We start from the raw sequence: 113,511 nt of genomic DNA on the forward strand, positions 1-113,511 counted from the left end.
CGTCATGGGCTTCTTCGTCAACGGCATGATGGGCGGCTATGGGGCCCTGCTGTCCGAGTGCTATCCCACCGCCGCCCGTGCTACGGCGCAGAACGTGCTTTTCAACTTGGGGCGCGGGGTGGGCGGCTTCGGGCCGCTCGTCATCGGCATCCTCGCCAGCCAGTATTCCTTTGCGCTCACCATCGCCCTGCTGTCGGGCATCTATGTGCTCGACATGGTGGTGACCGTCTTCCTCGTGCCGGAGCGCCGGGGCGAGGCGCTGACCTGACGGGCGAACTGGCGTCGCAAGCCGGACGCCCCGCGAGGCGCCCGGCTTGCTATCGGGATCAGGCCGACTCGATCTGCGACCACGGCACCTGTTCGCCATGGAACAGGGGGATGAGTTCGCCCTCGCCGGGGATGTTCACCGCCTCGCAGGTGGGGGAGAGCGTGTCGGTGATGGTGATGCGCGCTTCATTGGGCTTGAGGCCGTAGAAGGCCGGGCCATTGAGCGAGGCGAAGGCCTCGAACTTGTCCAGTGCGCATTCCTCGGCGAACACCTTCAGATAGGCTTGAAGCGCGACAGGCGCGCTGAAAACGCCGGCGCAGCCGCAGGCATTTTCCTTCAGGTGGCGCATGTGCGGGGCGGTGTCGGTGCCGAGGAAGAAATTCGCTTCCCCGCTGGTCGCCGCTTGACGGAGCGCGAGCCGGTGCTGCTCGCGCTTGAGGATCGGCAGGCAGTACATGTGCGGCCGCACGCCACCCTGGAACAGCGCGTTGCGATTATAGAGCAGGTGCTGGGGCGTGATGGTGCCGCCCACATGGCTCCGGTGCCGGCGCACGAGGGCAACGCCCTCCGCCGTGGTGATGTGCTCCATCACCACCTTGAGGCGCGGGAACCTGGCGAGCATGGGCTCCAGCACCGCATCGATGAACGCGCGCTCGCGGTCGAAGATGTCGATATGCTCGCGTGGCAGCTCGCCATGGACGAGCAGCGGCATGCCCGCCTCTTCCATCGCGGCCAGTACCGGCTCGATGCGGGCGATCTCCGAGACGCCGTGGGCCGAGTTGGTGGTGGCGTGCGCCGGATAGAGCTTGGCGGCGGTGAGCACGCCGTCGCTGTGGCCGGCGATGAGATCCTTCGGATCGGTGCCGTCGGTGAGATAGACGGTCATCAGCGGCGTGAAATCGACGCCGGCGGGAATGGCGGCGCGGATGCGCTCGCGATAGGCGGCGGCCATGGCGGTCGTCACCACCGGCGGCGTGAGGTTCGGCATCACGATGGCGCGGCCGAACTGCCGGGCGGTGAAGGGCACGACCTCCTTCAGCACCGCACCGTCGCGGAAATGCACATGCCAGTCGTCTGGCCGCCGGATCGTCAAGCTCGCCACGTCACCCATCCTCCGAAACAGCCCCATGCTTCGGGCTGAAGTCCAGTCTCGCGCGCCCTGGCCGTCACGTTCCGCAGGTCCGGCCGCCGATGTCGTAACGACGGCGGCGGGCGTGCTGCGGCATGTCGATCGGCGGCTGTGCCGCCAAGGCAGCGTCGCCCCGCAGCTGCCCAACAAGGGGCTGCGCGGGCGCGCGCCTGTGTTAGCTGGTCCGTCCTCGCTTCGTCCATGGCGGCGGCGCGGAAATGCGCGCGGATACCCGCTGCCCCCGCTCGGCGCGCGCCGGCGGCGGCCCGGCCGTCCCGTGGCCACAGCTTATCGCGCGGTCCGGAGTTTACGCTGGCGCGGCGGCGTCTTATATGGCGGTCAGCGGTCGCCATAACGCGACCGGCCCCATGGCCGTCAGGTGCACGGGGCCGCGGGCGGTTAGCTCAGTTGGTAGAGCATCTCGTTTACACCGAGAGGGTCGGCGGTTCGAGCCCGTCACCGCCCACCAGTACCGCCAATCACCTCCAAGCTGTTGTTCTTGTTCGTTCGGCCGACGCTTGCGCGAAACTTGCGCAAGCGTTGCAGCACGGGCCGTTTGATTAACAAAACGTCAGAATGCGCCTTGATCGGGTCTGCGCACGCGCCCTACTATAGTTAACAGCGATGGCGTCGAATCCCGGCCCTTCGCGCGTAACATGGGATGCATCGGCGCAGATGACCGGTTGGCCGGCTCCGCAGCAGGGGATCCCGTTGAGTTGGGATGTACTCTGATGAAGCCGCAACTCGTTCAGATCAGCCCCCGGCCCGTGCCGCAGCGCGTATCTGCCAACCGTCGCGCCAGTCGGCGTTTTCCCACGGCGCAACGCGCCTTCATCGTAAATGGCGATGAGCGCCTTTGCGTCTGCGAACTGGTCGACATGTCCGCCGGCGGCGCGCAGGTGCGCATCACCAGTGCCAACGAGCTTCCGGAAATGTTCGACCTGCTGATCGCGGGCGACACCTATCTCAAGACCGTGCCCGTGGAAGTGCGCTGGCGCGGCGGCGACCGGATGGGCGTGCAATATCTGTCGGATGGCGTCTGCGCCTGATCGTTCACGCCGATTCCCACCTTCCCTGACGCCGCATCACAAGCCTTGGATGCGGCGTTTTGATTTTGCGCGCCTGCGTCGTTCCCTGTTGCACGCGTCTGCTTATTCTTTCACCAGGTGGAGGTTCAATAGTAACGTTATTTCAAATATCGAAATTGTTTGTTGCGGTTGCCTTTGGGCCTCTGTAGAGGCCGGTATCTGCCGACGGGCATCGCTCCCGAGGCTGCCATGACTCTGGAACCCGCATGAGACGGCAGATCGTTCATCTGACTGCGCATTCGGCCGCCCGGCAGCGGCAGGACAACCGGCGTTCCGTCCGGCGTTTTCCCACATCGCAGCGGGCCTGGATCATCAACGACAGCGAACAGCTCTGCTTCTGCGAGATCGTGGACATGTCCTCGCGCGGCGCGCAGATCCGCGTCTCCCTGAGCGCCCAGATCCCCGGCACCTTCCAGTTGCTCATCGTGGGCGAGACCTACATGAAGCGCGTGCCGGTCTCACTCCAGTGGCGCGGCGGCGATCGGCTCGGCGTGATGTATCTCTCCGAGGGCGTCATCGTCTGACGCAGCCTCTCGCTCGCAGCATGAGTTGAGGGAAGGGCAGCCGCTTCCAAGGGGCGGGGCGTCGCGAACGACTGTGACCATGCCGCCGCGTTCCGGTGGATTCTTGGGAGATCGGGCGAAAAAGACAGAGTCAGACCGCGTGCGCATCCGAGTAAAGCGAAGGCGCCGCCTGAGCAACTCGATCTGATTGTGTTTTGAAGCTTCAGGCTCAATGAGCCATATGATGGCGGGAGTGACGGGGCTCGAACCCGCGACCTCCGGCGTGACAGGCCGGCGCTCTAACCAACTGAGCTACACCCCCGAATTTGCCGCCGCAGAAGCAATCAGCGCGTCGAGTGAGGGGTTGATACGGTCCGCCCCTTTCCAAGTCAAGCGAGGCCCAAATCTTTTCGTGACACCTGTGTAAAACCTGCGTCGCAAATTCGCCCAAACCCTTGAAACGTAAGGGCTGAAGATGAGGGCGACGGCGTCGCCCCGGCGTCGTCCGCCCTTTTCCGGGGCTGTTGGCGGCCGGGCCGGCGATTCCGTAAGCGGCCGGACAAGGTTCCGCATGAGCGGCGGAAGGAGGGGAGGGCGGCTGAACGCGCGAGAGTGCCGGCGCGTGCCGCCCCAGGGGTCAGCGCTTGGCCTGAAGGCCCGCCGTCTCGCGTTCCACGTAGCGCATGGTGAAGGGCTTTAACTGGCCTTCGAGCCAGCGGGCCATGTCCTCCTCCTGTTCGAGGCTCTGCTGGAGGAGGGGCATGGCTTCCGTGAAGGCGCCCTGCTCGGCGATGGCGAGCAGCGAGCGATAAGCGGCGATCTCGTAATTCTCGAAAGCGTAATCCGCGAAGGTGTTCTTCAGGATCTCGTCGCCCGCCACCGTATGGCCGAGGGTCGCCATGTTGCCCATCACGGACGCGGCCGTGTCCTTCAGCGTCGAGGCATCTTCCGAGAGGCCTTCCAGAATGGTGTCCAGCCGATCGATCTGGCCTTCGGTCTCGTCCACGTGCAGCCGCAGGCGCTGCGCCAGTTCCGGATAGCTCTCCAGCCGATCGAGCTGGCGGTTCATGATGGAGAGGGCTTCGTTCTCGAGCGCGTGGGCGTTGCGCAGTCCGACGACGAAGATGTCGCGGATGGTCTGTTCGGTCATTGTCATCTCCAGGGGGCAGGGGTGTCCCCTTGGACAAAAGGTTCAGCGCGCGGCTTCGTTCCTCATGCGCGGCCCGGCGTCTCGGTGCGGGACCGGCCGGTCGTCTCAGAGCGGATAGCGGGGCAGGGGAAGCTAGGAAGGGACGGAGGCGATATCGGCAGACGGGGCCGCAATCGCCGCGGTGGGCGCAGGCGTGCCGACATGGCGGGCGACAAAGCGTTCCAGATGCTCGTCCCACTGGTCGAGTTCGCGGGCCAGCGTGATCGCGAGATCATAGATGGGCTCGGCGTTGCCTTCGGCTCGCGCGCGCTCGATCAGAGCGCGGGCGCGGGCTTCTCTGGAATCGTAGATCATTGCGGGCTCCACGCACGAATACGCCATTCTGGCGCATGGGGCGCTGCCCGCCAGCCCGTGAGATTACGGAGTGGCCGTGAAGGCGCCCGGCCGCGGGCCTCAGGCGGCGGGAGGCGCCGGTGGATCGAACAGGATGCTGCGGTTCACCGTATCCAGCGTCGGCCGTCCGGTGAGCGCCATGGCCACCTCCAGCTCCGCCCGCAGCACATGCATGGCATGGGCGACACCCGCCGCCCCGGCCACCGCCAAGGCGTGGATATAGGGCCGCCCGATCATCACCGCATTGGCGCCCAGCGCCATGGCCTTGAGGATGTCGGTGCCCCGGCGGATGCCGCCGTCCACCAGAACGGGAATGCGCCCTTCCAGCGTCTCCACGATGCGCGGCAGGGCCTCGATGGAGGCCGGGAGGCTGTCGAGGACCCGTCCGCCGTGGTTGGAGACGATGATGCCGTCCACGCCCTCCGCAAGGGCGCGGGACGCATCCTCCGGCGCGAGCACGCCCTTCAGCAGGATGGGCAGGCGGGTCAGGCTGCGCAGCCGCGCCACGTCGCCCCAGAGCGGCGTATGGGGCAGCGCGGTTCCGAACAGCGGGCTCGATCCGATGCCGCCGCTATGCAGGGGGCGTGGCTTCAGGCCGGCGAGATTCACCGCCTCGACACCCGGCGGCAGGGAAAAGCCGGCCCGCCGCTCCTGCGTGCGCAGGCTCACCGGCGCGTCCACCGTCAGCACCACGGCGCTGTAGCCGGCGGCCTCCGCCCGCCGCAGCAGGTTCACGGTGAAACCCCAGTCCGGCTGGATGTAGAGCTGGAACCAGAGCTGCCCCCGGCTCGCCGCCCGCACCTCCTCGAGGCTGGTGCTGGCCTGCGTGCTCACCACCAGCGGCGCCTGCGCGATGGCGGCACCCTGGGCGGTCGCCAGCTCTCCATCGGGATGGAACAGGCGATGGTAGGCGACCGGCGCCAGCAGGATGGGGTGCTCCAGCGCAAACCCCATCAGGTTGATGCGCGTCGTGGCCTTGGACAGGTCGCTGAGCACGCGCGGCAGCAGGCGCAGCCGGTCATAGGCGGCGCGGTTGGCGGCGTTGGTCAGGCCGTCCCCCGCCGCGGCGGCGAGGTAGGCCCAGCTCGCCGCCGGCACGCGCTCGCGCGCCAGAGTCTCGTAGTCGCTCAGGTCATAGGCTTCCGGCAGATGCAGCTGCATGGGATTTTCGCCAGGCGCGGGAGCAGGAAAGGACAAACCGCCGTCTCAGGCCGGAGACACCGGACGCGGGCGCCCCTCGACGTCGAGGGCCACCATGACGAAGACGGCCTCCGTCACCTTCTCGCGGACGGCCGTATGCTGGCGGCGCGCCCAGGCCTGCACGTCCAGCGTCATGGAGGTGCGGCCCACCTTCAGCAGGTTGGTGTAGATGCACATTGTGTCGCCCACCTTCACCGGCAGACGGAAGTTGATTTCCTTCACGCCCGCCGTCACGACGCGGCCGGCGGCCACCTCGGCGGCGCGGATGCCCGCCGCAAGGTCCATCTGCGCCATCACCCAGCCGCCGAAGATGTCGCCGGACGGATTGGCGTCCGCCGGCATGGCGAGCGTGCGCAGGGTGAGTTCGCCGGTGGGTTCGGCCGTATCGGGCATTTCGGGCTCCAGCTCCGCAGGACAACCCCTGCTTGGTAGGCCCGTAATGGCGCGGGAGGCAAGAGCCGCCTGCGGCGCGGCTGCCACCCCCTTGGTGGCGTCCCCTCAGGCCATGTCCGCGAACTGGGTATCGTGGAGGCGCCGGTAGAGGCCGTCGCGGGCCACAAGTTCCCCATGCCGTCCCTGCTCGGCGATACCGTCCGGACTCACCACGATGATGTGGTCGGCGTTCCGGATGGTGGAGAGGCGGTGGGCAATGGTGAGCGTCGTGCGCCCTTCCGAGAGCGCGGCGAGCGACTGGCGGATTTCCAGCTCCGTCTCCGTGTCGAGGGCGGAGGTGGCCTCGTCGAGGATGAGGATGGGCGGGTCCTTCAGGAAGATTCGCGCAATGGCGACGCGCTGCTTCTGCCCGCCCGAGAGCTTCACCCCGCGCTCGCCGACGATGGTGTCGAGCCCGGCCGGCAGCGCCGCGATGAGGCCGTCGAGCCGCGCCCGCCGGGCGGCGTTCAGGATGTCGTCTTCCGTTGCGCCAAGGCGGCCATAGGCGATGTTCTCGCGCAGCGTTCCGGCGAACAGGAAGACGTCCTGCTGCACGATGCCGATATGGCTGCGCAGGGAGGCGAGGGTGAAGTCGCGGATGTCCGTGCCGTCGATGGTGATGCGGCCCGCCGTCGGCTCGTAGAAGCGCGGCAGCAGCGAGCAGATTGTGGTCTTGCCTGCTCCCGAGGGGCCGACGAAGGCCACCGTCTCGCCCGCCCGGATGGTGAGGGAGAGATCGGTAAGCACGCTCTTGCCCTCGCCATAGCCGAAGGAGACGCGCTCATAGCGGATCGCCTCCTTGAGCCCGATGAGCGGGCGCGCGCCGGGGCGGTCGGCGATGTCCGGGGCGGTGTCCAGAAGGTCCAGATAGCGGCGGAAGCCGGCGAGGCCCTTGGGATAGATCTCCAGCACCGCATTGATCTTCTCGATGGGCCGGAAGAACACGCCCACCAGCAGCAGGAAGGAGATGAAGCCGCCGTTGGAAAGTTCGCCGCGAATGACGAACCACGTGCCGGCGATCATCACCATCACCTGCGTCAAGCGCATGCCGAGATAGTTCAGCGTCATGTTCGCCGCCATGATGCGGTAGGCGGCGAGCTTGGTGGTGCGATAGCGCTCATTGTCCTTGGCAAACAGCGCCCGCTCGTGCGCCTCATTGGCGAAGGCCTGCACCACGCGGATGCCGCCCACATTCTCCTCGATGCGGGCGTTGAAATCGCCCACCCGGCCGAACAAAGCGCGGAAATTCTCCGTCATCCGGCTGCCGTAATGGGCACCGAGCCAGGCCACGACCGGCACGATGGCCCCGGTAATGAGGGCGAGATGCACGTTGACCATCATCATCAGCGCAAACGCGCCGATGAAGGTCATGATGGCGATGAACACGTCCTCCGGGCCGTGGTGGGCCACCTCGCCCACCTCTTCCAGATCCTTGGTGATGCGGGCGACGAGATGGCCGGTCTTCTGATTGTCGAAGAAATGGAACGAGAGCTTCTGGAGATGGTCGAACGCGCGGCGGCGCATGTCGGTCTCCATGTTGATCCCGAGCATGTGCCCCCAGTATGTGACGATGGCCATCAGCGCCGCGTTGAGCAGATAGATGCCCACGAGGGCGGCGGCTGCGGCGGCGATGAGGCCCCATTCCTGGCCGGGAAGAAGCTGGTCCACGAACAGCTTCACCGCCATGGGGAAGCCGAGTTCCAGCAGGCCGGACACCACCGCGCAGGTGAAATCCAGCAGGAACAGGCCCTTGTAGGGCCGGTAATAGGCGAAGAAGGCGCGTAGCAAGGACATGATGTTTCCGTGGGGCGGGGCGGCGGGCCGCGTCACTCGCCGAGGTCCACTCCCTGATAGCCCCGGCGCCAGTAAGCGGCAACGGAGCGGCGGTTTTTGGGAAGGCCGAGCGCGGCCGCATGGGCGCGCAGGGCACGGGCGGCGGCCTGCTCGCAGCCCGCCCAGAGATAGGGATCGGCGGCGTCCATGGGGAGGGGAATGGCCTTCAACGCCTCTTCCAGCAGGCTTGTCGTGCCCGCCTCCGCGCCGTTGCGGTGGAGCCAGGCGAGATCGACGCTGGCGCGGGAGGGCATCTCCTGCTCCTCCGCCGCATCGGCGATCTCGATGCGTACCACCGCGCGGACATGGGCGGGCAGCTCCGAGACCATGCGGGCGATGGCTGGCAGGGCCGTCTCGTCCCCTGCGAACAGAACCCAGTCCGCCTCCGGCAGCAGTCCGCCGCCGGGCCCCATGACCGCGGCGGGCTGGCCGGGTGCTGCTTCCCGCGCCCAGTCCGAACCCGGCGCGCCGGGATGGAGGACGATGTCGAGCGTCGCCTCGCCTGCCGCCACATCCACATGGCGCAGCGTATAGACGCGCGGGCTCAGCGCATCCGCGCCCTGCGGCCACAGCACCCGCCCATCCGCCTGCGCGGTGGGCCACACGGGCGCGCGGCCTTTCGGTGGAATGAGCAGGCGCACATGGAGGCCGTTGGCCAGCAATCCAGAGACATCGCCCGCCAGCACCACCCGCCGCATCCGGGGCGTGATTTGCCGGGCGGCCTTTACGGTAAGCTCGTGCAGATAGGGCAGGCGGGCCTCGGTGGCGAGATCGCCGGTCCAAGTGAAGTCCGGGCGCGCATCGCCCGCGAACGTGCAGATGTGCTCCGCCAGCACCATCCTGGAGACCGAAAGTCCCGCCGCCGAAGCGCTCTCCACATGGCAGACGAGATGGGTGCCGTCCGCCACCAGATCCGCCGTGCCGAACGTGCCGATAAAGGTGGCGCGGCCATCGGCGCGGGTGACGGTGCCGTGGGTCTCGAAATGCTCGGCCAGCTTCTCCAGCATGGTGGCGGGGTCGGGCAGGGGAATGCGGGTTTGGGCGTGCAGAAGCGCGAGAGCGGCCATGGATCAGGCTCCTGTGCCGGGGCCGCGTCGCAGCAGCCAGATGAGATAGGGCCCGCCCACCAGTGCGGCGAAGAGGCCCACGGGGATCTGGTACGGGAAGGCGAGCGTGCGCCCCAGCCAGTCCGCCAGCACCATCAGTCCCGCGCCGATGAGCGCGGCGGCGAGCATCTGGTGGGCGCCGCGCGCGAAGCCCGAGAGGCGCGCCAGATGCGGGCCGATGAGGCCGACGAGGCTCAGCGGGCCGACGATGAAGGCGGCGCAGGCGGTCATCAGCGCGGCGGCGAGCGCAAGGAGGAGGCGGCTTGCGAGCAACGGCACGCCCAGCGCGCGGGCCATGGTGCTGCCGAGCGGCAGAATGTCGAGCCAGCGGGAGGCCAGCAGCAGGGGCGGGACAAGCAGGAGCACGATGCCCGCCGCCGCGCCCGCCTCCACGCTGCCCACGCGATCCGTGGTGCCGGCCATCCAGCCGAGCAGCAGGAAGGCGCGGGCATCTCCCGAGGCCAGAACGGCGGAGATGAAGGCAAGGCTCGCGGCGCCGAGCGCGATGCCGCCGAGCAGCAGCCGCTCAGGCCCGAAGCCGGTGGCGAGCGCAAAGGCGAGAATACCGAGCAGGGCGACCAGCGCCCCCGCCGCGCTGCCGCCCATCATGACGGCGACCGTGGGCGCGGGCAGGAGCAGCAGAACCACCGAGAGGCCGACGCCCGCCCCGGCACTCACGCCCAGCACTTCCGGCCCGGCCAGCGGGTTGCCGGTGAGCCGCTGCATCAGCGTGCCCGCCGCCCCCAGGAGCGCGCCCGCCGCTGCGGCGGCCGCCACGCGCGGCACGCGGAAAGGGGCGAGGGCCTCGAACAGCGCGCCCGTGGCGAACTGCCAGCCCCCGTAGGAGCGGCCGACCAGCAGGGCGGCGAGGATGAGTAAAGCGAGCCCCGCTGCCAACAGCAGGAGCCCCCGCAGGGGATAGGCGAGGCGCCGGCCCACGGGTGTTGCGGCTTGCGGGCGCTGGACGTGCTTGAGGCGCGGCAGCAGCCACAGCAGCAGCGGCCCGCCGATAAGGCCCGTGGCGGCGCCCGTGGGCAGGGCGTCCGCGCCCGCCACCTGCACGAGCCCGTCCGTGAGCCACAGCAGCAGAGCGCCGAGGAGGGGTGCCAGCAGCAGCTGCGCGCGGGGCGTGCGCGCGCCCGATATCCGGGCAAAGGCCGGCGCGGCAAGGCCGACGAAGCCGATGACGCCCACCAGCGCCACGACGCTCGCCGCGAGCCAGACCGCGAGGGCGATGATGGCAAGGCGGGCGCCGTTCACGGCCATGCCAAGGCTGCGGGCGCTGGAGTCGTCCAGCGTTAGAACCGAGAGCGGGCGCAATAGGAGCACGGCCGCCACAAGGCCGATGGCGAACCGCCACGCCAGCCCCAGCGCCGGCGCCCAGCTCTGCTGGTGCAGCGAGCCAGCCCCCCACACGAAGAGCGAGAGCACATATTCGCCGCGCGCCAGCACGAGGGCCGAACTCAAAGCGGCGCAGATGAGCGAGAGGGTCATGCCCGAGAGCACGACCGTGATCGGCTCCAGCCCGCGCTTCCAGCCCAGCATCAGCACGAGGCCGACGGCGGTAACGCCGCCCATGAGCGCCACGACCTCGCGGGGCCATTCGGCGAGGGCTGGAATGAGCAAGGCGGAGGCGGTGAGGGCCAATTGCGCGCCGGAGGCGATGCCCAGCGTCGAGGGATCGGCGATGGGGTTGCGCAGCACCCGTTGCAACAGCGCGCCCGACAGGCCCAGCGCCGCACCCGCCAGCAGCGGCACCACGGCGCGTGGCAGCAGGCTGTGCCAGAGCACGACCTGTTTCAGCGCTTGCGCCGTGGCTGGGTCGCCGGGCAATGTGGGCTGCCGCAGCAGGCCCATGACGCACAGGACCAGCGCCAGAAGGGCGAGCCCGGCCACCGCCAGTGGCGCGCGAGGCAAGGGGCGGGGGAGGCGGGCGACATCAGCCACGGGCGGCCGCCTTCGCAAAGGGAAGCGCATCGGTGAGGAGGCGTGCGAAACGCAGGGCCGCGGGCAGGGCGCCGAAAGGATTGACGGGCGCCAGTTCGACGATCCGTCCGGCGCGGACGCTCGGCAGGCCCTTCCAGAAGGCGCTCTGCGCCATCATGCGGCGTGCTTCGGGCGGCACGGGCGGCAGCAGTGCGATCCAGGCGTCGCCCACCTGCGCCAGCGTCTCGAGTCCCATGGGGGCGGTGGCGGAATAGCGCGTGCTGCCGCGCCACGCATTGGCAAGACCAAGGCGGGTGAGCGCCTCGCCGAACATGCTGTCGGCGCCGAAGACACGGAAATGCCGGTCGTCACCCAGATTGATGACCAGTACGGGGCGCCCGTCGCCGCCGCTCAGCCGGGCTTTCAGCGCGGCGAGAGCAGCATCGCTCCACGCGATCAGCGCCTCGCCCGCTGGCGCGATGCCGAGGCGGGCGGCGATGGCGCGGGTGGCAGCTTCGGCGGCGGCATAGGGATGCCCGCCGGGTGCATAGATGGAGAAGCTCTCCACCGGCGCAATGCGGCTGAGCGTCGGTTCAGCCCAGGCGGTATAATTGGAGCCGAGGATCAGGTCCGGCGCCAGCAGCTTCAGGGCCTCGAAGCTGGGCGAGCCGCGCAGGCCGAGGTCTGCCACGCTTTCAGGCACGGCCGGCTCGATGACCTGCCGCCGATAGAGCACCAGTTCCGCCGCCGCGACCGGCACAACGCCGAGGGCCAGCAGGGTCTCCAGCAGCGCCCAGTCCAGCGTCGCGACCCGCAGGGGCGAGGCAGCCCTTGCCCGCGAGACGCCGGCAAGGCCAAGGGCCGCCAGAAGCGCGCGGCGGGAGAGGCCGGTCACAGCACATAGCCCATGGGTTCGCCCCGCACGGGATGGGGGATGACCCCCATGGGCAGGCCATAGAGCGCGCCCAGCAGGTCCGGCCTCACCAGATCTGCGGCGGCCCCCTGCGCAAGGATGCGCCCGCCGCGCAGGGCGATGAGTTCATCGCAGGTGCGCACGGCGAGATTGATGTCATGCAGCACCACCACGACGGTCATGGCTTCCCCCTCCGGCGAGCGGCAGAGCCGGCGCACGAGGGCGAGGACTTCGCTCTGGTGGGCGATGTCGAGGGCGGACGTGGGCTCGTCCAGCAGCAGGCAGCGCGGCTCCTGCGCCAGCATGAGCGCGACCCACGCGCGCTGCCGCTCGCCGCCGGAGAGGCTGTCCACGCTGCGGTCGGCCAGCGCGGCAAGGTCCGTTCGCGCGATGGCGCTTTCCACCTTGGCCCGGTCCGCAGCCGTGAAGCGGCCGAGGGTTCCGTGCCAGGGAAAGCGGCCGAGCGCCACCAGCTCGCGCACGCTCATGCCGTCGGTGGGCGGCGTGAACTGCGGCATGTAGGCGACGGCGCGGGCAAAGTCGCGCGCCCGCCAGTCCGCGAGGGGGCGGTTCTCGAACAGGAGGGCGCCGCCGCTCGGCACGTGCTGGCGCGCCAGCAGCTTCAGGAGCGTGCTCTTGCCCGAGCCGTTCGGGCCGATGAGCCCATAGACCCGACCCGGGGCGAGCGACAGGGAGAGCGGCGCCAGGATCTCCCGTCCCGGCACCGCGAAGGAAACCTCAGAGAGCTGCCAGAGCGGCCCACTCACCATTTGTAGGTGACCTTTCCGGTGACGGTGCGCCCGTCGCCATAGAAGCAGCCGAAGAAGCCGCAGCTCGCCACATAGGTGACATCGGCGATGTTGGAGACATTGAGCTGGGCCTTGAACGGACCCTTCTCATAATGGATCGCCGCATCGACCAGCGTGTTGGCGGGCAGGAGGTTGGCGTTGCTGTCGAGATCGTAGCGCTCGCCCACATAGCGCACGCCGCCGCCGAGGCCGAAGCCCTTCAGCGGACCGGTCTGCCACGTATAATCCAGCCACGCATTGGCGGAATTCTTCGGCACATTGCCGGGCTGGTTGCCGGCATACTGGCCCTGCGTGATCTCCGCATCCATGTAGGTGTAGTTGGCGATCAGCTTCAGCCCCTGCGTGAGGCTGGCGGTGGCGGAGAGCTCGACGCCTTTCACATGCACCTCGCCATTCTGCACCGCATAGCTCACGCCATTGATGAGATCGGTGGACTGCACGTTGCTCTGGGTGAGGTCATAGACGGCGGCGGTGAAGAAGGCATTCCAGCCCACCGGCTGATACTTGATGCCGGCCTCATACTGCTTGCCTTCCGAGGGCTGGAAGGCCGCGCCGCCGAGCGCCGCCGGCATGTTGCCGATCACCGGCTCGAAGGAGGTGGAATAGCTCACATAAGGCGCGATGCCGTTGTCAAACAGATAGGTCAGGCCCGCGCGCCAGGTGGCGGCGCTGTCGTCCTGATCCTGCGTGGTCAGGCCGTAATTGGTGAGGGTGGACGAATTGGTGCTGGCCCAGTCCTGCCGCACGCCCAGCGTCAGCAGCCAGCGGTCGAGCTTGATCTGGTCCTGCGCATAGAGGCCCAACTGGTCCACCGTGCCGTTGACCTTGGACGCATACCAGATGGAATTGCCGATATACTGGTTATAGAGCGGCGCGAAGACATTGATGGTCGGCGCGGTGCCGAAGGTGGTGAAGGTATCGGTGTTGAAGTTCCGATAGTCCGCACCGATCAGGATGTCGTGGCTCAGCGGACCCGTGGTGAGCTTCGCCTCGAGCTGGTTGTCGATGGTGAAGGTGCCGAGGTTCTCGTCATTGGTGGAAGAGCCGCGATTGGCGATGGCCGGGTTGGTGGTGCTGAGGCCGTTGTAATAGAGCGCCGCATAATCCCAGTCGAGCTTCAGGTAGCGGGCGTTCTGGCGGAAGGTGACGTTGTTGTCGAAGGTGTGGCTGAATTCATAGCCGACGGACGACAGCGTGCGGCTGGAGGAGTTGAAGTCCGGATCGCCCAGATAGGTGTTGCGCGCGAGCTTCAGGCCGTTGAGCGATTGCAAAGTATATTGCGCCGGCAGGCCGACGGTGGAGTTTGGCGTGTCGTACTGCACCATGGCGAGCAGGGTGAAGGAGGTGGATGCGTCCGGCTGGAAGGTGAAGGAGGGCGCCAGCAGGTAGCGGTCCATGTCCACGAAGTCGGTCTGGGTGCCCGTGGTGCGGGCAAGGCCGGTGAGGCGATAGGCGACCTTGGAATCGGGGGAGGTTGGCCCGCCGAAATCAAAGCTCGCGGAATAATTGTCGAAGCTGCCGGCCTCGAGGTTGAACTCGCCGAAGTTGGTCCAGGTGGGTCGCTTGCTGACCATGTCGATCAGGCCGCCGGGATTGCCCTGCCCGTAGAGCACGGAGGCGGGCCCGCGCAGCACGTCCACCCGCTCCAGCGCATAGGGATCGATGGAGGTGGCGCCCGCGTCGCGCATCAGCTTCAGGCCGTTGAGATACTGGCTGGTGGCGGACGAGAAGCCGCGGATGATGGGCGAGTCGAAGCGCGGATCGGTGCCATAGGGCTGCGAAACCACGCCCACCGAGTAATCCAGCGCCTGGCCGAGGTTCTGCACCTGCCGGTCGTCCATCTGGTCGCGCGTGATAACGGAGATGGACTGCGGCACCTCAAGGAGCGGCGTGGCGGTCTTCGTGCCGGTCAGGGTCTGGCGGGCCACATAGCCTTGCACCGGGCCGGTCGGGCTCTCCTTCTGGCCCTGCGTCTCCACGGAGATGGTATCGAGCAGGATGGACGAGCTTTCGCCCGCCTGCTGGGCGCGGGCGGGGCCGGCCAGGAGCGCGGGCAGGGCCACGCCAAGCATGAGGACGGAGCGAAGGGACATCGGATGGCGCATCTCAGCCTGCCATGTGCGAGAATCCCGAGCGCAGTTCAGAAGTATTCAAATCTAAAACACGCCTGCGGGATCAATAGGTTCGATGTCGTGCTCATATCAATGGTGTTTGCTGCTTGATTGTCGCATCCTGTTGCGCATAGAACTTTTTTGGTCTCCTGTCGCGGCACAAGACCCGTTGCGGCAGATCACGATCGAAAGATTGTAATTTCTATAAAATGCAGCGTTGCTTTGCCGGTATGCTCGGGAGATGGCCGGGATGTTCAAACCCCGCATGACATCGTCGCGTGAGGGCATCACGGTTCTGGAGGATCTGCGCTGGCGGCGGTGGAATGGTGCGGTGGCCGACGTGTGGCACGCCGCCTGCGAGGCCGGCGCTCACGGCTATTACGTGGCCAAGGATCCGCGCCTCTTCGTCGTGCTTGAGCGGTCCGGCGGCTCCTCGGACCTGAAGCTCAGCCCCGGCGCCAACGAGGTGGTGGCGAGCCGCGCCGAGCATCACCTGACCTTCGTCCCCGCCGGCATGCCGCTCTGGTCGCGCATCGACGCGCCCATGACCATCCGACATCTGGATATCCACTTCGACGTCGACACGCTGTCCTCGCGCATCGGCGAGGAACTGGATGCGGACCGCCTCTCGACGCCCCGTCTCAGGTTCACGGACGCGCGGATGATGAGCCTTGCCCGTCTCATCGCGGCCGAATGCATGGATGGGGACGGACATCACGATCTCTATGGCGACGGGCTCATCGTGGCCCTGTTCGTCGATCTGATGCAGCTTGCCCGTGCGCCGGAGCGCAAGCGCGGCGCGCTGGCGCCCTGGCAATTGCGCCGCGTCACCGATTTCATCGAGGCCAACTGCCTGCGCAACATCCGCCTTCAGGAACTGGCGGAGCTCGCCGAACTCTCGCAATCCTATTTCAGCCACGCCTTCAAGGCGGCGACCGGCCTTGCGCCCTATCAGTGGCACACGCAGGCGCGGCTGAAGCGCGTGCAGCAGATGCTGGCGGGCGACATGCCGCTGACCGACATTGCGGCAGCGGCCGGCTTTGCCGATCAGGCGCACCTCACCCGTGTGTTCCGCCGCGCCTTCGGGCAGACGCCCGGCGCGTGGCGCCGGGGTCTCAGAGCGAACTGACGGCGTTTACGCGGCCTTCAGCGGCACGCCGAGCCGGCCGGCCAGATCCTGCACGAACTGCCATGCCGTGCGGCCGGAGCGGGCGCCGCGGGTGGTGGCCCATTCCAGCGCCTGCGGACGCCAGTCGGCTTCCGTGACCGGGAGGCCGTGATGGGCCACATAGCCTTCGACCATCGCCAGATATTCGTCCTGGCTGCACTTGTGGAAGCCGAGCCAGAGCCCGAAGCGGTCCGAGAGCGAGACCTTCTCTTCCACTGCCTCGCCGGGATTGATGGCAGTGGAGCGCTCGTTCTCCATCATGTCGCGCGGCAGCAGGTGCCGGCGGTTGGAGGTGGCGTAGAAGATCACATTGTCCGGCCGGCCCTCGATGCCGCCCTCCAGCACCGCCTTCAGCGACTTGTAGGAGGTGTCGTCCGCATCGAAGGAGAGATCGTCGCAGAAGACGATGAAGCGGTGACGGGCGGCGCGCGCGTGGGCCATCAGCGCCGGCAGGGTCTCGATGTCCTCGCGGTGGATTTCCACGAGCTTGAGGCGCGGGGCAGCCGGGTCGGTAATGGACCGGTTCACATGCGCATGGGCCGCCTTCACCAGCGAGCTTTTGCCCATGCCGCGCGCACCCCACAGCAGGGCGTTGTTGGCGGCAAGCCCGCGCGCGAAGCGCTCGGTGTTCTCCACCAGTTGGTCGCGCACCCGGTCGATGCCCTGGAGCAGATCCATCTCCACCCGGTTGACACGCGGCACCGGCTCGAAGCGGGACGGCTGCGTCGCCCAGACGAATGCGTCCGCCGCCTCGAAATCCGGGGCGACAGTGGTGGGCGGGGCCGCGCGCTCCAGCGCGTCGGCGATCCGGCTCAGAAGGCTGGTGAGGGTGGCGATATCGTTTGTCATCTCGTGCCGCTTCGTTTTCTCCCGCTGCCGGATTAGGGCCGGGGCGAGGTGGCGGCAAGGGCGCGGGGCGGGGCTGTTGCGCCAAAGCCATGCATGGCGTGCAGAATGACGGACGGCATTCGGGTGTTGTTGCGGTGCGGCAAGAATGTCTTAACCTGCATCCGGGACAAAGGGGTGGGCTGGGTCGAATGGATCGGACCTGATGGGTTCGTCCGCTGATGCGCAACATCAACGGAGCACCAGATGCGACCGCAGGAATTCATGGCGACGCGTGCAATTGGCATGGCGGCGCTGGTGTTGGTCATGGCGGGGGCAACGGCCCGCGCGGATGACGGCAAGACCTCCATCAACCGTGAGGTGAAATCGGACGGCTCCTCGTCCGTGAATGTGTCCTCGACGCCGGGCTGGCTCGACGGCGCCTCCTATGGCGTGGACATGTCGCTGGCCGCGCAGCCCTCCACAACTGTCCAGCCGGCCAAGCCCCTGCCGTGGACGCAGCCTGATTCGTCCAGCGCCGCCGCCTGGGCCAAGGTGAATGTGCCCACCAATACGGATGTGGTGCCGTGGAGCCAGACGACGGTGGAGATGCGCGTCGATCCCACCCAGAACCAGGGCAAGGTGGGCACCACCTTCTCGCGGGACATGAAGGTGACGGACCACATGACCGCCAGCGTCAACGACAGCTATTCCATGGTCCGCAATTCGGACAATGCGAGCGTGGTGGAGACCGGCAAGTCGCTGAGCCTGAAGTTGGATGACTTCGGCACCACCTTCTCGGTCGGAGCGACCAATACGGTGGGCGACAAGGCCTGGCTGCCCAGCGCCAGCGCCGAGCAGAAACTGATCGGCCCGCTCAGCGTCACCACCTCGGTGGCCGACACGGGTTCGGAGATCAACAAGAGCATCACCGCCGGATTCAAGAGCAAGTGGTGAGTCTCATTCGCTGAGGATGGCCACGAGGAAGCGGGCGGCCACCGCAAGGAGGAAGGCGCCGAAGCCCACCTCCAGTCCCCGCCGGGGCAGCCGGTGGGCAAGCCGGGCTCCGATGGGAGCGGTGAGCGTACTCACCGGCGCCATGAGCGCAAAGCCGATCACAGAGACATAGCCCAGCGACAGCGGCGGCAGGTCGGAGAGGTGCGGCCAGCCGCTGATGGCATAGCCCAGAACGCCGGGAAGGGGGATGAAGATGCCCACCCCGGCGGACGTGGCCACCGCCGCGTGGATGGGCACGCCGTAAAGCGTGAGTAGGATGGTGGAAAGCCCTCCGCCGGCAATGCCTACCATCGAGGAGGCCATGCCGATGAAGAAGCCCCAGATCCTGAGCGTGACCTTTCCGGGCAGTTGATCGCCGAGCCGCCAGTCGGTGCGGCCGGAGATGCTGCGGGCGGCGAGCACCACCGAGAGGGCGATGAAGACGCCCTGAAGTATCTTGCCGTTGACCATGCCGGCGATGGCGCTGCCCAGCGCCACCCCGATGACGGCCGGCGGGCCGAGCACCTTCAGCAGGCCTGGCACCACCAGTCCGCGGGCCTTGTGGGCCTGGAAGGAGCGGATGGACGTGGGGACGATGATGGCGAGGGATGTGCCGATGCACAGCTGCATCCGCACATCGTCCGAGACGCCGATGATGCGGAACACCTCATAGAGCACGGGCACGATGATGCCCCCGCCGCCGACCCCGAGCAGGCCGGCCAGAATGCCGGAGGCAACCCCGCCGGCCAGCAGGGCGCCGCACAGAATGAGGATTTCGGACCAGGGAATGGTGGCGAGCATGGCAGCCGGGAGCAAAGCGGACGGAAGGGCATCTGGCGCTTGGCGCCGACGTTTGTCCAGAGCTTGCTATGAGAATGAGCCCATCTTGCGCATTGCAGCATATCCGGCCGGCGTGCGGCGCGCGGATGTTTCAGTGAGCTTCTATTTTTCTTGGAATTGACAGATTTCGCGTCCTGATCATAGGCTGATCTGACAGTAAAAATGAATAAAATAGCAGGGAGGCATTGATGGATACGGGACGCAGGTCGTTCATGGTTTCTGTTGCGGCTGCCGCAGCGGCAGCGGCGCCTTTGATGGTCGGCCCAACACATGAGGCTGTGGCGCAGACCAATGATCCGGGCGGCGCGCTGAAACTGTTGAGCTTCCGCTTGCGGGACGGGGCGCCGCCGCGCGTCGGCGTCGCGCTTGCGGATGGCACGGTCGTGGATCTCACGGCGGAGGCCGCGCGCAGCGGCAAGGCGCTGTCCTTTAAGCCGGACGATATGGTCTCGCTCATCGCGGCGGGCGACAAGGGGCTGGCGGAGGTACGCGAACTGGTGGCGCAGGTGGCGCCGGGGCGCGTGAAGCTCACCGAGATCATCTATCTGCCACCGATCCCCAATCCCCAGCGCAATATCTATGCGGTGGGCTGGAACTATCTGGAGCACTTTGCCGAGGGGCAGGCGGTGCGGATGACGGACACCAAATATCCCGAACATCCTGTCTTCTTCACCAAGGGCACACATTCCATCAACGGGCCGTTCGATCCCATTCCCTTCGACCCCAAGGTTTCCACCCAGATCGACTGGGAAGGGGAACTCGCCATCGTCATCGGCCGTCGCGGGCGCAATATTCCCGAGGCCGAGGCGTTGGATTACGTGTTTGGCTATTCCGTCATTAACGACACCACCGCCCGCGATGTGCAGAACGCGCGCCATGGCGGCCAGTGGTTCAAGGGCAAGAGCCTCGACGGGCACGGGCCGATGGGGCCGTGGATCGTGACCAAGGGCGCGTTCGATCAGGACAAGCTGCACCTCGTCACCCGCGTCAATGGCGTGGTGAAGCAGGATGCGAGCACGGGGCAGATGTATTTCAAGGTGCCGCGCATCATCGCCGAGCTGTCGCTCGGCCTGACGCTGGAACCCGGCGACATCATCGCCAGCGGCACCCCACCGGGCGTGGGATTTGCGCGCAAGCCGCAGGAATTCCTGAAGCCGGGCGACGTGATGGAGACGGAGATCGTCGGCATCGGCACGCTGCGCAACGAGATCAAGGCGGTGGGCTGAACGCCGGCAGCACGGGACCCGGACGCAGCTGAAACGGCGGCGCGGGAGCATCCGCGCCGCCGCTGCGTCGCGCCCTGTCAGATGTGGGCGCGCAGGCTCAGGAGGTAGGTGCGGCCCTGGCCCGTGTCTCCCGAGAAGCCGGTGGGCTGGATGGAGAGGGCAGGGGTGTAGTTTTCATTGAGCAGGTTCGTAGCGTCGAACCGGAACGTCAGCTTGTCGCTGACGGCGTAGCTGCTGAACAGATCGACGATGTTGTAGGCGGGGGAGGGCGTGGAACTGACCGTGCCGAGGAAGCTGGCGTTATAGGCCAGCGTCTGCCCTTCCGATACATAGGTATAGCGGCCGCCGATGGACAGCTTCTCCTCCAGGAAGCGCAGGCCCGCCGAGACGGTCACGATGTCCTCCGGCAGATACTGATTGGCGCCGAAGCCCTGTGTCTGCGCCGGGAGGTCGTTGGTATTGTGCGTGTAGGTCAGGTCCGCGAAGACCTTCCGGGCATCGTAATGGGCCTCGAATTCCACACCGCTCACGGTGGAGGTGCCTGCCACGTTGCAGAAATAATACTGCGTCTTTCGACAGGTGACGATGTAATTGTCGATGTCGTTCGTGAAGTAGTCCGCCTTCAGGCGCAGCTGATCGTTGGCCGTGAAGATGCCGTTCCGGCGGAGGTTGACGCCGAATTCCCAGCCCTTCGAGACCTCCGGCTGGAGATAGGGATTGGCGGAATAGCTGACGCTCGTGCCGGGATGCTCGCCGCCGATCATGGTTTCCGAGGCGGTCGGCGCGCGCATGGTTTCCGCATAGGTCACATACGGCTGCAGCCAGTCGAACGGGCTGATGGCGAAGGTGACCTTCGGGTCGAAGCGGCCCTTGTCCTGATCCACCGTCCATGGACCCACGGGCACCGCGCCGCCCGTGGAGTTCTCATATCCGGAGCCGTTCAGGTTGAAGAAGTCGTAGCGCAGGCCCACGATGAGTTCGAAGATGGAATAGTTGAACTTGGTCTCGTCGAACACACCGCCGATGGCGCTGGTGCCGGCCGGGTTCACGCCGCCATAGAGCGTGGGCGTCACCGTGTTGGCGCTGCTGACATCGTCATAGAAATATTCGACCCCATAGGTGGTGGCGACGGCCACCTGACCCAGCAGGAAGCGCGAGGTGTTGGAGGTGTCGAAGCCCCAGCCCCGGTCGTCGATCACCCGGCCGCGATACGAACTCGTGGTCGCCGGCACATTGCCTTAGACCATCTTGAGGTCGTTCAGATAGGCGTTGAGGCGGAAGTCGATCCAGTCGTTGCCCGGCGTATAGCTGTAATTGCCGGTGAAGGTGTTGTTGCGCACGTGCTGATCGGCGGAATCCGCATAGAAGAAATTGTTGTAGAAGACGGCGCCGAGTTTCAGGCGGGAATCGTCCGTGAGCTTCATATCCGCCTTGAGCAGGCCGGACGTGAGGTCCTGCCCGGTATAGGGCACGGTCTGTCCGTCACCGTTCTTGTAATTGCCGGTGTCGCGGGTCGCTACCGCGCCGCCCACCGCGAAGCGGTCGTTCATGCGCACGGCGCCGGCCACCATTTCCTGCCAGCCCTGCCCGTTACTGCCCCACTGCACATTGGCGATGGCGCCCCATGTGCTGCCGGGCTTGATGATATCGTCGATGCCGAGCGTGCGCATGTTGACCGCTCCGGCTAGCGCGCCGGCCCCGCCTGCGGTGCTGACCGCCCCGCGGGCGATATCCATGCCCGCCAGCAGCTGGTCGTCCACATAGGTGAAGCCGCCCGCCTCGTGCCCGACGAAGCGGAAGTTCTGGCGCACCCCGTCGATCATCATGTTAACGCGGCCCATGCCCTGGAAACCGCGAATGTTGACGGCAACGCCGGGGTTCGAGGTGCTCTGGGTGGTGAAGGTTCCGGGCACGGAACGCAGCACATCGTCGAGCCGCTCATAGTCGCCGGGACTGTTCAGCAGGTCCACGCTGCTGACGGCCGCCGGTGTCGCATAGGGATCGCCGAACAGGCTGTTGCCCGCGTCATTGACGCTGATCGTGGGCAACGCCTGCTGGCTGTCACCGCCTGCGACGCCATTTGCATTCCCTGCGGGCGCCGTAGCCGTGGCGGGTGTGCTACGCGCGCCGCTGGCGGCCTGCTGCGCAAGCGCGGGGGCGGCGGCAAGAAGGGGTGCCAGGGAGATGCTGATCATAAGTGATTTGTTGACCAATAAAAGCGCGTGCCGTGTGCGGGCCGTGTCGTGCATGCGGGTCATGGGTTCTTTCCAAAAGCTGCGCGGCCACCGCAGGCTCCCCGTCCCATGGCGCCGAATGACGACGATTCCACCACCAATCGTCACGGCACCTGTAAAATGTGAGCGAATTGACGAGTCAATGAGATGTACTTGGGTTTTTATTTATAACTGTTTCAGTGTCACGTTGAATTTGTATAAATTACATTTCCCGTAATTGTTGGTGGGCAATGTTTTATAAGAAAATGACCTTAGGTAATTCTTATCGAATTTCGGCTTTGTGCATTTAGACGCATTCAAGCCGGTGTCGATGTCACCGTGCACCTGTTGCGCGCGTGCCACATCATCCGCATAGGCGTCTGGCAAGCCGTGCTGGGGCCAAGGCTGCTTCTTCTGCGGAAGGACAGGAGGGGCTCAGCCCTCCGTTCCCGTCCGTGTGCCATCGTCCTTCGCGAGGGGGCGGCGGATGGCGGCAACCGCCTTGCGCAGCACCTCAAGGCCCGCGCCGGGCACGAGCGCTTCCGTCGCCAACGTGCGGCGATAGGTGCGCGCGCCCGGGCGACCTCCGAACAGGCCGAGCATGTGGCGGGTGATGTCGTGCAGCCGCCCGCCAGCGGCCAGATGCGCGGCGATATAGGGCTCGAAGGCGGCGATGGCCTCGAAGGCGTCCGCATGGGGCGGGGTCTCGCCATGCACCTGCGCATCCACCTCCAGCAGCAGGTCCGGATCCTGATAGGCGGCGCGGCCCAGCATCACGCCGTCGAGGCCGGCGCCGGCCGCGCGGGCGTCTTCAAGGGTGACGAGCCCGCCGTTCAGTTCGATGGGCACGTGGGGCAGGCGGGCCTTGAGACGATGCACGCGATCATAGTCGAGCGGCGGGATCTCGCGGTTTTCCTTCGGCGAGAGGCCCTTCAGCCAGGCCTTGCGGGCATGCACGATAAGGCGCGCGCAGCCGGCCGCGAGCACGGCATCCGCGAGCGCGTCCAGGGCTTCCTCGACGTCCTGATCGTCCACACCGATGCGGCATTTGACGGTGACGGGAATGGAAACGGCGGCCTGCATGGCGGCGACACATTCGGCCACCAGCGCCGGATCGCGCATGAGGCAGGCGCCGAAATTGCCGCCCTTCACCCGATCGGAGGGGCAGCCCACATTGAGGTTGATCTCGTCATAGCCGAAATCCGCGCAGATGCGCGCGGCCTCCGCCAGAAGCGCGGGATTGCTGCCGCCAAGCTGCACCACCACCGGGTGCTCGGCCTGCGAATAGCCAAGCAGCCGCGCCCGGTCGCCATGGATGATGGCCGGGGCCGTTACCATCTCCGTGTAGAGCCACGCCCGCCGCGACAGGGTGCGATGGAAGGCGCGGCAGTGGCGGTCCGTCCACTCCATCATGGGGGCTATGGAAAGGCGAAAATCTTGGTTCTTCGGCATTATTTTTTATAACTTCAAGGAATTGGGTCTTGTCGTGTGCACTCGATTTTTCGCCACGATACGCCCCAATTTCCGATTTTTCGACGTGTGTGTGCACATGGAGCGCACACGGATTGGCTACCCTCACTAAACTAAATTCCGGCTTCTGGAGAGCCCAGATCCGTCGGAAGGGGCAGTACGTCAACGAGACGTTCCTGCGTCGCAAGGATGCCGAGGAGTGGGCGCTCGACATGGAACGCCGCATCGATCGCCAGGAACCCACCGTCACGCGCAGGTCGCACGACGCGAAACGCTTCCGTGGCATCGTCGCGTGAGTGTGATGGTCTCCGTCTCCGCCACCTGTCTTGTCCTGACCCATCTCGCCAAACCCGGAAGCCAGGTGATCCTTGATGGATTTCGGCGTGCGTCGGGGATGGGCGCGGCGGACCTGTGGGGCCTCTTCCCAAGGCTGGCCGCCGGCGGCGGCGTATCTGCGCGCATTCGACATGCAATCTTCACGACGGCCAGCCATGCTTGAGGTACCATGTCAGGGTGGTCGTGGGGTTCGGCGTTCCCTTCGGGTGGGAGCGGCGGTCCTGCCCGGGTGGAGAGATGCCGATGGCGAATGTGAACCTCGTGCCCGCCAACACGCCCTTCGGCTACAATGTCGGCATCAATTACGAGAGCTGGGAAGTCGGGCGGACCGGCTATTCCATCACGGCTGATCTGAACCAGATCACCCAAAACTTCAGCCTCATCCGCACCTATCACGACAGTCTCGGTCCCACGCCGGTGATGGACGGGACGCAGCAGCAGGTCATCACCTATGTGGTGGGAACCTCTAATGTCGAACTGGTGATGGGCACCAACGAGAGCGCGGTCGTTCAGGGCGGGTATGGCGCGCCGTGGGCGGCCGGGCTGATGAACAGCTCCACCTATACCGACCAGTGGGTCCAGATGCTCATCTCCTCCTTCGGGAGCGTGGCAAATGTTAAGGCGCATCTGAGGGGCATCCTGCTGGGCAACGAGCTGGACATGAATGGTCCGCCGCCGAGCGATCCGAGCTTTTCCAGCTATCAGGGCTGGATCAATGCGTCCTTCACCAATCTCAAGGCCTCCATGGCGGCTGCGGGCCTTGGCGATATTCCGATCTCCGCATCCATCGCGAATTACGGAAATACGGTCGCGAACGCCACGACCAGCTACATCCAGAGCAACTGGAGCAGCAGCTGGAACAACAATTCGCCCTATGTGATGTACGATCAGTACACGCAGTCGACATCGCTCGGGCCGATGTCCTCCACGAATTTCGCGCCTGTTTCGACCTATTTCCAGAGCCTCGCCAACACGCTCGGCGGAAACGTGGACGTCTATGTGGGCGAAACCGGATATTCGACGGTCTACAACACGCCGACGGTCAACAATCAGTCGACCGTCTACACGCAGATCTTCTCCTGGCTGAACGGCATGGAGAGCGCGAACAACGGCAAGACGGTGCCGCTGTTCCTGTTCGACGCCTTCGATCAGCCCGCTGCTGCCGCGCCCAATTCCGGTTTCGGCATTTATGCCGAGAGTTCGACATTCCAGCCTGCGGGCCTGAAGGCAGGCATCACGCTGCCGAGCTGGATCAATACGCCCATCTCGGCGCTCACGACCGCAGCCGCCACCAAGGCGGTGGGGCTCGCGCAGTCCGGGAATCTCGGCGTCATCGAGACGCTCGTCAGTGCCGGGCTCAAGGAACTCAACGCCGATTCCGGCACGGTGATGAACCTTGTGCTCACGGCCCTGAACACGGCACCGGATTACAACGGTTCGCGGATCGCGGATCACACCAGCGCGCGTGTCACGGCGGCGCTGGCCGATCAGGGCCTTGCGACGCCGGGCAATATTCTGGACCTGATCGTGCAGGCGGCCGTGGTCTCGCCGGGCGCCTTCGCAAGCGTCGGGGCGGGGCTCGATCTCAGCGGCAGCTCCACCGGCGGGCCCGGCTATCACGCGGTGTCGAACCTCGGGCAGGCCAATGACCTGCTGCTGGCGCGGGCGGTCAGCGCGCTCCTGCAAGGGCAGACCTATTTCCACACGCCGGACATGCTGAACGTCGCCGCGGGCGATGTCGCGCCCGTGACGCAAAGCCTGCTGTTCCAGCCCATACTGGCCTCGGACACGGCGGTGCAGGTGACCGTGGGCGGCGTCGGCTACAGCCTTACGGGGAAGGCGGGCGATGCCCATGCCTGGTCCGCCCAGTTCGCCCAGCAGGCCCTCCAGAAGGACTTCTCGGCGGACCTGGTCAAGATGTTCGATCAGCAGGCGCAGTCGACGGTCACGCAGATGGGGGTTGCCGCCGGCAGCGTGGTGTCCGTCGGCATCGGCGGCGCTTCCACCACGACGCCCCAGGGCGGCGCCACTACGTCCGCCGGTTTCGTGGATTTCGTTTCAGCCTTGGGCACAAGTGCCGTTCATGTGGCGCAGGCTGTGGCCGTCGCGGAGACCGTCGGTGCCGCCAACGACCAGACCGCCATCGTGCGGATGCGCCAGGGGGGCGCGCAGGACGAGCACGTCACTTTCTACAAGGTGGACGATTATTCCGGCGGCATCGGCGGCCTCAAGCCCGGCGACGCGGGCTATGACGCCGCCAGCGATGCCCGCGCCTATGTGACGGGCAACGGCAGCACGATGCTCACCAGCGCCAGCTTCGGCGGCTATAGCGAGGGTACCCTTCTGCACGTGAATGCGGGCGATCTCGTTGCCATGAAGCTCTCGTCCGGCGGGCACACCTTCTATGCCTTCGCCAATGCCAACGAAGTGGTCGACGGCGCGCACGTGGGGCATCTGTGGAACTACGGCATGAACACGTGGGGCTGGGAAGACCTCTATGGCGGCGGCGACCACGACTATAACGACCTCGTGGTGCAGCTCGATTTCACCAGCGCCAGCGGCAGCCATCTCCTCGTGTGACGGAGGATCGGAACGGGCCCCGGCGGCCGATGGTCAATCGGTTCCGATATGCGCCGTTGCCGATAACCAATGGCGCGCAATCTCGTCCCGCCGCGCCACCCAGACCCGATCGCCCAGGGATCTCAAGGCGGCGAGGATGCCCTCCACGGCAGCAAAGCGCGCCGGCCGGCCGCAGATGCGCAGATGCAGTCCGATGTTGAGCAGGCTGCTGCGCCCGCGGCCGGCCTCTTCGACCAGGGTGCCCAGCGCCGCCTCGACATAGCGCACAAACTGCCCCGGCTCGACGAAGCCGTTGGGGTGGAAGAATTTCATGTCGTTCGTATCGAAGGCATAGGGCACGACGAGGATGCGGCCATCACCGGCGGCAGACCAATAGGGCAGGTCGTCGTCGAAGCCGTTGGAATCGTAGAGGAAGCCCAGCTCGCCCAGCAGCGCCCGCGTATGGGGGCTCTGGCTGCCCCGGCAGCAGAAGCCGAGCGGGCGCTGGCCGGTGGTGTCGCGGATGACATCGATGCAGCGCACCAGCGACGCCCGCTCCTCGGCCGCATCGGTGAAATCGGCATGGGGGCGCCACAGCCAGCCATGGCAAGCCGGTTCGTGTCCCCGGGCGACGATCTCCGCCGCCAGCGCCGGCAGGCGCTCCACGGCGCGCCCGCACATGTAGAAGGTCGCCTGCCGCTCGTGCCGGTCGAACGCATCGAGAAAGCGCCACAGGCCCACCCGCGTGCCATAGGCGAAGATCTCCTCCTGGCCGAAATCCCGCCGGCCCGGCGCGACGACGCTCAGCACCTCGCCGATCCGCTCGCTGGCGTCATCGCCGTCGCCCACCGCGAGTTCGGCCCCTTCCTCGAAATTGACCACCAGCGAGACAGCTACGCGGGCGCCATTGGGCCAGACGATGGCCGGCGGCCGGCCGCCATAGCCCATCAGGTCGCGCTCTCGCATCCGCTTCTCCGTTGCTGCGAGGGATCGTGTGCGGCGGGGTAGGGTCCCCTGCCGGTTGAAGACCTAGCGTGTTGCGGCACATATTGTCGACAAAGATCGTTATTGATTGCCGCATGTAATGTGGGCAGCCGGTTGCCATGCGGACCACGCGATGCCAGACCGGATTTGGAACTGGAGACGGACCCCTATGCGCAAACCGAAGGCGATGGCGGCGGCCACCGAGCGCGCGACGATGGATCACGATCCGGTCGTGCAGGGGATCTTGAAGGCGATCAGCCTGAAGCGCCTGCGGCCGGGCATGAAACTCGGCGAGGTGGAACTGGCCTCGGCCTTCGGGACCCACCGGACCCATATCCGCCAGGTTTTGTCGCATCTGGGCTCTCGGGACCTCGTGACTCTCATTCCCAACCGGGGCGCCTTCGTCTCCCAGCCCTCGCCACAGGAGGCGCGGGCCGTATTCGCGACCCGGCGCATTCTCGAGCGGGCGGCGATCTCGGCAGCGGTGGACAATCTCACGCCCGACGCGGCCCGCGATCTGAAAGGCATGCTGGCGCTGGAGCGCGCGCATGCCGACCATGACCGGTGGGACGGGCTGGCGCTGAGTGCCGACTTCCACCTCGGCATCGCCCGTCTCAGTGGCAATCCGGTGCTGATCAAGTTCATGGAGGAACTGGCGCTGCGCACCTCCCTCATCATCGCGCAGTACGAGCCCGCCGGGGCGGAGGACCATTGTCCCGACGCCCACCCGGACATTGCCGAGCGGGTGCTCGCGCGCGACAAGGCGGGGGCCATTTCGGCCATGGACCGGCATCTGACCGAGATGGAAGCGCGACTCAAGATCGGCAGCGAGGGCGGGGAGGCGGTGGACCTTGCCGCCATCTTCGAAGATCTGGGGGTCATCCCTCAGAAGCGCAGCCGCCGCCGCGTTGAAGGGTGAACGGCCGCTCCTGCCCAAATTGCAATCAGATAACGAGCGCAATTTGATCTTTATTTTGTAGACAATTTTTACGACTGTTTGTCTCGGAACTGGCGAGGTTCGGGTGGCGGACGGTCGTCGCCTGCGATCTCGCAGGTGGTCCTCATCGGCGGGCGCAGGTCTGCCTTGATCGACGGCCTTTTGGGAGAGACAGCATGTCCGCCATCCTGACACGACGTCATTTCCTTGCGTCGGGTGCCGCTGCCGCGCTGGCGCCGGCGGCCTTGCCGGCATTCTCCCGGGCCGCGCACGCGGCAGCGGGTCCGCTGGTCGCGACGACCTATCCGGGAACGTGGGAGCAGGCCCAGCGGGCCATTCTTCTCCCCGCCTTCACGAAGGCCACGGGTGCGAACGTGCTGCTGGAGCCTGTGCTGGCGCTCGAGGCGGTTTCAAAGGTCTCGGCTTCGAAATCCAACCCGCCGTTCGACGTGGTGCTGATGGACGAGGGGCCCTATCTGGAAGCCCTCAGCCGCGGCATCTTCGCGCCGCTGCCGGTCGACAAGGTGACGAACCTGTCGGCCCTGCCGGAGCGCTTCATCGATCCGAACGGCATGGGCGCCTTCATCACGGCGCAGGTCATGGGCATTGCGTACAATCCCAGCACCATCAAGACGCCGCCGACCTCGTGGCTCGACCTGTGGAAGCCCGAATTCAAGGGACGCGTGGGCATCACCGGTCTCGGCAGCAGTCTCGGCGCCGCCTGGATGGTGGAGATCGCCAAGCTCAACGGCGGCAGCGAGAGCAATATGGAGCCCGCGTTCGAGGCGGTGAAGCGGCTGTTGCCCAATCTGGGCGCCGTGGCCGCCAATCCCGGTGCGCTCGCGACCCTGTTCCAGCAGGGCCAGATCGACATCAGCGTGAACTATCTCAATGCCGTGCTGCCGCTGGCGCAGAATGGCGTGGAGATCGCCATCGCCCGCCCGGATTCGGGCTGGGTTCTGGTGCGGAACTCCCTGCACGCCATCGCCAATGCGAAGAACCTCGATCTCGCCTACGCCTATATCAATGCCGCCCTGTCCGGCGAAGTGCAGGCACGGATGGCGGCGGCGCCGAACTTCCTGCTGCCCACGAACCGGACTGTCGCCTTCAGTTCCGAACTGCAGAAGGTGGCAAAGTCCGAGGCGGAACTCTCCAAACTGACCCTCATCGACTGGAAGACGCTCAATCCCCAGCGCGCCGCACTCATCGAGCGCTTCAACAGGGAAGTGCGAATCTAGGCCAAGACGCGCGGCTGCGGTCGAGCGTTGATTGTCCATCCTCTGTTGGGAGAGGCGGGCCGGTGCGATGCGGGCCGAGGGTCAGGGGGAGGCGGCTTTGGGGAGCGTCGGCGGGCATATGCTGCCGAACATAGTGGGCCGTCCGCCCGCGAGGCGCGCTCAGCCTTTGACCTCCAGCCCGTGTTAGTCGTCCCGCGGTCACCGTGAGCGCCTCTGCCGGGCGTCCCCGGCCCGGCGGGCGGGTGGAACGGCAACGTGCTATATCCCCCGGCGACAATCGGAGCCGAGAATGATGGGGGATGGTGAGGTCTCGTCCTGGGCTGTGCGCGAGCAGCTGGAGCGCATCGAGCGCAGCGGGCAGTTCGCGGGATCGGACAAGCTTGCCGTGCTGCTCCGCCATCTGGTGGAAGAGGTCTTGGCCGGCCGGGCCGCGGGCCTCAAGGAAGGCCCCATCGGCAATGCCATCTATGCCCGAGAGCCCGCTTACGATCCCCGTTTCGATTCCACCGTGCGCGTAGAGGCGCGCCGGCTCCGGCGCAAGCTTGCCGCCTATTATGCCGAACCGTCGCCGCAGGACCGGGTGCGCATCGATCTGCCGACGGGAACCTACGTTCCGCTTTTCACCTGGCTTGCCCCCACGGAGAGGCCGGCGCTGCCGGAGGCTGACGGTGGCCTGTTCCGGCCCGGCACCGGGGCTGCGGTTCTGATCCTGCCCCTGACACCCCTTTCGGGAGGAGCGCAGGACGTCATTTTTGCGGATGAGCTCACGGATGAACTCATCTTCGCTCTGGAGAAGGCCGAAGGCTACCGCGTCGCCTCGCGTCAGATCGCGTTTCGATACCGCAACACGGGCGCGCCCATCGCGGCCGTGGCGCAGGAGCTTTCGGCCGACGGTGTCATCCACGGCACCGTCCGGCGTGCAGGCGCCGTCCTGCGGGTGACGGTGGAACTCGCCGACCCCTCGGGCTTCGCCGTGTGGTCCGACCGGTTCGACGGGCACGTGGAAACGCCGGAGGACGGGCTCATCCTTCAGGAGCGCATCGCGGCCACCATCCTGAGCCGCCTGCGCTTCGACAGTTCGGCCATGCGCAGCGGCGCGGCAGGACCGAGGCCGCAGGCGATCAAGGCCTCCGCCCAAGTCTATCGCGCCCGCCAGTTGCTCGACCAGCAGACACCGCAGGCTCTGCGGCAGGCGCTCGGCCTGTTCCGCCAGGTCTCTGACACCACGTCCGATTATGCCCGCGGCTATTCCGGCATCGCCGATTGCCATCTCGATCTCTTCCGGCTTGGGCTGATCGACCACGCGACCGCATCGCGCGAGGCCGCGGCGGCGGTCCGCAAGGCGCTCAGCATCGATGGGAAATCGGTGGAGGCCCACACCGCCCGCGCCACCGTCGCGGCCTGGCTGGACTGGGACAGGGCCGTTGCGGAAGAGGCCTTCAAGACGGCGATGGCGCTCGGAGAGAACGCGCGGTGCGTGCGCCTTTATGGCGCCTTCCGCGCCTTCTGCGGCCACCACGGGGACGCGATCCGGCTCTTCGCGCGGGCGCGCGCGATGGAGCCCATCTCCACGCAGCTGGAATGCGCCGAGGCGCTTTGCCGGTTCGCGACCCGGCACTTCCACGATGCGAGCGCCATGGCGCCCGTCGGGGGCACCCAGCCCGCGGAAGCGCTCTATTATCGGGCGCTCTCTCTGACCTTTGCCGGCCAGCGCGAGGCCGCACTCACTCTTGCCGAACGTCTCGACGGGCTGGATCGGGACATCCCCATGCTGGCACTCGCAGCCGCGGAAGTGCGGGCATGGGCGGGCGCTCCTTCCGACGCGCAGCAGCGCCTCGGGCTCTCCGTCTATGGCGGCACTGCGTTTGCCCGCGCCACCCTGGCCCTGTCCCTTGGGCGGCATGACGTTGCGCTCGACCTTCTGTCCGAGGCCATGGAGGCGCGGGAGCCCGGTGTGGTTTGGATCCGAACCGATCCGCGCTTTGATGCCGTCCGCGACGATCCGCGCTTCACTGCGCTGAAGGAACTGCTGCGACCGGAGAGCCTCGCCCCGACTGCGCTTCGGTAACGGCGCCTCACGTCCTCACTGTGAGCGCCCCGGGCGCTCCCCTGCGATGCCTGATGTCCCCGTGCCACACGGGCGCCTCCGATGCCGCCCGCGGCAGCGGTGTCGTATGGCGATCTGGCGCAGGCAATGACACGCGAAACTCCACCCACGACGGAGCCCGAACTCCCGGCGCCGTCTTCCTCTTCCGGCGCCCGCGCCGCAGCCGTTGTTGTCGCTCTCAGCATCTGCCTCGTCGTGGGCCTGTCGCTATGGTTCCTGGTGCAGCCGGACCCCCTGCTGGTGCAGGGGGAGGCGGATGCCCGGCGCCTCGACATCGCGGCCCGCGTGGACGGCCGGATCTCGACCCGTCCTGCCGACCGGGGCGCCGACATGGCGCAGGGCGCCGCCCTCGTCACCATCGACAATCCGCAACTGCTCGCGCGTCTCGCGGAGGCGCGGGCCGCCAAGGTGGTGGCGGAGGCCGATCTCGAGCGCATCCGCGTCGGCACCCGCGCCGAAGTCATCGCCGCCCGCAAGGCGGCGGTGGCCGCGGCCGATGCCTCGGCCAAGCTCGCCCAGCAGACTTACGACCGCACCCGGCAGCTCACCGAGCGCGATTTCGCCTCGGTGCAGAAGCTCGACGAGGCGACCGCCTCCCTTGATGTGGCCAGGCGCGCCCTCGATCAGGCGCGCCTCGCGCAGGACGAGGCCATCGCCGGCTACACCGCCGAGGAGCGTGGCGTGGCGGAGGCCGCGGTCGCCAAGGCCGACGCCGCCATCCGGACCCTGCAGGCGCAGGTCGACGAACTCGTGGTGAAGGCGCCCGCCGCCACGCAGGTCTATCAGGTCAATGCCGAGCCCGGCGAATATGTCTCGCCCGGCGTGCCGCTGCTCTCGCTGGTGGACCTCTCGGACGTCTGGGTGCGGTTCGACCTGCGTGAGGACCTGATCGGTGGCCTCAAGCCTGGCGACCGCTTCACCGTGCGCATCCCGGCCCTCGGCGACAGGCCGGTGACGGTGGAGGTGCGCACCATCGCGACGCGCGGCGAATATGCCGGCTGGCGGGCGACCCGCGCCACCGGCGATTTCGATCTGAGGACCTTCGAGGTCCGCGCCTATCCGGTCGCGCCGCTGGCCGGACTGCGTCCCGGCATGAGCGCCTATGCCGAATGGAAGAGGCCGGCGCAATGACCGCTGTGGACGGTGCCGAAGCCACCCGCCCGGCCCCTGCGGAGGCGCCGGGGCTGGTCGCGGTGATGGCCCGCGAGGTGCGCTGGATCGCCGCCGACCGGCTGGCGCTGCTTTTGGTTCTCGCAATCCCGCTCATCGCCTTCGCGCTGCTCGCCGCGACCTTCGGCCATGCGGTGGTCCGCGGTCTGAAAGTGGATGTGGTGGATGCGGACCGCACCCCCACCTCCATGACCTTCGTGCACGCGATCCAGGCGGCTCCGGGCACCGAGGTCGCCCAGCGTTCCGGCGACCTGAGCGCGGCAATGCATGCGGTGCGGTCCGGCGCGGTCATCGCCGCTGTCTATATCCCGGAGGATTTCGAGCGGGATCTTCTCGCCGGCCGGCGGCCGCAGGTGGTGATCTTCTCGAACAAGCAATATTTCAGCCCCGGCAACATCGCGCAGGGCGCGCTCACTGCCGCCGCGAACGCTGCGGCCGCAACCCTCGTCCCTGCCGCCGCCAAGACGGCCGGACGGCCGGGGCCGCTGGTGGTGGAGCAATATGTGCTGACCAACCCGGCGCTGAACTATGTGCAGTTCCTGCTGCGCGCCGTCCTGCCCACGGTGCTGCACGTGCTTATCGCCATCAGCGGCGGTTATGCGGTGGGGTCGGAATTTGCGGCGAGAGGGTTGAAATCCTGGCTTCAGGCCGCAGGTGGAAGCGCGCTCACCGCACTGGTGGGCAAGCTGGCCCCGTATTTCGGCATCTACCTCGTGATGTTGGCGGTGGGCGTCGGAATCATCCACGGGCTCTATGGGGTTCCGTTCCGCGGCAGTCCTCTGGTCATCGCGGTGGCGGCCTGCCTCTTCGTCATGGCCTATCTGTGCCTTGCCGCGCTGCTTCAGCTTCTGACGAAGAGCCTTCCGGTGGGGCTCTCGCTCACCGGAATCTTCTGCTCGCCGGCGTTCGGCTTTGCCGGCGTGGGCTTTCCGATCATCGGCATGAACGCCTTCGCGCAGGGCTGGGGACTGCTGCTGCCGCTGCGCTGGTACATCCAGATCCTGTTCGACGAAGGAGCGCGCGGCGTTCCGGTTGCGGATACGGCGGTCCCGATGCTGGCGCTGGGCGTGCTGGCGCTCGCCTTCTTCGGCTTTGCCCTGATGCGCCTGCATTCCTTGGTTTCTTTGCCGATGGGTGCGCCGCGCCCCGAGGTCCGATCGGAAGCGGCGGCTCCGCGAAGCGTCGTCGGCGCCTTCCGCAACGAATATGCCCGCGTCCTCGGCGACACCGGCCTGTTCAGCCTGATCGTGGCGGCACCCATCCTCTACGGCGTGTTCTACCCGCAGCCTTATCTCGGCCAACTGGTCCGGGACATTCCAATCGCGGTGGTGGATGACGACCACACCGATGTCTCCCGAACGCTCATCGAGACCCTTAATGCCGATGAAGCCATCACGGTGGCCGTCCAGGCGCCGACGCTGGCGGATGCGCGGGCGGCGCTGCAGCGGCGGGAGGTGTTCGGCATCGTCGGCATTCCGGAAGGCACCGCCCGCGAGGTGCTGAAGGGCAATGAGGCGCGGGTGCCTGCCTTCGTCGATTCCGCCTATTTCCTTCTGTACAACCGGACGCTTCAGGGCATTTCCGAGGCTGCGGCCCAGGTGACGGCGGACACGGCGTCCGGCGGCGCGCGGCCGGATGGCAGCCAGACCCGCTCCGCGCGTGCGGCGGGCTCGCCGGTGGAGGTGCTGGTCGAGCCGCTGTTCAATCCAACGGGCGGCTATGGCAGCTACGTCGTTCCGGCCGCCTTCGTCCTGATCCTGCAGCAGACCTTGCTGATGGGCGCGGCAACGGCCGGCGGCGTTGCCTTCGAACGGGGCGGGGTGGCCGCGCGCCGGCATCGCACGGGCGCCCGCGCCGTGCTGGGGCAGGCCCTGGCGCACCTCTGCCTGGCGCTGCCTGCCGTCGGGCTTTACCTCGTGGTGCTGCCGCGCGTCTTCGGGTTTTCCGCGAGCCCGCATCTCCTGGATCTGCTCGCCTTCGCCCTGCCGTTCCTGCTGGCGGTGAGCTTCATGGGCCAGTTTCTCGGCGCCTTTTTCCGGCGCCGAGAGACGGCGATGCTGCTCATCATCGCGCTCAGTCTGCCCATGTTCTTCCTGGTGGGCGTCGCATGGCCGATCGAGGCCATCCCGGAGGCCCTGCGGCGCGCCAGCGCGCTCTTCCCCTCGAGCTTCGGGATCGACGGCCTCGTCCGCCTCAACCAGATGGGCGCCACGCTCGGGGACGTGCGGGCGGACTGGGTGGGGCTGTGGGGGCTCGCCCTGGCCTATGCCGCGCTGGCTGTCGGCGCGGGACGTCTCTTTCGTGGGGAGCGCGCGCAATGACCAGAGTTTCCCGGCGCCGCATCCTGGCCGCTGTCCTCGTGATCGGTACCGGCGGCGCGGTCGGCGCCTATGTCCTTCATCGCCCGCCTGCCGACGCGCGGGTGGCGGGAATGGTGCGCCAGACGGAGGTGCGGATCGCTCCCGAGGTCACCGGGCGGCTGATCGCCGTGCCGGTGCGGTCGGGGGACAGGGTCCGCAAGGGCGACCTGCTCGCCGTGATCGACAATCCCGACCTCTCGGCGGCTTTGGGCGAAGCCCGTGCCGCGGCGGCGAGCGCAAGGGCGGATCGCGCCCGCGTCTATTCGGGCGTTCGCGCGGAGGAGATTGCCATCCGCGCCGAGGCGGTGCGCACGGCCAAGGCCAACCTCGATCTTGCGCGGCTTCAGGACCAGCGCACGTCGGCGCTGGCCTCTCGCGGATATGCCAGCCAGCAGCAGCTCGACCAGGATACGGCGTCCCTCGCCAAGGCGGAGGCCGACCTCGCGCTCAAGCAGGCCCAGCATGCGGAAGCCATCGCCGGCCCGACGCCGCAGGAGCGGACCCTCGCGGATGCCCGCCTCGCTCTTGCCGAGGCCAGCGTGGTGGTGCTGGAGACGCAACTCGCAAAGACCCGCCTCACGGCGCCCGCGGACGGCACGGTGCGGGTGGAGGTGGCCGCGCCCGGCGAGATCATCGCACCGGGGCGGCCGGTCATGACCTTCGCGCCCGACGGCGGCACCTGGTTCAGCTTCACCGCGCGGGAGGACCGTCTCACCGGCATCGCGGTGGGCGGGCCGCTCGTGCTGGAAGGGGCCGGTGGGAAAACCATTCCGGCGCGGGTGACGGCGCTGCTCCCGCTCGGCGAGTTCGCTACCTGGCGGGCCGCGCGGGCGGCCGGAGACCATGATCTCAACAGCTTCCGGCTACGGGTGGAGCCCGACGGCAACGGCGGTGCTTACAGCCTCGAGTCGGGAATGACCGTCTTCCTGCCGCCGACGCCGCCCGCGCGGCCATGATCTCGGGCGGAACCGGACTCGCGGACGAGCTGCGCCTGCTCATCGCAGACCCGTTGGTGCCGACTGCCGTCGCGGCGCTGGCGGTCGCCCTCGGCCTTCGGCTCGCTCTGCGCGACCGTCCGTGGCCCCATCTCATCGGTCAGGTCGCCCTCCTGACCCTTCTGACGGCGCTTCTGACCTCGGAAGGCATCGTGCCCTACGAAGCCGGGGCGCAAGCGCCGCCGAGCCTGCACGGCGGCTTCATGAGCCTCGCCAAGGTGGTCTGGTGGAGCAGCGCGGCCCTTTGCCTGGCCGGCTTCGTGCGCATGTTCCTCATCTTCGAGCGGCGGCCGCGCGAAGGCCGGCTGCTTCAGGACCTGCTGGTGGGGGTCATCTACGTGGGGGCGGCCTTGTCGGTCGTCGCCGACGTCTTCTCCGTTCCGGTGGGCACGCTCATCGCCACATCCGGCGTCGTGGCCATCGTCCTTGGTCTCGCGCTGCAAAGTACACTGGCGGACCTGTTCTCGGGCATCGCGCTGAATATCAGCCGGCCCTATGGCGTGGGCGACTGGGTGATCCTCCCCAATGGCGTCGAAGGCCGGGTGATCGAGACCAACTGGCGGGCGACCCATCTGCTCAGCTCCGGCAATGATCTCGTCATCCTGCCCAACAGCAACCTCGCCAAGGAGATGCTGACCAATGCCAGCGGGCCGGAGCGCCGCCATGGCGTGAAGCTGCGGGTGCGCCTCGTGCCGACCCTTGCGCCGCTGGCGCTCGCCCGTGTCCTGCGCGACGCGCTGTCGAGTTCCACGCTCATCCTCAGCCATCCGGCCCCCGCCGTGCATATCAAGACCCTCGACGCCCAGGCGGTGGATCTGGAGCTCTCCTTCCATGTCGCGGAACTCGGCGCCTCTTCGGCGGCGAAGGACGAGATGTTCGATCTCGTCTACCGCCATGCCAAGGCGGCCGGCCTGCATCTGGCCGCGCCGGCCGGGGCGGGCGGCGACAGCGTGCCCCGGTCGGAGGTGTCCCAGCGCCCCCTCAGCCTGCGCCTCCTGGATTCCGTCGCGCTGTTCTCCAGCCTCGGCGAAGAGGAGAAAACCGCGCTGGCGGATGCCATGGAGCAGCGCACCTACCGTAAGGACGAGGTGGTGGCGCGAGAGGGCGAGGTGCTGTCGGTGCTGATGATCGTGCGCAGCGGCATCCTGGGTCTCACCCGCAGCGCGGATGCCCCCGGCGCGGAGATCCATCGTCTGGCTCCTGGCGATCTGATCGGCGAGGAGGGGGTGCTGCTGGGCGAAGGCGAGGCGGGCACTGTCCGGGCTTTGACCTATGTGGTGGCCTTCGCCATCGCCAAGGAGGCCCTCGCGCCGCTGCTGAAGGATCGTCCGGGACTTGCGGACGAACTGGGCGCGCTTCTCGCCCAGCGCCGGGATACCGCGCATCTGGAGGCCGCCGCGCCCCGCGACCGGGAGCGAGGCCGCTCCAGGCTCGCCGAAAGCATCCGTGCCTTCATGCAGGTCCATCGCGGGCGAGGGTAGGCGACCGGCTGCGTCGCACCGGCGCCATCCGTCCGGCACGCGCCCTCGCAATTCTCGGGCGTCGGGCAGCCCCCCTTTCGGATCGGTGCGCCGGAACGTCGCCCTTTCGCCGCCGCGCGGGCCGGTCATAGTGCTCCTCTCGCCGCCGGACATCGCCGCAGGGCCGTGTCGCCTGGGTGCTGAACGCACCGGCTTCCGGCGCCGGTCATGAGGGGAGGGCGCATGGATCACGCGCAGGAAAGCCGGCTGAGGACCCTGCTGCTGCTCCTCGCGCTTGGGGCGCTCGCAGGTGGGCTCGCTGTGCGCCTCGGCGGATGGGAGCGGGCCGCCGCCATCGTGTGGAGCGTGGGGACGATCCCGGTGCTGCTCGCGCTGCTGCTGGAGATCCTGCGCAGCCTGCGGCGGGGGGAAATCGGGCTCGATATCGTCGCGGCGCTCTCCATGTCCTCCGCGCTGCTGGTCGGCGAAGCGCTGGCCGCCTGTGTGGTCGCGGTGATGTATTCCGGCGGCACCTTCCTGGAGAGTTTCGCGGAAGGCCGCGCGCGGCGGGACATGCGTGACCTCCTCGCCCGCGTGCCCCGCAGCGCCACCCGCCACCGTGCAGGGGCGCTGGAGGACATCCCGCTCGATGCCATCACGCCGGGGGACCGCCTGCTGATCCGGCAGGGGGACGTGGTGCCGGTGGACGGCACCATCGCCTCCGACACCGCCTTTCTCGATGCCTCCGCCTTGACCGGCGAGGCCCTGCCGGTCCGCCTCGCGCGGGATGAGGCCGCCATGAGCGGCTCGACCAATGCGGGCGAGGCGTTCGACCTCATCGCCACGCGGCCGGCACGCGACAGCACCTATGCGGGCATCGTGCGGCTGGTGGAGGAGGCGCAGCGCTCCAAGGCGCCCATGGCGCGGCTCGCGGACCAGTGGTCGCTGGGCTTCCTCGCCGTGACGGTGGCTCTGGCGGTGGCGGCATGGTGGTTCACCGGCGATCCGGTCCGGGCCGTGGCCGTGCTGGTCGTGGCGACGCCGTGTCCGCTGATCCTCGCCGTGCCGGTTGCCCTTGTGGCAGGCCTCTCCCGCGCTGCCCATTTCGGCGTTCTCATCAAGGGCGCGGGGCCGCTGGAGGCCATGGCGCGCACCCGCACCCTCATCCTCGACAAGACCGGCACGCTCACCGAGGGGCGGCCGCAGATCGTCTCCGTCCTCAGTCATGACGGCACCACGGCGGACGACATTCTGCGTCTTGCCGCCGCGCTCGATCAGGCGACCAAACACCCCGTGGCGCAGGCCATCGTGGCGGCGGCGCGCGAGCGCGGGCTCACGCTCAGCGTGCCCTCCAGCGTCGTGGAGACGCCGGGCGAGGGGCTGTCGGGGCAGGTGGAGGGGCGAACCGTGCTCGTCGGCGGGCATGGCTTCGTCGCCGCGCGCGTGGGCCAGGGGGCGGCCCGGACCGAACTCCCTGCCGGATCTGTTCTGGTGGCGGTGGGGCTCGATGGGCGGCTAGCCGGACATCTCGTCATGGCCGATCCGCTACGGGCTGGTACGCGCGACATGCTGGACGGGCTGCGCCGGGAAGGGGTGGAGCGCATCCTGCTTGCCACCGGCGATCGTCGGGAGGTGGCGGAGAGCGTGACGCAGGGGCTTGGCCTCGACGGCATCCGCGCGGGGCTGACGCCGGACCAGAAGGTGCTGCTGGTGCTCTCCGAGCGCAAGCGCGGTCCGGTGATGATGGTCGGCGACGGGGTGAACGACGCGCCCGCGCTTGCCGCGGCCGACGTGGGCGTCGCGATGGGCGCACGGGGCGCCGCCGCGTCCGCCGAGGCGGCCGATGTGGTGCTGTTGGTGGACCGGGTGGATCGGCTGGTGCCCGGCATCGGAATTGCCCGTGGCGCGCGGCGGATCGCGATGGAAAGCGTCGTTGCGGGTATCGGCCTGTCGGTGATCGGCATGGTGGCGGCGGCGCTCGGTCATCTGTCACCGGTGCAGGGGGCGCTGATCCAGGAGGTCATCGATGTCGCAGTCATCCTGAACGCGCTGCGGGCCCTTCGACTCTCCCTGAAGGGAAAGGGGGCGCAGGCCTGACGCAGCGTTGCAGCAGATCGGCACCCGGGTGTGGCCCCGCGGAATGGGGCGACCTCCAAATTTCGGGGCTTCCCCCGTGATGCGGGGGGCTGTGCGTGCGTGGTCATATTTAATATCGTTTGATTTCAAATGGTTATGGTTTGGCACGGGGCTTGCCAAACGTACGGGGCACTTATCGAGGCCCCGCAATGAAGCTCCATTTCGTCCTGGATTTCGACGGAACCATCTGCCCCACCGACACCACCGACTTCATTCTGGAAACCTTCGCCGATCCGGCGTGGCGGGAAGTCGAGGCGGATTGGGAAACGGGCCTCATCGATACCCGCACCTGCCTCTCGCGGCAGGTCGATCTGCTGGATGTCCAGCCTGAGGTTCTGGACGCCAAGCTGCGCACTCTGCCGCTCGATCCTGCCTTCCCGGCCTTCGTGACCGAGGCGCGCCGGCGCGGCGCCGAGCTCCAGATCGTCTCCGACGGCTTCAAGCGCTTCATCGACGTCATGCTCGAAGCCAAGGGCATCTCCCTGCCCACGCGCTCCAATCATCTTCAGCCGCTCGGGAGCGGGCGCTGGGCCGCGCAATTCCCGCCGCCCGCGCCGCGCTGCCAGAACGGCACCTGCAAGTGCGCGGCGGCGCCGCGGGGCCGGGAACGCGTGGTGCTGATCGGCGACGGCAAGTCCGACTTCTGCCTTGCGGAGCGGGCGGACTTCGTCCTCGCCAAGGGACGCCTCGCCGAATTCTGCCGCATCCACGACATCCCCCATCAGCGCATCAGCAGCTTTGCCGATGCGTTGGACTACCTCCTCCAGAACGCCTCCACCCCCCGCACGGCCGCCTTCGGCGGTCTTGAGCTTGAGGACATCCATGCTTGATCGCAGCCTGCTGACCGGCACCGCCACCACCGCCGAGGCGGAGCGCGAGCGCCTTCTCACCCTTGAGAATGCCTATTGCTCCCATGGCGATACGGTTCACTACACGGAATTTCCGAAGATCTTCGAGCGCTGCGAAGGCTCGTTCATGTATGACGACGAGGACCGGCCGTTCCTCGATCTCCAGATGTGGTACTCGGCGGTCAATTTCGGCTATGGCAATCAGCGGCTCAACGACGCCATGCGCCGCCAGCTAGAGCGCCTGCCGCAGGTGGCCAGCCAGTATCTACACCGCGAGAAGATCGAGCTGGCCGCCGAGATCGCCATCGGCGCGCAGGAGCGCTTCGGCCGTAAGGGGCGCGTGCACTTCAACGTCGGTGGTGCGCAGGCCATTGAGGACTCGCTCAAGATCGTGCGCAACGCCTGCGGCGGCAAGAGCCTGATGTTCGCCTTCGAAGGCGGCTATCACGGACGCACGCTGGGCGCCTCCGCCATCACCTCGTCCTACCGCTACCGCCGCCGCTACGGCCATTTCGGTGAGCGGGCGCAGTTCGTGGAGTTTCCCTATCATTTCCGCGGCCCGCGCGGCATGTCGAAGGAGGAATACGGCCTCCACTGCGTCCGCAAGTTCGAACGGCTGTTCGAGAGCGAATACAACGGTGTCTGGGACCCCAAGGTGGGCCAGAGCGAATACGCCGCCTTCTATGTGGAGCCCATCCAGGGCACCGGCGGCTATGTGATCCCGCCCGCCAATTTCTTTCCCGAGCTGAAGCGCGTGCTGGACAAGCATGGCATCCTGCTGGTGGTGGACGAGATCCAGATGGGCTTCTTCCGCACGGGCAAGCTCTGGTCCATCGAGCATTTTGGCGTTCAGCCGGACGTGCTGGTGTTCGGCAAGGCGTTGACCAACGGCCTCAACCCGCTCTCCGGCGTGTGGGCGCGCGAGGAACTGATCAATCCGCAGATCTTCCCCGCCGGCTCCACCCACTCCACCTTCAACGCCAATCCGCTCGGTACGGCCGTCGCGCTCGAAGCCATGCGGATGATGCAGGAGGAGGATTTCGGCGCCAGCGTGATGGAGAAGGGCGCCCACTTCCTCGAAGGCATCAAGGAGCTGAAGAAGAAGCACGCCATCGTCGGCGATGTGGACGGCCTCGGCCTTGCGCTCCGCATCGAGATCTGCGAGCCGCACGATAGCTACACGCCGTCCAAGAAGCTGGTGGACCTGATGGCCGACGAGGCGATGAAGGGCGACCTTGTCTATGGCGGCGAGCGCTACGGCCTCGTGCTCGACATCGGCGGCTACCACAAGAACGTCATCACGCTTGCGCCCGCCCTCACCATCTCCCATGCGGAGATCGACATGGCGCTGGCGCTGCTCGACCAGCTCTTCACCCGCGTCACGCCCCGGTGACGGCCATGCGCGCGCGCATCCTCGATCTCGACGGCGCCATCATGCTCCAGCCGGAAATGATGGACGCGTGCGCGCGCAGCGGCGGCATCCGGACCGCCGCCAGCGACCTCGCCCCCCGCCTGCGCCTGCAGGCGGACCGGGGCGCGCTCGCCGATCTCGATACGCGCCTCGGCCCCCACCGGGCCGGGGACATCCATTTCATCGGCTCGGGTGATTTCCATCATCTGGCGCTGCTGCTGGTGGAGCGCGCCGGGCGCCCGCTCAGCATCGTCCATTTCGACAATCACCCGGACTGGACCGCCTGGCCGTCGAGCCTCAATTGCGGCTCCTGGGTCGCCCGCGCGCTGGAGCAGCCGAACGTGCTGCGCGTGGTCACGCTCGGCCCGGACAGCTCCGACCTCGCGGCGCCGCAGACCAAGGGCGCCGCCCTGCGATATCTGCGCGAGGGCCGGCTGGAGCTGCATCCCTTCGCCTCGAGCCGGACCTTCTATGCGGGGCGCGGCTTTGCCGTGCCCGGCGCCACCGCCGCGCCCGGCGTCAATGGCGACGGCCTTGCGTGGCACGGGCTCGAGGACGGCGACTGGCACATGCGCATCAGCGAGATCGCCGCGCGCCTGCCCGATGCGCCGGTCTGGATCAGCCTCGACAAGGATGTGCTGACCGAGACGGAGGCGCTCACCAACTGGGACCAGGGCCGCCTGTCGCTCGCCGAGACGCTGGAAGCCATCAGCATCTTCGCCCGCCACCGGCCGGTGATCGGCATGGATGTGTGCGGAGACTTCTCCCCTGCGCACAACCTCGGCCCGTGGCGGCGCTTACTCGCTCATCTCGACCGCGCCCAGCGGCCGGACCAGACCGCCGCCGACACGCGGATCAACGGCGAGACCAACCTGCGCATCCTCCGGCACATGGAGGCCATCCTGCAATGAGCGAACTGGTCATCCTGCTGGCCCTGTCGGTGGTCTGCGACGTCTGCGGGCAATTGGCCTTCAAGCGGGGGGCGGATGCCCTCCCGCCGGCCAGCGATCTCGCGCGCTTCCTGCCGGCGCTCTTCACCCAGCCCTGGCTGCTGGCAGGCATCGCCGTCTATGGCGTCGAGTTCATCGTCTGGATCCGCGTCCTGATGCTGGCGCCCCTTGGCATCGCCTTCCCGCTCGCCAGCCTCAACATCCTCGGCATCATGGTGGCCAGCCACGTGATCCTGAAGGAACCCGCCACCCGCCGCCAATACGCCGGCGCCGTGCTGGTCACGGCGGGCATCGCGCTCGTCGCCAGCAGCCTGTGAGGACATGATGGCCATCATCGACCGCAGTTTCACGATCGAGGGCGGGCCCGTGGGCGTCCTGCTCATTCACGGTCTCGGCGGCACGCCGGTTGAGATGCGGGAGGTCGCCCGGGCCCTCGCTGCCGGCGGCCACACGGTGCTGTGCTGCCAACTGGCCGGCCATGGCGGCTCCATGGACGATCTCACCGCCACCGGCTTCGAAGACTGGTACGACAGCGCGCTCGCGGGCCTCGCCACGCTTGAGCAGCGCTGCGAGCGCGTGGTGGTCGGAGGCCTCTCCATGGGGGCGGTGCTCGCGGCGCTCCTGGCGGCGCGCCAGCCGGAGCGGGTCGCCGGCCTCGTCATGCTGGCGCCGACGCTGCGCTATGACGGATGGTCGATCCCCTGGTACAGCTTCCTGCTGCCCCTGCTCATCAACACGCCTATCGGCCGGCGCTACCAGTTCGAGGAGCGCGAGCCTTACGGAGTGAAGGACGAGCGCGTGCGGGCGGTGATCGTGCGAGCCCTGCGACAGGGCAGCGGCGATGCCGGCCTCACCGCCACGCCCTCTGCCGCCCTTCGGGAGCTGTGGCGCCTCGTCGCCGCGCTGCGTCCGCTGCTGGGGGCCATCCGCCAGCGCACGCTGCTCGTGCACGCCCGGCACGACGACGTCGCCAGCCTGCGCAACGCCCTCTATCTCCAGCGCCATCTCGGCGGGCCGGTGGACAGCCTCATCCTTGAGGACAGCTATCATCTCGTCACCCTCGACCGGCAGCGGCATCTGGTGACCGAGCGCGTCCTGAGCTTCGTCGATGCGCTCACCGCGCCGAAGTCGAACCCGAAGTCGAACCCTAAGGCGCGCCGCCCGGCCGCCCGCGCCGCCCTCGTGCCGCAGGAGATGGGCCATGTCGCATGAGGCGATGCTCTCGGGCGGCTGGGCCGGAGCCACGGCGTCCGAGCGCCCGACCGTCGCGCAGATCCTGCCCGCCATGCTGGACATCCCGCGCCGGGAATGGGGACTGGCGCGTTTCGGCGACGCGGAAGGCTGGGACTATCTGCGCGCCTGCGAAATGGCGCCACCGCGCGCGTTCCGCCTCGGCGCCGCGCAGGTGACGGACGAACTCGGCTTTGCCGCTGGCGCGCCGCTGTTCCAGCTGAGCTACCGGCTCGACACGCCGCTTCAGGGCGGCACGCTGGGGCGCTGGTGCGACCGGCTGGCCCGTCTCGCGCCCCGGCTGCTGGAATGGCGGCTCCTTGCGGTGGGCTCGCCCTTCACTGAGGTGTGCCCGCTGGGCGTGCATCCGCGTCTTCCCGCCGACGCGGCCGACGCCGCGGTGGGCCGTCTTGTCGCGGGCGTGGAGGCCGAGGCGCGTTTGCGGGGCGCCTCCATGATCGCGTTCAAGGACCTGTCCGCCCGCGACATGGAGCGCTTCGGTCCGGTGCTGCGGGCCGCCGGCTACACGGCCATCGAGAGCCTGCCTCTCGCCGTGCTCGACCTCGATGGCACGTGCAATGAGGATGAGTATCTGGGGCGACTCTCGGCGGCCACCCGGAAGGACATCCGCCGCAAGCTGAAGAAGGCCGGGCGGGTGGAGGTGGAATGGCGCAGCTCCATCGAGGGGCTGGAAGGTGAGGTGGCTGCGCTCTACGAGGCGACGCGCGCCCAGAGCAACGTGCACTACGGCGACTTCGAGGAACTGCCCGAAGGCTATTTCGAGCGCATCTCCCGCAACATGGGCGGCCGTGTCGCCTTCGCCTGCTATCGGATCGACGGCACGCTCGCGGCCTTCAACATGCTCTTCATCGAGAGCGACCGGGTCATCGACAAGTTCCTGGGCATGCGTTACCCGCTGGCCCGCGAGCATGATCTTTACGCCGTGAGCTGGATGGAGAACGTCCGCTTCTGCCATCGCATTGGCCGACGCTATCTCCAGACCGGCCAGACGGCCTATGCTTCCAAGCTGCGCTACGGCAGCGACCTCAGCCCGCTCACCCTGATGGTGAAGCACCGCAATCCGGTGCTGAATGCCTTGGTGCGCCTCGGCGCCCGCTGGCTGTCCTTCCCGCGCTGGGACCCGGACCTCAAGGCGCATGCGGAACGGCAGGCTGTGTCATGATGCGCCTTCCCCTGCGCATGGGGCCGCTGGCGCTGGTCGGCGTGTTCCTTGGCGCCGACACCGCCACGCAACTCGCCTTCAAGGCGGCGGCGCTCGAACTGGGCGACCGGCCGCTGGGGCTCGCCTTTCTCGCCGACGCGGTTCAGGCGCCATACGTCTGGGCGGCGATCGCCTGTTATCTCGCGACCTATGTGCTCTGGATCGCCATTCTCCAGGGCAGCGACCTTGCCCGTGCCTTCCCGCTCACGGCGCTCAGCTACGTCACCGTGCCGCTCGGCGGCTGGTTCCTCTTCGGCGAGGGGCTTGGCCTGAAGCCCGCGCTCGGCATCGCGCTCATCTGCGCGGGCGTGACCCTGATCGGCCATGAGGAAGGGGAAAGCCTCGAGGCGCAACACCATGGAGAAACGCCCGCATGCGTGGACTGAGCCCGCTTCTCGCCGCCCTTGCCACCCTGCCGTTTCTTGCCACCGCCTCCCTTGCGGCGTCTCCGGACGCCGCCGGCGTGTGGTTGACCGATGACGGCGAGGCGGCCGTCGAATTCAAGGCCTGCCCCGAGGGCCTGTGCGGCACCATCGTCTGGCTGAAGACGCCACTGGACGAGGGGCAGCCGGCGCAGGATGATAACAACCCAGACGCGAGCCTGCGTTCGCGCCCGCTCTGCGGCCTGCCCATCGTCGGCGGCCTGCGCCGGAACGGCGACCGGCTGGACGGAGGCTGGATTTATGATCCGGAAAGCGGCCGCCGCTATCAGCTGGTGATCCGCCAGCACGAGAGGGAGGCTCTGGACGTGACCGCTTACATGGGCGTCGAGGCTCTCGGGCAGACCGTCGCCTGGCACCGGGCGCCGGCCGGACAGGAGCGTTGCGCGCCGCCTGCCAAGGCTGGTCGCTGAGGCGCCGTGGCCGGCATGTTCTCCCCCACCCGCTGGTGGTCGCGGCTCGCCCTGCGGCCCAAGCTGACGTTGTCTTTCCTGATGGTCAGCGTGCCGCCGGTTCTGGTGGCGAGCTTCATCGCCGCCCAGACCATGTCGGCGGTTTTCGAGACCAACGTGCAGCAGTGGATCGGGGAGATCGCGCGCTTCATGGCCAATGAGGCGCAGGAGGCGCAAGAGGAGGCGATGCACGCGACCTCCATCGTGGCAAAGGCGCTGTCTCAGGCCTCCGCGCAACCGGCCGGCAGCGACACCTCGCTGGAGGCCTTCGCCGACCTGCTCACCTCGGTGGGATATGATTTCGTGCGCCTCTACGACGGCTCCGGCCGGGTGCTCTACGCCATGGGCGACCTTCAACTCGCCCGGCCGCTGCCGCAGGAGCCCGTGGCCTCCATCTTCTTCGCCCACAGCCAGGGCAAGCCGGTGATGCTGGTCGGCGCCGTCCAGAAGCTTCGGCTGGGCGATGCGGATCATTTCCTCTTCATCGGAAATCTGCTGGACGAGCAGTTCTTCAACGCGCCACAGACGATCCGCTCCCTGGACCTGCATCTGGTGGAAGTGCGCCATGAGGGGCGTAAGCTCCAGGACATTACCAGCGGGCAAGGCCGGCCCGCCGATGTTCCTCCCGATGTGCTCTCCCGCTTGCAGGAAGGGGCGGACAGCGTGAGCCGGGGCGGCGTGATGGGCGTCGGCCCCGCGGTGGCGTATGCCGCCTTGCGTGACGGCAACCATCATCTCGTCGGCATCGTCATCTGCCGCCTCAATGGTGCGACGGCACTGTTCGAGCGCCTCGGCACGTGGTGGCTGTTCCTGGCGCTGGCGGCTGTCGCGGGCCTCCTGTCGCTTCTTGCGGGCATCGGCATGTCGCGCCGGCTCAGCGCGCCCCTGCGTCAGATCACGCAGGGCCTCACCTCTGTGGCTGACGGCGACTACCGCATCCGGCTGCGGGAGGAAGGCGGGCGGGAGATCGCCGATCTTGCGGCCGGCTTCAACACCATGACGGCGCAGCTCGAGACCCTGCACGCGCTCGAGGCCAAGATGCGCCACAGCGCGCAACTCGCGACGCTGGGGGAGGCGGCGGCGGTGATCGCCCACGAGATCCGCAACCCGCTGGGCATCATCAAGACCTCCACCGAACTGGTGCGGCGCAAGACCCAGCTTGCCCCCTCCGAAGACCGGCTGATGGGCTTCGTGCTGGAGGAGGTGAACCGCATCGAGCGCCTGGTGGCGGACCTGCTCGATTACGTGCGGCCCGACCATTTCGAGCGCCACCGCATCGACCTGCTCGCCGAAGTGGTGCAGCCCGTTGTGGATTTCGCCGGCGCCGAGCTCTCCCGCCGCGGCATCAGCCACGTGCTGATCGCGCCGGAAGGGCCGCTGCCGGTCAACGGGGATGTGGACCGGCTCTATCAGGCCCTGCTCAACCTGCTCCTCAACGCGGCCGACGCCGCCCCGGAGGGCGGGCATGTCATTGTCCGGCTGAAGGCCTGTTCGAATGAAGTCACCCTGGAGGTGGAGGACAATGGCCCTGGTGTTCCGTCCGATGTGGAGGGCCGCATGTTCGAACCCTTCGTGACCTCCAAGGCGAACGGCACCGGCCTTGGCCTTGCCAAAGTCCAATCCACACTGCAGGCCCACGAGGGCGCGGTGTCCTATCGCAAGGCCCCCGGCGGCGGAGCGATCTTCAGCCTGCGTCTGGCGCTGGCGGAGGATCGTACGCTCGTTACGGCCCCCCAATGAGCCGGCCGGGTGCGGCAGGCGGAGAATGAAGATGGCTCCCGCGATCCTGGTGGTCGATGACGAGAAGCGCCTCGGCGAAGTGCTCGCGGCGGCGCTGACGGAACGCGGATTCGAGACGACGGCCGTGAGCAGCGCGGCGGCGGCACTCGCCCATTGCGAGGCCAATGCCGTTGATCTCGTGCTCACGGACCTGCGGATGCCGGACCGCAGCGGGCGGGACCTGCTGCTCGCGCTGAAGGAAGGGCGGCCCGATCTGCCGGTCATCATCATGACCGCCTATGCCACGGTGCGCGGGGCCGTTGACCTCATCAAGGACGGCGCCTTCGATTATGTGGCGAAGCCCTTCGAGCTCGATGACGTGGTCGCCACCATCGAGCGGGCGCTGAAGATCCGGGCGGTCGTCAACGAGAATGCCCGCCTCCGGATGGAGCTGGAGGGCCGCTACTGCTTCGACAACCTCATTGGCGAGAGCGCGCCCTTCCGCAACGTGCTCCAGCAGGTGGGAGAGGTGGCCCAGAGCCGGGCCAGCGTGCTGCTGCACGGAGAGAGCGGAACGGGCAAGGAACTGATCGCCCGCGCCATCCACTACAACAGCCCGCGCCGGGAGATGCCGTTCATCGCCGTGAACTGCGCCGCCATTCCCGAGACGCTGATCGAAAGCGAGCTCTTCGGCCATGTGAAGGGGGCCTTCACGGGTGCCACCAGCAATCGCGAGGGCCGCTTCAGCGCGGCCGACGGCGGCACGCTGTTCCTCGACGAGATCGCCGATATGCCGCTCTCGGTGCAGGCCAAGGTGCTGCGGGCGGTTCAGGAGCAGAGCTTCGAGCCGGTGGGCAGCAGCAAGCCCCTGAAGGTGGACGTGCGCATCATCGCCGCCTCCCACAAGGACCTCCAGAAGGCGATCGCCGACGGCGCCTTCCGCATGGACCTGTATTACCGCCTCGCGGTCTTCCCCATCACCCTGCCGCCGCTGCGTGAACGCCACGACGACATTCCGCTGCTGGCGGCGCACTTTCTGCGCCGTGCGGCACAGGAGATGGGCAAGAAGATCGACGGCATCAGCCTGCCCGCGCAGGAGGCGCTGGCGCATTATGGCTGGCCCGGCAACATCCGCGAACTCCAGAACTGCATGGAGCGAGCCGCCATCGTCGCCCGCGCGCCGGTGATCGAGCCCAAGGATCTCATGCTGTTCGGCCCCGAAGCGCCGGGCGCATCGGCGCAGCGCGCGCTGCCCTCGGACCTTGATGGGGAATTGGAACGCATCGAGCGCGAGTTTCTGCTAGAAGCCCTCAAGGAAAGCGGCGGCGTGCAAGCGCGCGCGGCTGAGCGGCTCGGCATTACGGAGCGTAGCCTCTGGCATCGGGTCAAGAAGCTGGCGATCAAGGTGTCTCGGGTGGCAGAGCCCCATGAATAAGATCAACGTCCTTTCGCGCGCGCTTCTGGGGGGTCTGCTGCTTGCGGCGGCCGGCGCGCCGGCGCTGGCGGAGGACCCGGCTTCCGGCGGCTGGATCGTCACACTCGGCATGCAGACCTCCTACGGGCCGAGTTATCCCGGTGCGCGTAACACCGACATCGGCTTCATGCCGAGCTTCGACATCCGCGACGCGGGTGAACCGGCGACCTTCGGCGCGCCCGACGATGATCTCTCGATCACCCTGTTCAAGCTGGGCGGCATTTCCATGGGGCCGACCTTCTCGTTGCGCGGCTCGCGGCCGAACAACGCGCTGTTCGGACTGCCGGGCTACAGCACGGCGCCGCAATTCGGCGTCTTTGCGGAATTCTGGCCGCTCGATAAGGCCATCCGCCTGCGCGGCGAAATCCGCCAGGGCGTGAAGGAGGACGACGGGATCACCGGCACGCTCGGCCTCGACTGGGTGACCTACGCGGGGCCGCTGACCTTCGGCATCGGCCCGCGCCTCCAGTTCGCCGACAGCTCGGCCATGCAGACCGCCTTCGGCGTCACGCCTCTCACCACCTTCATCAATCCCACCCTGACACCCTACACGCCGGGCGCCGGCGTGACATCCACCGGGCTTGCCGGTTCCGTGGCCTTTTCGCCCGCGCAGTCCTGGACCACGACCCTGTTCGGCGGCTACGACCGCCTCGTCGGCGCCGCCGCCGCGAGCCCCGTCACCAAGCGCCTCGATGGCGTGAACCAGATGACCTTCGGCGTCAGCCTTGAGCGGGAGTTCAGTTTCCCTTAGGTGAGACTGGGCCGAACGCCATGCCAATGGGAGGTCCCGTCCCTCACGCCTCCATCTGGAGCGTGCGGGGGAGTTGGTCGAGCCGGGTGACGCCGAGCAGGGCCATGGTGGTGTCGAGTTCGGCCCGCAGCAGTTCGATGACCCGCGACGCACCCGGTGTACCGGCAGCGGCAAGGCCGTAGAGCGGGGCGCGGCCCACGAGAACGCCATCGGCCCCCAGCGCCAGATATTTGGCGATGTCGCTGCCGCGCCGCACGCCGCTGTCTGCGAGTACAGTCAGCCGTCCGCCCGCCGCTGCGACGATGGCCGGCAGGATATGCGCCGGATGCGGCGCGCAATCGAGATTGCGGGCGCCGTGGTTGGAGACCACGATGCCGTCCACGCCGTGCGCAATGGCGCGGGTGGCGTCGGACGCGCGCAGGATGCCCTTCAGGATCAGCCGCCCCTTCCAGTGCGCGCGCAGGGCCGCCACGTCCTTCCATGAGACGTCGGTGGCGAGGCTGATCTCGTCGCCCACCACCGTACGGCCGAGCGCGGTCCGGAATTCATCCGGATAGTGCGCGTAGGTGGGTATGCCGGTCGTGCGCAGCGTGCGCAGGAAGACGTCCGCGAACCAGCGCGGATGACACAGCACGTCGATGCCCGCCCGCACCGAGGGCTTGAGCGGAATGCCGAAGCCGTTGCGCTGGTTGTATTCGCGCTTGGGCGAGACGGCGGTGTCCACGGTGAGCACCAGCGTATCCGCGCCGGCCCCCGCCGCCCGGTCGAGCAAGGCGAAGGTGCGCGCCCGGTTCTTCCACACATAGAGCTGGAACCAGAGGCGGGCACCGCTGTCCCGCGCGATGGTCTCGATCGACGTCATGGACTGGGTGGAGACGCAGAAGGGAATGCCATGCGCCTTGGCGGCGCGGGCCATGGCCACCTCGCCGTCATAGCTCATCAGGCCGGCGACGGCGGTCGGCGCGATCACCAGCGGGCAGGGTTGCGGCGTGCCGAAGAGCTCGGTGTCCTGCGCGCGCTGCGACACGTCCTCCAGCGCGAAGGGCGCGAGGCGGATGGCATCGAGCCCGGCCCGGTTGCCGGCGATGGAGACTTCATCCTCCGTGCCGCGATCGAGATATTCGAACAGGCCGCGGGGCAGGCGGCGGCGGGCGAGGCGACGTGCGTCCTCGACATTCAGCAGGGTCACCATGTCAGGAGGCGGCAGTCGTGGTCGCGGGGGCCCGTTCGGCCTGCTTGGCCTGCTGCCAGAGCGCTTCCATCTCTTCCAGCGTCGCCTCCTGCGGCTTGACGCCCCGCGTAGCCAGCGCGCCTTCGAGGAAACCGAAGCGGCGAATGAACTTCTCGTTCGTGCCGCGCAACGCTGCCTCCGGATCGACCCCCGCATGGCGGGCGAGGTTCACCACCGCGAACAGGAGGTCTCCGACCTCGTCCTTGATGGCCTCCGTGCCGCCGGCCTCCAGCGCTTCCGACACCTCTTCCGCTTCCTCGCGGATCTTGGCCAGCACCGCACGGGCGTCGTTCCAGTCGAAGCCGACGCGGCCGGCCTTCTCCTGAAGCTTCAGGGCGCGGGTCATGGCCGGCAGGACAGCGGGCACGCCGTCGAGGGCGCCGCCCTTGGTGTCCGGCGGCAGGCCCAGCGCGGCGCGGCTGGCGGCCCGCTCGGCCTTCTCGGCTTCCTTGATCTTGCCCCACAGCGCCTTGACCTCCTGCGGGCTGAGGTCGCGAGCCGTGCCGAAGACATGCGGATGGCGGCGGATGAGCTTGGTGGTGATCGCCTCCACAACGTCGCCCATTTCGAACAGGCCCTGCTCCTGCGCCAGACGGGCATGGAAGACCACCTGGAGGAGCAGGTCACCCAGTTCATCCTTCAGGTCCGCAAGGTCGCCGCGCTCGATGGCATCCACCACCTCATAGGCTTCCTCGATGGTGTAGGGCGCGACGGTGGAGAAGTTCTGTTCGAGGTCCCATGGGCAGCCGGTCTCGGGCGTGCGCAGCGCAGCCATGATTTCCACCAGGCGGGCGATGTCGCGGGACGGCTGCATGAGCGGGGCTCCTTTGGGGAAGGCGGGCGGCGGGACTCACCCCGAGGCGGCGCGCCGGATATGATGGGCGGGAGGAGAGCCCCATGTCCGCGTCCCTGTCCAGCCTTCCGTTGTCGCCCGGCCGTCCGGAGGACATCCGCCCCGGTGAGCAGGCGGTGGCCCTGCCGCCCGGTTTCGATGCCGGCCTCTATTTCATTGGCCGCATCCGCACCCCATTTGCCGATCGCGCGGCCTGTCCCAAGCGCGCGTCGCCCGACGGGCCGGTCTGCACGCTGGAGCTCGATGCCCGCTGGGCCGATGCGCTGACCGGCGTCGCGGCGGGCAGCCGGGCGCAGGTGCTCTACTGGATGGATCGGGCGCGGCGCGATCTGGTGCTCCAGAGCCCCCGGCGCGACGGCACCACCACAGGCACCTTCTCCGTGCGCTCGCCGGTGCGGCCCAATCCGATCGCTTCCTCCATCGTAGAGGTCGTGGCGGTGGACGGACTGCGGGTTTCCGTGCGCAGCCTCGATTGCGTAGACGGCACGCCGCTCCTTGATCTCAAGCCTGATTATTGCGGCTTCGCCCACGCGCCGGGAGCCGAATGATGTCGCTCTCCGATGCCGATGCGCTGGTCCATGGCGGCGACGATGGCGCTGGCCGTCACAGCTATGCCTTCCGCCCGCGGATGATCGGCGCCGCCACGCGCGTGGTGCTCGATACGCGCGGTGCGGAGGGCACGCTGGAATGGACGGTCGGGGCAACCTCCGGCCGCACGCCGCTGCGCGACATCACGCGCCTCAGGCTCCGTCACGAGCTCGGCCAGCTCGGCTCCTCGAATTTCGCCTTGCTCATTGAGGGGCGTGGCCTGCCGCGCCTGCGCATCGGCTCCGTGTCGCGAACCGGGCTCACCGCCGTGAAGGATCACGGCCCGGCCTTCATCGCCTTCCTGAACGCCCTCCATGCCGCCTTGCTGCGCGACAGTGGGCGCGTGCGCTACGAGGCCGGCCTGCCGCGCTGGCGCTGGGGCGGGATGCTGGCGCTGTCCGCCTGTTGCGCGGCGGCCATCTGCTGGCTGGCGGCGCTGGCCTTTTCAGACGGGCAGGGCACGTCGGCGTTGTTGATCGTCGGCCTGTCGCTGGTGCTCGCCTTTCCGCTGGCGGAAACGCTCTGGCGCAACAGGCCGGGTCCTTACGAGCCCGAGGCCCTGCCGCAACGCCTGCTGCCCCATGTGAAACCGGGGAAGGACTGACCCGCCCGAACGGCCGGTGACCCGATCAGGTCTCTGTGCGCCCTTTGGGTCCTGAGACCTTGGCGTCTTCCTCCGCCCTCCGGATGAGGCCCGCGGCAACGTCCGAGAGGCGCGGCGCGGGCAAGGCGGCGAAGGGCAGGGGGCGCGTCACCGCAATGGCGGCCAGGCCGAGGCGGGCGGTGAGCAGGCCGTTCACCACGCCTTCGCCGAGCCGGGCGGAGAGGCGGGCGGCGATGCCATGGCCGAGGATCTGTTGCACCAGACTGTCCCCCGCCGCCATGCCGCCGGTGACGGCGAGATGGCTGAGAACGTGACGCGCGAGGCGGATCATGCCCAGCAGGCCGGGCCGCCCCCCATAGAGGTCCGCCAGCCGGCGGGTGAGGGTGAAGGCGGTATAGAGGACAAAGAACAGGTCCACGGCCGCGCGCGGCGAGACGGCGGTGACCACCGAGACGCGCTTGGCGGCATCGGAGACGAGGGCGCGAGCCTGCGCATCGAGGGGCGCCATCAGTGTCCGCTCGGTCAGACGCACCAGATCGGCCCCGTCGATGATCGCGCCGAGATGGGTAGAGAGATCGCCACGTGCCCGCGCCAGCGCGGGATTATCCTGCGCCAGCTTCAGGAGGTCCTTCGCGACGCCCTCGGCAGTGGGCCGGTCGTCGGTGGCGAGCGCATCCGCCGCCCGGTCCCGCAGAGCATCCAGCGACGAGAGGCGGGCGAGGCCCAGGGCCTCGCGGCCGACGATCCCGATGACGGCGACGCCGAACACGGCCGCAAAGGCGAGGCCGACGCTGCCGAGCCAGTCGGCGCGGGCGAACAGATCCTCGATGAGTTTCGAGACCGCGAGCCCCGTGCCGAGGCTGACGAGGCCCCCGAGCCCGGTCCAGAACATGGTGCCGAGGGAAAAGCCGAAGCGCCGGCGCGGGCGAGGGGGCGGCAGCGCCTCCGGCAGATCGGGTTCCGGCGGCAGCTCCGGCGGTGCCACGGTCAAGCCGGCCTCTTCCAGCCGGAAGATTTCGGGCCGGCGCCCTCTCGTCTCGCTCATGCGCGCTCCATCACCCGATCAGGCAAGGCGGTCGCCGAGGAGGAACTGCAACGCCCGGTCCAGCCGGATATGGGGAAGCGGAGCGCCCGCGCCAATGCCCGCGGGCGGGCGGAAGCGCAGGAAGCGGAAATCCGTGTCCGCGCCGTCGGTGCTGGAGAGGCCCCGGAAGCCCGCGCCTCCGGGCGCAAAGAGCGCATCGGGCACCGCCGGCAGGTCGCCGGGGAAGACGCCCACCTCTTCGTCGCCATCGAAGGTGTGGCCTGCCACCTCCTGCCCGGCCTCCGGCGTGCCGACGATGGCGGGGAGCACTTCGCCGTTGCGGGTCATGGTGGCTTCCCGCGTCGCCCGCACCGCAGAAAGCGCCGCCACATCGAACAGCGCGCCTTCGGCCTTGGCCCGCGCCAGCGCGCGTTCGACGAGCTTCTGGAGGATGGCCTCCAGCCGGTCGTGGCTCGTGTGGTGGAGATGGTCCGCCTTGGTGGCGGCGAACAGCACGCGCTCGATGCGCGGTCGGAAGAGGGTGCTGACGATGCTGTTCCGGCCGAGCCGGAAGGCGGTGAGGATGCTGTCCAGCGCCCGCTCCAGATCGGCGAGCGCGGCAGGTCCGGCATTGAGGGCGGAGAGCGCGTCCACCAGCACGATCTGGCGGTCGAGCCGGGCGAAATGCTCGCGGAAGAAGGGTCGCACCACGGCACTCTTATAGGCCTCGAAGCGGCGCTCCATCATGGCGGCGAGCGAGCCGGGGCGGGTCTTGCCGTCCGAGGGCAGGTCGAGCGGGGCGAAGGTGAGGGCCGGGGAGCCTTCGAGATCACCGGGCATGAGAAAGCGGCCGGGCGGCAGCAGGCTCATGGCCACGCGCTCGCTGCGGCAGGCGGCGAGATATTGCGTGAAGGCGGCGGCGAGCGCCCGTGCCCGCGTCTCGTCCTCCGGGCCGGAAGGGCTCGCGGCGGCGAGAGCGCCGAGGAAGGGCGCGGCGAGCGGCGCACGCACGCCTTCGCGGGCGAGCGTCAGGCTGGTGCGGCAGAAGTCCACGTAGCTCATGTCGAGCAACGGCAGGTCGAGCAGCCACTCGCCGGGATAGTCCACGAGATCGAGGGTCAGCGTGCGCTCCCCGCCGCGCGGCGGCGCGTAGCGGATCTCGAGCCGCAGTTCGCTGATGCGCGTGGTGGAGGAGGGCCACAGCCGCGCCTCCACGATCTGCGCCAGATGGTCCTCATAGGGAAAGCGCGGCACCGCATCGTCCGGCTGCGGCTTCAGCACGGCGCCGGCGATGCGCCCGGAATTGGCGGCCTCGAACACGGGCAGCCGTCCACCGCGGATGAGCGCGTGGATCAGGGCGGTGGTGAACACCGTCTTGCCCGAGCGCGACAGGCCCGTGACGCCGAGGCGGAGCGTCGGCGCGGCGATGTCCTCCACCCGGTCGAAGAGCGCGCGAAGGCCGATGCGCGCCTCGTCCAGCAGCGTGATGCGTGCCGGCACGCGTCAGTCTTCCACGGCGAGGCCGCGCGGGGTGATGAAGCGGTCGAGACGGCCGGTTTCCGGCGCGATGCCGGCCCAGTTGTCGATGGGCAGGTCGATGACGGCCAGTGCGCCGGTGGGGAATTTCTCCTGCATCCGCGCACGGGCCGGCCGGGCGCCGCCGCCGGTCAGGGTCTCTGCGAGATCCTCAAGGCCCGGATTGTGCCCCACCAGCATCAGCACATGGGCCTCCGCCGGCTGCTCGCGGATCACCGCGAAGAGGCGGGCGGCGGTGGATTCGTAGATGCGCGGCTCGCTCACCACTTCGGGAAGGCCGAGCAGGTGTGGCGCCACCAGATCCCAGGTCTCGCGAGTGCGGCGGGCGGGCGAGACGAGGACACGATCCGGGGTGAGCGCCTCCTGCGCCAGATAGGCGCCGATGCGGGGGGCCGCCTCGCGGCCGCGCGGCGCCAGCGGGCGCTCGGGATCGGCAATGCCGTCCGGCCAGTCGGATTTGGCGTGGCGGAGCAGGATGAGACGGCGCATGGGCACGGGAGCGACTCTGTGGCGGTTGAGGGCATCCTAGCACGGCCGAGATGGCGGTCCCGTGGCGTCACCTTGGGCAGACTGGCGCAGGTGCCACGAATTTGCGACAGTTACTGCCGTTGGGAAACCGCCTTCCGCCGCGCCGTGCGGCAGGGCTGGGCATTGCGCCGGGACCGGCAGCGCGCCGGCTCGATCAGGCTCTGGGGGCAGATGGGATGACGGCCATCGCGCCGGCGGATCTCGATACCGATGTGTGCGTCGTGGGCGGCACCCTTGCCGGCCTCATGACAGCGCTCACGCTGGCGCGGCAGGGGCTCGACGTCATCCTTCTGGAGCGCAGCCTCATTGCCCCGGCGCCGCAGATCGGCCTTCTCACCGGCGGCCTCTCGCTCTGGCTGAGCGAGGGAACGCAGCCTCTGTCTCGGGAGAGTGCGCGCTCTGCCTTCGATCTGTCGCTGGAAGCCATGGCGGGGGCTCTGTCCTTGTTCGACGAACTGGGGCTCGATCGTCTGGGTCGCGGACTGCTCCGGGTGGGGGCTGCCCATGAGACGGCCCGGCTCGATGCCGAGGCGGAGGCGCGGGACATGCTCGGCCTGTTGGAGCTGCGCCGCTGGCCGCGATCGGAGATCGCCGCCATCACCGGCACCGAGCGTTATGTGGGCGCCACCTACGAGCCGCACGCCATCTTCTATGACGCACGGGACATCAACAGCGCACTGCTGCGGGCGGTGATGGAAGCCGGCGTGCGGGTGTATCAGATGACGCCGGTGCTGGCCGCCGATCTTGATGGTGTGCGCAAATATCTCCAGACGCCGGCGGGACGGGTGCGGGCGGACCACGTGGTGCTGTGCGCCGGACGCCGGGCGGCGCGGATCGCGCCATGGCTCGCGGGTGCGCTCGGTGTCGCGCCTTATGTGCGCGGCGGTTTTGCGGTGCGGGCGGTGCGACCCGATTTTTCCGGGCTCGTTGCCGAACCGGGGCCGCTGGGTGCCCGCTTCGCGCCCGGCATCGGCGAACTGGATTTTGAAGCGCCCGTGGCCCTGATGCCCGGCGGCGAGGTGGGGGCAGCGGTGGCCCTGCGGCGGCGCGCACGGCAGGTCTATCCGGAACTGCGGCGTCGCATCGCCGAGCACGCCCATGCCTTCAGCCTCGACCGTGCGCCCCACGGACTGCCGCTGATCGGGCTCAGGCGGCAGGGGCTCTGGTATGCGGCAGGGCTCGGGGGAAATGCGCTCGCCAATGCGGCGCTCGCCGCCCATGTGATCTGTGACGGCATCGTCGCGCGGGGCGGAAAGATCGAGGAACTGGCGCCGCTCCAGCCCCGCTACGCCTATGGCCTCGCGGGCCGGGCGGCGGCAGCGGTGCGGTTCGGCTGGCGTCGTCTCTCCGACTCCATCGCCCTTTCCCGCGCGGAGAGGGATCTCGCCCGTGCGGCCGATCACACGCACGCGCGGTTTGAGCCGGGAATCAGCACCGCCCCCGCCCATCCAAGGCGCGTCGATGCCCGACAGGCCCATGCGGAGCAGGGGGCACCCGTCCATACCGGTCATGGACCGGCCGGCGCAGCCCTCGCAGGGGAGCACCACGCGGGCGAGGTCCAGTCTGCGCCGGAGGGGGCGGACGGTATAGGAACGCCCTTACGGCAGGCGTGAGGGGCGCGCGCCGGCAGGCGCCGTCACAAAGCGCCGCAAATCCTTGCGACACCGTTGCATTTCTACCACCACGGTCGCCGGGCGAACGGCTAGTGTGCGACATCCGCCAAGGTGAGGTGCATGGTGTCCCGTTCCGTCCTTTCGTCCGCTGCGCTCGCCGCGCTTCTGTCTCTCGGCGCGCTTGAAGCTCATGCGACGGACTATCCCACGGCGCCGCCCATGCCGGCTCCTCCCGGCACGCAGGAAGACTGGTACCTCACCATCGGCGGCTCCATCCGGGCCGTGCCGGAATATCCGGGCAGCGACGACTACACCGCCAGCCCGAAGCTGATCTTCAACATCTCCAAGGCCTCGAGCCTCAACGCCTTCCGCAGCGTGGACGACAACCCGTCCATCGCCTTCTTCGATACCGGCCGCTTCCGCATCGGCGCCGTCGGCAAGCTGGATCTCGGCCGCGACCAGGATGACAACGCCAAGCTGAGGGGCCTCGGCGACGTCGGCACGTCGGTGGAACTGGGCGGCTTTGCCGAATGGTACGCCTTCGACTGGCTGCGCCTGCGCGGCGAGCTGCGCTACGGCTTCGGCGGCTATGAGGGCCTGATGGGCGACCTCGCCGCCGATTTCATCATTCCCTATCAGTCGTGGCGGTTTGCGGTCGGCCCGCGCCTGTCCTTCGCCAGCTCCGGCTACATGCAGGCCTATTACGGCGTGACGCCCCTGCAGGCGGTGTCGGCCAGATTCGTGGGCAATCCTCTGCCGGTCTATTCGGCAGGTGGCGGCGTCGATGCCTGGGGCGCCACGGCGCAGCTGACGAAGAACTTCGGCAACGGCTTCGAGGCCGGCGTCTACGGCTCCTATTACCGCCTGGTGGGTGACGCGTCGGATTCGCCGCTCACCCAGTCGTCCAACCAGTTCATCGCCGGCGTGTCGCTTAGCTACACCTTCAACATGGGCAAGTCCTGGTGGTGAGCAGCCGGCACGGCTGATCCATAGAGCGGACGAAGATCGACCGGCGGCTCCCAGCGACCGCCGGTTTTTTCATGCGCGCCATCCGGCATGTCCCTTGCAGGTTCTTTCTCATCCTTTGGTCTGACGGCGCCGTCCGTCGGGGCTGAGACGTGGCGCTGCACCTTTGCCGGTAATGCTGCGCTGCGGAAATCATGGCGGTTGTCGGGAGGCAAGGCGCTGGATATAAGCGCCCCGACCCGACGGGGATCGGCGTAGCGGTATCGAGGACTTTGCGGATGTCGATCAGCATCGACGAGGACTATCGCCCCCGCGAGGACGAACCTTTCATGAACGATCGGCAGCGGGAGTATTTCCGGCTCAAGCTGCTGAATTGGAAGGAAGAAATCCTTCGTGAAGCGCGCGAGACGCTGCAGCACCTTCAGGACGAGAATCAGAACCATCCGGATCTGGCGGATCGGGCCTCCTCGGAGACCGACCGCTCGATCGAACTGAGGGCCCGCGATCGTCAGCGCAAGCTGATCGCCAAGATCGACGCGGCCTTGCAGCGCATCGAGGATGGTTCCTACGGCTATTGCGAGGACACGGGAGAGCCCATCTCCCTCAAGCGGCTGGAAGCCCGCCCCATCGCCACCTTGTCGGTGGAAGCGCAGGAGCGGCACGAGCGCCGCGAGCGCGTGTATCGGGACGACTGAGTTTCTGCCTGTCCGGTCGTGCGGAGGCCGGGCGCTCCACAAACACAAAGGCCGGACCTGCATGGCAGGTCCGGCCTTTTCTGTATCGGGAGGGGAGGGCGCCCCGCGGGCGCGCCTCAGGCCTTGTCGGTGGGGCGGCCGAGCAGGCTCGCCATTTCCGCTTCCAGCGCGTCGAACGGATCGGCCGGCGGCTTCTCCGCAGCCGGCGGTTCCGGCGCGGCGGCGGGAGCCTCGGGCTCCTGCACGGAGGGCGCCGTCTCCGCGGTCTCGGCCTTGGCGGCTTCCTCGGCGGCGATCTCGGTCATGCGCAGTTCGAGATCTTCGATGGTGATGCCGGCGGTTTCGGCCGGTGTCTCGGGCTCTGACAAGTCGAGCGCCGCCGCGACCGCATCGATGGCGGCCGGGGACGGCTCGTGAGCGGGTGCCGCCTCAGCCGCCGGCGCCTCCACCACCGCCGGTTCTGCCGCCACAACGGCAACTATCGGCGGTTCGGCGGCGATCACCTCCGGCACCGGATGCGGCTCGGCGGGGGCCTCGACCGGCGGGGCCACCTCGGGCACGACCGTTTCCACGACAACCACCTCGGGCGCCGCGGCGGCCACCGGCTCTTCGACCGGGACATGGATGGCGGGGGCTTCCGCCACCGGCTCATGCACGGCGGGCACATCGACCTGCGGCACCTCGGCGGCGGCCGGGGCGGGCTCCGGATCGGGAAGCTTCACTTCCGGGGCCTTGACCGCCGGGGCGATCGGCTCGCCGAGCAGTTCCTCCACCGTAAGCATCGGAATGATCGCCGCGGCGGCGGCAGCCGGGGCGGCGGCCGCGGGAATGGATGCGGCGGGCTTGGCACGGGGGAAGGCGGTGTCGGTCCGCTCCGCTGCCTCGCCGATCTTCGGCTCGGTGCGGCGGAAGCCGCTGAACTTGGGTTCGCCGCCCGCAGCGTCATCGCGGCGGGTCAAGCGGCTGGCAAAGAGCGATTCCCGGCGGGGCGGCAGCGAGGGGCGCTCGAAACGCGGGCGCTCGCCGACGTTCGGCGTCGGCGCGGCAGGCGCGTCCACAGGTCCAGGCTCGACGGCCGGCGGTTCCGGCGTCACCAGCGGTGCGGGAGCAGCTTCCACCGGAACAATGGCGACTTCCGGGGCGGGTGCCGGCTCGACGAGCGGGGGCTCGGACGCCGCCGGGGTGGCCCCGAGCTTGCGATCCCGCAGCGCGCGGATGCCGAAAGCGGGCGCATCCGGCCCGCTGAGAGGACGGCGCGACAGGAACGAGCGGCGCGGCACTTCCACCGGCGCCTCGACCGCCGCCGGTTCGGGCGCGGTTACCGGAGCCGCGTCGGGCGCAGGCGGAACGGGCTCGGCCGTCTCCAGCTTCGACGCCGCTTCGGCCGGCACGACGTCCGGCGTCACTGGTGCAGGGGTGGCTTCCGGAGTCGGGGCCTCCAGATGCGGTTCCACGGGGGCGGGGGGCTCGGCAGGGGCGGCTTCGGGCGCCTGCACCGGCGCATCCGCCGGCCGGGGCTCGATGAGGCGGGCGCGGGCGGCGCGCAAATCCTGATAGCGGGCATCGGCGCCCTTGGTGCGGTCGCCGGCACGCAGATCGGCGCTGGTCAGATCGGCCTCGGCCTCGCCGGCCATGCGTCGGCCGGGCAGGGGACGCGCGGCGGGGCGCGCGGCAAGAGCGTCGGGGGCTTCGCGGGGCGGCAGGGTCTCGCGCGGGTCACGGCCGGGAAGCGCTTCGCGGGGATCGCGGGGCGGCAGGGGCGCGCGGGCCTGGGCGGCATCGCGGGGCGGCAGGGCCTCGCGGCCGGGGCGGCCGATGCCGGACTCGACGATCACGTCGGCGGTGCCACCCACCAGAAGGAGATGTTCGACCTCGTCGCGGCGCACCAGCACCAGACGCCGCCGCTGGTCCACCGGAACACTGTCGAGAACAGCCAGACGATGGCGCGACCGGGCGATGCCGCCCCGTCCCCCACCGCCGCCGATCCGCCGCACCAGGAACATGGTGAGGGCGAGCAGCGCTGCGATAACCACCAGGGCGATCGCCACTCGAGCCGGAAGCTCAAGCTGCGCGCCGAACAGATCCTGCAACATCAACCCTCCTCATCGCTGGACGAGCGGTGCAATAGCATGAAGCCGCACAGAACGCGCCAGCGGGACGCGTAAACCAGACCCTCGGCAATCGCCTAAGAAATTGTTGACGATCGCGCGCGGATTTCAACCAATGCCGCTACTTTGCGTTAATTTCCGGGAATCATAACCTTCGCCTTGGCCCGCTGGCGGCAAAATGGTAGGGTTTTCCAACAAGGATGACTGGATGACGGGCGGAGCGGGTACCCCGGATCACGGTCCGGCGGAACGGGCAACCGCAGGCCAGACGCAGCAATTCACCAGACTGATCCTCGCCGGAGCAGCCTTTGCGGGCGCTTTCGCGGCGGTGCTGGTGCAAGGGTCCGGTTCGAGCTTCATCCTTCCCGTCCTGGCTGCACTTGCCTGCGTCGGGCTCGTCTCCATCGCCAATGCCATCATCCGCTTCGGGCTCGCGCGGCCGCAGACGGGCGATGAAATGTCGCGTCTTCTCGTTGCGGCCACCAGCGACGGCGTCGCCGTCGTGGAAGACGGCGAGCAGATTTCGAGCGCCAATACGCCCTATCTGCGCCTGACCCGCAGCCGCGAAGGCCAGGCGCCCATTCCGGAGCGCTTCCTCCAGCGTATTCCCGGCGGGCAGGCGATGCTCGCGGAAATTCTGCACGCGGTCGCCGAAGGCACCTCCTGCACGCGCATGTTCCCGTTCGATGCCGACCCCGATGGGCGAAAGCTGCGGGTGTCGGTGCATCCGCTCGGCGGTCGCCGCCGCACCATGTGGGTGCTGTCGGTCACCGGTGCGGAGCGCAGCGAGGCGACAGCCGTGGTTCAAGCTGCCGCCGTGCCCGCTGGTCCTGCCGATGCTGCGGTGACGGAACATTCCGCCGCCGCCGGCCTGCTGGCGCTGTGGGAGCGGGCCCCGCTCGGCATGTTCGTGCTGACGAGCGAGGAAGCCTGGCTGGCGAACGGCGCTCTGGCGCGGCTGCTGGGCTACGACCTCGCCGAAGTCGGCGCCGGGCGCATGTCCTTCCGCGAGATCATCCCTCCGTCCTCCGCCGGTGCCATGCTGGCGGCCCTGACCAAGGGGCGCAGCGACCCGGACGGGCTCGACATCGACGTCCTGCGCCGCGACGGCTCCACCCTGCCGGTCCGCGCTTTCGTCGGTGGCCTGCCCATGGGTGAATGCGTGGTGGTTCTGGCGCCGCGCGCCCGTGCGGCCGCCGCAGCGCCGAGCCTTGCCGCACCGGTGGCGCGGGGCTCTGACGACGCCGCCTTCTTCTCCCGATCGCCGCTGGCCATGGCCACCATCGATGCCAGGGGGCGCCTCACCGAAGCCAACGGCAGCTTTGCCCGCCTGTTCTCCGACGGCCGCACGCTGACCGGTCTCAAGCTTGAACGGCTCGTGGTGGAGCGGGACCAGGTGGCGGTCGAGCAACTGGTGCAGGACGCCCTGCGCGACGGCGCCTCGGGCGCGGCGCAGGCGGTGGACATCGCCATCGCCGCCGAGGGTGGCCGGTCCGCGCGGCTCTATGCGGCGGCGCTGGGCGGACCCGGCGGGGGGGCGGCCATCTATGCGGTGGACACCACGGCCCAGCGGGCGCTGGAGGTGCAGTTCGCCCAGTCGCAGAAGATGCAGGCCATCGGTCAGCTCGCCGGCGGGGTGGCGCACGACTTCAACAACGTGCTGACCGCCATCATCGGCTATTGCGACCTGCTGCTGGCGAGCCACCGGCCCAGCGATCCGTCCTTCCCGGACATCATGCAGATCAAGCAGAACGCCAACCGCGCCGCCGGTCTCGTGCGGCAGCTTCTGGCCTTCTCGCGCCGCCAGACCCTGCGGCCGCAGGTGATCCAGCTCACCGACGTGATCTCCGACCTCTCCATGCTGCTGCGCCGCCTCATCGGCGAGACCATCACGCTGGAGGTGGAGCACGGCCGCGATCTGTGGCCGGTGAAGGTGGACGTGAACCAGTTCGAGCAGGTGATCGTCAATCTGGCGGTCAATGCCCGCGATGCCATGCCCGGCGGCGGGGCGCTGACGCTGCGCACCCGCAATGTCACGGCGGCCGAGACGGCGGCGCTTGGTGACGGCACCGTGGCACCGGGCGACTATGTTCTGGTGGAGGTGGTGGACACCGGCACCGGCATTCCGCCGGAGATCATGGACAAGATCTTCGAGCCGTTCTTCTCCACCAAGGAGGTGGGCAAGGGCACGGGCCTCGGCCTCTCCACCGTCTATGGCATCGTCCAGCAGACTGGCGGCACGATTCTCGCCGCCAGCACGCCCGGCGCGGGGACGACCTTCCGGGTCTTCCTGCCACGCCACGCCGAAGAGGCGGCGCAGGTGGAAGCCCGCCCGGCCGAGCCCGACACGCGTACGGCGGATCTGACGGGGCAGGGGAGCGTGCTGCTCGTGGAGGACGAGGATGCGGTGCGGGCCTTCGCCAGCCGCGCCCTCTCGGCCCGCGGCTACAATGTGGTGGCGGCCTCAGGCGGCGCCGAGGCCCTGGCCGTGGTGGACGCCGCCGAGCATCGCTTCGATCTTGTCATCTCGGACGTGGTGATGCCGGAGATGGACGGGCCGACCCTGCTGCGGGAACTGCGTGCCCGCCATCCGGAGCTGAAGGTCATCTTCATCTCCGGCTATGCGGAGGAGGCCTTTGCCAAGAATCTCCCTGCCAGCGAGAAATTCGCTTTCCTGCCCAAACCCTTCACTTTGAAGCAGCTGGTGGCGGCGGTGAAAGAGACCATCGCCTCCTGAATGGCCTGCCCGGCGCGCCCCCAAGCGGCTGGTCGGACCATGCGCTGGGCTCATACGGCCATGCGACTTACCGCCGAAATGGGTATCATCAGTCGCCCGTCCGGAGCTTTCGAGCGGTCTGTGGAAACCGCCAGGTTGCGTTGCACAATGATCTGGGCCCTACAGAGGCGCGACCGTCTCCGGCCCGGACGGCGCGAATGCGGCGCCGCGTCCGATATGCGGCAACACCATGACCATCTGCGCGGCCCGCAAGCACTCGCCGGGCATTCCTGCGGCGGGATCGTGGCGGGGCCGGTTGAGCCAAGCAGAAGCTGAGCGGACCTTACGGTAAGTCTGTGGCGGTGAAACAGATCGGCGAGAGCTGGACCGGGGCTTTTGAGGCGGTGTCAAACCGCCTGCCGAGGAAAATGTTGCGTCGCACTATCTTATTGGAACATTTTGAGGTGAGGGGAAGGCCGGTCGCTCTTGCCACCCATCTGGCGCTGCGATAAGCCTCGCTCGTTTTCGAACTCCTCCAACCGAGGCCGGCGCGTGCGCTTCAGGCGCACTGCACACAGCGCCCCAAGGTGCGGATCATGAACGCCTTGCTCATGGACTACCTGCCGGTGGTGATCTTCATCGGCGTTTCTCTGGTGATCGGACTGGCCCTGTTGGTCGCCCCGTTCATCGTCGCCTACCAGAATCCCGATCCGGAAAAGCTGTCGGCTTACGAATGCGGCTTCAACGCATTCGATGACGCCCGCATGACGTTCGACGTCCGCTTCTATCTGGTGGCGATTCTCTTCATCATCTTCGACCTCGAAGTGGCGTTCCTCTTCCCCTGGGCGGTGACGTTCGGCGGCCTGGGTGACCTCGGATTCTGGTCGATGATGCTGTTCCTCGGCGTTCTGACCGTCGGGTTCGTATATGAGTGGCGCAAGGGAGCGCTCGAATGGGATTGACCCCGTCCGCGACGAAGCCTCTGGTGTCGGAAGCCCCGAAGGGCATCATCGACCCCTCGACCGGCCGCCCCATCCTCTCCGATGATCCCTTCTACAAGGAGATCAACGCGGAGCTGGCGGACAAGGGCTTCCTCGTCACCACCGTCGATGACCTCATCACCTGGGCGCGTACCGGCTCGCTGATGTGGATGACCTTCGGTCTCGCCTGCTGCGCGGTCGAGATGATGCAGGTGTCCATGCCGCGTTACGACGTGGAGCGCTTCGGCTTCGCGCCGCGCGCCTCGCCGCGCCAGTCGGACGTGATGATCGTCGCCGGCACGCTGACCAACAAGATGGCGCCCGCCCTGCGCAAGGTCTACGATCAGATGCCGGAGCCGCGCTACGTCATCTCCATGGGCTCCTGCGCCAATGGCGGTGGCTACTATCACTATTCCTACGCGGTGGTGCGCGGCTGTGACCGCGTGGTGCCGGTGGACATCTATGTGCCCGGCTGCCCGCCCACGGCGGAAGCTCTGCTCTACGGCGTGCTTCTGCTGCAGCGGAAGATCCGCCGCACCGGCACCATCGAACGCTGAACGGCCGCATCGGGCGACAGGAACTGGCGCATGGACGAGACCCTGAAGGATCTGGCGGCTCACGTGACGGGCGCACTGCCCGGCGCGGTGGTGGCCCACAAGATCGCCTATGGCGAGCTGACGCTCGAAACGACGCCGGACCACATCCTCAAGCTGGCGACGTTCCTGCGTGACGATCCGTCCTGCCTGTTCACCTGCATCGTGGATGTCTGCGGCGCCGACTATCCGGCCCGCGAGCAGCGTTTCGAGGTGGTCTACCACCTGCTCTCCCTGAAGCAGAACGCCCGCGTGCGGGTGAAGCTGTCGGCGGGCGAGGAGACGCTGGTGCCGTCCGTGACCGGCATCTGGCCGGGCGCGAACTGGTTCGAGCGCGAGGCCTATGACCTCTACGGCATCCTGTTCACGGGCCACCCGGAACTGCGCCGCCTGCTCACCGACTACGGCTTCGACGGCCACCCGCTGCGCAAGGACTTCCCGCTCACCGGCTTCGTCGAGGTGCGCTATGACGACGAGCTGAAGCGCGTCGTCTATGAGCCCGTGCGGCTCGCGCAGGAATTCCGCAACTTCGATTTCCTCTCGCCCTGGGAAGGTGTGGAATACATCCTGCCCGGCGACGAGAAGGCGTCATCCCAGCCCGGCGCGCCTGCCGCGCCCAAGGCGAGCTGAAGGAGCGCGCCATGGCCCATACCCTGGACAGCCAACAGCCGGCGGTGCCGGTCCGCAATTTCCAGATCAACTTCGGTCCCCAGCATCCGGCCGCCCACGGCGTGCTGCGCATGGTGCTGGAGCTGAACGGCGAGGTGGTGGAACGCGTCGATCCGCATATCGGCCTGCTGCATCGCGGCACCGAGAAGCTGATCGAGGCCAAGACCTATCTTCAGGCCGTGCCCTATTTCGACCGGCTCGACTATTGCGCGCCGATGAATCAGGAGCATGCCTTCTGCCTGGCGGTGGAGCGCCTTGCGGGCATCGAGGTGCCCAAGCGCGGCCAGCTCATCCGCGTGCTCTATTCCGAGATCGGGCGCCTGCTCTCGCACCTCCTCAACGTCACCACGTTCGCTATGGACGTGGGCGCGCTGACCCCGCCGCTTTGGGGCTTCGAGGCCCGCGAAAAGCTCATGATGTTCTATGAGCGTGCCTCGGGTAGCCGCATGCATGCGGCCTATTTCCGGCCGGGCGGCGTGCACCAGGACCTGCCGCAGAAGCTGGTCGAGGACATCGGCGAGTTCTGCCGCACATTCCCGAGCCTGCTCGACGACCTCGACGCGCTCGTGACCGGCAACCGCATCTTCAAGCAGCGCACCGTCGACATCGGCGTCGTGACGCTGGAGGACGCGCTGGCGTGGGGCTTCTCGGGCGTCATGGTGCGTGGCTCCGGCGCGCCGTGGGACCTGCGCCGCGCGCAGCCCTACGAGTGCTATTCGGAGCTCGACTTCGACATTCCGATCGGCAAGCACGGCGACTGCTACGACCGCTATGTGGTCCGCATGGAAGAGATGCGGCAGTCCAACAAGATCATGCTTCAGTGCGTAGACCGCCTCCTGAAGGAGGCCGGCCCCGTCGCCTCGACCGACCGCAAGGTCTCTCCCCCCAAGCGTGGCGAGATGAAGCGCTCCATGGAAGCGCTTATTCATCACTTCAAGCTATACACCGAAGGCTTCCACGTGCCGGAAGGGGAAGTCTATGCGGCGGTGGAAGCGCCGAAGGGGGAATTCGGCGTTTATCTGGTCGGCGACGGCACCAACAAGCCGTACCGCTGCAAGATCCGCGCTCCCGGCTTCGCGCACCTTCAGTCCATGGACTTCCTGTGTCGCGGGCACATGCTCGCCGACGTCTCGGCGGTGCTTGGCTCCCTCGATATCGTGTTCGGGGAGGTGGATCGGTGAAGGCTTTCGCGCTCGGCATTCTCGCGCTGGCGGCGTCCGCCGGCTTCGCGTCGGCGGCGGACTATCCGACGAAGGCGCCCATGAGCATCGAGATCGTGGCGCCCGCAGCGCCCACGCAGCCGCCGGTTGCGGTGGTCTCCCAGAAGCTCACCGTCTATGCGCTGCTGAATGATGGCTGGCAGCCGGTGGATGCGGCCCTCGTCCCGACGTCCGGCGTGCCGGGCACCAACGGGATGCTGGCGCACACCGATGCGCAGGTGCTGAAGCTCTACAAGGATGGCGTCACCGTCTATTGCGCGATCGCGCAGGCGGGCGGTGCCTATAACAACTGTCACGTAGCCGGAACGCGCTGATGTCCGTCCGTCGTCTCGCTGCCGAGCAGCCCGCCAGCTTCGCCTTCTCTCCGGAGAACGAGGCCTGGGCCGATCGCCAGATCGCCAAGTATCCCGAAGGCCGGCAGGCCAGCGCCGTGATCCCGCTCCTGTGGAAGGCGCAGGAGCAGTTCGGCGGCTGGCTCCCCGAGCCCGCGATCCGGGTCGTCGCCGACAAGCTCGGCATGGCCTATATCCGCGTGCTGGAGATCGCCACCTTCTACACGATGTTCAACCTTGAGCCCGTGGGCCGCCACTTCGTGCAGCTCTGTGGCACGACGCCCTGCGCCCTGCGCGGCGCCGACAAGCTCAAGGAAGTGTGCCATCGCAAGATCGGCCCCGAGCGGCACGTGACGGAAGACGGCGCGCTGTCCTGGCTCGAGGTGGAATGCCTCGGCGCCTGCGCCAACGCCCCGATGGTCCAGGTGAACTACGACTATTTCGAGGACCTCACCCCCGAGAGCCTCGAGAAGCTGCTGGATGATCTCCAGGCAGGGCGCCCGGTGAAGACCGGCTCCCAGACCGGCCGTCAGGCCTCGGCGCCCGAGGGCGGCCGCACGTCCCTGACGGATCCCTCGCTCTACAACCGCAAGCCGGCCGAGCCGGCGGCGGCCGCCGACGCGCCGAAGACCGGCGCCGGCGATGCGGAGGCTTGAGCCATGCTTCAGGACAAGGACCGCATCTTCACGAACATCTACGGCTACGAGGACAGTGGCCTCAAGGGTGCTCTGAAGCGCGGCAACTGGGACGGCACCAAGGGCATCCTGGAGAAGGGCCGCGACTGGATCATCAATGAGATGAAGGCGTCGGGCCTGCGCGGCCGCGGCGGCGCCGGCTTCTCCACGGGCATGAAGTGGTCCTTCATGCCCAAGCAGTCCGACGGGCGTCCGCACTATCTCGTGGTCAATGCCGACGAGTCCGAGCCGGGCACCTGCAAGGACCGCGAGATCATGCGCAATGATCCGCACACCCTCATCGAGGGATGCCTGATCGCGTCCTTCGCCATGGGGGCGCACGCCGCCTACATCTATGTGCGCGGCGAGTATGTGCGGGAGCGCGAGCGTCTGGAGGCCGCCATCGACGAGGCCTATGACGCGGGCCTCATCGGCAAGAACAACATCCACGACTATCCCTTCGACCTCTATGTGCACCACGGTGCCGGCGCCTACATCTGCGGCGAGGAAACCGCGCTGCTGGAGAGCCTTGAGGGCAAGAAGGGCATGCCGCGGCTGAAGCCGCCGTTCCCGGCCAACATGGGCCTCTACGGCTGCCCGACGACGGTGAACAACGTCGAGTCCATCGCGGTGGCACCGGAAATCCTGCGTCGCGGTGCCTCCTGGTTCTCGTCCATCGGCCGCGCGAACAACGTCGGCACGAAGCTGTTCGGCATCCTGGGCCACGTGAACACGCCCTGCGTCGTGGAAGATGCCATGAGCATCACCTTCCGCGAGCTGGTGGAGAAGCACGGCGGCGGCATCCGGGGCGGCTGGGACAATCTGCTCGCCATCATCCCCGGCGGCGCCTCCTGCCCGGTGGTTCCGGCGGCGGCCTGCGAGGATCTGATCCTCGACTTCGACGGCCTGCGCGCGGTGAAGTCCTCCTTCGGCACCGCCGGCGTGCTGGTGATGGACAAGTCGACGGACATCGTGCGCGCCATCGCCCGCATCTCCTACTTCTTCAAGCATGAGAGCTGCGGCCAGTGCACGCCGTGCCGCGAGGGCACGGGTTGGATGTGGCGCGTGCTGAACCGCATGGCCGAGGGTCGCGCCCAGAAGCGCGAAATCGACCAGTTGCTGGAAGTGACGACCCAGATCGAGGGTCACACCATCTGCGCGCTCGGCGATGCCGCCGCGTGGCCGGTGCAGGGCCTCATCCGAAACTTCCGCCACGAGATCGAGAAGCGGATCGACCAGTATGCGGCGAACCCGCATCCCGATCCGGTGCCGGTCGCGGCGGAGTAGGGGACATGAGGATCGAGCAGGAGAAGCATCGCCTCGCGGTCACCCGCAGCGACTTGTCCGGTTCGGTCTTCAACGACGTGAACCTGTCCGGTTCGACATTCAATGACGTGAACCTCGCCGGTCTGGTGGTGGAGAATGTCAATCTGTCGGGCGGCAAGTATCGCGATCTGAATTTTTCCGGATGTGTCTTCGAGGACGCCAACATGGCCGGACTTTCCGCCCGGAAGGTCAATCTGGCCGGACTGCGGATCGAGGATGCCAATCTGGCGGGAGCGACCATCGTGGGCAGCCGTCTCGACGGCATGACCATCGACGGCGTTGCGGTGACGGATCTCTTGGCTGCGTGGAACGCGGCTCAAGCGGGCGGTAAGGCGGACGAATAATGAGCAAGATCATCGTCGACGGGACAGAGGTTGACGTCCCCGCCGAGTACACGCTGCTCCAGGCGTGTGAGGTGGCGGGCGTGGAGATTCCGCGCTTCTGCTTCCATGAACGCCTGTCCATCGCCGGCAACTGCCGCATGTGCCTCGTCGAGGTGAAGGGCGGCCCGCCCAAGCCCACCGCCTCCTGCGCCATGGCGGTGAAGGATCTGCGCCCCGGCCCGAACGGCGAGCCCCCGGTCGTGCTCACCAAGAGCCCGATGGTGAAGAAGGCCCGCGAAGGGGTGATGGAGTTCCTCCTCATCAACCACCCCCTCGACTGCCCCATCTGCGATCAGGGCGGCGAGTGCGACCTTCAGGACCAGGCCATGGCCTATGGCGTGGATAGCTCTCGCTTCGCCGAGAACAAGCGCGCCGTGGAAGACAAGTACATCGGCCCGCTCGTGCGCACCTCCATGAACCGGTGCATCCACTGCACCCGCTGCGTGCGCTTCTCGACCGAAGTCGCCGGCGTGCCGGACCTCGGCGCCATCGGCCGCGGCGAGGACATGGAGATCACCACCTATCTCGAGCACGCCATGCGTTCCGAGATGCAGGGCAATGTGGCGGACCTCTGCCCGGTGGGCGCGCTGACCCACAAGCCCTACGCCTTTCACGCCCGTCCGTGGGAACTGGCCAAGACCGAATCCATCGACGTGATGGATGCGGTGGGCTCCAACATCCGCATCGACACCCGCGGCCGCGAGGTCATGCGTATTCTCCCGCGCGTCCATGAGGGCGTGAACGAGGAGTGGATTTCCGATAAGACCCGCTATGTGTGGGATGGCCTGAAGACCCAGCGCCTCGATCGGCCCTACGTGCGCCAGAACGGCCGCCTCGTGCCGGCCAGCTGGAGCCAGGCCTTCGATGCCATCGCCGCCAAGGTGAAGGCGACCCCGGCGGCCCGTCTCGGCGCGATCGCCGGCGACCTCGCCACGACGGAAGAGCTGTTCGCTTTGAAGCAGCTCATGGGCAAGCTGGGCACGGCCAACGTCGACGCGCGCCAGGATGGCGCCGCCCTCGATCCGGCGCTCGGCCGCGCTTCCTACGTCTTCAATCCCGCCATCGTCGGGATCGAGGAGGCGGACGCGATCCTGCTGGTGGGCACCGATCCCCGCCACGAGGCCTCCGTCCTCAACGCCCGCATCCGCAAGCGCTGGCGCCAGGGCGGCCTCAAGGTCGCGCTGATCGGCGAGCGGGTCGATCTGACCTATCCCTATGACTATCTGGGCGCCGGCCCGGACACGCTCGCGGACCTCACAGGCGGCGGCACGTTCGCCGACGTTCTGAAGGGCGCGCAGCGTCCGCTGGTGATCGTTGGGCAGGGCGCCATCGCCCGCGCCGACGGCGCCGCCATCCTGTCGCTGGCCGCCCGCCTCGCGGTGTCGGTGGGCGCAGTGAAGGACGGCTGGAACGGCTTTGCGGTGCTGCACACGGCGGCGAGCCGCGTCGGCGCGCTCGACATCGGCTTCGTGCCGGGGCAGGGCGGTCTCACCGCCAAGGCCATGGCCGAGGGCGGCGTGGACACGCTGTTCCTGCTCGGTGCGGATGAGATCGAGGTCGCCCCCGGCGCCTTCGTCGTCTACATCGGCACCCATGGCGACAAGGGCGCGCACCGCGCCGACGTCATCCTGCCCGGTGCCGCTTATTCCGAGAAGTCGGGCCTCTATGTGAACACGGAAGGCCGTCCGCAGTTCGCCAACCGCGCGGCCTTCCCGCCCGGCGAGGCGCGCGAGGACTGGGCCGTGCTCCGCGCCCTCTCCGAAGTGCTCGGCCAGAAGCTGCCCTATGACACGCTGTTCGCTTTGCGCGCGGCGCTGGTGTCGGCCCATCCGCACCTCGGCCGCCTCGACGAGATCGAGCCGTCGGATGCGACGGTGGTGGCCAAGGTGGCCGGCCTCGGCGGCACGCCGGACAAGGCTCCGTTCGCGCTGGCCGTGCGCGACTTCTATCTGACCAATCCCATCGCGCGGTCTTCCGCCGTGATGGCCGAATGCTCCGCGCTCCGCCTTGGCGGAACCGCCGTGGCGGCGGAGTGAGTGATGCGCGCGCAGGATCAATCTGACCGCGGGTGCCGGGCGACTGCCCGCACCGGCCGGAACTGAGGGCGAGTAGAACCCATGAGTTGGCAGGACACCCTGATCCACGTGCTCATCATCCTGGCCCAGAGTCTTGGGCTGCTGGTGGGCCTGCTCATCGTCATCGCCTATCTGCTGCTGGCCGATCGCAAGATCTGGGCGGCGGTGCAGCTGCGTCGCGGTCCGAACGTGGTCGGGCCGCTCGGCCTGTTCCAGTCCTTCGCCGACCTCATCAAGTTCGTGCTGAAGGAGCCGGTGATCCCGTCCGGCGCCAACAAGGTGGCCTTCCTCCTCGCCCCACTCATCACCTGCGTGCTGGCGCTCGCCGCCTGGGTGGTGGTGCCGCTGGCGGATGGCTGGGTAGTGGCGGACCTCAACCTCGGCACGCTCTACATCTTCGCCATCTCGTCGCTCGGCGTGTACGGCATCATCATGGGCGGCTGGGCTTCGAACTCGAAGTACCCCTTCCTCGCCGCGCTCCGCTCGGCGGCGCAGATGGTGTCCTACGAAGTCTCCATCGGCTTCGTCATCGTCACCGTCCTCATGTGCGCCGGCTCGCTGGACCTCTCCAAGGTGGTCCATGCGCAGGACACCCGCCTCGGCATCTTCGGCTGGTACTGGCTGCCGCTGCTGCCCATGTTCGTCATCTTCTTCATCTCGGCGCTGGCCGAGACGAACCGCCCGCCCTTCGACCTTGTGGAAGCGGAGTCGGAGCTGGTGGCGGGCTTCATGACCGAATACGGCTCGACGCCCTACCTGCTGTTCATGCTGGGAGAGTACGTCGCCATCGTCACCATGTGCGCGCTCGCCTCCGTGCTGTTCCTCGGCGGCTGGCTCTCGCCCATTCCGTTCGCCCCCTTCACTTGGGTTCCGGGCATCGTCTGGTTCCTGCTGAAGGTGTGCTTCATGTTCTTCATGTTCGCCATGGCGAAGGCCATGGTGCCGCGCTATCGCTACGACCAGCTCATGCGCCTCGGCTGGAAGGTGTTCCTGCCGATCTCCCTCGGCATGGTCGTGCTGGTGGCCAGCTTCCTCCACTTCACGGGGCTCGCGCCGCAATGAGCGCCCCCGTCACCCTGAACGTCCGCATGTCTGGCCGCTTGATCGCGGCAGGAGAGAGGCCATGAAACTCGACCAGGCCGCGCGCGCCCTCTTTCTGACGGAGCTCGTCTCCGGCTTTTTCCTCGCCATGCGCTACTTCTTCAAGCCCAAGGCGACGATCAACTATCCGTTCGAGAAGAACCCCATCTCGCCGCGCTTCCGGGGCGAGCATGCGCTGCGCCGCTATCCCAACGGGGAAGAGCGCTGCATCGCGTGCAAGCTGTGCGAGGCCATCTGCCCGGCGCAGGCCATTACCATCGAGGCCGGTCCGCGCCGCAATGACGGCACCCGCCGCACGACCCGTTACGACATCGACATGGTGAAGTGCATCTATTGCGGCTTCTGCCAGGAAGCCTGCCCGGTGGATGCCATCGTCGAGGGGCCGAACTTCGAGTTCGCCACCGAGACCCGTGAAGAGCTGTATTACGACAAGGAAAAGCTGCTGGCGAACGGCGACCGGTGGGAGCGCGAGATCGCGCGCGCCATCGCCGCCGACGCGCCCTACCGCTGAGCGGCAGGGCCAAGGCAGGGCAGAGCGCTTCGGCGCCTTGAGCTGAGCACCGCGCCGGATGGCGCGACAGGACGAGCGGCGCGCCGACGGCGCGTCATTGGAAAAACCGACAGGGGCTGGCGTTCCGCCGGCACCCGGACAGTGGACTTGGGCGATGGGTACGGGCTATCGACGGGCCGGCCAGCGGATGCGGCTGGAAAAGATCGACGCCAGCGCGTCGCGGAGAGGGGAGCTCGACGCATGAGTTTCGCGGCAGCGTTTTTCTATCTCTTCGCCTGCATACTGGTGGGATCCGCCTTCATGGTGATCTCCTCCCGTAACCCGGTGTATTCGGTCCTGTTCCTCATCCTCGCCTTCGTGAATGCGGCGGGGCTGTTCATCCTGCTCGGCGTGGAGTTCCTCGCCCTCATCCTCGTCGTCGTTTATGTCGGCGCGGTGGCGGTGCTCTTCCTCTTCGTCGTCATGATGCTGGACGTCGACTTTGTCGAGCTGCGCCAGGGCTTCCTCCAGTATCTGCCGGTGGGCGCCATCGTGGGCCTCATCTTCCTCGCCGAGCTGGTGCTGGTGGTCGGCACTTGGGCCGCCGGCCCCGGCGTCACGGTCGCCACCAACGCCGTGATGACCTATCCGCGGGGCAACACCCACGCGCTGGGTCAGGTGCTCTACACGGACTACATCTACTTCTTCCAGATCGCCGGCTTCGTGCTTCTGGTGGCCATGATCGGCGCGATCGTGCTGACGCTGCGCCACAAGCCGAACGTCAAGCGGCAGAACATCTCCGCCCAGGTTGCCCGCACCCCCGAGACCGCGATGGAAGTGGTCAAGGTGAAGCCGGGCCAGGGCATCTGAGGAGCGGGGCACAATGGAAATCGGTCTGTCCCATTATCTGACGGTGGCGGCGATCCTCTTCACCATGGGGACGCTGGGCATCTTCCTCAACCGGAAGAACGTCATCGTCATCCTGATGTCGGTCGAGCTCATCCTGCTCGCGGTGAACATCAACCTGGTCGCTTTCTCGGCCTTCCAGGGCAATCTCGTCGGCCAGGTCTTCGCGCTCCTGGTGCTGACCGTCGCGGCCGCCGAGGCGGCCATCGGCCTCGCCATCCTCGTGGTGTTCTTCCGCAACCGCGGATCGATCGCCGTCGAGGACATCAATGCCATGAAGGGCTGAGGGCATGTATCAGGCCATCGTCTTCCTGCCGCTCATCGGCTTCCTGATCGCCGGTCTGTTCGGCCGCGTTCTGGGTCCGCGCCCGTCGGAACTCATCACCACGGCGCTTCTGTTCATCGCCTGCCTGTTCGCCTGGATCACCTTCATCAAGGTCGGCTTCGCGGGCTTCGACACCCGCGTGCAGGTGATGCACTGGATCTATGTGGGCGACCTCAAGATCGACTGGGCGCTGCGCATCGACACCATGACCGCGATCATGCTGATCGTCGTCACCTCCGTGTCCTCGCTGGTTCATCTCTACTCCATCGGCTACATGCACGAGGATCCGAGCCGGCCGCGCTTCTTCGCCTATCTCTCGCTCTTCACCTTCGCCATGCTGATGCTGGTGACGGCCGACAACCTCGTCCAGCTGTTCTTCGGCTGGGAAGGCGTGGGCCTCGCCTCCTACCTGCTCATCGGCTTCTGGTTCGAGAAGCCCTCTGCGAACGCGGCGGCCATGAAGGCCTTCGTGGTCAACCGCGTGGGTGACTTCGGCTTCATGCTCGGCATCTTCGCCGTGTTCGTGATGACCGGCTCGGTGAGCTTCGAGACCATCTTCGCCCAGGCCCCGAGCCTGGCCGGCAAGACCATCCCCTTCCTCGGCCACCACTGGGATGCGCCGACGGTGATCGCGTTGCTGCTGTTCATCGGCGCCATGGGCAAGTCGGCCCAGTTCCTGCTGCACACCTGGCTGCCGGACGCCATGGAAGGCCCGACCCCGGTCTCGGCCCTCATCCATGCCGCGACCATGGTGACCGCCGGCGTGTTCATGGTGGCGCGCATGTCGCCCATCTTCGAGCTGTCGCCGTCCGCCCTCGACGTGGTGACCATCGTGGGCGCCACCACCGCCATGTTCGCGGCGACCGTCGCGCTGGTGCAGAACGACATCAAGAAGGTCATCGCCTACTCGACCTGCTCGCAGCTCGGCTACATGTTCGTGGCGATGGGCGCGGGCGCCTATTCGGTCGGCGTGTTCCACCTCTTCACGCACGCCTTCTTCAAGGCGCTGCTGTTCCTCGGGGCCGGCTCGGTCATCCACGCGATGCACCACGAGCAGGACATGCGCCACATGGGCGGGCTCTATAAGAAGATCCCCTTCACCTATGGCGCCATGATGATCGGGACGCTGGCCATCACCGGCTTCCCCTTCCTCGCCGGCTACTACTCCAAGGACGCCATCATCGAGGCGGCCTATGCCAGCCACTCGCACTTCCGGGTCTATGCCTACTGGATGACGGTGCTGGCGGCGGCGCTCACCTCCTTCTACTCGTGGCGCCTCGTGTTCCTGACCTTCCACGGCCATCCGCACGACCACCATCACTACGACCACGCGCACGAGAGCCCGCTGGTGATGACCATCCCGCTGGCCGTGCTCAGCGTCGGCGCGGTGATCGCGGGCTTCGTCTGCTACAACCTCTTCGTCGGCCACGACGTGGAGCACTTCTTCCGCAGCTCCATCTTCATGGGTCCGGACAACCACATCCTCCACGCCATGCATGAGGTGCCCGGCTGGGCCGCCTACATGCCCACCGTGATGATGGTGCTGGGCTTCGTGGTGGCCTACTGGTTCTACATGGTGGACCGCCGGGTGCCGGCCGCCCTCGCCAAGAGCCAGGACGCGCTGTACCAGTTCCTCCTGAACAAGTGGTACATCGACGAGCTGTACAACTTCCTGTTCGTGCGTCCGGCGCTCTGCCTCGGCCGCATTCTCTGGAAGAAGGGTGACGGCGCCATCATCGACGGCCTCGGCCCGAACGGCATCTCCGCCCGCGTGCTGGATGTCACCGGACAGCTGGTCCGGCTGCAGACCGGCTACCTCTACCACTATGCGTTCGTGATGCTGGTCGGCGTTGCCGCCATCATCACCTGGTTCATGTTCGCCGGAGTGTGACGATGTCCAACTGGCCGATCCTCTCCGTCGTCACCTTCCTGCCGCTGGTGGGTGCGCTGTTCATCTTCGTCGTGCGCGGCGAGGATGAGGTCGCGGCGCGCAACGCCCGCTGGGTGGCGCTGTGGACCACACTCGTCACCTTCGTGGTGTCGCTCTTCCTGCTGCCGGGCTTTGATCCGGCGGCGCCCGGCTTCCAGTTCGTGGAGAAGAAGCCCTGGCTCGGCGGCATCGCCGCCTATCACATGGGCGTCGACGGCATCTCGCTGTCGCTGGTGATCCTGTCGACCTTCCTCATGCCCTTCTGCATCCTGGCCTCCTGGGACAGCGTGAAGAAGCGCGTGAAGGAGTACATGATCTGCTTCCTGGTGCTTGAGACCCTGATGGTCGGCACCTTCTGCGCCCTCGACCTCGTCCTCTTCTACTTCTTCTTCGAGGCGGCCCTCATCCCGATGTTCCTCATCATCGGCGTGTGGGGCGGCGCGCGGCGCATCTACGCCTCCTTCAAGTTCTTCCTCTACACGCTGCTCGGCTCCGTGCTCATGATGCTCGCCATCATGGCCATGTACTGGAAGGCCGGCACCACCGACGTGCCCACGCTGATGCAGTACGGCTTCCCGGCCGGCATGCAGACCTGGCTGTGGCTCGCCTTCTTCGCCTCCTTCGCGGTGAAGATGCCCATGTGGCCGGTGCACACCTGGCTGCCCGACGCCCACGTGGAGGCGCCGACCGCCGGCTCCGTGATCCTGGCGGGCGTGCTGCTGAAGATGGGCGGCTACGGCTTCATCCGCTTCTCGCTGCCCATGTTCCCGGATGCGTCGCACCTCTTCGCGCCGCTGGTCTACACGCTCTCCGTGGTGGCCATCATCTACACCTCGCTGGTGGCGATGGTGCAGGAGGACATCAAGAAGCTCATCGCCTACTCGTCCATCGCCCACATGGGCTTCGTGACGATGGGCCTGTTCTCGATGAACGAGGCGGGCCTCCAGGGCGCCATGTTCCTGATGATCTCGCACGGCTTTGTCTCGGGCGCGCTCTTCCTCTGCGTCGGCGTGATCTATGACCGGATGCACACCCGCGAGATCGCGGCCTATGGGGGCCTCGTGAAGCGCATGCCGCTCTATGCGGTCGCCATGATGGTCTTCACCATGGCCAACGTCGGCCTGCCGGGCACCTCCGGCTTCGTCGGCGAGTTCCTGACCATGCTCTCCGCCTTCCAGCGCAACACCTGGGTCGCCTTCTTCGCCGCCACCGGCGTGATCCTGTCGGCCGCCTATGCGCTGTGGCTCTACTGGCGGGTCATCTTCGGCCCGCTGGAGAAGGAGAACCTGATGAAGCTCAAGGATCTCAATGCCCGCGAAATCGGCATCATGATCCCGCTCATCGCGCTCACCATCATCTTCGGCTTCTGGCCGGCGCCCGTGCTGGACATGACGTCCCACGCGGTGAACTTCGTCGTCGCCCGTACCGAGACTGCCGCGAGCGTCGCCAAGACCGCCGCGCTGCTGCTCGGCCACTGATCCAGAGGTCGTCCGATGTCCTCCCTCCTGCCGCCTCTCGGCGCGGTCCTCCCGGAACTGCTCCTCGCGCTCTCCGCCGTGGTGCTGGTGCTGATCGGCGCCATCCAGGGTGAAAAGTCGGCCAATCTGGTGAACGGCCTCGCCATCGCGGCGCTGGTGGCCGCCGGGGTGCTCGTGATGCTCCAGCCGGCGGTGACCATCGCCGGCTTCAACGGCTCCATGCTGGTCGATCCCTTCGCCCGCTTCATGAAGGCGGTGGCGCTGCTCGGTGCGGCGGTCTCCCTCATCATGTCGGTGGACTGGCTGAACCGCGCCCAGCAGGCGAAGTTCGAATATGCCGTGCTGGTCGTCCTTGCCTCGCTCGGCATCTGCATCCTGATCTCGGCCGGCGACCTCATCGCCCTCTATCTCGGCCTCGAGCTCATGAGCCTTTCGCTCTATGTGGTCGCCGCCATCAACCGCGACAGCGTGCGTTCCACCGAGGCGGGCCTGAAGTATTTCGTGCTGGGCGCCCTGTCCTCCGGCATGCTGCTCTACGGCGCCTCGCTCATTTACGGCTTCACCGGCACGGTGAACTTCGCCGGCATTGCCAAGGTCGCCACCGCCCCGACCACTGGCCTCGTGTTCGGCATCGTCTTCCTGTTCGCCGGCCTGTGCTTCAAGGTCTCGGCCGTGCCGTTCCACATGTGGACGCCGGACGTGTACGAAGGCGCGCCCACCCCGGTAACCGCCTTCTTCGCCACGGCCCCGAAGGTTGCCGCCATGGCCGTCTTCGTCCGCGTGGCCGTCGAGGCGCTGCCGCACGTGACGCACTCCTGGCAGCAGATCGTCACCTTCGTCTCCATCGCCTCCATGGCGCTCGGCGCGTTCGCCGCCATCGGCCAGCGCAACATCAAGCGCCTGCTCGCCTATTCCTCCATCGGCCACATGGGCTTCGCGCTCGTGGGTCTGGCGGCGGGCACGGAGCAGGGCGTGACCGGCGTGCTGCTCTACATGGCCATCTATGTGGTGATGACGCTCGGCTCCTTCACCTGCGTGCTGGCCATGCGCCGCGACGGTCGCTCGGTGGAGACGATCGAGGATCTCGCCGGCCTGGCCCGCACCAAGCCGCTCATGGCGCTGGCGCTCGCGGCGCTCATGTTCTCGCTGGCGGGCATTCCGCCGCTGGCTGGATTCGTTGCAAAGTACTATGTGTTTCTGGCGGCGATCCAGGCGGGGCTGTATGGTCTGGCCGTGATCGGTGTGGTGGCGTCGGTGGTCGGCGCCTACTACTATCTCCGTGTGGTCAAGATCATGTACTTTGACGAACCGGCCGAGGCGTTCGACGGCATGCCCGGCGAACTGAAGGCGGTGCTGGCCGTGTCCGGCCTGTTCACCACCTTCTTCTTCCTCGCCCCGACTCCTCTTATTGCGGCTGCGGGCGCTGCGGCGCGCGCGCTTTTCTGAACGATGGCGGAACAAAGGTTTCAAAGCTCGACCATCCCCATCATCCGCTTCACGGAGATCGGTTCGACCAATGCGGAGGGTCTGGCGCGCCTGAGCCGGGGCGAGGCCATGCCCGCCTGGCTGGTCGCGGACATCCAGACCGCGGGACGGGGGCGGCGCGGCCGCCCCTGGACCAGCGAACTGGGCAACCTCTTCGCGACGCTCGTGCTCCCCAATCCTGCGCCGGTGGCCAACCTGGCGCAGCTCTGTTTTGTGGCTGGGCTCGCCCTGCGCGACGCCGTGGTGGCCGCCGCGCCCCTGATCTCCATCGACGGGCTGCGGCTCAAGTGGCCCAACGACCTGATGCTGGATGGCGGCAAGCTCGCGGGCATCCTGGTCGAGGGGGCCAATGACCGCTACGGCCGGCCGGCCGCGGTGATCGGCTTCGGCGTCAACTGCCTGCACCATCCCGAGGGCCTGCCCTATCGGGCGACGAGCCTGGAGGAAGCGGGGGCGCCCACTGCGCCCGACCGTCTGCTGGAAGCGCTCGATCTTGCCATGACCGTCCGCCTCAACCAGTGGAACGGCGGCAACGGTTTTGCTTCCATCCGCACCGAATGGATGCGCTACGCCCTCGCCATCGGCGACACCATCACGGTGAAGATCGGCGAGCGGGAAGTGACCGGCCGGTTCGAGAGTATCGATAATCGCGGCGCGATGATGTTGCGCCGCCGGGATGGCATCGCCGAAATCGTAACGGCGGGCGAGGTCTCCCTCACACCGAAAGTGGATTGAACCATCTGATGGCTGACAACAACGAGCTCGTCTTCGCGCCTCTCGGGGGGGTGGGCGAGATCGGCATGAATCTCGGCCTCTACGGGATCGGACCGCGCAAGCAGCGCCAGTGGCTCATCGTCGATCTCGGCATGAGCTTCGCGGGCGAGGAGGCGCCGGGCGTCGATCTCGTCATGCCTGACATCCGTTTCCTGGAGAGCGTCAAGGATCGCATTGCCGGTCTCGTGCTGACCCATGGCCACGAGGACCATGTCGGCGCCATGCTGGACCTGTGGCCCCGCATCGGCTGTCCGGTCTATACGACCCGCTTCACCGCCGCTTTGCTGGACGCCAAGCGCCTGCAGGAGCCCGGCGCGCCGAAGATCCCGATCGAGGTGGTCCGCTCCGGCGGACGGGCCCAGATCGGCCCCTTTGAGGTGGAGTTCGTGCCGGTTGCGCACTCCATCCCCGACAGCCACGCCCTCGCCATCCGGACCGCCGCCGGCCTCGTGCTGCACACCGGCGACTGGAAGCTCGACCCGACCCCCGTGGTGGGCCATGTGACGGACATCGCGCGCCTCCAGGCCCTCGGCGACGAGGGCGTTCGGGCGATGATCTGCGATTCCACCAACGCCATCCGCGACGGCGTCTCGCCATCCGAGGCGGATGTCGCCGCGACGCTGCGGGACGTGGTCGCCAAGGCGAAGTATCGCGTCGCCTTCACCACCTTCTCCTCCAACGTCGCCCGCGTGCGCGCCATCGCGGAAGCCGCCTATGCCAATGACCGCGAGGTTGTGGTGGTCGGCCGCGCCATGGAGCGCGTGATCGGGGTCGCCCGTGAGCAGGGCATGCTGGACGGCCTGCCGGCCTTCCGGGGTGCCGATGCCTTCGGCTTCCTGCCCCGCGACAAGGTGGTGGCCATCCTCACCGGCAGCCAGGGCGAGCCGCGCGCCGCCCTGAGCCGCATCGCCACCGACGACCATCCGGAGATCGCCCTGTCCCATGGCGACCTCGTGGTCTTCTCCTCACGCACCATTCCCGGCAACGAGAAGGTGGTGAACACGGTCATCAACGGCCTCGTGAAGCGCGGCATCAAGGTGATGACCGACAAGGACGGCCTCGTCCACGTCTCCGGCCATCCGCGGCGCGGCGAGCTGGAGCAGATGTACAAGTGGGTGCGCCCGCAGGTCTCCGTTCCGGTGCATGGCGAACCGCTGCATCTGACCGAGCATGCCGCGCTCGCCAAGGCGCTCGGCGTGCCGGAGGTGGTCTCCTGCGCCGACGGCCATGTGATCCGCCTCGCGCCCGGCCATGCCGAGCGGGTGGAGGACGTGCCTTACGGGCGCCTCTATAAGGACGGACGCCTGCTGATCCCGGACAGCGCCCGCACCATTCCCGAGCGCCGGCGCCTCGCCTACGTGGGCATCGTCTCGGTGGCGCTTGCCGTGGACAACCGCGGCAACCTCGTGGGCGATCCGTCGGTGGAGATCACCGGCATTCCCGAGCGGGGGGAGGGGGGAATCGATTTCCTCGACCTCATCCTCGATACGGTGGTGACCACCGCCGAGGGCCTGCCCAAGGCGCGGCGTCGCGATCCCGATGCCATGTCCGATTCCATCGAGCGGGCCGTGCGCGGCGCGGTCAATGGCGCGTGGGGCAAAAAGCCGGTTTGCCACGTCCATATCGTCGAGGTTTGATAGGCCCCATAATGCGCGTGCGCCGTGCGGGCGCCGCCACTGTGGGGAGACATGGGCATGATCGGACGCCTCAATCACGTGGCCATCGCGGTCAAGGACATCGCGGCGGCCGCGGCCCTCTATCGTGACACGATGGGGGCCGATGTCTCGGAGGCGGTGCCGCAGACCGAGCATGGCGTGACGACCGTCTTCATCCATCTGCCCAACACCAAGATCGAGCTGCTGGAGCCGCTGGGTGCGGATTCGCCCATCGCCAAGTTCCTGGAGCGCAATCCGGACGGCGGCATCCACCACATCTGCTATGAGGTGGACGATATCCTCGCCGCCCGCGACCGGCTGAAGGCCACGGGCGCGCGGGTGCTGGGCACCGGGGAGCCGAAGATCGGTGCCCATGGCAAGCCGGTGCTGTTCCTGCATCCCAAGGACTTCAACGGCACGCTGGTCGAGCTGGAACAGGCCTGAGGAGCGCCGGGGTGAACATCGGCGCCATTCTCGCCATCTATTTCGTCGCCTGGTGGATCTGCCTGTTCGCCGTGCTGCCGTTCGGCGTGCGCAACCATGTGGAGGCGGGGTCCGCGCCCAAGCCGGGCACCGACCCCGGGGCGCCGGTGCGCCCGCTGCTGCTGCCGAAGATGGCGGCCACGAGCGTGATCGCGCTGATCGTCACGGCGGGCATCGTCTATCTCGCCACCAGCGGTGTGATCCGTCTGGAGGATCTGCCCATGCCCTTCGACAACAAGGGCTATTGAGTCGGGCTTCGCGCTTTGACGTGGGCGGGAGAGGGCCTCTTGGGAGGCCCTCTTGGCATCGCCTCCAGAAGCGGTAACAACAGCCGCCTTGATATTGGTCAGTTAGCCTGACCTACACTTTGCAATTCTGCGCAAAAAGAAAGGGCGAGACCGTATGTCTCGCCCTTTTGAAATTTGCACCTGTTTTCGGAAGATCGCGAGTGCCGTCGCGTCTTCCATGATGCTGCCGTTCCGAAATCGATTGCGCTCAAGGCGGCCATCGGTCGGCGTTTGATTTTATTAGTGATTCCTCCCGAGACCCGGACCCTCATCCTGTGCCTTGCGGCACCGGAACGGTCCCCTTTCTTGTGGCGATGTGAAACTAGAACAAGAATCGTGCGCTTGTCATCCTTGCGGCGCAATAGTTTATGTGCTGCGCCGCAACACGATGACGCAGTGTCACCTCTGATCTTGAACAGGGCGTGTGTTTTGCTTGCATGCCATCGATCCTGCCGGGGCACCGTTTTGCGGCCTCGCGATCACCGCAATCGGCCCGCAAGAGAGCGACCGGCCGTCTCGGGCTTGTGTTTTGCGGGGCCTTCCGCTTTCTGTCACCGGCACGTTTCTTTCAAACGCCAAACCCTCAGAGTCTGCCGATGCGCCTGTCCCGCTACTTCCTGCCCATTCTCCGCGAGGTTCCGAAGGAAGCGGACATCGTCTCGCACCGCCTCATGCTGCGCGCCGGCATGATCCGGCAGGAGAGCGCCGGCATCTATGCCTGGCTGCCGCTGGGCCTGCGCGTGCTGAACAAGATCTGCAACATCATCCGCGAGGAGCAGAATCGGACCGGCGCGGTCGAGCTGCTGATGCCCACCATCCAGTCGGCGGACCTGTGGCGCGAGAGCGGCCGCTATGACGACTATGGCAAGGAGATGCTGCGCATCAAGGACCGGCACGAGCGCGACATGCTGTTCGGGCCGACCAACGAGGAGATGATCACCGAGATCGTCCGCGGCTCCATCAAGTCCTACAAGAGCCTGCCGCTGAACCTCTACCACATCCAGTGGAAGTTTCGGGACGAGGTGCGCCCGCGCTTCGGCGTCTACCGCTCGCGTGAATTCCTGATGAAGGACGCCTATTCCTTCGATCTGGACGCGGAGGGCGCCAAGCATTCCTACAACAAGATGTTCGTGGCCTATCTGCGCACCTTCGCGCGCATGGGCCTCAAAGCCATCCCCATGGTGGCCGATACCGGCCCCATCGGTGGCAACCTCTCGCACGAGTTCATCATCCTCGCCTCCACCGGCGAGAGCGAGGTGTTCTGCCATGGCGACTATCTGGAGATGGCGCCCCCGCCTGCGGACGTGAATTTCGATGACGCGGTGGCCATCCAGCAGGTGGTGAACGACTGGACCACCCTCTACGCCGCCACCGAGGAGAAGCACGACGCCGCCACCTTCGCGGCGATCCCCGGGGAGCGCCAGATGGCGGCGCGGGGCATCGAAGTCGGTCACATCTTCTATTTCGGCACCAAGTACAGCGCGCCCTTCAACGCCAAGGTGCTCGGGCCGGACGGCGCCGAGCATCTCATCCACATGGGCTCCTACGGCATCGGCCCGTCCCGTCTCGTGGCCGCCATGATCGAGGCGTCCCATGACGACGCGGGAATCATCTGGCCCGACGCGGTCGCGCCGTTCCAGGTGGGCATCCTCAATCTGAAGGTGGGCGACAGCGCCGTGGATGCGGCCTGCGCCGATCTTTACGCGAAACTAACCGCTGCTGGCGTCGACGTACTGTACGACGACACGGACGAGCGGGCCGGCTCGAAGTTCGCGACCGCGGACCTGATCGGCCTGCCCTGGCAGATCCTGGTGGGGCCGAAGAGCCTCGCCGACGGCAAGGTGGAACTCAAGCGGCGTGTGGACGGCTCGCGCGAGCTGGTCACGCCCGCCGAGGCATTCGAGAGGCTCAAGGGATGACGGGACGGCAGCGCATGGCCGCAGCCAAGGGTTCGCGGGCCGCCCCGCCGGACGCCGAACCCATGGGCACACGGCCATTCGCTGCCTTCGAATGGATGCTCTCCCTGCGCTACCTCCGGGCGCGGCGCAAGGAGGGCTTCATCTCGGTCATCGCCGGCTTTTCGTTCGTGGGCATCGTGCTGGGCGTCGCCACGCTCATCATCGTCATGGCAGTGATGAACGGCTTCCGGCAGGAACTGCTGGGCAAGATCCTCGGCCTCAACGGCCACATGCTCGTGCAGCCGCTGGAGAATGCGCTCACCGACTATACGGCGGTCGCAGACCGCATCTCCAAGCTCAACGGCATCAAGCTGGCGGTGCCGGTGGTGGAGGGGCAGGCGCTCGCCTCCTCGCCCTACAATGCCTCCGGCGTTCTGGTGCGCGGCCTTGCCGAGAAGGACCTCCGGTCCATGCCCTCGGTGGCCAACAACATCCGCCAGGGCACGCTGGACGGCTTCGATCAGGGGCAGGGGCTCGCCATCGGCAAGCGCCTCGCCGACCAGCTCTCGCTGCGGGCGGGCGATAACATCACGCTGGTCGCCCCGCGCGGATCTGTGACCCCCATGGGCACGTCACCCCGCATCAAGGTCTACAAGATCGCGGCGGTGTTCGAGATCGGCATGTCGGAATATGACAGCGCCTTCGTCTTCATGCCGCTGCCCGAGGCGCAGGCCTATTTCAACCGCAATGGCGATGTGAACGCCATCGAGGTCTATATCGCCAATCCCGATGACGTGGGCGAACTCAGGGGCGCGGTGCAGGCGGCGGCGCAGAGGCCGGTCTATATCGTGGACTGGCGGCAGCGGAACGCCACGTTCTTCAATGCGCTGCAGGTGGAGCGGAACGTGATGTTCCTCATCCTCACCCTCATCGTGCTGGTGGCGGCGCTGAACATCATCTCCGGCCTCATCATGCTGGTGAAGGACAAGGGCCACGACATCGCCGTGCTGCGCACCATGGGCGCGACGCAGGGGGCGATCATGCGCATCTTCCTCATCACCGGCGCCAGCATCGGCGTGGTCGGCACGCTGGTGGGCGTGTTGCTGGGCGTGGTGGTGTGCCTCAATATCGAGGAGATCCGTCAGTTCATCTCCTGGATGACCCGGACCGAGCTGTTTTCGCCGGAGCTCTATTATCTGAGCCGTCTGCCGGCGCAGATGGACATGCGCGAGACGCTCTCCGTGGTCTTCATGGCGCTGACCCTCTCGCTGCTCGCGACCCTCTATCCCTCCTGGCGGGCGGCCCGCCTCGATCCGGTGGAAGCCCTGAGATACGAATGATGCCCGAGCCCGACTTCCCGCCGGCCCTGGCCCTCGTCAATGTCGCCCGCCGCTACAAGGAGGGGGAAGGCGCCATCGAGGTGCTGCGCGACGCCAATCTGGTGGTGGAGCCCGGCCAGTCGGTGGCGCTGGTGGCACCTTCCGGCACCGGCAAGTCCACCCTGCTGCATCTCGCCGGCCTTCTGGAGCATCCGGACGAGGGCGAGGTCTATGTGGACGGCGCCCCCACCTCCGGCCTGCCGGACAAGGAGCGCACGCGGCTGCGCCGCATCCATGTGGGTTTCGTCTATCAGTTCCACCACCTCCTGCCCGAACTGACGGCGCTGGAGAATGTGATGATGCCCCAGATGATCCGCGGCCTCTCGAAGAAGGAGGCCTCGGTGCGGGCCGCCGATCTGCTCGACTATCTCGGCCTCGGCAAGCGCCTCAACCATCGCCCGTCCGAACTCTCGGGCGGCGAGCAGCAGCGCGTCGCCATCGCCCGCGCGCTCGCCAATGCCCCGCGCCTCGTGCTGGCGGACGAGCCCACCGGCAATCTCGACCCCAAGACGTCGGACCATGTGTTCGGGGCCCTCGCGGAGCTGGTGCACGCCACCGGCGTTGCCGCCATCATCGCCACCCACAATCTGGATCTCGCCGACCGCATGGACCGCCGCGTCACCCTGCGGGACGGGCAGGTGGTGGAGCTGGCCTGAGGGTTTCAGGCCTCAGCGCAGCGCCACCAGCACGGTCCCGGCGGCGATGAAGGCGACGCCCAGCCAGTTCTGCCAGTTCAGCTTCTCGCCCAGAAACAGCACGCCGAACACCGCCACCAGCACGACGCTCAGCTTGTCGATGGGCGCGACGCGGCTCGCGTCGGCGAGCTGCAGGGCCCGGTAATAGCAGAGCCACGATGCCCCCGTGGCGAGGCCCGACAGGACGAGGAAGACCCAGGTCTGCCGCGAGATGGCATCGAACGGCTGCCACGCCCCCTTCGCCTGCACGATGGCGGCGATCAGCACCAGAATGACGATGGTGCGGATGAAGGTGGCAAGGTCCGAGGAAATCCCCGCCACGCCGATCTTGCCGAAGATGGCGGTGAGCGCCGCGAATGCTGCCGAGCCGAGGGCCCACAGTTGCCAAGCCTGAATGACGGACTTCATGGGGCCTCCGCGAATCGGATCGTGGGGTGATCCTTTCATGGAATGGAGGCTCATCGTGCAATTCGAAGTGCTCCTCTGGGTATGTGGAGGGGGCCGGGCAGGGGCGTGCGGGTTGGCGTCAGCTCCGCCGCAAACTGGACAGCCTCCTTGCCGCTGCTATGGTCCCCGCCTCACAGGGGATGCGCATGAAGGACGGCTTGCGGACGACGGTCATCTGTTGCCTGGCCGTTCTGGTGGGCATCGGCCTCGGGTTTGCGCTGGCGGCCACCTTCTGGGGACGGCTCGTTTCGAGCATCGACAGTGACAGCCTGTCCAACTGGCTCGGCTTCACCGGCGCCGTCATCGGCGCGCTGGCCACCGTCACCGCCGGTGCGCTCGCTTATATCGGGGTGCTCTACAGCCACGCGGCCACCACGCGCGACGGCGCCGTCCACCGCATCACCGGCTATCTGGCCATCATCCGTAATCTCTATTCCCGCTGACTGGAGATGAAGGACGCCCCTGGCACCGATCCCGACCGTGCGATGAAGGTGCACACACTGCACGGCGAGCTTCAGCGGCCGGAGATCACGGTGGCGCTTTATGATTCCATCCTGCAGGAAGATCAGGTTGCCATCTTCGTGTTCTGCAACACGCTGCGGGTGGCGCTCACGGACGGGCATCCGCATCAGCGCAACGCGGCTGAAATCGCGCTCTATATCTTCGATGACGTGACGCGGGCGCTGACCATCCGCAAGCGGCTGCTGGAGGAGGGAAATCCTCTCCATAAGGTGCAGAACACCAAGTTCCTCACGGCGGAGCCCTATATCAAGGCCCTGTCCAGCGGCGACAAGCAGGAACTTGACGCGCGCAAGGCATGGGTAAGCCATGCCCCCGCCCGGGAAGACGCGGCACTGCCGGACCAGATCGTCGATCGCGCGGAAAAGGCCGTCTCAGCGGAGCACGCCTGAAGGGCAGCAGGACGGAACGTTCCGGATGCTTAAGGCCGCGCAGGGGAGAATGGCGCTCCCGTTCATTCTCTCTCGACCCGTCTCGCCCTAAGATAACCCGCTTCCGACTCGACCGAAGAGCACCATGCGCGATCCCGGCTTCGTCCATCTGCACGTCCATTCCTCCTATTCGCTGCTGGAAGGGGCGCTGACCCTCGGCAAGCTGGCGGATTTTGCCAAGGCGGACGCGCAGCCGGCGCTGGCCCTCACCGATACGGGCAATCTGTTCGGCGCGCTGGAATTCTCCGAGAAGATGTATGGCGCTGGCATCCAGCCCATCGCCGGCTGCTCGCTGGCGCTGGACCTGCCGGAGCCGGTGGCGCCGCGCGGTATCGTACCGAAGAAGCCGCGCATCGTGCTGCTGGCCGCCCGAGAGCAGGGCTGGCGCAACCTCATGACGCTGGTTTCGCGCGCCTATCTGGAAACGCCCGACGGGGAGGAGCCGCGCGTCACGCTCGACTGGCTCTCCGAACTGAACGATGGCCTCATTGCGCTGACCGGCGGGCCGGCGGGGCCGCTCGACAAGGCACTGGTGGCGGGTCATGGGGATGTGGCGGCAAGCCGCCTCGACCAGCTCACCGCCATCTATGGCGACCGGCTCTATGTGGAATTGCAGCGCCACAATTGGGATCCCGAGCGCATCGCCGAGCCGGGCCTGCTGGACCTCGCCTATGCCAAGGGCCTGCCGCTTGTGGCGGCCAACGAGCCCTTCTTCGGCGCCCAGAGCGACTACAATGCCCACGATGCGCTGATCGCCATCGCCGAATCGAAGCTCCTCTCCGAGGGCGATCGCCGCCGGCTCACCCCCGAGCACCGCTTCAAGACCCGCGCCGAAATGCTGGAGCTGTTCGCGGATTTGCCCGAGGCGACCGCCAACACGGTGGAGATCGCCCAGCGTTGCGCCTATCGGGTGCGCACGGCCAAGCCCATCCTGCCGCGCTTCACCTCCGGTGGTGGCGGTGACGCGCTGGCGGAAGAGGCGGCAGAGCTGGAGCGGCAGGCGCAGGAAGGCCTGGCCGCGCGCCTCGCCAAGCACGGCCCGGCCGAGGGGCTCGACACGAAGATCTATGAGGAGCGTCTCGCCTACGAGATCTCCGTCATCACCAAGATGAAGTTCCCCGGCTACTTCCTCATCGTGTCGGACTTCATCAAATGGGCGAAGGCGCACGACATCCCGGTGGGGCCGGGCCGTGGATCGGGCGCCGGCTCGCTGGTGGCTTATTCGCTCCAGATCACCGATCTCGATCCGCTGCGCTTCGGCCTGCTGTTCGAGCGCTTCCTCAATCCTGACCGCGTCTCCATGCCGGACTTCGACGTGGACTTCTGCCAGGACCGCCGCGAGGAGGTGATCGACTATGTGCAGAAGCGCTACGGGCGCTCGCAGGTGGCGCAGATCATCACCTTCGGTACGCTTCAGGCGCGCGGCGTGCTGCGCGACGTCGGCCGTGTGCTGGAAATGCCCTATGGCCAGGTGGACAAGCTCTGCAAGCTCGTGCCGCAGAACCCGGCCAATCCCGTCACGCTGAAGCAGGCCATCGAGGAAGAGCCGCGCCTTCAGGAGGCGCGCGACGAGGAGGAGGTGGTCAAGCAGGCCTTCGACATCGCCGTGCGCCTCGAAGGCCTCAACCGACACGCCTCGACCCACGCGGCGGGCATCGTGATCGGCGACCGGCCCCTGCATGAACTGGTGCCGCTCTATCGCGACCCCAAGTCCGACATGCCGGTCACCCAGTACAATATGAAATGGGTGGAGCAGGCCGGCCTTGTGAAGTTCGACTTCCTCGGCCTCAAGACGCTCACCACCATCACCACGGCGGTGAAGCTGATCCGCCAGCGGGGCATCGATCTCGACATCTCGAAGATCCCGCTCGACGATCCCAAGACCTACGCCATGCTGGCCCGGGGCGAGACGGTGGGCGTGTTCCAGGTGGAAAGCGCGGGCATGCGCCGCGCCCTCGTGGACATGAAGGCCGACCGCATCGAGGATCTGATCGCGCTCGTCGCGCTCTATCGTCCCGGCCCCATGGCCAACATCCCGGTCTATTGCGACTGTAAGCACGGGCGCGCCGAGCCGGACTATATCCATCCGAAGCTTGAGCCTTATCTGAAGGAAACCTTCGGCGTCATCATCTATCAGGAACAGGTGATGCAGATCGCGCAGGCGCTGTCCGGCTATTCGCTGGGCGAAGCCGACCTGCTGCGCCGCGCCATGGGCAAGAAGATCCGCGCCGAGATGGAGAAGCAGCGCGCCCGCTTCGTGGATGGCGCGCAGGAGCGCGGCGTCCCGAAGGCGCAGGCGGACACCATCTTCGACCTGCTCGCCAAGTTCGCGGACTACGGCTTCAACAAGTCGCACGCGGCGGCCTATGCGCTCGTCGCATACCAGACGGCGTGGCTGAAAGCGAACTACGCCACCGAATTCCTCGCCGCCTCCATGACCCTCGACATGGGCAATACGGACAAGCTGGCGGAATTCCGTCAGGAGGCGCAGCGCCTTGGCATCCAGGTGGTGCCGCCGAACATCAATCTCTCGCACCGCGACTTCGCGGTGGTGGACGGCAAGATCATCTACGCCATGGCGGCCATCAAGGGCGTGGGCGGGCACGCGGTGGATGCGCTGGTGGCCTCGCGCGGCAAGGAGCCGTTCACGGATCTTGCGGACTTCGCCAACCGCTTCCCGGTGAAGCACCTCAACAAGCGCACGCTGGAAAATCTCGCCGCCGCCGGCTGCTTCGACGTGCTGGAGAAGAATCGCGCCCGCGTCTTCGCCGCCCTTGATGCGGTGGTGGCCCATGCCCAGCGTGTCGAGGCCGACCGCTCGTCCGGCCAGAACGACATGTTCGGCTCCGGCCCGGTCAAGGCCAAGCTACCGCTGCCCGACGCCCAGCCCTGGGAGCCGGCGGAGCGGCTGAAGCGCGAATACGACACCATCGGCTTCTTCCTCACCGGCCATCCTCTGGATGACTACGCCCCGGCGCTGAAGAAGATGCGCGTGCAGCAGTTCTCGGACTTCTCCCGCGCCGTGCGGCAGGGCGCGGCGGCCGGCCGGCTCGCGGCGACCGTCGTGTCGCGGCAGGAGCGCAAGACCAAGACCGGCAACCGCATGGGCATCGTCGGCCTCTCGGACCCCTCCGGCCATTTCGAGGCGGTGCTCTTCTCGGAAGGCCTCGCCCATTATCGCGACCTGCTGGAGCCGGGCACGCCGGTGCTGATGATGGTGGCTGCCGAGCTTCAGGGCGAGGACGTGCGCGTGCGCATCCAGTCCTGCGAGCGGCTCGACGAGGCCACCGCCCGGCACCACAAGAATCTGCGCATCTTCGTCAATTCCACCGAGCCGCTGACCGGCATCTCCCGCCGCCTCTCGGGCGGAAAGGGCGATGGCGAGGTGAGCCTCGTGCTGCTGATGGACGGCGGCAAGGCGGAAGTGGAGATCCGCCTCGACGGCCGCTATCCCGTCTCGCCCCAGATCGCGGGGGCCATCAAGGCGATCCCGGGCGTGGTGGCGGTGGAGGCGGCCTGAGGGCAGGCACGGACAGGGGCGGCTTGCCGCCCTTCGTCACACCAGAAGATGGCTGCCCGAGGCGCTGGTGAAATCAAGCTGGACGATCAGGTCGTTATAATCGTGGTCTCCGCCGCCATAGAGGTCTTCCCAGCCCCAGGTGTTGAGGCCGTAGCTCCACAGATGGGCGACGTGCTGGCCGTTCACGGTTTCATTGCCCGAGGCGAAGGCCCAGTAGGTTTCGCCGTTGCTGGTGAGCTTCATGGCGATGAGATCGCCCGCATTCACATGGGCGAGTTCGGTCTGGCTGTAGGCGCCATAGCCGGTTCCTGAAACGGTCGTCTGGCCGCTGATGGTGCTGTAGGCATGGGCGGCGGCTGCCTCCGCATAGCCCGCCTGTCCGGGGGCGAGGCCATCCACGGTCCCCGCATAATCGGCCACCTTGTAGAACATGACCGAGACGTCGTTGACGCCATTCTGGCGCAGGCGGACGACAGCGTCGGCATCGTTCGCGCCGTTCGCGGTGGTGGCCACCGCCAGCGGCCGGGCCACTTCCACCGACGAGAGGCCGTCCCCCGAGACGAAATCCACGAAGCCGTAATCGGCCGTGAGTGCGGCCTGATGGGAGGTTGCCGGCGTGCCCGACACGGAGAGGGCGAGTGGTGTCCCGGCGGCGACGCCGGTCTGGACGATCTGTCCCTGGCCATAGCCGTCGAACAGCGTGACAAGCGTGGGCGAGAAATCCGACTGCAGGCTCTGCTGGGCGAGTGCGCTGGTCCAGGCATAGGGGGACGCGGCGTTGCCCGCGAAGCTGTAGGTGGCCGAGCCGAGCGAGAGGCTCCATTCGCCCGCATGGGAGAGACTGGACTGGAACAGGAGGCTCTGGTCGGCGGTGCTGCTCCAGCCCGCGCTCGCGCCGGAGGAGGGGACACCTGCATTCTGCAGCACCGGCGTCAGGTCATAATAGAGTTCGGCGTGGGCGATGGTGGACAGCGCCCGCGCCAGCAGCAGCCCGTTGGGGGAGCCGAGGCCGGTTGTGAGATCATAGCCCTGGCCGGCCGCATAACCGAGGCCCGTGGCCGAGATGCCGCCGAGCTGGGGCGAGGTGTAGGTGCTGCCGGGGATGAAGGTGGAGACGTTGTTGCCCGCCGTGATGTCGTTGAAGGAGGCGGGCGCGATGGCGGCGGCGATGTAATAGAGGTCGTTGCTGTAGCCCAGATTGGGCAGCCCCTGATCCTTGAAGATGGCGTTGAATTCGGTGGCGAGCGCGGCCCAGAAGGGCGTCGCGGCGCTGGTGCCGCCGTTGGGATAGACGCCCAGCATGTTCGAGCCGGGCAGGAGATAGCCCATGTTGCCCTGGGACAGGGCCGAGACGTCCGGCGCGCCACGGCCGGTGCCGTGGGAAGGATCGGCATCGGTGGGCGTAAGGCCGAAGGCGGTCTGGTAACCCGGCGTCGACTGGGTGGTGTCGACACCGCCGGAGGTGGCGAAATTCTCGCCATAGCCGGGAAACAGGCGGCTGCCGGAAAGGATATACTGGTTCCACACCGTCTCGATGAAGGGCTCGAGCTGGCCCGTACCGGCCGGCCAGGCGGTGAGACCGCCGCGCACCAGTTGCCACAGCGTCGCAAGGTCGCCCTGCTGGGCGGCGAGGACCACGCCCGCCAGCGTGCTGTCGGTCTGCGCGGCGGCGAGGGTCGAGACGGAGGTGCCGCCGACCACCATGGCGTAGGAACTCATGCTGCCCGTGAACAGGTTGGTGAGGCCCGTTCCCGTCTCATTGCCCGAGCCGCCGTCGAAGGCGTCGTTGAAGACCGAAATGCCGCGCAGCGCCGCATCGACGAACAGTTCGCGATAGGCGGTGGCGAAGGGCGAACCCGGCGCGAAGGACAGGCCGTCGCTCCAGGACGAGGAGATCACGGCGGGGTTGTTCTGCTGGTCCCAGATGGCGGTCTGGTAGGCGGTGTAGACGGTGTCGCCCGAGCCGACATAAAGCCCGATCAGGCTGTTCGGGACGATGGCACTGACCACGCCCACGTCGAGGGAGCGCTCGTCGGCATTGTCGGCATTGTAGCGCTCGTTCGCGCTGTTCTGGACGTAATAGGCGCCGCTCCCCGGAACCCCGGCCGTCGCCAGATAGGCCTGAAGCCGCGACTGGAAGCTCGGGCCGGGGATGGTGGGGTTCAGCGCATCGCCTATGCCGATCTCGACCAGCGCCAGCGTGCCGGTCTGGTGCGCCGGGCCGCTGAGAGGAAAATTGTAGAGCGCGGCGATGTCCTGCGGGTAGAGTTCGGTGGCACTGGTGCTCTGGTTGCCGGGGCTCTGGGCGCCCTGCGGGAGGGCGACGGTGCTGCTCGTCAGGGCGCTGGTCGCCGGGTCCATCCCATAGTCGAACCAGAGGCCAGCCGTGGATGAGGCGATGGAGGCCGGAAGCGACAGGTCTCCGTTCCAGTAGAGCTGCTCATAGGCGCCGCCGAAGGCCGCCCCCTTCATCAGCGGGGTGCCGAACAGGGTCTGGAAGCCCGCCGCATCCAGCGACACCCAGATGGTGCGCGAGGCCGCCGAGGTGACATAGCCGCCGGTGCCGGTCTCGTCCCCGAGCACCGTGCCGATTCCCCCGAGCTGGGTCTTCACATTATTGAAGGTGCCGGTGTCGGCGCCGTAGGTGGTCCACAGGGTCCCGTTGGCCTGCATCTGCGCGAGGGTCGCCTGCCGCGTGCCCCAGTCGGCATCGAGGAGCGCCGTCGGATCGTTCGCGCGGTTGAGCACCACGGCAACCGTGATGTGGGCGTTGCCGGTGACGAGCTGTGTGTTGGTGAGGCCGTAGGCTGTGGCCGGATCCGTCACGGACGCGGGAATGGTGCCGTAGCTCGTGAAATCCAGATAACTGGAATTGGCGACCATGGCCCCGATCCTTCCCCACCGTTCGGACGGCATCGTCCCACGAAACGGGAGCGTGTTTAAGGGGGAGGGGACGACTCCTGCCGCCGCAAGCCGAGGCCGTGCCCTGCGCATGGCAGCCTGTGGGCAGCGCGGGCTTGCCTCAGGCCGGCCCTTCCGCTATTAGCCGCGCCATTCCGCACGCGGACACAGGGCATGTCGCCCATCCGGTGCCTTCGTCCCTGACGGGTCGAGGGTACGTCCGCGGAGGCTCAACCGGAGACATAAGATGGCTCTTCCTGACTACTCCATGCGTCAGCTCCTGGAAGCTGGCGTGCACTTCGGCCACCAGTCGCACCGCTGGAACCCCAAGATGTCGCAGTACATCTTCGGCGTCCGCAACAACATCCACATCATCGACCTGTCGCAGACCGTGCCGGCGCTGCATCGCGCGCTGCAGGCCGTGTCCGACACCGTGGCCCAGGGCGGCCGCGTGCTGTTCGTGGGCACGAAGCGTCAGGCGCAGGATCAGGTGGCCGACGCCGCCCGCCGCTCCGCGCAGTATTATGTGAATTCCCGCTGGCTCGGCGGCATGCTGACCAACTGGAAGACCATTTCCAATTCGATCGCCCGCCTGAAGAAGCTGGAAGAGATGCTCTCCGGCCCCGAGCAGGGCGGTTACACCAAGAAGGAGCGTCTGACGCTCTCCCGTGAAAAGGAGAAGCTCGAGCGCGCCCTCGGCGGCATTCGCGACATGGGCGGCCTGCCCGACCTGCTGTTCGTGATCGACACGAACAAGGAAGACATCGCCGTGAAGGAGGCCCAGCGCCTCGGCATCCCGGTGGCGGCCATCCTCGACACCAATTCCGATCCGGACGGCATCACCTATCCGGTTCCGGGCAACGATGACGCCGGCCGCGCCATCCAGCTCTATTGCGACCTCGTCGCCCGCGCCGCCATCGACGGCATCGGCCGTGGTCATGTGGACCTCGGTGTGGATCTCGGCGAGACCGAGGCCCCGCTCTCCGAGGACCTGCCGGCCGAGCCGAGCCTGTGGTCCACGTTCGAGCCCCTCTCCGGTCCCCGCGGCGTTGCCGACGACCTGAAGAAGCTCACCGGCGTGAGCCCCGAGATCGAGCAGAAGCTGAACGACCTCGGCGTGTTCCACTTCTCCCAGATCGCCGGCCTCGACAGCGTCGATGCCCAGCGCGTGGGCGAGGAAGTGGGTCTGCCGGGCCGCGTGGACGGCTGGATCGCCCAGGCCAAGGAGTTCTCCGCCGAGGCGGAGTGATCCCTTAAAGGCCTTTTGAGTTCTGGTTTAGGGGCGCAGCCCCGGCGGCCGGTCTGGGAAACACTCAGGCCGGCCGTGGTATGAGAAGAAGAGGAAGCTGAGCATGGCCGCGATCACTGCAGGGCTCGTGAAGGAACTGCGCGACAAGACCGGCGCCGGCATGATGGACTGCAAGGCGGCGCTCACCGAGAACAACGGCGACATCGAGGCCGCCATCGACTGGCTGCGCAAGAAGGGCCTTGCCAAGGCCGCCAAGAAGGCTGGCCGCGTGGCCGCCGAGGGCCTCGTCGCCGTCGAGTCGTCCGGCCACTATGCCGCCGCCATCGAGGTGAACGCCGAGACCGACTTCGTCGCCCGCAACGCCGATTTCCAGGCGTTCGTGCGTGAGGCCGCCAAGGTAGCCCTGAACACCGACGGCTCCATCGAGGCGGTCGCCGCCGCCCACTTCCCGGGCGAGAGCGTCACCGTCGCCGATAAGCTCGCCACCCTGATCGCCACCATCGGCGAGAACATGACGCTGCGCCGCTCGGTGCGCCTCACGGTCTCGGCCGGCGTGATCGCCACCTATGTGCACGGCGCCGTCTCCGAGGGCCAGGGCCGCATCGGCGTGCTCGTGGCGCTCGAGTCGCAGGGCGACGTGGAGAAGCTCTCCACCCTCGGCCGCCAGATCGCCATGCATGTCGCCGCCCTCAACCCGCTGGCGCTCGACGCCTCGGGCATCGACGAGGCGACCATCGCCCGCGAGAAGGCCATCCTGCTCGAGAAGCATCAGGGCAAGCCGGCCAACGTGCAGGAGAAGATCGCCGAGAGCGGCATGAAGACCTATTTCAAGGAGGTCACCCTCCTGGAGCAGCCCTTCGTGCATGACGGCTCCAAGTCGGTCGCTCAGGTGCTGAAGGAGAACGAGGGCTCGGTCGGCGCGCCGATCACGCTCAAGGGCTTCGTGCGTTATGCCCTCGGCGAGGGCATCGAGAAGGAAGAGAGCGACTTCGCGGCCGAGGTCGCTGCTGCGGCTGGCCAGTCCTGACCGCCGGCGAAGGCGAAACGGCAATGCCGGGCCTTCCCTATCCACGCATCCTGGTCAAGGTCTCGGGCGAGGCCTTGATGGGATCGGAACCGTTCGGGCTTCATCCCCCGACGGTTGCCCGCATCGCCCGCGAACTCGTGGCCGCGCGTGAGCTCGGCTGCGAGGTGGCGGTGGTCGTGGGCGGCGGCAACATCCTGCGTGGCGCGCGGGTGGCGGGCGAGGATCTCGACCGCTCCACCGCCGACCACATGGGCATGCTGGCCACCGTGATGAACTGCCTGGCGCTGGAAGCGGCGGTGGAGGCGGCGGGCCAGCCCGCACGCACCATGTCCGCCATTCCCATGCCGACGGTGTGCGAGCCCTACGCCCGCCAGCCGGCCCAGCGCCACCTGCGGCGTGGCCGCGTCGTGCTTCTGGCCGGCGGCACCGGCAATCCGTACTTCACCACGGATACGGGCGCGGTGCTGCGCGCGGCGGAGCTCGACTGCGACGCCGTGCTCAAGGCCACCAATGTGGACGGCGTGTACACCGCCGACCCCAAGACCGACCCGACCGCCACCCGCTACGAGCGCATCACCCACGATCAGGCCCTGGCCTATGATCTCAAGGTGATGGATGCGGCGGCCTTCGCCCTTGCCCGCGAGGCGTCGCTGCCTATCATCGTCTTCTCCATCCGCGATCCGGGCGCCATTGTGGCCGCGGCGCAGGGAGAGGGGCGCGTGACGGTGGTTTCTCCCTGAGGTTCGATGCGCGGCTGGTGACGGGCTTGAGGCCCGCGCCGGCCGCGTTCGCGTTGCCGCCGGGCGATCGCCGGAGGATCATCATAGGGTGATCTTGGGGTTTCGCGGCGGCGGGCTGCGATCGGATCGCCCTTGACAGGGATGCCGGACGCGACCCATTCCAGCCTCGGTTTTCTGCAGGATCGGCGGCGCACCGCCACCTCCCGCACCAGTCGCCGGCGCGTCCGTCGCGCCGCGAGAATACGATAGAGGACAGCCATGACCACCGCCTTCGACATTGCCGACATCAAGCGCCGCATGGCCGGTGCCGTTACGTCCCTGAAGCAGGAACTGGGTGGTCTGCGCACCGGTCGGGCCTCCGCCAGCCTGCTGGAACCGATCACGGTCGACGCCTATGGCGCCAACATGCCGCTGGCCCAGGTGGCCACCGTCTCCGTGCCCGAGCCGCGCCTGCTCTCGGTGCAGGTATGGGATCGCGGCATGGTCAATGCCGTGGAGAAGGCGATCCGCGACAGCAACCTCGGCCTCAACCCCAACACCGAAGGCCAGACCCTGCGCATCCGCATCCCGGAGCTCAATGAGGAGCGCCGCAAGGAGCTGGTGAAGGTCGCCCACAAATATGCCGAGGCCGCCCGCGTCGCCGTCCGCCATGTGCGCCGCGACGGCATGGACCTGCTGAAGAAGCTGGAAAAGGACAGCGCCATCAGCTCCGACGACATGGAGCGCCTGTCCAAGGACGTGCAGAAGGCGACCGACGAGACCATCTCCGAGGTGGATCAGACCCTCGCCCACAAGGAAAAGGAAATCCTCTCGGTCTGAGAGCGGTTTCGGCTTGGCGGGGGAGCGGCCCATGTCCCGGGCAGATGGCGTGCAAGACAGCGTCCCGGAGGCCGGTTCCCCGTCCTGTCCGGCGGGCGTGCCCGTCCATGTGGGCATCATCATGGATGGCAACGGCCGCTGGGCCACCTCGCGCAAGCTGCCGCGCGTGGAAGGCCATCGGCGCGGGGTGGAGGCGCTGCGCCGCTGCGTGCGCTCCGCCCGCGAGATCGGCATCCGGTTTCTGACCATCTACAGCTTCTCGAGCGAGAACTGGTCGCGCCCGGTGAGCGAGATTTCCGAGCTCATGGGCCTGCTGCGCCGCTTCCTGCGCCATGACCTCGCCGAATTGCACGCCGCCAACGTGCGCGTGCGCATCATCGGCGAGCGCGCCTCGCTCTCCCGCGACCTGTCCGCCATGCTGGACGAAGCGGAGGCGCTGACCGCCGCAAACACCGGCCTGACGCTGGTGGTCGCCTTCAATTACGGCAGCCGGCAGGAGATCGCGGAAGCCGCTGCCCGCCTTGCGGCGGAGGTCGCCGCCGGCACGCTGCGCCCGGAAGAGATCACGGCCGACCTGCTGGGCAGCCGTCTTTCGACGGCGGGCATTCCCGATCCCGATCTCATCATCCGCACCAGTGGCGAGCAGCGGCTCTCCAACTTCCTGCTGTGGCAGGCTGCGTATGCGGAGCTCGTCTTCCTGCCCATCTACTGGCCGGACTTCGACCATGCGGCGCTGCTCGGGGCGCTTCAGGAATATGCCCGGCGCGACCGCCGGTTCGGCGGACTGACCGCCCGCACCGGCAGTTGATCCCCGTGGTCATTGGACCGGACCTCAAGCAGCGCACGCTGTCGGCCATCGTGCTCGCCCCCGTGGTTCTCGCGACCACCGTCTTCGGCGGACTGCCTTTCCTTCTGCTCTGGACGCTCGCCGGTGCCGGCGTTCTGCTGGAATGGTGCGGGGTTGCGCGCCTCGGCCCCCGCGTGCCTTATCTCGCCATCGGCTTTGTGGTGATCGCGGCCTGCGCCGGCCTGAAGGCGGTGGGGCTCCCCGAGAGCGTGCCGCTCGTCCTTCTCGCCGGCCTTGCCGTCTGCGCCCTGTTGGTCCGGCCGCGCCTGTGGGCGGCGCTGGGCCTCGTCTGTGCCGCTGCCTGCGCCTTCCCCGTGGTGGTGCTCCGCGGCGACGATCAGGTGGGCCTCCTCAGCGTCTTCTTCCTGTTCGCGGTTGTCTGGGGCACTGACATTGGCGCCTATTTCACCGGCCGGATCGTCGGCGGCCCGAAGCTCTGGCCGCGCCTCTCGCCCAACAAGACCTGGTCCGGCGCCATTGGCGGCGCCGTGTTCGGGACGCTGGCGGGCACCGGCGTCGCGCTGGCGGGCGGGCTGCTCTTCTCGCCCGTGCTGTTCCTCATCGGCCTTCTGCTGAGCGTGATCTCGCAGTCGGGCGATCTTGCGGAATCGGCCTTCAAGCGCGCCTTCGGCGTGAAGGATGCCGGCTGGCTCATTCCCGGACACGGCGGCATTCTTGACCGGCTCGATGGCTTTGCCGCCGCCGCGCTGGCGGCGCTTGTGATCGCCGTGCTCCACGGCGGCCCGACGCCCGCCGCCGGTCTGCTTCTCTGGTAGGACATTGCCATGACTTCGGTTTCCATCCTCGGCGCCACGGGTTCGGTCGGCCGCAGCACCGTCAAGGTGCTGGAGGGGGAACGGGAGCGGTTCCGCGTGGAGGCGGTGGCGGGCGGTCGTGATGCGGCCGGGCTCGCCGATCTTGCCATTCACCTCGGGGCCAAGTTCGCCGCCGTGGCCGATGATGCGGCCGGTGCGGAACTGAAGGCCCGGCTCGGCGGCACGGGGATCGCCTGCGGCGCCGGCCGGACGGCGGTGCTCGAGGCGGCGGCGCGGGACGCGGATATCGTGGTGGCGGGCATTTCGGGCATTGCGGGCCTTGAACCGACCGTCGCGGCGTTCGGTGCCGGCCGGCGGATCGGCGTCGCCAACAAGGAATGCCTCGTGGCCGCCGGTGCCTTCTTCACGGGCGAGGCGGAGCGGGTCGGGGCCGAGATCTTCCCCGTCGATTCCGAGCACAATGCCATCTTCCAGGCCCTGTCCGCGGGGCCGCGCGCGGCGGTCGAGAAGGTGCAGATCACCGCGTCGGGCGGACCGTTCCGCACCGCCCCGCGCGAGGCGATCGCCAAGGCCGGGCCGGCGGCGGCGCTGAAGCACCCCAACTGGTCCATGGGGGCCAAGATCACCATCGATTCGGCCACGCTCATGAACAAGGGGCTGGAACTGATCGAGGCGCACCACCTCTTCGGCGTGCCGCCGGAGCAGCTCGAGGTGATCGTCCATCCCGAATCCATCGTCCACGGTCTGGTGGCGTTCGAGGACGGGTCGGTGGTGGCGGTGCTCGCCATGCCCGACATGGCCCTGCCCATCGCCCATTGCCTCAGCCATCCCGGCCGTCTGCCCACCACGTGCCGGAAGCTCGACCTTGCCGCTCTCGGCCGCCTCACCTTCGAGGCGCCGGATCTCGACCGCTTCCCGTGCCTGAGCCTCGCGCTGTCCGCGCTGGGGGAGGGGGGGGCGGCACCGACGATCCTCAACGGCGCCAATGAGGTGGTGGTCGCCGCCTTCCTCGAAGGCCGCATCGGCTTCTACGGAATCAGTGCCATCGTCGAGGAAACGCTGGCGCTGGCGACGCGCGGCGCGGCACCCGCATCGGTTGCCGAGGCGCTGCAACTCGACGCGGAGGCGCGGCGCATTGCCCTTTCCCTCTTGCCTAAGTTTGCCGCAAAGGCATCCTAAAGGCAGGGTCAGGCATGCCTCGGCGGTTATGACGGGGTGTGCCTGGATGCGGATCGGCGGCCGAGGGCGGGCGCGGGACGCGTTCGGCGCCGCAGGCCGCGAGCAAGGACGGGATGATGGACGTGTTGTCGGGACTGGGTTCCATGGGACATTCCCTGCTGGGATATGTGATCCCCTTTCTCTTCGTCCTGACGCTGGTCGTCTTCTTCCATGAGCTGGGGCACTTCTGGGTGGCCCGCCGGGCGGGCGTCCGGGTTCTGACCTTCTCCCTCGGCTTCGGTCCGGAACTCTTCGGCTTCAACGACCGGCACGGCACGCGCTGGCGCCTCGCCGCGATTCCCCTCGGCGGCTTCGTGAAATTCTATGGCGACGAGGATGCCGCCTCGACGCCTGATCCGGTGAAGCTGGCGCAGATGTCGCCGGCCGAGCGGCGGCAGAGCTTCTTCTACCAGCCCCTGCGCTGGCGCGCGGCCATCGTCGCGGCGGGCCCGGTCGCCAATTTCATCCTGGCGATCGTCATCTTCGCCTTCGTCTTCATGGTGTTCGGCCGGCAGGTGAGCTCGCCGCGCGTCGATCAGGTGGCGCCCTCCAGCGCCGCCGAGCGGGCGGGCTTCAAGGCGGGTGATCTCATCCTCACCATCGACGGCACGCCGGTGGAGAGCTTCTCCGACATGCAGCGCATTGTCGGTTCCAGCGCCGGCAGCCCGCTCACCTTCAAGGTGGATCGCGGCGGCGCGCCGGTGGAACTGTCCGCCACGCCGGAAATGCGCGAGGTGAAGGACGCCTTCGGCAATGTCCACCGCATGGGCATGCTCGGCATTTCCCGCTCGCTGGCCGCCGCCGACGTGGTGACCCGCCGCTACGGCCCGGTGGAAGCCGTGGCCATGGGGGCGCAGGAGACCTGGTTCGTGGTCGCCCGCACCTTCGATTATCTGGGGGGCCTCATCTCGGGCCGGGAATCGCCCGATCAGCTGGGCGGGCCCATCCGCATCGCCCAGGTGTCGGGGCAGGTGGCCACCTTCGGTTTCGGCGCTCTTTTGTCGCTGGCGGCCGTTCTGTCGGTGTCGATTGGACTTCTTAACCTCTTTCCCATCCCGCTGTTGGATGGGGGGCATCTCCTGTTCTACGCTGTGGAGGCAGTTCGCGGGCATCCTCTGAGTCCGCGGGCGCAGGACATTGGCTTTCGCATCGGCCTCGCCATCGTGCTTATGCTCATGGTGTTCGCCACCTGGAACGACGTGGTCCATATCGCCACCATGTGAGTCCCCACAGGGGCTCGTGGCGTTGGCGCAACGGTCGCGGGAAAAGCGGAAGCCTTTGTTGGGGCGGGCGTTTGCAGTGCACGGAAAAGGCTGTAAAAGCGCCTCGAAGGTGGAGAATCCGGGGGTGCGCCCCTGGGTTGAGAACAACGAATTCAAGGTTGCGCGCCATATGACTGCTCCGGCACGGGTGTTCGTAAAACTGGCCGCCGTCCTCGGCATCGCTTTCGCGACCGCGGTGACGACGACCGCCGGATCAATGGTGGTGGCCTCGCCAGCAATGGCGCAGTCGGCTTCCATCGTGGTGCAGGGGAATCGGCGTGTGGACGCCGATACGATCCGCTCCTACTTCAATCTCAAGCCCGGCGAGGGCCTGACCTCCGCGAAGATCGACGATGGCGTGAAGGCGCTCTATGCGACCGGCCTCTTCGCGGACGTCCGGGTCTCGCAGCAGGGTGGCCGCACCGTCGTGACGGTGGTCGAGAACGAGGTGATCAACAAGATCGCCTTCGAGGGCAACAAGAAGATCAAGGACGAGCAGCTCTCCGGCGAGATCCAGTCGAAGGAGCGCGGTCCCTTCTCCAAGGCGCTCGTGCAGGCTGATACCCAGCGCATCGTCGATCTCTATCGCCGCACTGGCCGTACCGACGTTAAGGTCAATCCGGTCACCATCGACCGCGGCAACGGCCGCGTCGACCTCGTCTTCGAGATCAACGAAGGCGAAAAGACGGGCGTGAAGGACATCAAGTTCGTCGGCAACAAGGCCTTCTCGGACTGGAAGCTGAAGGACGTCATCTCCACGACGACCACCAACTGGCTGTCCTTCCTGAAGTCCACCGACGTCTATGACGCCGACCGCGTGAACGCCGATCAGGAACTGCTGCGCCGCTTCTACCTGAAGAACGGCTATGCGGACTTCCGCATCGTGTCGGCCTCCGCCGAGCTCGATCCGGGCGGCGCCGGCTATGTCATCACCATCGTTCTCGACGAGGGCGCGCAGTACAAGTTCGGCAAGGTGGATGTGGTCTCCAACATCCGCGACGTGCCGGCGTCCAGCCTGCGCAACGCCCTGCGCGTGAGCGACGGCCAGATCTACAACGCCGAACTCGTCGAGAAGACGGTCGAGAACCTGACCATCGAGGTGTCGAAGAGCGGCTACGCCTTCGCCCAGGTGCGTCCGCGTGGCGACCGCGACTTCGAGAACAAGCGCATCAACGTCACGTTCGTGGTCGAGGAAGGCCCGCGCGTCTACGTCGAGCGCATCGAGATCCGCGGCAACACCCGTACCCGTGACTGGGTTATCCGCCGCGAGTTCGATATCGGCGAAGGCGATGCCTACAACCGCGTCCTCGTGGACCGCGCCGAGCGTCGCCTGAAGAACCTCGGCTACTTCAAGACCGTGAAGATCACCAACGAGCCGGGCTCCGCGCCCGACCGCGTGATCCTCGTGGTGACCGTGGAAGACCAGCCCACCGGCGAGTTCTCCATCTCCGGCGGCTACTCGACGGCGGACGGCTTCATCGGCTCGGTCTCGCTGGGCGAGAAGAACTTCCTCGGCCGCGGCCAGTACGTCAGCATCTCCGGCTCTCTCGGCCAGTACTCGCAGGGTGCCCAGTTCTCCTTCACCGAGCCGTACTTCCTCGGCTATCGCGTGGCGGCGGGCTTCGACCTCTACTGGAAGGAGACTTCGGCGAACTCGTACACGGTGTATGACAGCCAGACCATCGGCGGCGGCGTCCGTCTCGGCCTGCCCATCACCGACGAGGTCACGCTGGCTCTGCGCTACAATCTCTACCAGCGCGAGCTGAGCCTCCCGAACTGCACGACCTTCTATGGCACCGCCCTCACCGCGCAGAACTGCGGCGTGTCCTGGGCGATCATCGAGGCCGTGCAGCAGGGCCAGACCATCACCTCCGTGGTGGGCTACACCCTCTCGTTCAACGGGCTCGACAGCAACATCAACCCGACCAGCGGCCTCTACGCCGAGCTGAAGCAGGACTTCGCTGGTCTGGGTGGCGATGTGAACTTCGTCCGCACCACCGGTGATGTCCGCTACTACTATCCGCTGATCTACGACTCGATCCTGTTGCTGCATGGTCAGGCTGGTTACGTCTCCGCTTGGGGCGGCAAGGACCTCCAGATCATGGACAACTTCTTCATGGGTCCGAATCTGGTCCGCGGCTTCGCGCCCTCCGGCATCGGTCCGCGCGATCTGGCGAACTACAACCAGGATGCCCTCGGCGGCACGACCTACTGGGGTGCTTCGGCTGAAGTGCAGTTCCCGCTCTCCTTCCTGCCGAAGGATGTGGGCATGAAGGGCGCCGTCTTCTTCGATGCCGGCTCGGTCTATGGCTACACCGGCCCGACCACCTTCGCTTCCGCCGGAACGGCCAACTTCACGGTCTGCCCGTCGAACAGCCAGAACAAGATGGGCGCCATCTGCGTGGCCGACGACAACGTCATCCGTACCTCGGTCGGCGCCAGCTTGATCTGGCAGTCGCCCTTCGGTCCGCTGCGCTTCGACTATGCCTGGGCGCTGACGAAGGCCTCCTACGACGACCTGCAGGCGTTCCGCTTCTCCGGCGGCACCAAGTTCTGATCGTCGTCACATCGGTCCATCACGGGCGTCGCCGGCTGAGGCCGGCGGCGCCCGAACCACATTTGAGGTCATGAGCGAACCCGCATTCTTCCCCCTTCCGACGCCGCTGACGCTGGATGAGGTGGCTGCGCTGAGCGGCGCGCGCCTCGCCCGTCCCGGCGCGCAGGACGCCCTGCGCCTGACGGGTGTCGGAACCCTGGCGGACGCCGGCCCGAGCGAACTCGCCTTCCTCGACCAGTCCCGCTATCTGGCGACGCTGGGCACCGCCCGCGCCGGCGCCATCATCACCAGCGAGAAGTTCGCAGGCGAAGTGCCCGAGGCCATCGCGGTCCTGGTATCGCCGCGCCCCGCCAGCGCCTTCGTGGCCGTGACTCGGCAGCTTTTCCCCCAGGCCCTGCGGCCGCAGCCGGTGTTCGGCCACACCGGCATCGCCCCCGGCGCCTTCATCCATCCCACCGCCAGCCTTGAGGCAGGGGTGACCGTCGATCCCGGCGCGGTGATCGGCCCCGGTGCCGAGGTCGGTGCCGGTTCGGTCATCTGTGCTAATGCCGTGGTGGGTGCGGGCGTGCGGATCGGCCGGGACAGCACCATCGGGTCCGGCGTCAGCCTGTCCCATGCGCTGGTCGGCAATCGCGTCATCGTCCATGCTGGCGCCCGCATCGGGCAGGACGGCTTCGGCTATCAGCCCGGCCCCGGCGGCCACCTGAAGGTGCCGCAGATCGGCCGCGTGGTCCTTCAGGACGACGTGGAAATCGGCGCCGGCTCCACCATCGACCGCGGCGCGCTGCGCGACACGGTGATCGGGGAGGGGACCAAGATCGACAATCTGGTCCAGATCGCCCACAACGTGGTCATCGGTCGCCACTGCATCATCGTCTCCCAGACCGGCATCTCCGGCAGCACCACACTGGGCGATTTCGTGATGCTGGGCGGGCAGGTGGGCGTGGTCGGCCACTGCACCATCGGCGATGGCGCCCAGATCGCCGCCTCCAGCAATGTGAAGGGCGATGTGCCCCCCGGCGTGCGCTGGGGTGGATCTCCGGCCAAGCCGGTGCGCGAGTGGTTCCGCGAAATGACCACCTTGAAGAAGCTGGCTGAGTCGAGGGCGCGTTCCGGCGCCGCGACGCCGGGGGAAGAAGAATGAGCGAAGAAACCAAGGCGGACGAGACGAAGGTCCTGGACAGCATCGACATCCTGCGCATCCTGGCGCTCCTGCCGCATCGCTATCCGTTCCTGATGGTGGACCGGATCGAGGCGATCGACAGCGATCTGTCCTGCGTCGGCTACAAGAACGTGACGGCCAACGAGCCGCACTTCCAGGGCCACTTCCCGAACAATCCGGTCATGCCGGGCGTGCTCATCATCGAGGGCATGGCCCAGACGGCGGGTGCCATCTGCATCCACGCCAAGGGCGCCGACCGCAAGCCTTCGCTGGTCTATTTCATGACCATCGACGAGGCGAAGTTCCGTCGCCCGGTCCGCCCCGGCGACGTGCTCGAATATCACATGACCCGCCTCAACAAGCGCCGCAACATGTGGTGGTACCGCGGCGAAGCCCGGGTGGGCGGAGAAATCGTGGCGGAGGCGCGTGTTGGCGCCATGATCGCCGAGGAGTGAACGTGGCCCTGATCGACCCGACTGCCCGCGTTGCCGATGGCGCGCGGCTCGCCGATGATGTGGAAGTTGGACCCTACTGCATCGTCGGCCCCGATGTGACCCTCGAGGCCGGCGTGCGCCTCCACGCGCACGTGAACGTGCAGGGCGTGACCACGCTGGGCGCCCGCACGCAGGTCTATCCCTTCGCCTCGCTCGGCACGCCGCCGCAGTCGGTGCATTACAAGGGCGAGAAGACCAGCCTCGTGGTTGGCACCGACTGCCAGATCCGCGAGCACGTGACCATGAACACGGGCACGGCGAGCGGCCGCGGCGTCACCCGCGTCGGCAACAACTGCATGCTCATGACGGCCGCCCATGTCGCCCACGACTGCCTGGTCGGAGACAACGTGATCTTCGCCAACAATGCGACGCTCGGCGGCCATGTGGAGGTGGGCGACAACGTCTTCCTCGGCGGCCTCAGCGCGGTGCATCAGTTCGTGCGCATCGGCGCGCAGGTGATGATCGGCGGCGTCACCGGCGTGCGCGAGGATGTCATCCCCTTCGGCTACGCCATCGGCCAGAACGCCAATCTGGTGGGCCTCAATGTGGTGGGCATGAAGCGGCGCGGCTTCTCCAAGTCGGAACTGCACGCCGCCCGTGCCGCCTATCGCGATCTCTTCTTCGGCGAAGGCACGTTCGCAGACCGGCTCGCCGGCCTGCGGGAGCGGCAGGAGACCTCGCCCTTCATCAAGGCGCTGGTCTCCTTCGTGGATGCGGGCGGCAAGCGCGCCCTCTGCCATCCCTCGCGTGGGGTGGTGGCGCAGGAGGACTGACGCAAGATGACGGTGGCGCCCGCCATATCCCCTCCTGCTTTGCCCGGCGACGGGCCGGTGGGCATCGTGGCGGGCGGCGGCGCCTTTCCGGCGGCGGTGGCCGAGGCCGTGCGGGCGCAGGGCCGGGAGGTCTATCTCGGCCTGCTCCAGGGCTTTGCGGACCCTTCGCTGGAGCGCTATCCGCATTTCTGGTTCAAGGTCGGCTCCCTCGGCACCGCCACCACCCGCCTCAAGGCGCAGGGGGTGAAGGAACTGGTGATGGTGGGCACGCTGACGCGGCCGCGCGTGCGCGATCTCGGCCTCGACTGGACCATGCTGCGGCTTCTGCCGCGCATCGCCGCGCTGTTCCGCGGCGGCGACAACCATCTGCTCTCCGGCGTCGTCGAACTGGTAGCCGCCCAGGGCTTTGCCATGCGCGGTGCCCATGAGGTGGCCCCGAGCCTGCTGCTGCCGGAAGGCGTGCTCGGCGCCATCGCGCCCCGCCCGGTCGATCTCGACGACATCCGCCTCGGTCTGTCCCTCATCGCCTCGCTCGGCGCCTTCGACGTGGGGCAGGCGGTGATCGTGGTGAACGGCTTCGTGGTGGCGGTGGAGGCGGCGGAAGGCACGGACGAGATGCTCACCCGCTACAAGACCATGCGCGAGAAGGGGCGCCTGCGCTTCGGCAAGGGGCAGGGCGTGCTGGTGAAGGCACCCAAGCCGCAGCAGGACCGGCGCGTGGACCTGCCCTCCCTCGGCCCGCGGACCGTCCAGCGGGCGGCCGAGGCGGGTCTCGCCGGCATCGCCTTCGAGGCGGGCGGGGCCATCGTGCCGGATGCCGAGCATCTGGTGGCGGAGGCCGACAAGGCGGGTCTCTTCGTGGTCGGCGTGCGCCCGCAGGTGGCATCATGAGCGCGCCCGGCAAGCCGCTCGACGTCTTCGTCGTGGCCGGCGAGGAATCGGGGGACGTGCTGGGCGGCGCGCTGCTCGCGGCCCTGAAGGCGCAGGCGCCGCAGGGCATCACCTTCCGCGGCATCGGCGGCACGCGCATGGCGGGGCAGGGGCTCAAGAGCCTCTTCCCCATGGACGATCTCACCGCCATCGGCTTCGGTGCCGTGCTCTCCAAGCTGCGCACCATCCTGAAGCGGCTGAAGGAGACGGTGGAGGCCATCTGCGCCGCACCGCCGGACGTGCTCGTGCTGATCGACGCGCCGGATTTCACCCATCGCGTCGCAGCCAAGGTGCGCAAGCGCCGGCCGGACATTCCCATCGTCAAATATGTCTCGCCCACGGTCTGGGCGTGGCGCTCTGGCCGGGCGAAGGCCATGCGGCCCTATACGGACCGCTTGCTGGCGCTGCTGCCCTTCGAACCGGAGGTGCATGCGCGGCTCGGTGGCCCGGTCACGGACTATGTGGGCCATCCGCTGCTGGAGCATCTGGAAGACCTGCGCCCCTCCGCCGAGGAGGCCGCGCGCCGCGCTTCCGATCCGCCGCTGGTGCTCGCCTTGCCGGGCAGCCGGCGGGCCGAACTGGAGCGGCTCGGTGCCATCTTCGGGGAGGCGCTGGGCCGTGTGGCCGTTGAGCGGCCCATCGAGGTGGTGCTGCCGACCCTGCCGCGTCTTGTGCCCAAGGTTCTGGCCATGGTGGCGCGCTGGCCGGTGCCGGTACGCATCGTCACCGATGCGGGCGAGAAGCATGCCGTTTTCCGGCAGGCGCGCGCGGCGCTTGCCGCCTCGGGCACCGTGACGCTGGAACTCGGCCTTGCGGGCGTGCCCACCGTTGCGGCCTACAAGCTCTCCGAATGGGAGGCCAAGATCGCCCCCCACGTGCTGCACCTCACCACGGTGATCCTCGCCAATCTGGTGATCGGCGAGAATGTGGTGCCCGAATTCCTCCAGAAGGACTGCACGCCGGAGAAGCTGTCGGCGGCGCTCCTCGAGACGCTGGCCGAGGGCCCGGCCCGCGCCCGCCAGCTCGAGGGCTTCGCGAAGCTCGACGCCATCATGGGCGCCGACGACGCCCCGCCCTCCCAGCGGGCGGCGGCGGTGGTGCTTGAGGCAGCGGGCGCTCGCCGGCACTGAGCTTCACTCGTCCAGTTTCAGCCGGTTGAAGGTGGCGGCGAGGTGGTCGATGAGCGCGCGCACGGCGGGCGTCAGGCCCCGGCGCGTTGTAAAGACGATGTGCACGATGCCCATCTGCCCGCCCCAGCCCGGAAAGACCCGGACCAGCCGGCCGCTGGCAAGGTCGGCACGGCAGATGTGATCGGGCAGAAGGGCAACGCCGAGACCGGCGGCTGCCGCCTCGCGCAGCGCGGCAAAGTCCACGCAGCTGAGGCGCGGCTCGTGCCGGAGGCTGTGGCTGGCGCCATCCGGACCCACGAGATCCCAGACCGTCTCGCCGATTTCATCGTTGGAACCCAGCGTCGGCAGGTCGTTCAGGCTCGCGATGTCGGCGCCCGGCACCCTTCCCGCAAGTGCCGGGGCGGCGACGAGAATGCGGCGTGAGCGGCCCAGCGTGCGCATGGTGAGTGAGGCGTCGGTGGTGAGGTCCACCCGCACCCGCAGGGCCACGTCGATGCGCTCGGCGATGAGATCCACGGGCCGGTCTGCCGCGATCAACTGCATCCGGACCTTGGGATGGCGGGACAGGAAGGCGGGGAGGCCGGGCGACAGCACTTCCACAAGGCCCGTGGGGCAACTGAAGCGGACGAGCCCGCGAGGTTCGCTCCGCGCCTGCGCGACCAGCGCTTCCGCCTGCTCCGCTTCCTCCAGCAGCGCCCGGCAGCGTCCATAGAAGGCCTCCCCCACCTCCGTCACCCGAAAGCGCCGGGAGGAGCGCTCGATGAGGCGGACGCCAAGCCGCGCCTCCAGCGCCGCCACCCGGCGGCTGAGCTTGGACTTGGGCGTATGAAGCGCCCTGCCGGCGGGGGCGAAGCCGCCGTGCTTCACCACCTCGGCAAAGAAGGCGTAGTCGTTCAGATCCGCCATGACATCGTTCCTCATGTGGAACGATACGTGCCACATCTGGAGGCTACAGGCATCAGCGTTCCGGATCTAACTCTCGTCCATCAGCGACGGCATCAGCCGCCGCAACCATCGACAGGAGACAGGATCATGACGACGTTCCAGAACAAGGTGGTGGTGGTCACCGGCGGCACCAGCGGCATCGGCCTTGCGACCGCGAAGGCGTTTTCCGCCGCCGGCGCGTTCGTCTTCATCACCGGCCGCCGGCAGGAGGCGCTCGATGCCGCCGTGAAGGCAATCGGCGGGCACGTGACGGGCGTGCGCGGCGACATGTCGAAGCTGGCGGATATCGACCGCCTCTATGACGCAGTCCAGCAGCGCCACGCGCAGATCGACGTGCTGTTCGCCAATGCCGGCGGCGGCGGATTTGCGCCGCTCGGCGCCATCGACGAAACTCACTTCGACGAGACCTTCGCGACGAACGTGAAGGGCGTGCTCTTCACCGTGCAGAAGGCGCTCCCGCTGCTGAAGGACGGGGGTGCGGTCGTCCTGACCGGCTCGACCGCAGGCGCCTCGGGCACCCCGGCCTTCAGCGTCTACGGCGCCACCAAGGCGGCGGTGCGCAGCTTCGCCCGCAATTGGGTCCTCGACCTGAAGGATCGGCACATCCGGGTAAATGTGGTGAGCCCCGGTCCGATCGACACGGCTGGCCTCAATGAGCTGTTCGGTGGCGGCACGCAGGCGGACGCGGTGAAAGCGGGCTTGGTCGGTGCCATTCCGTCCGGTCGCGTGGGCCAGCCGGAGGAGGTGGCGCAGGCCGTCCTGTTCCTTGCTTCTGAAGCGGCGAGCTTCATCAACGGCGCCGAACTGTTCGTCGATGGCGGCATGACGCAGATCTGAGGGGAGGACGCCGTGACAGAGACCATCCAGACCCTCCTGCGCCGGAACCTCCACGAGGTGTTCGGCACGCGCGATACGGCCGGACGCCGGGCGGCGATCGAAGCACTCTACGATCCGGCGGCGACCTTCGTCGATCACGGCGGGACACATGCCGGCTGGGACGCCATCGATGCGGCGGCCGCCGCCGTACAGGCGGCCACGCCCGGCTTTATCTTTGCCGAGGACGGGGACGCGCAGGTGGTGGGTGATCTGGCGGACGGGGCCGGGCGTGTCGCCTGGACCTATGGTCCGGCAGAGGACAAGCGGCGGGTCACCGGCGCCGACCTCGTCCTCGTCCGGAACGGCCGCATCGTCGCCCTTTCTGCCGTCCTTCACCGATAGAGGCTCGGCCGGCACAAACAAAAAGGGCGCGGCCGAAGCCGCGCCCTCGAAAGGCTGAGCAGCGGGGGGCAGGCCCCCGCGTCCCGCTCACTTGCGCTTGGACATCGCCACGTAATCGCGGCGGGCGGCGCCGGTGTAGAGCTGGCGGGGACGGCCGATGCGCTGGCTCGGGTCCTCGATCATTTCCTTCCACTGGCCGATCCAGCCGACGGTACGCGCGAGGGCGAACAGCACGGTGAACATGGTGGTGGGGAAGCCCATCGCCTTCAGGGTGATGCCCGAATAGAAGTCGATGTTCGGATAGAGCTTCTTTTCGATGAAGTACTCGTCGTGCAGGGCGACGCGCTCGAGCTCCACCGCCACGTCGAGCAGCGGATCGTCCTTGATGCCGAGCTCGGTCAGCACTTCGTGGCAGGTCTGCTGCATGATCTTGGCGCGCGGGTCGTAGTTCTTGTAGACCCGGTGGCCGAAGCCCATGAGGCGGAAGGGATCGTTCTTGTCCTTCGCCTTGTTCACGAACTCGGGGATGCGGTCCGGCGTGCCGATCTCGGTCAGCATCTTGAGGGCG

101 protein-coding genes, 2 tRNA genes and 1 pseudogene (2 of these 104 cut by a window edge) are annotated in these 113,511 nt (G+C 67.6%); 76 read left to right on the top strand and 28 right to left on the bottom strand.

What is annotated here, in order from left to right:
- Positions 1–268, top strand: the end of a protein-coding gene (locus tag DFO45_RS11785; protein WP_012170141.1) for an MFS transporter. It extends 962 nt beyond the left edge of the window; the window shows 268 of its 1,230 coding nt (coding positions 963–1,230); the start codon falls outside the window, past its left edge; its stop codon occupies positions 266–268.
- Positions 269–326: 58 nt separating this feature from the next.
- Here DFO45_RS11785 and pyrC read toward each other — a convergent pair whose 3' ends face one another.
- Positions 327–1,370 carry a dihydroorotase gene (pyrC, locus tag DFO45_RS11790; RefSeq protein ID WP_245518050.1) on the bottom strand — a complete coding sequence of 348 codons (1,044 nt, stop codon included), beginning with the start codon at positions 1,368–1,370 and terminating at the stop codon, positions 327–329.
- Positions 1,371–1,790: 420 nt separating this feature from the next.
- Between pyrC and DFO45_RS11795 the strand changes: the two genes are divergently transcribed.
- From DFO45_RS11795 to DFO45_RS11805, 3 genes are all read left to right on the top strand, one after another.
- Positions 1,791–1,866: transfer RNA gene (locus DFO45_RS11795), tRNA-Val, on the top strand.
- Between the two features lie 262 nt (positions 1,867–2,128).
- Entirely contained in the window at positions 2,129–2,446 is a 318-nt protein-coding gene (locus DFO45_RS11800) for a PilZ domain-containing protein (RefSeq protein ID WP_052285898.1), read from the top strand.
- 245 nt (positions 2,447–2,691) lie between these two features.
- Positions 2,692–3,009, top strand: coding sequence for a PilZ domain-containing protein (locus DFO45_RS11805; RefSeq protein ID WP_012170144.1), 318 nt, complete (start codon positions 2,692–2,694; stop codon positions 3,007–3,009).
- A 224-nt stretch (positions 3,010–3,233) separates the two neighbouring features.
- Here the strand turns inward: DFO45_RS11805 and DFO45_RS11810 are convergent.
- The 11 genes from DFO45_RS11810 to DFO45_RS11860 all read right to left on the bottom strand — a co-directional run bounded on the left by DFO45_RS11810 (position 3,234) and on the right by DFO45_RS11860 (position 14,843).
- Positions 3,234–3,310, bottom strand: a tRNA-Asp gene (locus DFO45_RS11810).
- Between the two features lie 315 nt (positions 3,311–3,625).
- Complete coding sequence (locus DFO45_RS11815; protein WP_133865018.1) at positions 3,626–4,138, bottom strand: ferritin-like domain-containing protein; 513 nt, start codon at positions 4,136–4,138, stop codon at positions 3,626–3,628.
- A 132-nt stretch (positions 4,139–4,270) separates the two neighbouring features.
- Positions 4,271–4,492: a hypothetical protein gene (locus tag DFO45_RS11820; protein WP_133865019.1), complete on the bottom strand. Its 222-nt coding sequence runs from the start codon at positions 4,490–4,492 to the stop codon at positions 4,271–4,273.
- 99 nt (positions 4,493–4,591) lie between these two features.
- Complete coding sequence (locus DFO45_RS11825) at positions 4,592–5,692, bottom strand: alpha-hydroxy acid oxidase (protein ID WP_133865020.1); 1,101 nt, start codon at positions 5,690–5,692, stop codon at positions 4,592–4,594.
- Between the two features lie 45 nt (positions 5,693–5,737).
- The gene (locus tag DFO45_RS11830) at positions 5,738–6,124 is read right to left on the bottom strand and encodes an acyl-CoA thioesterase (RefSeq protein WP_133865021.1); all 387 of its coding nucleotides are present in this window, start codon (positions 6,122–6,124) and stop codon (positions 5,738–5,740) included.
- A 105-nt stretch (positions 6,125–6,229) separates the two neighbouring features.
- Positions 6,230–7,951 (bottom strand): ABC transporter ATP-binding protein, encoded by a 1,722-nt coding sequence (locus DFO45_RS11835; protein WP_133865291.1) that lies wholly within the window; start codon positions 7,949–7,951, stop codon positions 6,230–6,232.
- Positions 7,952–7,989: 38 nt separating this feature from the next.
- Positions 7,990–9,063 (bottom strand): siderophore-interacting protein, encoded by a 1,074-nt coding sequence (locus DFO45_RS11840; protein ID WP_133865022.1) that lies wholly within the window; start codon positions 9,061–9,063, stop codon positions 7,990–7,992.
- Between the two features lie 3 nt (positions 9,064–9,066).
- Positions 9,067–11,049, bottom strand: coding sequence for a Fe(3+)-hydroxamate ABC transporter permease FhuB (fhuB, locus tag DFO45_RS11845; RefSeq protein WP_133865023.1), 1,983 nt, complete (start codon positions 11,047–11,049; stop codon positions 9,067–9,069).
- A complete protein-coding gene (locus DFO45_RS11850) occupies positions 11,042–11,923 on the bottom strand; it encodes an ABC transporter substrate-binding protein (RefSeq protein WP_133865024.1) in 882 nt (293 codons plus the stop codon). The genes fhuB and DFO45_RS11850 overlap by 8 nt, the downstream gene beginning before the upstream one ends.
- Entirely contained in the window at positions 11,920–12,711 is a 792-nt protein-coding gene (locus DFO45_RS11855; protein WP_133865025.1) for an ATP-binding cassette domain-containing protein, read from the bottom strand. Before DFO45_RS11855 ends, DFO45_RS11850 begins: the two co-directional genes overlap by 4 nt.
- Positions 12,705–14,843: a TonB-dependent siderophore receptor gene (locus DFO45_RS11860; RefSeq protein WP_245518052.1), complete on the bottom strand. Its 2,139-nt coding sequence runs from the start codon at positions 14,841–14,843 to the stop codon at positions 12,705–12,707. Before DFO45_RS11860 ends, DFO45_RS11855 begins: the two co-directional genes overlap by 7 nt.
- A gap of 268 nt (positions 14,844–15,111) precedes the next feature.
- Here DFO45_RS11860 and DFO45_RS11865 point away from each other — a divergent pair, with 268 nt between their 5' ends.
- Complete coding sequence (locus DFO45_RS11865) at positions 15,112–15,990, top strand: AraC family transcriptional regulator (RefSeq protein ID WP_245518054.1); 879 nt, start codon at positions 15,112–15,114, stop codon at positions 15,988–15,990.
- Positions 15,991–15,996: 6 nt separating this feature from the next.
- Here the strand turns inward: DFO45_RS11865 and DFO45_RS11870 are convergent, their stop codons facing one another.
- The gene (locus DFO45_RS11870) at positions 15,997–16,878 is read right to left on the bottom strand and encodes an ATP-binding protein (RefSeq protein ID WP_133865028.1); all 882 of its coding nucleotides are present in this window, start codon (positions 16,876–16,878) and stop codon (positions 15,997–15,999) included.
- A gap of 261 nt (positions 16,879–17,139) precedes the next feature.
- Here DFO45_RS11870 and DFO45_RS11875 point away from each other — a divergent pair, with 261 nt between their 5' ends.
- Entirely contained in the window at positions 17,140–17,811 is a 672-nt protein-coding gene (locus DFO45_RS11875) for a hypothetical protein (protein WP_133865029.1), read from the top strand.
- 3 nt (positions 17,812–17,814) lie between these two features.
- On the opposite strand, the gene DFO45_RS11880 is transcribed toward DFO45_RS11875, so the two are convergent.
- Positions 17,815–18,651 carry a sulfite exporter TauE/SafE family protein gene (locus DFO45_RS11880; protein WP_133865030.1) on the bottom strand — a complete coding sequence of 279 codons (837 nt, stop codon included), beginning with the start codon at positions 18,649–18,651 and terminating at the stop codon, positions 17,815–17,817.
- Positions 18,652–18,944: 293 nt separating this feature from the next.
- Here DFO45_RS11880 and DFO45_RS11885 point away from each other — a divergent pair, with 293 nt between their 5' ends.
- Positions 18,945–19,916 carry a fumarylacetoacetate hydrolase family protein gene (locus tag DFO45_RS11885; protein ID WP_245518055.1) on the top strand — a complete coding sequence of 324 codons (972 nt, stop codon included), beginning with the start codon at positions 18,945–18,947 and terminating at the stop codon, positions 19,914–19,916.
- Positions 19,917–19,993: 77 nt separating this feature from the next.
- Here DFO45_RS11885 and DFO45_RS11890 read toward each other — a convergent pair whose 3' ends face one another.
- The 3 genes from DFO45_RS11890 to dusA all read right to left on the bottom strand — a co-directional run bounded on the left by DFO45_RS11890 (position 19,994) and on the right by dusA (position 23,581).
- Positions 19,994–21,148 (bottom strand): TonB-dependent receptor, encoded by a 1,155-nt coding sequence (locus tag DFO45_RS11890; RefSeq protein ID WP_133865032.1) that lies wholly within the window; start codon positions 21,146–21,148, stop codon positions 19,994–19,996.
- Positions 21,149–21,154: 6 nt separating this feature from the next.
- Positions 21,155–22,111 (bottom strand): TonB-dependent receptor plug domain-containing protein, encoded by a 957-nt coding sequence (locus DFO45_RS11895; protein ID WP_166657110.1) that lies wholly within the window; start codon positions 22,109–22,111, stop codon positions 21,155–21,157.
- A gap of 453 nt (positions 22,112–22,564) precedes the next feature.
- Positions 22,565–23,581, bottom strand: coding sequence for a tRNA dihydrouridine(20/20a) synthase DusA (gene dusA, locus DFO45_RS11900; protein WP_133865034.1), 1,017 nt, complete (start codon positions 23,579–23,581; stop codon positions 22,565–22,567).
- Positions 23,582–23,694: 113 nt separating this feature from the next.
- On the opposite strand from dusA, the gene DFO45_RS11905 reads away from it, so the two are divergent.
- Positions 23,695–23,895 carry a hypothetical protein gene (locus DFO45_RS11905; protein ID WP_245518066.1) on the top strand — a complete coding sequence of 67 codons (201 nt, stop codon included), beginning with the start codon at positions 23,695–23,697 and terminating at the stop codon, positions 23,893–23,895.
- Between the two features lie 283 nt (positions 23,896–24,178).
- Positions 24,179–26,515: a DUF4114 domain-containing protein gene (locus tag DFO45_RS11910; RefSeq protein ID WP_133865035.1), complete on the top strand. Its 2,337-nt coding sequence runs from the start codon at positions 24,179–24,181 to the stop codon at positions 26,513–26,515.
- 33 nt (positions 26,516–26,548) lie between these two features.
- On the opposite strand, the gene DFO45_RS11915 is transcribed toward DFO45_RS11910, so the two are convergent.
- Complete coding sequence (locus tag DFO45_RS11915) at positions 26,549–27,460, bottom strand: polysaccharide deacetylase family protein (RefSeq protein ID WP_133865036.1); 912 nt, start codon at positions 27,458–27,460, stop codon at positions 26,549–26,551.
- 187 nt (positions 27,461–27,647) lie between these two features.
- Between DFO45_RS11915 and DFO45_RS11920 the strand changes: the two genes are divergently transcribed.
- The 19 genes from DFO45_RS11920 (at position 27,648) to DFO45_RS12010 (ending at position 50,378) form a co-directional block, all read left to right on the top strand.
- Entirely contained in the window at positions 27,648–28,397 is a 750-nt protein-coding gene (locus DFO45_RS11920; protein WP_166657111.1) for a GntR family transcriptional regulator, read from the top strand.
- A gap of 194 nt (positions 28,398–28,591) precedes the next feature.
- Positions 28,592–29,653, top strand: a complete 1,062-nt coding sequence (locus DFO45_RS11925) for an ABC transporter substrate-binding protein (protein ID WP_133865038.1) — start codon at positions 28,592–28,594, stop codon at positions 29,651–29,653.
- Positions 29,654–29,942: 289 nt separating this feature from the next.
- The gene (locus tag DFO45_RS11930) at positions 29,943–31,721 is read left to right on the top strand and encodes a hypothetical protein (RefSeq protein WP_133865039.1); all 1,779 of its coding nucleotides are present in this window, start codon (positions 29,943–29,945) and stop codon (positions 31,719–31,721) included.
- A 126-nt stretch (positions 31,722–31,847) separates the two neighbouring features.
- Positions 31,848–32,891 (top strand): efflux RND transporter periplasmic adaptor subunit, encoded by a 1,044-nt coding sequence (locus tag DFO45_RS11935; RefSeq protein WP_043880162.1) that lies wholly within the window; start codon positions 31,848–31,850, stop codon positions 32,889–32,891.
- Positions 32,888–35,251 (top strand): ABC transporter permease, encoded by a 2,364-nt coding sequence (locus DFO45_RS11940; RefSeq protein ID WP_133865040.1) that lies wholly within the window; start codon positions 32,888–32,890, stop codon positions 35,249–35,251. Before DFO45_RS11935 ends, DFO45_RS11940 begins: the two co-directional genes overlap by 4 nt.
- Positions 35,248–36,246 (top strand): biotin/lipoyl-binding protein, encoded by a 999-nt coding sequence (locus DFO45_RS11945; RefSeq protein ID WP_133865041.1) that lies wholly within the window; start codon positions 35,248–35,250, stop codon positions 36,244–36,246. Before DFO45_RS11940 ends, DFO45_RS11945 begins: the two co-directional genes overlap by 4 nt.
- On the top strand, positions 36,243–37,766 hold the full coding sequence (locus tag DFO45_RS11950; RefSeq protein ID WP_133865042.1) for a mechanosensitive ion channel family protein: 1,524 nt from the start codon (positions 36,243–36,245) through the stop codon (positions 37,764–37,766). The genes DFO45_RS11945 and DFO45_RS11950 overlap by 4 nt, the downstream gene beginning before the upstream one ends.
- 222 nt (positions 37,767–37,988) lie before the next feature.
- Positions 37,989–39,842: a heavy metal translocating P-type ATPase gene (locus tag DFO45_RS11955; RefSeq protein ID WP_133865043.1), complete on the top strand. Its 1,854-nt coding sequence runs from the start codon at positions 37,989–37,991 to the stop codon at positions 39,840–39,842.
- Between the two features lie 188 nt (positions 39,843–40,030).
- Positions 40,031–40,711, top strand: coding sequence for an MtnX-like HAD-IB family phosphatase (locus DFO45_RS11960; protein ID WP_133865044.1), 681 nt, complete (start codon positions 40,031–40,033; stop codon positions 40,709–40,711).
- A complete protein-coding gene (locus tag DFO45_RS11965; RefSeq protein ID WP_012170173.1) occupies positions 40,704–42,122 on the top strand; it encodes an aminotransferase class III-fold pyridoxal phosphate-dependent enzyme in 1,419 nt (472 codons plus the stop codon). Before DFO45_RS11960 ends, DFO45_RS11965 begins: the two co-directional genes overlap by 8 nt.
- Positions 42,123–42,127: 5 nt before the next feature.
- Entirely contained in the window at positions 42,128–43,051 is a 924-nt protein-coding gene (locus DFO45_RS11970) for a hypothetical protein (protein ID WP_133865045.1), read from the top strand.
- Entirely contained in the window at positions 43,048–43,407 is a 360-nt protein-coding gene (locus tag DFO45_RS11975) for an EamA family transporter (RefSeq protein WP_133865046.1), read from the top strand. The genes DFO45_RS11970 and DFO45_RS11975 overlap by 4 nt, the downstream gene beginning before the upstream one ends.
- Before the next feature lie 7 nt (positions 43,408–43,414).
- Positions 43,415–44,302 carry an alpha/beta fold hydrolase gene (locus tag DFO45_RS11980; RefSeq protein WP_133865047.1) on the top strand — a complete coding sequence of 296 codons (888 nt, stop codon included), beginning with the start codon at positions 43,415–43,417 and terminating at the stop codon, positions 44,300–44,302.
- On the top strand, positions 44,292–45,503 hold the full coding sequence (locus tag DFO45_RS11985) for a GNAT family N-acetyltransferase (RefSeq protein ID WP_208299782.1): 1,212 nt from the start codon (positions 44,292–44,294) through the stop codon (positions 45,501–45,503). The genes DFO45_RS11980 and DFO45_RS11985 overlap by 11 nt, the downstream gene beginning before the upstream one ends.
- Positions 45,500–45,928: an EamA family transporter gene (locus DFO45_RS11990; protein WP_133865048.1), complete on the top strand. Its 429-nt coding sequence runs from the start codon at positions 45,500–45,502 to the stop codon at positions 45,926–45,928. The genes DFO45_RS11985 and DFO45_RS11990 overlap by 4 nt, the downstream gene beginning before the upstream one ends.
- Positions 45,916–46,395, top strand: coding sequence for a DUF2147 domain-containing protein (locus tag DFO45_RS11995; RefSeq protein WP_012170179.1), 480 nt, complete (start codon positions 45,916–45,918; stop codon positions 46,393–46,395). The genes DFO45_RS11990 and DFO45_RS11995 overlap by 13 nt, the downstream gene beginning before the upstream one ends.
- Before the next feature lie 15 nt (positions 46,396–46,410).
- Positions 46,411–48,174, top strand: a complete 1,764-nt coding sequence (locus DFO45_RS12000) for an ATP-binding protein (RefSeq protein ID WP_133865049.1) — start codon at positions 46,411–46,413, stop codon at positions 48,172–48,174.
- Between the two features lie 31 nt (positions 48,175–48,205).
- Positions 48,206–49,588, top strand: coding sequence for a sigma-54 dependent transcriptional regulator (locus DFO45_RS12005; RefSeq protein WP_133865050.1), 1,383 nt, complete (start codon positions 48,206–48,208; stop codon positions 49,586–49,588).
- The gene (locus tag DFO45_RS12010) at positions 49,581–50,378 is read left to right on the top strand and encodes a MipA/OmpV family protein (RefSeq protein WP_133865051.1); all 798 of its coding nucleotides are present in this window, start codon (positions 49,581–49,583) and stop codon (positions 50,376–50,378) included. The genes DFO45_RS12005 and DFO45_RS12010 overlap by 8 nt, the downstream gene beginning before the upstream one ends.
- A 43-nt stretch (positions 50,379–50,421) precedes the next feature.
- Here DFO45_RS12010 and DFO45_RS12015 read toward each other — a convergent pair whose 3' ends face one another.
- Both DFO45_RS12015 and mazG read right to left on the bottom strand, forming a co-directional pair.
- Entirely contained in the window at positions 50,422–51,570 is a 1,149-nt protein-coding gene (locus DFO45_RS12015; protein ID WP_133865052.1) for an alpha-hydroxy acid oxidase, read from the bottom strand.
- A gap of 1 nt (position 51,571) precedes the next feature.
- Positions 51,572–52,423 (bottom strand): nucleoside triphosphate pyrophosphohydrolase, encoded by an 852-nt coding sequence (mazG, locus tag DFO45_RS12020; RefSeq protein ID WP_133865053.1) that lies wholly within the window; start codon positions 52,421–52,423, stop codon positions 51,572–51,574.
- An 83-nt stretch (positions 52,424–52,506) separates the two neighbouring features.
- Between mazG and DFO45_RS12025 the strand changes: the two genes are divergently transcribed.
- Entirely contained in the window at positions 52,507–53,010 is a 504-nt protein-coding gene (locus tag DFO45_RS12025; protein ID WP_133865054.1) for an SAM-dependent methyltransferase, read from the top strand.
- The gene (locus DFO45_RS12030; RefSeq protein ID WP_133865055.1) at positions 53,010–53,654 is read left to right on the top strand and encodes a hypothetical protein; all 645 of its coding nucleotides are present in this window, start codon (positions 53,010–53,012) and stop codon (positions 53,652–53,654) included. The genes DFO45_RS12025 and DFO45_RS12030 overlap by 1 nt, the downstream gene beginning before the upstream one ends.
- A gap of 25 nt (positions 53,655–53,679) precedes the next feature.
- Here DFO45_RS12030 and DFO45_RS12035 read toward each other — a convergent pair whose 3' ends face one another.
- Genes DFO45_RS12035 through DFO45_RS12045 form a run of 3 tightly spaced genes read right to left on the bottom strand, consistent with a single transcriptional unit; the run spans position 53,680 to position 56,703 of the window.
- Complete coding sequence (locus DFO45_RS12035) at positions 53,680–54,699, bottom strand: TIGR01620 family protein (RefSeq protein WP_133865056.1); 1,020 nt, start codon at positions 54,697–54,699, stop codon at positions 53,680–53,682.
- Positions 54,700–54,717: 18 nt separating this feature from the next.
- Positions 54,718–56,178, bottom strand: coding sequence for a YcjX family protein (locus DFO45_RS12040; RefSeq protein WP_133865057.1), 1,461 nt, complete (start codon positions 56,176–56,178; stop codon positions 54,718–54,720).
- A gap of 3 nt (positions 56,179–56,181) precedes the next feature.
- Complete coding sequence (locus tag DFO45_RS12045; protein ID WP_043879108.1) at positions 56,182–56,703, bottom strand: histidine phosphatase family protein; 522 nt, start codon at positions 56,701–56,703, stop codon at positions 56,182–56,184.
- A 215-nt stretch (positions 56,704–56,918) separates the two neighbouring features.
- Between DFO45_RS12045 and DFO45_RS12050 the strand changes: the two genes are divergently transcribed.
- The 3 genes from DFO45_RS12050 (at position 56,919) to dksA (ending at position 60,016) form a co-directional block, all read left to right on the top strand.
- Positions 56,919–58,355 (top strand): FAD-dependent oxidoreductase, encoded by a 1,437-nt coding sequence (locus DFO45_RS12050; protein ID WP_166657112.1) that lies wholly within the window; start codon positions 56,919–56,921, stop codon positions 58,353–58,355.
- Between the two features lie 120 nt (positions 58,356–58,475).
- Positions 58,476–59,324 (top strand): MipA/OmpV family protein, encoded by an 849-nt coding sequence (locus DFO45_RS12055; protein WP_133865059.1) that lies wholly within the window; start codon positions 58,476–58,478, stop codon positions 59,322–59,324.
- A gap of 275 nt (positions 59,325–59,599) precedes the next feature.
- The gene (dksA, locus tag DFO45_RS12060; RefSeq protein ID WP_043879109.1) at positions 59,600–60,016 is read left to right on the top strand and encodes an RNA polymerase-binding protein DksA; all 417 of its coding nucleotides are present in this window, start codon (positions 59,600–59,602) and stop codon (positions 60,014–60,016) included.
- 116 nt (positions 60,017–60,132) lie between these two features.
- Here the strand turns inward: dksA and DFO45_RS12065 are convergent, their stop codons facing one another.
- The gene (locus tag DFO45_RS12065) at positions 60,133–62,109 is read right to left on the bottom strand and encodes a flagellar biosynthetic protein FliO (protein ID WP_133865060.1); all 1,977 of its coding nucleotides are present in this window, start codon (positions 62,107–62,109) and stop codon (positions 60,133–60,135) included.
- 223 nt (positions 62,110–62,332) lie between these two features.
- Here DFO45_RS12065 and DFO45_RS12070 point away from each other — a divergent pair, with 223 nt between their 5' ends.
- The 24 genes and pseudogenes from DFO45_RS12070 (at position 62,333) to DFO45_RS12185 (ending at position 87,939) form a co-directional block, all read left to right on the top strand.
- Positions 62,333–64,861 (top strand): response regulator, encoded by a 2,529-nt coding sequence (locus tag DFO45_RS12070; RefSeq protein ID WP_166657113.1) that lies wholly within the window; start codon positions 62,333–62,335, stop codon positions 64,859–64,861.
- A gap of 575 nt (positions 64,862–65,436) precedes the next feature.
- Positions 65,437–65,802 carry an NADH-quinone oxidoreductase subunit A gene (locus DFO45_RS12075; protein WP_012170195.1) on the top strand — a complete coding sequence of 122 codons (366 nt, stop codon included), beginning with the start codon at positions 65,437–65,439 and terminating at the stop codon, positions 65,800–65,802.
- A complete protein-coding gene (locus tag DFO45_RS12080; protein WP_043879112.1) occupies positions 65,793–66,377 on the top strand; it encodes an NADH-quinone oxidoreductase subunit B in 585 nt (194 codons plus the stop codon). The genes DFO45_RS12075 and DFO45_RS12080 overlap by 10 nt, the downstream gene beginning before the upstream one ends.
- A gap of 30 nt (positions 66,378–66,407) precedes the next feature.
- A complete protein-coding gene (locus DFO45_RS12085) occupies positions 66,408–67,043 on the top strand; it encodes an NADH-quinone oxidoreductase subunit C (RefSeq protein WP_012170197.1) in 636 nt (211 codons plus the stop codon).
- Positions 67,044–67,054: 11 nt separating this feature from the next.
- A complete protein-coding gene (locus DFO45_RS12090; RefSeq protein WP_012170198.1) occupies positions 67,055–68,263 on the top strand; it encodes an NADH-quinone oxidoreductase subunit D in 1,209 nt (402 codons plus the stop codon).
- Positions 68,260–68,616 (top strand): hypothetical protein, encoded by a 357-nt coding sequence (locus tag DFO45_RS12095; protein WP_133865062.1) that lies wholly within the window; start codon positions 68,260–68,262, stop codon positions 68,614–68,616. The genes DFO45_RS12090 and DFO45_RS12095 overlap by 4 nt, the downstream gene beginning before the upstream one ends.
- Positions 68,616–69,221, top strand: a pseudogene (gene nuoE, locus DFO45_RS12100) (NADH-quinone oxidoreductase subunit NuoE); the annotation flags it as partial. The gene DFO45_RS12095 and the pseudogene nuoE, both read left to right, overlap by 1 nt.
- A gap of 72 nt (positions 69,222–69,293) precedes the next feature.
- A complete protein-coding gene (gene nuoF / locus DFO45_RS12105; RefSeq protein ID WP_133865063.1) occupies positions 69,294–70,595 on the top strand; it encodes an NADH-quinone oxidoreductase subunit NuoF in 1,302 nt (433 codons plus the stop codon).
- 5 nt (positions 70,596–70,600) lie between these two features.
- Positions 70,601–70,978: a pentapeptide repeat-containing protein gene (locus DFO45_RS12110; protein ID WP_133865064.1), complete on the top strand. Its 378-nt coding sequence runs from the start codon at positions 70,601–70,603 to the stop codon at positions 70,976–70,978.
- The gene (gene nuoG / locus DFO45_RS12115) at positions 70,978–73,053 is read left to right on the top strand and encodes an NADH-quinone oxidoreductase subunit NuoG (protein ID WP_133865065.1); all 2,076 of its coding nucleotides are present in this window, start codon (positions 70,978–70,980) and stop codon (positions 73,051–73,053) included. The genes DFO45_RS12110 and nuoG overlap by 1 nt, the downstream gene beginning before the upstream one ends.
- Positions 73,054–73,134: 81 nt before the next feature.
- Positions 73,135–74,154: an NADH-quinone oxidoreductase subunit NuoH gene (gene nuoH / locus DFO45_RS12120; RefSeq protein WP_133865066.1), complete on the top strand. Its 1,020-nt coding sequence runs from the start codon at positions 73,135–73,137 to the stop codon at positions 74,152–74,154.
- Positions 74,155–74,215: 61 nt separating this feature from the next.
- Complete coding sequence (gene nuoI, locus DFO45_RS12125; RefSeq protein WP_012170204.1) at positions 74,216–74,704, top strand: NADH-quinone oxidoreductase subunit NuoI; 489 nt, start codon at positions 74,216–74,218, stop codon at positions 74,702–74,704.
- Between the two features lie 240 nt (positions 74,705–74,944).
- Positions 74,945–75,553: an NADH-quinone oxidoreductase subunit J gene (locus tag DFO45_RS12130; protein ID WP_012170205.1), complete on the top strand. Its 609-nt coding sequence runs from the start codon at positions 74,945–74,947 to the stop codon at positions 75,551–75,553.
- Positions 75,554–75,566: 13 nt separating this feature from the next.
- Positions 75,567–75,875, top strand: coding sequence for an NADH-quinone oxidoreductase subunit NuoK (gene nuoK / locus DFO45_RS12135; protein WP_012170206.1), 309 nt, complete (start codon positions 75,567–75,569; stop codon positions 75,873–75,875).
- A 4-nt stretch (positions 75,876–75,879) separates the two neighbouring features.
- Positions 75,880–77,805: an NADH-quinone oxidoreductase subunit L gene (gene nuoL / locus DFO45_RS12140; protein ID WP_133865067.1), complete on the top strand. Its 1,926-nt coding sequence runs from the start codon at positions 75,880–75,882 to the stop codon at positions 77,803–77,805.
- A 2-nt stretch (positions 77,806–77,807) separates the two neighbouring features.
- Entirely contained in the window at positions 77,808–79,322 is a 1,515-nt protein-coding gene (locus tag DFO45_RS12145; RefSeq protein WP_012170208.1) for an NADH-quinone oxidoreductase subunit M, read from the top strand.
- Positions 79,323–79,337: 15 nt separating this feature from the next.
- A complete protein-coding gene (nuoN, locus tag DFO45_RS12150) occupies positions 79,338–80,768 on the top strand; it encodes an NADH-quinone oxidoreductase subunit NuoN (protein ID WP_133865068.1) in 1,431 nt (476 codons plus the stop codon).
- A 3-nt stretch (positions 80,769–80,771) separates the two neighbouring features.
- Positions 80,772–81,542 carry a biotin--[acetyl-CoA-carboxylase] ligase gene (locus DFO45_RS12155; protein ID WP_133865069.1) on the top strand — a complete coding sequence of 257 codons (771 nt, stop codon included), beginning with the start codon at positions 80,772–80,774 and terminating at the stop codon, positions 81,540–81,542.
- An 8-nt stretch (positions 81,543–81,550) separates the two neighbouring features.
- Complete coding sequence (locus DFO45_RS12160) at positions 81,551–83,218, top strand: ribonuclease J (protein ID WP_012170211.1); 1,668 nt, start codon at positions 81,551–81,553, stop codon at positions 83,216–83,218.
- A 57-nt stretch (positions 83,219–83,275) separates the two neighbouring features.
- The gene (mce, locus tag DFO45_RS12165; protein ID WP_133865070.1) at positions 83,276–83,680 is read left to right on the top strand and encodes a methylmalonyl-CoA epimerase; all 405 of its coding nucleotides are present in this window, start codon (positions 83,276–83,278) and stop codon (positions 83,678–83,680) included.
- Positions 83,681–83,691: 11 nt separating this feature from the next.
- A complete protein-coding gene (locus tag DFO45_RS12170) occupies positions 83,692–83,967 on the top strand; it encodes a DUF1467 family protein (RefSeq protein ID WP_012170213.1) in 276 nt (91 codons plus the stop codon).
- A 635-nt stretch (positions 83,968–84,602) separates the two neighbouring features.
- Positions 84,603–85,925, top strand: a complete 1,323-nt coding sequence (gene proS / locus DFO45_RS12175; protein WP_133865071.1) for a proline--tRNA ligase — start codon at positions 84,603–84,605, stop codon at positions 85,923–85,925.
- Between the two features lie 14 nt (positions 85,926–85,939).
- On the top strand, positions 85,940–87,244 hold the full coding sequence (locus DFO45_RS12180; protein ID WP_197531789.1) for a lipoprotein-releasing ABC transporter permease subunit: 1,305 nt from the start codon (positions 85,940–85,942) through the stop codon (positions 87,242–87,244).
- The gene (locus tag DFO45_RS12185) at positions 87,241–87,939 is read left to right on the top strand and encodes an ABC transporter ATP-binding protein (RefSeq protein WP_012170216.1); all 699 of its coding nucleotides are present in this window, start codon (positions 87,241–87,243) and stop codon (positions 87,937–87,939) included. The genes DFO45_RS12180 and DFO45_RS12185 overlap by 4 nt, the downstream gene beginning before the upstream one ends.
- A gap of 12 nt (positions 87,940–87,951) precedes the next feature.
- Here the strand turns inward: DFO45_RS12185 and DFO45_RS12190 are convergent, their stop codons facing one another.
- Entirely contained in the window at positions 87,952–88,386 is a 435-nt protein-coding gene (locus DFO45_RS12190; protein ID WP_133865072.1) for an EamA family transporter, read from the bottom strand.
- A gap of 185 nt (positions 88,387–88,571) precedes the next feature.
- On the opposite strand from DFO45_RS12190, the gene DFO45_RS12195 reads away from it, so the two are divergent.
- The 3 genes from DFO45_RS12195 to dnaE all read left to right on the top strand — a co-directional run bounded on the left by DFO45_RS12195 (position 88,572) and on the right by dnaE (position 92,895).
- Positions 88,572–88,868, top strand: coding sequence for a hypothetical protein (locus DFO45_RS12195; RefSeq protein ID WP_133865073.1), 297 nt, complete (start codon positions 88,572–88,574; stop codon positions 88,866–88,868).
- A 6-nt stretch (positions 88,869–88,874) separates the two neighbouring features.
- Complete coding sequence (locus DFO45_RS12200; protein WP_133865074.1) at positions 88,875–89,336, top strand: hypothetical protein; 462 nt, start codon at positions 88,875–88,877, stop codon at positions 89,334–89,336.
- A 124-nt stretch (positions 89,337–89,460) separates the two neighbouring features.
- On the top strand, positions 89,461–92,895 hold the full coding sequence (dnaE, locus tag DFO45_RS12205) for a DNA polymerase III subunit alpha (protein WP_012170219.1): 3,435 nt from the start codon (positions 89,461–89,463) through the stop codon (positions 92,893–92,895).
- Positions 92,896–92,931: 36 nt separating this feature from the next.
- Here the strand turns inward: dnaE and DFO45_RS12210 are convergent, their stop codons facing one another.
- On the bottom strand, positions 92,932–95,778 hold the full coding sequence (locus DFO45_RS12210; RefSeq protein ID WP_133865075.1) for a DUF4114 domain-containing protein: 2,847 nt from the start codon (positions 95,776–95,778) through the stop codon (positions 92,932–92,934).
- A 265-nt stretch (positions 95,779–96,043) separates the two neighbouring features.
- On the opposite strand from DFO45_RS12210, the gene DFO45_RS12215 reads away from it, so the two are divergent.
- The 14 genes from DFO45_RS12215 (at position 96,044) to lpxB (ending at position 110,780) form a co-directional block, all read left to right on the top strand.
- A complete protein-coding gene (locus DFO45_RS12215; protein ID WP_133865076.1) occupies positions 96,044–97,045 on the top strand; it encodes a 30S ribosomal protein S2 in 1,002 nt (333 codons plus the stop codon).
- 103 nt (positions 97,046–97,148) lie between these two features.
- Positions 97,149–98,072, top strand: coding sequence for a translation elongation factor Ts (gene tsf / locus DFO45_RS12220; RefSeq protein ID WP_012170222.1), 924 nt, complete (start codon positions 97,149–97,151; stop codon positions 98,070–98,072).
- 23 nt (positions 98,073–98,095) lie between these two features.
- On the top strand, positions 98,096–98,812 hold the full coding sequence (pyrH, locus tag DFO45_RS12225; RefSeq protein ID WP_012170223.1) for a UMP kinase: 717 nt from the start codon (positions 98,096–98,098) through the stop codon (positions 98,810–98,812).
- Positions 98,813–99,070: 258 nt separating this feature from the next.
- Entirely contained in the window at positions 99,071–99,631 is a 561-nt protein-coding gene (gene frr / locus DFO45_RS12230) for a ribosome recycling factor (RefSeq protein WP_012170224.1), read from the top strand.
- 31 nt (positions 99,632–99,662) lie between these two features.
- Complete coding sequence (locus DFO45_RS12235; RefSeq protein WP_133865077.1) at positions 99,663–100,439, top strand: isoprenyl transferase; 777 nt, start codon at positions 99,663–99,665, stop codon at positions 100,437–100,439.
- A gap of 5 nt (positions 100,440–100,444) precedes the next feature.
- Positions 100,445–101,254 carry a phosphatidate cytidylyltransferase gene (locus DFO45_RS12240; protein WP_133865078.1) on the top strand — a complete coding sequence of 270 codons (810 nt, stop codon included), beginning with the start codon at positions 100,445–100,447 and terminating at the stop codon, positions 101,252–101,254.
- 9 nt (positions 101,255–101,263) lie between these two features.
- Positions 101,264–102,433, top strand: coding sequence for a 1-deoxy-D-xylulose-5-phosphate reductoisomerase (dxr, locus tag DFO45_RS12245; protein WP_133865079.1), 1,170 nt, complete (start codon positions 101,264–101,266; stop codon positions 102,431–102,433).
- A 116-nt stretch (positions 102,434–102,549) separates the two neighbouring features.
- Positions 102,550–103,695: an RIP metalloprotease RseP gene (rseP, locus tag DFO45_RS12250; protein WP_043880172.1), complete on the top strand. Its 1,146-nt coding sequence runs from the start codon at positions 102,550–102,552 to the stop codon at positions 103,693–103,695.
- A gap of 124 nt (positions 103,696–103,819) precedes the next feature.
- Positions 103,820–106,291, top strand: coding sequence for an outer membrane protein assembly factor BamA (gene bamA / locus DFO45_RS12255; RefSeq protein WP_332122552.1), 2,472 nt, complete (start codon positions 103,820–103,822; stop codon positions 106,289–106,291).
- Between the two features lie 70 nt (positions 106,292–106,361).
- Positions 106,362–107,435, top strand: a complete 1,074-nt coding sequence (lpxD, locus tag DFO45_RS12260) for a UDP-3-O-(3-hydroxymyristoyl)glucosamine N-acyltransferase (RefSeq protein ID WP_133865081.1) — start codon at positions 106,362–106,364, stop codon at positions 107,433–107,435.
- Complete coding sequence (fabZ, locus tag DFO45_RS12265; RefSeq protein WP_012170231.1) at positions 107,432–107,908, top strand: 3-hydroxyacyl-ACP dehydratase FabZ; 477 nt, start codon at positions 107,432–107,434, stop codon at positions 107,906–107,908. The genes lpxD and fabZ overlap by 4 nt, the downstream gene beginning before the upstream one ends.
- Complete coding sequence (lpxA, locus tag DFO45_RS12270) at positions 107,905–108,720, top strand: acyl-ACP--UDP-N-acetylglucosamine O-acyltransferase (RefSeq protein ID WP_133865082.1); 816 nt, start codon at positions 107,905–107,907, stop codon at positions 108,718–108,720. Before fabZ ends, lpxA begins: the two co-directional genes overlap by 4 nt.
- A gap of 6 nt (positions 108,721–108,726) precedes the next feature.
- Positions 108,727–109,611 carry a UDP-2,3-diacylglucosamine diphosphatase LpxI gene (gene lpxI / locus DFO45_RS12275; protein WP_012170233.1) on the top strand — a complete coding sequence of 295 codons (885 nt, stop codon included), beginning with the start codon at positions 108,727–108,729 and terminating at the stop codon, positions 109,609–109,611.
- Positions 109,608–110,780, top strand: coding sequence for a lipid-A-disaccharide synthase (gene lpxB / locus DFO45_RS12280; RefSeq protein ID WP_133865083.1), 1,173 nt, complete (start codon positions 109,608–109,610; stop codon positions 110,778–110,780). Before lpxI ends, lpxB begins: the two co-directional genes overlap by 4 nt.
- Before the next feature lie 3 nt (positions 110,781–110,783).
- Here the strand turns inward: lpxB and DFO45_RS12285 are convergent, their stop codons facing one another.
- Positions 110,784–111,686, bottom strand: a complete 903-nt coding sequence (locus DFO45_RS12285) for a LysR substrate-binding domain-containing protein (RefSeq protein ID WP_133865084.1) — start codon at positions 111,684–111,686, stop codon at positions 110,784–110,786.
- A 123-nt stretch (positions 111,687–111,809) separates the two neighbouring features.
- Here DFO45_RS12285 and DFO45_RS12290 point away from each other — a divergent pair, with 123 nt between their 5' ends.
- Positions 111,810–112,562 (top strand): SDR family oxidoreductase, encoded by a 753-nt coding sequence (locus DFO45_RS12290; RefSeq protein WP_133865293.1) that lies wholly within the window; start codon positions 111,810–111,812, stop codon positions 112,560–112,562.
- A 12-nt stretch (positions 112,563–112,574) separates the two neighbouring features.
- Positions 112,575–112,943 carry a nuclear transport factor 2 family protein gene (locus DFO45_RS12295; protein WP_133865085.1) on the top strand — a complete coding sequence of 123 codons (369 nt, stop codon included), beginning with the start codon at positions 112,575–112,577 and terminating at the stop codon, positions 112,941–112,943.
- 87 nt (positions 112,944–113,030) lie between these two features.
- Here DFO45_RS12295 and gltA read toward each other — a convergent pair whose 3' ends face one another.
- Positions 113,031–113,511, bottom strand: the 3' portion of a protein-coding gene (gene gltA, locus DFO45_RS12300) for a citrate synthase (protein WP_012170238.1). Its footprint extends 824 nt past the window's final position; the window shows 481 of its 1,305 coding nt (coding positions 825–1,305); its start codon lies beyond the right edge, outside the window; its stop codon occupies positions 113,031–113,033.

Origin of the sequence: Azorhizobium sp. AG788, assembly GCF_004364705.1 — a bacterium.
Taxonomy (GTDB): domain Bacteria; phylum Pseudomonadota; class Alphaproteobacteria; order Rhizobiales; family Xanthobacteraceae; genus Azorhizobium; species Azorhizobium caulinodans.

Coding starts and splice junctions, on each gene's coding strand:
- DFO45_RS11800 (WP_052285898.1), top strand. CDS start 2,129: ATGAAGCCGCAACTCGTTCAGATCAGCCCCCGGCCCGTGCCGCAGCGC.
- DFO45_RS11805 (WP_012170144.1), top strand. CDS start 2,692: ATGAGACGGCAGATCGTTCATCTGACTGCGCATTCGGCCGCCCGGCAG.
- DFO45_RS11815 (WP_133865018.1), bottom strand. CDS start 4,138: ATGACCGAACAGACCATCCGCGACATCTTCGTCGTCGGACTGCGCAAC.
- DFO45_RS11820 (WP_133865019.1), bottom strand. CDS start 4,492: ATGATCTACGATTCCAGAGAAGCCCGCGCCCGCGCTCTGATCGAGCGC.
- DFO45_RS11825 (WP_133865020.1), bottom strand. CDS start 5,692: ATGCAGCTGCATCTGCCGGAAGCCTATGACCTGAGCGACTACGAGACT.
- DFO45_RS11830 (WP_133865021.1), bottom strand. CDS start 6,124: ATGCCCGATACGGCCGAACCCACCGGCGAACTCACCCTGCGCACGCTC.
- DFO45_RS11840 (WP_133865022.1), bottom strand. CDS start 9,063: ATGGCCGCTCTCGCGCTTCTGCACGCCCAAACCCGCATTCCCCTGCCC.
- DFO45_RS11855 (WP_133865025.1), bottom strand. CDS start 12,711: ATGGTGAGTGGGCCGCTCTGGCAGCTCTCTGAGGTTTCCTTCGCGGTG.
- DFO45_RS11860 (WP_245518052.1), bottom strand. CDS start 14,843: ATGTCCCTTCGCTCCGTCCTCATGCTTGGCGTGGCCCTGCCCGCGCTC.
- DFO45_RS11865 (WP_245518054.1), top strand. CDS start 15,112: ATGTTCAAACCCCGCATGACATCGTCGCGTGAGGGCATCACGGTTCTG.
- DFO45_RS11870 (WP_133865028.1), bottom strand. CDS start 16,878: ATGACAAACGATATCGCCACCCTCACCAGCCTTCTGAGCCGGATCGCC.
- DFO45_RS11875 (WP_133865029.1), top strand. CDS start 17,140: ATGGCGACGCGTGCAATTGGCATGGCGGCGCTGGTGTTGGTCATGGCG.
- DFO45_RS11880 (WP_133865030.1), bottom strand. CDS start 18,651: ATGCTCGCCACCATTCCCTGGTCCGAAATCCTCATTCTGTGCGGCGCC.
- DFO45_RS11885 (WP_245518055.1), top strand. CDS start 18,945: ATGGTCGGCCCAACACATGAGGCTGTGGCGCAGACCAATGATCCGGGC.
- DFO45_RS11895 (WP_166657110.1), bottom strand. CDS start 22,111: ATGATCAGCATCTCCCTGGCACCCCTTCTTGCCGCCGCCCCCGCGCTT.
- dusA (WP_133865034.1), bottom strand. CDS start 23,581: ATGCCGAAGAACCAAGATTTTCGCCTTTCCATAGCCCCCATGATGGAG.
- DFO45_RS11910 (WP_133865035.1), top strand. CDS start 24,179: ATGGCGAATGTGAACCTCGTGCCCGCCAACACGCCCTTCGGCTACAAT.
- DFO45_RS11915 (WP_133865036.1), bottom strand. CDS start 27,460: ATGCGAGAGCGCGACCTGATGGGCTATGGCGGCCGGCCGCCGGCCATC.
- DFO45_RS11920 (WP_166657111.1), top strand. CDS start 27,648: ATGCGCAAACCGAAGGCGATGGCGGCGGCCACCGAGCGCGCGACGATG.
- DFO45_RS11925 (WP_133865038.1), top strand. CDS start 28,592: ATGTCCGCCATCCTGACACGACGTCATTTCCTTGCGTCGGGTGCCGCT.
- DFO45_RS11930 (WP_133865039.1), top strand. CDS start 29,943: ATGATGGGGGATGGTGAGGTCTCGTCCTGGGCTGTGCGCGAGCAGCTG.
- DFO45_RS11935 (WP_043880162.1), top strand. CDS start 31,848: ATGACACGCGAAACTCCACCCACGACGGAGCCCGAACTCCCGGCGCCG.
- DFO45_RS11940 (WP_133865040.1), top strand. CDS start 32,888: ATGACCGCTGTGGACGGTGCCGAAGCCACCCGCCCGGCCCCTGCGGAG.
- DFO45_RS11945 (WP_133865041.1), top strand. CDS start 35,248: ATGACCAGAGTTTCCCGGCGCCGCATCCTGGCCGCTGTCCTCGTGATC.
- DFO45_RS11950 (WP_133865042.1), top strand. CDS start 36,243: ATGATCTCGGGCGGAACCGGACTCGCGGACGAGCTGCGCCTGCTCATC.
- DFO45_RS11955 (WP_133865043.1), top strand. CDS start 37,989: ATGGATCACGCGCAGGAAAGCCGGCTGAGGACCCTGCTGCTGCTCCTC.
- DFO45_RS11960 (WP_133865044.1), top strand. CDS start 40,031: ATGAAGCTCCATTTCGTCCTGGATTTCGACGGAACCATCTGCCCCACC.
- DFO45_RS11965 (WP_012170173.1), top strand. CDS start 40,704: ATGCTTGATCGCAGCCTGCTGACCGGCACCGCCACCACCGCCGAGGCG.
- DFO45_RS11970 (WP_133865045.1), top strand. CDS start 42,128: ATGCGCGCGCGCATCCTCGATCTCGACGGCGCCATCATGCTCCAGCCG.
- DFO45_RS11975 (WP_133865046.1), top strand. CDS start 43,048: ATGAGCGAACTGGTCATCCTGCTGGCCCTGTCGGTGGTCTGCGACGTC.
- DFO45_RS11980 (WP_133865047.1), top strand. CDS start 43,415: ATGGCCATCATCGACCGCAGTTTCACGATCGAGGGCGGGCCCGTGGGC.
- DFO45_RS11985 (WP_208299782.1), top strand. CDS start 44,292: ATGTCGCATGAGGCGATGCTCTCGGGCGGCTGGGCCGGAGCCACGGCG.
- DFO45_RS11990 (WP_133865048.1), top strand. CDS start 45,500: ATGATGCGCCTTCCCCTGCGCATGGGGCCGCTGGCGCTGGTCGGCGTG.
- DFO45_RS11995 (WP_012170179.1), top strand. CDS start 45,916: ATGCGTGGACTGAGCCCGCTTCTCGCCGCCCTTGCCACCCTGCCGTTT.
- DFO45_RS12000 (WP_133865049.1), top strand. CDS start 46,411: ATGTTCTCCCCCACCCGCTGGTGGTCGCGGCTCGCCCTGCGGCCCAAG.
- DFO45_RS12005 (WP_133865050.1), top strand. CDS start 48,206: ATGGCTCCCGCGATCCTGGTGGTCGATGACGAGAAGCGCCTCGGCGAA.
- DFO45_RS12010 (WP_133865051.1), top strand. CDS start 49,581: ATGAATAAGATCAACGTCCTTTCGCGCGCGCTTCTGGGGGGTCTGCTG.
- DFO45_RS12015 (WP_133865052.1), bottom strand. CDS start 51,570: ATGGTGACCCTGCTGAATGTCGAGGACGCACGTCGCCTCGCCCGCCGC.
- mazG (WP_133865053.1), bottom strand. CDS start 52,423: ATGCAGCCGTCCCGCGACATCGCCCGCCTGGTGGAAATCATGGCTGCG.
- DFO45_RS12025 (WP_133865054.1), top strand. CDS start 52,507: ATGTCCGCGTCCCTGTCCAGCCTTCCGTTGTCGCCCGGCCGTCCGGAG.
- DFO45_RS12030 (WP_133865055.1), top strand. CDS start 53,010: ATGTCGCTCTCCGATGCCGATGCGCTGGTCCATGGCGGCGACGATGGC.
- DFO45_RS12035 (WP_133865056.1), bottom strand. CDS start 54,699: ATGAGCGAGACGAGAGGGCGCCGGCCCGAAATCTTCCGGCTGGAAGAG.
- DFO45_RS12045 (WP_043879108.1), bottom strand. CDS start 56,703: ATGCGCCGTCTCATCCTGCTCCGCCACGCCAAATCCGACTGGCCGGAC.
- DFO45_RS12050 (WP_166657112.1), top strand. CDS start 56,919: ATGACGGCCATCGCGCCGGCGGATCTCGATACCGATGTGTGCGTCGTG.
- DFO45_RS12055 (WP_133865059.1), top strand. CDS start 58,476: ATGGTGTCCCGTTCCGTCCTTTCGTCCGCTGCGCTCGCCGCGCTTCTG.
- dksA (WP_043879109.1), top strand. CDS start 59,600: ATGTCGATCAGCATCGACGAGGACTATCGCCCCCGCGAGGACGAACCT.
- DFO45_RS12065 (WP_133865060.1), bottom strand. CDS start 62,109: ATGTTGCAGGATCTGTTCGGCGCGCAGCTTGAGCTTCCGGCTCGAGTG.
- DFO45_RS12070 (WP_166657113.1), top strand. CDS start 62,333: ATGACGGGCGGAGCGGGTACCCCGGATCACGGTCCGGCGGAACGGGCA.
- DFO45_RS12075 (WP_012170195.1), top strand. CDS start 65,437: ATGAACGCCTTGCTCATGGACTACCTGCCGGTGGTGATCTTCATCGGC.
- DFO45_RS12080 (WP_043879112.1), top strand. CDS start 65,793: ATGGGATTGACCCCGTCCGCGACGAAGCCTCTGGTGTCGGAAGCCCCG.
- DFO45_RS12085 (WP_012170197.1), top strand. CDS start 66,408: ATGGACGAGACCCTGAAGGATCTGGCGGCTCACGTGACGGGCGCACTG.
- DFO45_RS12090 (WP_012170198.1), top strand. CDS start 67,055: ATGGCCCATACCCTGGACAGCCAACAGCCGGCGGTGCCGGTCCGCAAT.
- nuoF (WP_133865063.1), top strand. CDS start 69,294: ATGCTTCAGGACAAGGACCGCATCTTCACGAACATCTACGGCTACGAG.
- DFO45_RS12110 (WP_133865064.1), top strand. CDS start 70,601: ATGAGGATCGAGCAGGAGAAGCATCGCCTCGCGGTCACCCGCAGCGAC.
- nuoG (WP_133865065.1), top strand. CDS start 70,978: ATGAGCAAGATCATCGTCGACGGGACAGAGGTTGACGTCCCCGCCGAG.
- nuoH (WP_133865066.1), top strand. CDS start 73,135: ATGAGTTGGCAGGACACCCTGATCCACGTGCTCATCATCCTGGCCCAG.
- nuoI (WP_012170204.1), top strand. CDS start 74,216: ATGAAACTCGACCAGGCCGCGCGCGCCCTCTTTCTGACGGAGCTCGTC.
- DFO45_RS12130 (WP_012170205.1), top strand. CDS start 74,945: ATGAGTTTCGCGGCAGCGTTTTTCTATCTCTTCGCCTGCATACTGGTG.
- nuoK (WP_012170206.1), top strand. CDS start 75,567: ATGGAAATCGGTCTGTCCCATTATCTGACGGTGGCGGCGATCCTCTTC.
- nuoL (WP_133865067.1), top strand. CDS start 75,880: ATGTATCAGGCCATCGTCTTCCTGCCGCTCATCGGCTTCCTGATCGCC.
- DFO45_RS12145 (WP_012170208.1), top strand. CDS start 77,808: ATGTCCAACTGGCCGATCCTCTCCGTCGTCACCTTCCTGCCGCTGGTG.
- nuoN (WP_133865068.1), top strand. CDS start 79,338: ATGTCCTCCCTCCTGCCGCCTCTCGGCGCGGTCCTCCCGGAACTGCTC.
- DFO45_RS12155 (WP_133865069.1), top strand. CDS start 80,772: ATGGCGGAACAAAGGTTTCAAAGCTCGACCATCCCCATCATCCGCTTC.
- DFO45_RS12160 (WP_012170211.1), top strand. CDS start 81,551: ATGGCTGACAACAACGAGCTCGTCTTCGCGCCTCTCGGGGGGGTGGGC.
- mce (WP_133865070.1), top strand. CDS start 83,276: ATGATCGGACGCCTCAATCACGTGGCCATCGCGGTCAAGGACATCGCG.
- proS (WP_133865071.1), top strand. CDS start 84,603: ATGCGCCTGTCCCGCTACTTCCTGCCCATTCTCCGCGAGGTTCCGAAG.
- DFO45_RS12180 (WP_197531789.1), top strand. CDS start 85,940: ATGGCCGCAGCCAAGGGTTCGCGGGCCGCCCCGCCGGACGCCGAACCC.
- DFO45_RS12185 (WP_012170216.1), top strand. CDS start 87,241: ATGATGCCCGAGCCCGACTTCCCGCCGGCCCTGGCCCTCGTCAATGTC.
- DFO45_RS12190 (WP_133865072.1), bottom strand. CDS start 88,386: ATGAAGTCCGTCATTCAGGCTTGGCAACTGTGGGCCCTCGGCTCGGCA.
- DFO45_RS12195 (WP_133865073.1), top strand. CDS start 88,572: ATGAAGGACGGCTTGCGGACGACGGTCATCTGTTGCCTGGCCGTTCTG.
- DFO45_RS12200 (WP_133865074.1), top strand. CDS start 88,875: ATGAAGGACGCCCCTGGCACCGATCCCGACCGTGCGATGAAGGTGCAC.
- dnaE (WP_012170219.1), top strand. CDS start 89,461: ATGCGCGATCCCGGCTTCGTCCATCTGCACGTCCATTCCTCCTATTCG.
- DFO45_RS12210 (WP_133865075.1), bottom strand. CDS start 95,778: ATGGTCGCCAATTCCAGTTATCTGGATTTCACGAGCTACGGCACCATT.
- DFO45_RS12215 (WP_133865076.1), top strand. CDS start 96,044: ATGGCTCTTCCTGACTACTCCATGCGTCAGCTCCTGGAAGCTGGCGTG.
- tsf (WP_012170222.1), top strand. CDS start 97,149: ATGGCCGCGATCACTGCAGGGCTCGTGAAGGAACTGCGCGACAAGACC.
- pyrH (WP_012170223.1), top strand. CDS start 98,096: ATGCCGGGCCTTCCCTATCCACGCATCCTGGTCAAGGTCTCGGGCGAG.
- frr (WP_012170224.1), top strand. CDS start 99,071: ATGACCACCGCCTTCGACATTGCCGACATCAAGCGCCGCATGGCCGGT.
- DFO45_RS12235 (WP_133865077.1), top strand. CDS start 99,663: ATGTCCCGGGCAGATGGCGTGCAAGACAGCGTCCCGGAGGCCGGTTCC.
- dxr (WP_133865079.1), top strand. CDS start 101,264: ATGACTTCGGTTTCCATCCTCGGCGCCACGGGTTCGGTCGGCCGCAGC.
- rseP (WP_043880172.1), top strand. CDS start 102,550: ATGGACGTGTTGTCGGGACTGGGTTCCATGGGACATTCCCTGCTGGGA.
- lpxD (WP_133865081.1), top strand. CDS start 106,362: ATGAGCGAACCCGCATTCTTCCCCCTTCCGACGCCGCTGACGCTGGAT.
- fabZ (WP_012170231.1), top strand. CDS start 107,432: ATGAGCGAAGAAACCAAGGCGGACGAGACGAAGGTCCTGGACAGCATC.
- lpxI (WP_012170233.1), top strand. CDS start 108,727: ATGACGGTGGCGCCCGCCATATCCCCTCCTGCTTTGCCCGGCGACGGG.
- lpxB (WP_133865083.1), top strand. CDS start 109,608: ATGAGCGCGCCCGGCAAGCCGCTCGACGTCTTCGTCGTGGCCGGCGAG.
- DFO45_RS12285 (WP_133865084.1), bottom strand. CDS start 111,686: ATGGCGGATCTGAACGACTACGCCTTCTTTGCCGAGGTGGTGAAGCAC.